Source organism: Halorubrum pallidum (genome assembly GCF_055380345.1).
The window spans coordinates 835,898-945,644 of record NZ_AP043945.1 but is presented as its reverse complement, the minus strand read 5'-3'; the positions used below and the strand labels follow the sequence as shown (position 1 = coordinate 945,644).

At 68.4% G+C, this 109,747-nt stretch carries 114 protein-coding genes, 2 tRNA genes and 1 pseudogene (2 of these 117 cut by a window edge); 49 read left to right on the top strand and 68 right to left on the bottom strand.

The window, feature by feature from the left end; genetic code table 11:
• Positions 1–349, bottom strand: the 5' portion of a protein-coding gene (locus ACZ45C_RS06465) for a peroxiredoxin (protein ID WP_460560037.1). Its footprint begins 119 nt before the window's first position; the window shows 349 of its 468 coding nt (coding positions 1–349); the start codon lies at positions 347–349; its stop codon lies beyond the left edge, outside the window.
• 79 nt (positions 350–428) lie between these two features.
• On the opposite strand from ACZ45C_RS06465, the gene ACZ45C_RS06460 reads away from it, so the two are divergent.
• From ACZ45C_RS06460 to ACZ45C_RS06450, 3 genes are all read left to right on the top strand, one after another.
• Positions 429–2,522, top strand: coding sequence for a histidine kinase N-terminal 7TM domain-containing protein (locus ACZ45C_RS06460; RefSeq protein ID WP_460560039.1), 2,094 nt, complete (start codon positions 429–431; stop codon positions 2,520–2,522).
• A 94-nt stretch (positions 2,523–2,616) separates the two neighbouring features.
• Positions 2,617–3,522, top strand: a complete 906-nt coding sequence (map, locus tag ACZ45C_RS06455; RefSeq protein WP_460560041.1) for a type II methionyl aminopeptidase — start codon at positions 2,617–2,619, stop codon at positions 3,520–3,522.
• The gene (locus ACZ45C_RS06450; protein ID WP_460560043.1) at positions 3,522–4,073 is read left to right on the top strand and encodes an HIT family protein; all 552 of its coding nucleotides are present in this window, start codon (positions 3,522–3,524) and stop codon (positions 4,071–4,073) included. Before map ends, ACZ45C_RS06450 begins: the two co-directional genes overlap by 1 nt.
• A 105-nt stretch (positions 4,074–4,178) precedes the next feature.
• Here the strand turns inward: ACZ45C_RS06450 and thiL are convergent, their stop codons facing one another.
• Positions 4,179–5,108 (bottom strand): thiamine-phosphate kinase, encoded by a 930-nt coding sequence (gene thiL / locus ACZ45C_RS06445; protein ID WP_460560045.1) that lies wholly within the window; start codon positions 5,106–5,108, stop codon positions 4,179–4,181.
• 239 nt (positions 5,109–5,347) lie between these two features.
• Between thiL and ACZ45C_RS06440 the strand changes: the two genes are divergently transcribed.
• Together ACZ45C_RS06440 and aceA are read left to right on the top strand one after the other, a co-directional pair.
• The gene (locus ACZ45C_RS06440; RefSeq protein ID WP_460560047.1) at positions 5,348–5,698 is read left to right on the top strand and encodes a hypothetical protein; all 351 of its coding nucleotides are present in this window, start codon (positions 5,348–5,350) and stop codon (positions 5,696–5,698) included.
• Positions 5,699–5,840: 142 nt separating this feature from the next.
• Positions 5,841–6,932, top strand: a complete 1,092-nt coding sequence (gene aceA, locus ACZ45C_RS06435; protein ID WP_460560049.1) for an isocitrate lyase — start codon at positions 5,841–5,843, stop codon at positions 6,930–6,932.
• A 108-nt stretch (positions 6,933–7,040) separates the two neighbouring features.
• Here aceA and ACZ45C_RS06430 read toward each other — a convergent pair whose 3' ends face one another.
• Entirely contained in the window at positions 7,041–8,264 is a 1,224-nt protein-coding gene (locus ACZ45C_RS06430; RefSeq protein WP_460560051.1) for a phosphoglycerate kinase, read from the bottom strand.
• 82 nt (positions 8,265–8,346) lie between these two features.
• The gene (gap, locus tag ACZ45C_RS06425; protein WP_460560053.1) at positions 8,347–9,399 is read right to left on the bottom strand and encodes a type I glyceraldehyde-3-phosphate dehydrogenase; all 1,053 of its coding nucleotides are present in this window, start codon (positions 9,397–9,399) and stop codon (positions 8,347–8,349) included.
• A 528-nt stretch (positions 9,400–9,927) separates the two neighbouring features.
• Here gap and ACZ45C_RS06420 point away from each other — a divergent pair.
• Positions 9,928–10,317: an Hsp20/alpha crystallin family protein gene (locus ACZ45C_RS06420; protein ID WP_460560055.1), complete on the top strand. Its 390-nt coding sequence runs from the start codon at positions 9,928–9,930 to the stop codon at positions 10,315–10,317.
• A 24-nt stretch (positions 10,318–10,341) separates the two neighbouring features.
• Here ACZ45C_RS06420 and ACZ45C_RS06415 read toward each other — a convergent pair whose 3' ends face one another.
• From ACZ45C_RS06415 to ACZ45C_RS06400, 4 genes are all read right to left on the bottom strand, one after another.
• Positions 10,342–11,274 carry an ATP-grasp domain-containing protein gene (locus tag ACZ45C_RS06415; protein ID WP_460560057.1) on the bottom strand — a complete coding sequence of 311 codons (933 nt, stop codon included), beginning with the start codon at positions 11,272–11,274 and terminating at the stop codon, positions 10,342–10,344.
• A 24-nt stretch (positions 11,275–11,298) separates the two neighbouring features.
• The gene (locus tag ACZ45C_RS06410) at positions 11,299–11,628 is read right to left on the bottom strand and encodes a 4Fe-4S dicluster domain-containing protein (RefSeq protein WP_460560059.1); all 330 of its coding nucleotides are present in this window, start codon (positions 11,626–11,628) and stop codon (positions 11,299–11,301) included.
• 102 nt (positions 11,629–11,730) lie between these two features.
• Positions 11,731–13,503, bottom strand: coding sequence for a glutamate--tRNA ligase (locus ACZ45C_RS06405; protein ID WP_460560061.1), 1,773 nt, complete (start codon positions 13,501–13,503; stop codon positions 11,731–11,733).
• A 126-nt stretch (positions 13,504–13,629) separates the two neighbouring features.
• Complete coding sequence (locus ACZ45C_RS06400; RefSeq protein ID WP_460560063.1) at positions 13,630–14,124, bottom strand: CBS domain-containing protein; 495 nt, start codon at positions 14,122–14,124, stop codon at positions 13,630–13,632.
• A gap of 134 nt (positions 14,125–14,258) precedes the next feature.
• Between ACZ45C_RS06400 and ACZ45C_RS06395 the strand changes: the two genes are divergently transcribed.
• Positions 14,259–14,528: a hypothetical protein gene (locus tag ACZ45C_RS06395; protein ID WP_460560065.1), complete on the top strand. Its 270-nt coding sequence runs from the start codon at positions 14,259–14,261 to the stop codon at positions 14,526–14,528.
• A 27-nt stretch (positions 14,529–14,555) separates the two neighbouring features.
• Here ACZ45C_RS06395 and ACZ45C_RS06390 read toward each other — a convergent pair.
• Positions 14,556–14,709, bottom strand: a tRNA-Met gene (locus ACZ45C_RS06390).
• A gap of 171 nt (positions 14,710–14,880) precedes the next feature.
• Here ACZ45C_RS06390 and ACZ45C_RS06385 point away from each other — a divergent pair.
• From ACZ45C_RS06385 to ACZ45C_RS06370, 4 genes are all read left to right on the top strand, one after another.
• Entirely contained in the window at positions 14,881–16,164 is a 1,284-nt protein-coding gene (locus ACZ45C_RS06385) for a DUF7115 domain-containing protein (RefSeq protein WP_460560067.1), read from the top strand.
• Positions 16,165–16,271: 107 nt separating this feature from the next.
• Positions 16,272–16,952 (top strand): hypothetical protein, encoded by a 681-nt coding sequence (locus tag ACZ45C_RS06380; RefSeq protein ID WP_460560069.1) that lies wholly within the window; start codon positions 16,272–16,274, stop codon positions 16,950–16,952.
• Positions 16,953–17,212: 260 nt separating this feature from the next.
• Positions 17,213–18,787: an alpha-isopropylmalate synthase regulatory domain-containing protein gene (locus tag ACZ45C_RS06375; protein ID WP_460560673.1), complete on the top strand. Its 1,575-nt coding sequence runs from the start codon at positions 17,213–17,215 to the stop codon at positions 18,785–18,787.
• A gap of 143 nt (positions 18,788–18,930) precedes the next feature.
• Entirely contained in the window at positions 18,931–19,242 is a 312-nt protein-coding gene (locus tag ACZ45C_RS06370; protein WP_460560071.1) for a hypothetical protein, read from the top strand.
• A gap of 211 nt (positions 19,243–19,453) precedes the next feature.
• Here the strand turns inward: ACZ45C_RS06370 and ACZ45C_RS06365 are convergent.
• Both ACZ45C_RS06365 and pyrE read right to left on the bottom strand, forming a co-directional pair.
• Positions 19,454–19,538: transfer RNA gene (locus tag ACZ45C_RS06365), tRNA-Ser, on the bottom strand.
• A gap of 89 nt (positions 19,539–19,627) precedes the next feature.
• The gene (gene pyrE, locus ACZ45C_RS06360; protein ID WP_460560073.1) at positions 19,628–20,179 is read right to left on the bottom strand and encodes an orotate phosphoribosyltransferase; all 552 of its coding nucleotides are present in this window, start codon (positions 20,177–20,179) and stop codon (positions 19,628–19,630) included.
• Positions 20,180–20,441: 262 nt separating this feature from the next.
• Here pyrE and ACZ45C_RS06355 point away from each other — a divergent pair, with 262 nt between their 5' ends.
• The gene (locus tag ACZ45C_RS06355) at positions 20,442–21,725 is read left to right on the top strand and encodes an HAD family hydrolase (RefSeq protein ID WP_460560076.1); all 1,284 of its coding nucleotides are present in this window, start codon (positions 20,442–20,444) and stop codon (positions 21,723–21,725) included.
• A gap of 77 nt (positions 21,726–21,802) precedes the next feature.
• A complete protein-coding gene (locus ACZ45C_RS06350) occupies positions 21,803–22,903 on the top strand; it encodes a geranylgeranyl reductase family protein (protein ID WP_460560078.1) in 1,101 nt (366 codons plus the stop codon).
• A gap of 48 nt (positions 22,904–22,951) precedes the next feature.
• Here the strand turns inward: ACZ45C_RS06350 and ACZ45C_RS06345 are convergent, their stop codons facing one another.
• Entirely contained in the window at positions 22,952–23,422 is a 471-nt protein-coding gene (locus tag ACZ45C_RS06345) for a TRAM domain-containing protein (RefSeq protein ID WP_460560080.1), read from the bottom strand.
• Positions 23,423–23,645: 223 nt separating this feature from the next.
• Between ACZ45C_RS06345 and ACZ45C_RS06340 the strand changes: the two genes are divergently transcribed.
• From ACZ45C_RS06340 to ACZ45C_RS06325, 4 genes are all read left to right on the top strand, one after another.
• Positions 23,646–24,884, top strand: a complete 1,239-nt coding sequence (locus ACZ45C_RS06340; RefSeq protein ID WP_460560082.1) for a mandelate racemase/muconate lactonizing enzyme family protein — start codon at positions 23,646–23,648, stop codon at positions 24,882–24,884.
• A 271-nt stretch (positions 24,885–25,155) separates the two neighbouring features.
• Positions 25,156–26,142 carry an ABC transporter substrate-binding protein gene (locus tag ACZ45C_RS06335; protein ID WP_460560084.1) on the top strand — a complete coding sequence of 329 codons (987 nt, stop codon included), beginning with the start codon at positions 25,156–25,158 and terminating at the stop codon, positions 26,140–26,142.
• A gap of 2 nt (positions 26,143–26,144) precedes the next feature.
• Positions 26,145–26,861 (top strand): ABC transporter permease, encoded by a 717-nt coding sequence (locus tag ACZ45C_RS06330; RefSeq protein WP_460560086.1) that lies wholly within the window; start codon positions 26,145–26,147, stop codon positions 26,859–26,861.
• Positions 26,861–27,625, top strand: a complete 765-nt coding sequence (locus ACZ45C_RS06325) for an amino acid ABC transporter ATP-binding protein (protein ID WP_460560088.1) — start codon at positions 26,861–26,863, stop codon at positions 27,623–27,625. Before ACZ45C_RS06330 ends, ACZ45C_RS06325 begins: the two co-directional genes overlap by 1 nt.
• A 117-nt stretch (positions 27,626–27,742) precedes the next feature.
• On the opposite strand, the gene ACZ45C_RS06320 is transcribed toward ACZ45C_RS06325, so the two are convergent.
• Positions 27,743–28,099: an RNA polymerase Rpb4 family protein gene (locus ACZ45C_RS06320; RefSeq protein WP_137783277.1), complete on the bottom strand. Its 357-nt coding sequence runs from the start codon at positions 28,097–28,099 to the stop codon at positions 27,743–27,745.
• A 1-nt stretch (position 28,100) separates the two neighbouring features.
• The gene (locus ACZ45C_RS06315) at positions 28,101–28,394 is read right to left on the bottom strand and encodes a 50S ribosomal protein L21e (protein WP_460560090.1); all 294 of its coding nucleotides are present in this window, start codon (positions 28,392–28,394) and stop codon (positions 28,101–28,103) included.
• A 279-nt stretch (positions 28,395–28,673) separates the two neighbouring features.
• Here ACZ45C_RS06315 and mptA point away from each other — a divergent pair, with 279 nt between their 5' ends.
• Positions 28,674–29,603: a GTP cyclohydrolase MptA gene (gene mptA, locus ACZ45C_RS06310; RefSeq protein ID WP_460560092.1), complete on the top strand. Its 930-nt coding sequence runs from the start codon at positions 28,674–28,676 to the stop codon at positions 29,601–29,603.
• A 28-nt stretch (positions 29,604–29,631) separates the two neighbouring features.
• On the opposite strand, the gene ACZ45C_RS06305 is transcribed toward mptA, so the two are convergent.
• Entirely contained in the window at positions 29,632–31,290 is a 1,659-nt protein-coding gene (locus ACZ45C_RS06305) for a DUF255 domain-containing protein (protein ID WP_460560094.1), read from the bottom strand.
• A gap of 184 nt (positions 31,291–31,474) precedes the next feature.
• Positions 31,475–31,696 (bottom strand): DUF8028 family protein, encoded by a 222-nt coding sequence (locus ACZ45C_RS06300; RefSeq protein WP_460560096.1) that lies wholly within the window; start codon positions 31,694–31,696, stop codon positions 31,475–31,477.
• Positions 31,697–31,981: 285 nt separating this feature from the next.
• Here ACZ45C_RS06300 and ACZ45C_RS06295 point away from each other — a divergent pair, with 285 nt between their 5' ends.
• Positions 31,982–33,169, top strand: a complete 1,188-nt coding sequence (locus tag ACZ45C_RS06295; RefSeq protein ID WP_460560098.1) for a hypothetical protein — start codon at positions 31,982–31,984, stop codon at positions 33,167–33,169.
• A gap of 53 nt (positions 33,170–33,222) precedes the next feature.
• Here ACZ45C_RS06295 and ACZ45C_RS06290 read toward each other — a convergent pair whose 3' ends face one another.
• On the bottom strand, positions 33,223–34,020 hold the full coding sequence (locus ACZ45C_RS06290; protein WP_460560100.1) for an inositol monophosphatase family protein: 798 nt from the start codon (positions 34,018–34,020) through the stop codon (positions 33,223–33,225).
• 130 nt (positions 34,021–34,150) lie between these two features.
• Here ACZ45C_RS06290 and ACZ45C_RS06285 point away from each other — a divergent pair, with 130 nt between their 5' ends.
• Positions 34,151–34,408 (top strand): hypothetical protein, encoded by a 258-nt coding sequence (locus ACZ45C_RS06285; RefSeq protein ID WP_460560102.1) that lies wholly within the window; start codon positions 34,151–34,153, stop codon positions 34,406–34,408.
• A gap of 19 nt (positions 34,409–34,427) precedes the next feature.
• On the opposite strand, the gene ACZ45C_RS06280 is transcribed toward ACZ45C_RS06285, so the two are convergent.
• From ACZ45C_RS06280 to priS, 3 genes are read right to left on the bottom strand one after another with little or no spacing between them, the layout of a single operon-like run.
• The gene (locus tag ACZ45C_RS06280) at positions 34,428–35,672 is read right to left on the bottom strand and encodes an MBL fold metallo-hydrolase (RefSeq protein WP_460560104.1); all 1,245 of its coding nucleotides are present in this window, start codon (positions 35,670–35,672) and stop codon (positions 34,428–34,430) included.
• 45 nt (positions 35,673–35,717) lie between these two features.
• Positions 35,718–36,842: a DNA replication complex subunit Gins51 gene (locus ACZ45C_RS06275; RefSeq protein WP_460560106.1), complete on the bottom strand. Its 1,125-nt coding sequence runs from the start codon at positions 36,840–36,842 to the stop codon at positions 35,718–35,720.
• The gene (gene priS / locus ACZ45C_RS06270) at positions 36,839–38,002 is read right to left on the bottom strand and encodes a DNA primase small subunit PriS (protein ID WP_460560108.1); all 1,164 of its coding nucleotides are present in this window, start codon (positions 38,000–38,002) and stop codon (positions 36,839–36,841) included. The genes ACZ45C_RS06275 and priS overlap by 4 nt, the downstream gene beginning before the upstream one ends.
• Before the next feature lie 514 nt (positions 38,003–38,516).
• Here priS and ACZ45C_RS06265 point away from each other — a divergent pair.
• Positions 38,517–38,792, top strand: a complete 276-nt coding sequence (locus ACZ45C_RS06265; protein ID WP_256417313.1) for a PadR family transcriptional regulator — start codon at positions 38,517–38,519, stop codon at positions 38,790–38,792.
• 69 nt (positions 38,793–38,861) lie between these two features.
• On the opposite strand, the gene ACZ45C_RS06260 is transcribed toward ACZ45C_RS06265, so the two are convergent.
• The 3 genes from ACZ45C_RS06260 to ACZ45C_RS06250 all read right to left on the bottom strand — a co-directional run bounded on the left by ACZ45C_RS06260 (position 38,862) and on the right by ACZ45C_RS06250 (position 41,358).
• Positions 38,862–39,500 (bottom strand): non-canonical purine NTP pyrophosphatase, encoded by a 639-nt coding sequence (locus ACZ45C_RS06260; RefSeq protein ID WP_460560110.1) that lies wholly within the window; start codon positions 39,498–39,500, stop codon positions 38,862–38,864.
• 104 nt (positions 39,501–39,604) lie between these two features.
• Positions 39,605–41,089, bottom strand: a complete 1,485-nt coding sequence (locus tag ACZ45C_RS06255; protein ID WP_460560112.1) for a sodium:solute symporter family protein — start codon at positions 41,087–41,089, stop codon at positions 39,605–39,607.
• A complete protein-coding gene (locus ACZ45C_RS06250) occupies positions 41,086–41,358 on the bottom strand; it encodes a DUF3311 domain-containing protein (RefSeq protein WP_460560114.1) in 273 nt (90 codons plus the stop codon). The genes ACZ45C_RS06255 and ACZ45C_RS06250 overlap by 4 nt, the downstream gene beginning before the upstream one ends.
• 174 nt (positions 41,359–41,532) lie before the next feature.
• On the opposite strand from ACZ45C_RS06250, the gene dnaG reads away from it, so the two are divergent.
• A complete protein-coding gene (gene dnaG, locus ACZ45C_RS06245) occupies positions 41,533–43,017 on the top strand; it encodes a DNA primase DnaG (RefSeq protein ID WP_460560116.1) in 1,485 nt (494 codons plus the stop codon).
• Between the two features lie 34 nt (positions 43,018–43,051).
• Here dnaG and ACZ45C_RS06240 read toward each other — a convergent pair whose 3' ends face one another.
• Together ACZ45C_RS06240 and ACZ45C_RS06235 are read right to left on the bottom strand one after the other, a co-directional pair.
• The gene (locus tag ACZ45C_RS06240) at positions 43,052–44,119 is read right to left on the bottom strand and encodes an mRNA surveillance protein pelota (protein WP_460560118.1); all 1,068 of its coding nucleotides are present in this window, start codon (positions 44,117–44,119) and stop codon (positions 43,052–43,054) included.
• 25 nt (positions 44,120–44,144) lie between these two features.
• Complete coding sequence (locus ACZ45C_RS06235; protein ID WP_460560120.1) at positions 44,145–45,200, bottom strand: DUF4013 domain-containing protein; 1,056 nt, start codon at positions 45,198–45,200, stop codon at positions 44,145–44,147.
• A 325-nt stretch (positions 45,201–45,525) separates the two neighbouring features.
• Between ACZ45C_RS06235 and ACZ45C_RS06230 the strand changes: the two genes are divergently transcribed.
• From ACZ45C_RS06230 to ACZ45C_RS06220, 3 genes are read left to right on the top strand one after another with little or no spacing between them, the layout of a single operon-like run.
• Entirely contained in the window at positions 45,526–45,972 is a 447-nt protein-coding gene (locus ACZ45C_RS06230; RefSeq protein WP_460560122.1) for a hypothetical protein, read from the top strand.
• Complete coding sequence (locus ACZ45C_RS06225) at positions 45,969–46,901, top strand: alpha/beta hydrolase (protein ID WP_460560124.1); 933 nt, start codon at positions 45,969–45,971, stop codon at positions 46,899–46,901. Before ACZ45C_RS06230 ends, ACZ45C_RS06225 begins: the two co-directional genes overlap by 4 nt.
• 25 nt (positions 46,902–46,926) lie before the next feature.
• Positions 46,927–47,238 (top strand): MTH1187 family thiamine-binding protein, encoded by a 312-nt coding sequence (locus ACZ45C_RS06220; RefSeq protein WP_460560126.1) that lies wholly within the window; start codon positions 46,927–46,929, stop codon positions 47,236–47,238.
• Between the two features lie 37 nt (positions 47,239–47,275).
• On the opposite strand, the gene ACZ45C_RS06215 is transcribed toward ACZ45C_RS06220, so the two are convergent.
• The 5 genes and pseudogenes from ACZ45C_RS06215 to ACZ45C_RS06195 all read right to left on the bottom strand — a co-directional run bounded on the left by ACZ45C_RS06215 (position 47,276) and on the right by ACZ45C_RS06195 (position 52,046).
• Positions 47,276–48,784 carry an RtcB family protein gene (locus ACZ45C_RS06215; protein WP_460560128.1) on the bottom strand — a complete coding sequence of 503 codons (1,509 nt, stop codon included), beginning with the start codon at positions 48,782–48,784 and terminating at the stop codon, positions 47,276–47,278.
• A gap of 76 nt (positions 48,785–48,860) precedes the next feature.
• Positions 48,861–49,988, bottom strand: coding sequence for a DoxX family protein (locus ACZ45C_RS06210; protein ID WP_460560130.1), 1,128 nt, complete (start codon positions 49,986–49,988; stop codon positions 48,861–48,863).
• 126 nt (positions 49,989–50,114) lie between these two features.
• Positions 50,115–50,626, bottom strand: a pseudogene (locus tag ACZ45C_RS06205) (hypothetical protein).
• Positions 50,627–50,724: 98 nt separating this feature from the next.
• Positions 50,725–51,186: an archease gene (locus tag ACZ45C_RS06200; RefSeq protein WP_460560132.1), complete on the bottom strand. Its 462-nt coding sequence runs from the start codon at positions 51,184–51,186 to the stop codon at positions 50,725–50,727.
• Positions 51,183–52,046 (bottom strand): DUF502 domain-containing protein, encoded by an 864-nt coding sequence (locus ACZ45C_RS06195; RefSeq protein ID WP_460560134.1) that lies wholly within the window; start codon positions 52,044–52,046, stop codon positions 51,183–51,185. Before ACZ45C_RS06195 ends, ACZ45C_RS06200 begins: the two co-directional genes overlap by 4 nt.
• A gap of 109 nt (positions 52,047–52,155) precedes the next feature.
• Between ACZ45C_RS06195 and ACZ45C_RS06190 the strand changes: the two genes are divergently transcribed.
• The 3 genes from ACZ45C_RS06190 (at position 52,156) to ACZ45C_RS06180 (ending at position 54,181) form a co-directional block, all read left to right on the top strand.
• A complete protein-coding gene (locus ACZ45C_RS06190; protein ID WP_460560136.1) occupies positions 52,156–52,629 on the top strand; it encodes a GNAT family N-acetyltransferase in 474 nt (157 codons plus the stop codon).
• Positions 52,630–52,694: 65 nt separating this feature from the next.
• Positions 52,695–53,918: a hydroxymethylglutaryl-CoA reductase (NADPH) gene (gene hmgA / locus ACZ45C_RS06185; RefSeq protein WP_460560138.1), complete on the top strand. Its 1,224-nt coding sequence runs from the start codon at positions 52,695–52,697 to the stop codon at positions 53,916–53,918.
• A gap of 74 nt (positions 53,919–53,992) precedes the next feature.
• Positions 53,993–54,181 (top strand): hypothetical protein, encoded by a 189-nt coding sequence (locus ACZ45C_RS06180; protein WP_460560140.1) that lies wholly within the window; start codon positions 53,993–53,995, stop codon positions 54,179–54,181.
• A 79-nt stretch (positions 54,182–54,260) separates the two neighbouring features.
• On the opposite strand, the gene ACZ45C_RS06175 is transcribed toward ACZ45C_RS06180, so the two are convergent.
• The 5 genes from ACZ45C_RS06175 to ACZ45C_RS06155 all read right to left on the bottom strand — a co-directional run bounded on the left by ACZ45C_RS06175 (position 54,261) and on the right by ACZ45C_RS06155 (position 60,742).
• Positions 54,261–56,483: a CDC48 family AAA ATPase gene (locus ACZ45C_RS06175; protein ID WP_460560142.1), complete on the bottom strand. Its 2,223-nt coding sequence runs from the start codon at positions 56,481–56,483 to the stop codon at positions 54,261–54,263.
• Between the two features lie 206 nt (positions 56,484–56,689).
• On the bottom strand, positions 56,690–57,247 hold the full coding sequence (locus ACZ45C_RS06170) for a hypothetical protein (RefSeq protein WP_460560144.1): 558 nt from the start codon (positions 57,245–57,247) through the stop codon (positions 56,690–56,692).
• A 161-nt stretch (positions 57,248–57,408) separates the two neighbouring features.
• The gene (gene cruF, locus ACZ45C_RS06165; RefSeq protein ID WP_460560146.1) at positions 57,409–58,332 is read right to left on the bottom strand and encodes a bisanhydrobacterioruberin hydratase; all 924 of its coding nucleotides are present in this window, start codon (positions 58,330–58,332) and stop codon (positions 57,409–57,411) included.
• Positions 58,329–59,228, bottom strand: a complete 900-nt coding sequence (locus ACZ45C_RS06160) for a prenyltransferase (protein ID WP_460560675.1) — start codon at positions 59,226–59,228, stop codon at positions 58,329–58,331. Before ACZ45C_RS06160 ends, cruF begins: the two co-directional genes overlap by 4 nt.
• A gap of 14 nt (positions 59,229–59,242) precedes the next feature.
• Complete coding sequence (locus ACZ45C_RS06155; RefSeq protein ID WP_460560148.1) at positions 59,243–60,742, bottom strand: phytoene desaturase family protein; 1,500 nt, start codon at positions 60,740–60,742, stop codon at positions 59,243–59,245.
• Positions 60,743–60,866: 124 nt separating this feature from the next.
• On the opposite strand from ACZ45C_RS06155, the gene ACZ45C_RS06150 reads away from it, so the two are divergent.
• A complete protein-coding gene (locus tag ACZ45C_RS06150; RefSeq protein WP_460560150.1) occupies positions 60,867–61,616 on the top strand; it encodes an SDR family oxidoreductase in 750 nt (249 codons plus the stop codon).
• Between the two features lie 184 nt (positions 61,617–61,800).
• Here the strand turns inward: ACZ45C_RS06150 and thiM are convergent, their stop codons facing one another.
• The 9 genes from thiM to ACZ45C_RS06105 form a co-directional block, all read right to left on the bottom strand.
• The gene (gene thiM / locus ACZ45C_RS06145) at positions 61,801–62,646 is read right to left on the bottom strand and encodes a hydroxyethylthiazole kinase (RefSeq protein WP_460560152.1); all 846 of its coding nucleotides are present in this window, start codon (positions 62,644–62,646) and stop codon (positions 61,801–61,803) included.
• Positions 62,636–63,274, bottom strand: coding sequence for a thiamine phosphate synthase (gene thiE / locus ACZ45C_RS06140; RefSeq protein WP_460560154.1), 639 nt, complete (start codon positions 63,272–63,274; stop codon positions 62,636–62,638). Before thiE ends, thiM begins: the two co-directional genes overlap by 11 nt.
• A 111-nt stretch (positions 63,275–63,385) precedes the next feature.
• Positions 63,386–64,246: a mechanosensitive ion channel family protein gene (locus ACZ45C_RS06135; RefSeq protein ID WP_460560156.1), complete on the bottom strand. Its 861-nt coding sequence runs from the start codon at positions 64,244–64,246 to the stop codon at positions 63,386–63,388.
• Between the two features lie 68 nt (positions 64,247–64,314).
• Positions 64,315–65,478 carry a 7,8-didemethyl-8-hydroxy-5-deazariboflavin synthase subunit CofG gene (cofG, locus tag ACZ45C_RS06130; protein ID WP_460560158.1) on the bottom strand — a complete coding sequence of 388 codons (1,164 nt, stop codon included), beginning with the start codon at positions 65,476–65,478 and terminating at the stop codon, positions 64,315–64,317.
• A gap of 66 nt (positions 65,479–65,544) precedes the next feature.
• Positions 65,545–66,183 carry a 2-phospho-L-lactate guanylyltransferase gene (gene cofC / locus ACZ45C_RS06125; RefSeq protein WP_460560160.1) on the bottom strand — a complete coding sequence of 213 codons (639 nt, stop codon included), beginning with the start codon at positions 66,181–66,183 and terminating at the stop codon, positions 65,545–65,547.
• Positions 66,184–66,196: 13 nt separating this feature from the next.
• Positions 66,197–67,375: a tubulin/FtsZ family protein gene (locus ACZ45C_RS06120; RefSeq protein ID WP_460560162.1), complete on the bottom strand. Its 1,179-nt coding sequence runs from the start codon at positions 67,373–67,375 to the stop codon at positions 66,197–66,199.
• A 160-nt stretch (positions 67,376–67,535) separates the two neighbouring features.
• Positions 67,536–68,432: a complex I NDUFA9 subunit family protein gene (locus ACZ45C_RS06115; protein ID WP_460560164.1), complete on the bottom strand. Its 897-nt coding sequence runs from the start codon at positions 68,430–68,432 to the stop codon at positions 67,536–67,538.
• An 80-nt stretch (positions 68,433–68,512) separates the two neighbouring features.
• On the bottom strand, positions 68,513–69,385 hold the full coding sequence (locus ACZ45C_RS06110) for a universal stress protein (protein WP_460560166.1): 873 nt from the start codon (positions 69,383–69,385) through the stop codon (positions 68,513–68,515).
• A 68-nt stretch (positions 69,386–69,453) separates the two neighbouring features.
• Positions 69,454–70,848 carry a hemolysin family protein gene (locus ACZ45C_RS06105; RefSeq protein WP_460560168.1) on the bottom strand — a complete coding sequence of 465 codons (1,395 nt, stop codon included), beginning with the start codon at positions 70,846–70,848 and terminating at the stop codon, positions 69,454–69,456.
• A 181-nt stretch (positions 70,849–71,029) separates the two neighbouring features.
• Here ACZ45C_RS06105 and tmk point away from each other — a divergent pair, with 181 nt between their 5' ends.
• A complete protein-coding gene (gene tmk / locus ACZ45C_RS06100; protein ID WP_460560170.1) occupies positions 71,030–71,623 on the top strand; it encodes a dTMP kinase in 594 nt (197 codons plus the stop codon).
• A gap of 57 nt (positions 71,624–71,680) precedes the next feature.
• Here tmk and ACZ45C_RS06095 read toward each other — a convergent pair whose 3' ends face one another.
• Entirely contained in the window at positions 71,681–72,004 is a 324-nt protein-coding gene (locus tag ACZ45C_RS06095; RefSeq protein ID WP_460560172.1) for a hypothetical protein, read from the bottom strand.
• A gap of 81 nt (positions 72,005–72,085) precedes the next feature.
• Here ACZ45C_RS06095 and ACZ45C_RS06090 point away from each other — a divergent pair, with 81 nt between their 5' ends.
• Positions 72,086–72,739, top strand: a complete 654-nt coding sequence (locus ACZ45C_RS06090) for an HAD family hydrolase (RefSeq protein ID WP_460560174.1) — start codon at positions 72,086–72,088, stop codon at positions 72,737–72,739.
• Positions 72,740–72,821: 82 nt separating this feature from the next.
• On the opposite strand, the gene ACZ45C_RS06085 is transcribed toward ACZ45C_RS06090, so the two are convergent.
• Entirely contained in the window at positions 72,822–72,956 is a 135-nt protein-coding gene (locus ACZ45C_RS06085; protein WP_460560176.1) for a hypothetical protein, read from the bottom strand.
• A gap of 254 nt (positions 72,957–73,210) precedes the next feature.
• Here ACZ45C_RS06085 and ACZ45C_RS06080 point away from each other — a divergent pair, with 254 nt between their 5' ends.
• The 3 genes from ACZ45C_RS06080 (at position 73,211) to fer (ending at position 74,502) form a co-directional block, all read left to right on the top strand.
• Positions 73,211–73,528, top strand: a complete 318-nt coding sequence (locus tag ACZ45C_RS06080) for a PadR family transcriptional regulator (protein WP_460560178.1) — start codon at positions 73,211–73,213, stop codon at positions 73,526–73,528.
• A gap of 25 nt (positions 73,529–73,553) precedes the next feature.
• Entirely contained in the window at positions 73,554–73,973 is a 420-nt protein-coding gene (locus tag ACZ45C_RS06075) for a CopG family ribbon-helix-helix protein (protein ID WP_460560180.1), read from the top strand.
• Positions 73,974–74,112: 139 nt separating this feature from the next.
• Positions 74,113–74,502, top strand: a complete 390-nt coding sequence (gene fer, locus ACZ45C_RS06070; RefSeq protein ID WP_460560182.1) for a ferredoxin Fer — start codon at positions 74,113–74,115, stop codon at positions 74,500–74,502.
• Between the two features lie 348 nt (positions 74,503–74,850).
• Here the strand turns inward: fer and serS are convergent, their stop codons facing one another.
• The 3 genes from serS to ACZ45C_RS06055 form a co-directional block, all read right to left on the bottom strand.
• On the bottom strand, positions 74,851–76,221 hold the full coding sequence (serS, locus tag ACZ45C_RS06065; protein WP_460560184.1) for a serine--tRNA ligase: 1,371 nt from the start codon (positions 76,219–76,221) through the stop codon (positions 74,851–74,853).
• A 133-nt stretch (positions 76,222–76,354) separates the two neighbouring features.
• Positions 76,355–76,591 (bottom strand): hypothetical protein, encoded by a 237-nt coding sequence (locus tag ACZ45C_RS06060; protein WP_460560186.1) that lies wholly within the window; start codon positions 76,589–76,591, stop codon positions 76,355–76,357.
• Between the two features lie 68 nt (positions 76,592–76,659).
• Positions 76,660–77,148, bottom strand: a complete 489-nt coding sequence (locus tag ACZ45C_RS06055; RefSeq protein ID WP_460560188.1) for a hypothetical protein — start codon at positions 77,146–77,148, stop codon at positions 76,660–76,662.
• A 169-nt stretch (positions 77,149–77,317) separates the two neighbouring features.
• On the opposite strand from ACZ45C_RS06055, the gene ACZ45C_RS06050 reads away from it, so the two are divergent.
• Both ACZ45C_RS06050 and yciH read left to right on the top strand, forming a co-directional pair.
• The gene (locus tag ACZ45C_RS06050) at positions 77,318–78,649 is read left to right on the top strand and encodes a dihydroorotase (RefSeq protein ID WP_460560189.1); all 1,332 of its coding nucleotides are present in this window, start codon (positions 77,318–77,320) and stop codon (positions 78,647–78,649) included.
• Between the two features lie 166 nt (positions 78,650–78,815).
• Complete coding sequence (gene yciH / locus ACZ45C_RS06045; protein WP_004596695.1) at positions 78,816–79,109, top strand: stress response translation initiation inhibitor YciH; 294 nt, start codon at positions 78,816–78,818, stop codon at positions 79,107–79,109.
• A gap of 89 nt (positions 79,110–79,198) precedes the next feature.
• Here the strand turns inward: yciH and ACZ45C_RS06040 are convergent, their stop codons facing one another.
• The 6 genes from ACZ45C_RS06040 to ACZ45C_RS06015 form a co-directional block, all read right to left on the bottom strand.
• Positions 79,199–80,032, bottom strand: a complete 834-nt coding sequence (locus tag ACZ45C_RS06040) for a geranylgeranylglycerol-phosphate geranylgeranyltransferase (protein ID WP_460560190.1) — start codon at positions 80,030–80,032, stop codon at positions 79,199–79,201.
• Between the two features lie 80 nt (positions 80,033–80,112).
• Complete coding sequence (locus ACZ45C_RS06035; RefSeq protein WP_460560191.1) at positions 80,113–81,336, bottom strand: TIGR04347 family pseudo-SAM/SPASM protein; 1,224 nt, start codon at positions 81,334–81,336, stop codon at positions 80,113–80,115.
• Complete coding sequence (locus tag ACZ45C_RS06030; protein ID WP_460560192.1) at positions 81,333–81,704, bottom strand: Htur_1727 family rSAM-partnered candidate RiPP; 372 nt, start codon at positions 81,702–81,704, stop codon at positions 81,333–81,335. Before ACZ45C_RS06030 ends, ACZ45C_RS06035 begins: the two co-directional genes overlap by 4 nt.
• Positions 81,705–81,833: 129 nt before the next feature.
• A complete protein-coding gene (locus tag ACZ45C_RS06025; protein WP_460560194.1) occupies positions 81,834–82,463 on the bottom strand; it encodes a flavin reductase family protein in 630 nt (209 codons plus the stop codon).
• A complete protein-coding gene (locus tag ACZ45C_RS06020) occupies positions 82,463–82,945 on the bottom strand; it encodes a VOC family protein (protein ID WP_460560196.1) in 483 nt (160 codons plus the stop codon). Before ACZ45C_RS06020 ends, ACZ45C_RS06025 begins: the two co-directional genes overlap by 1 nt.
• Positions 82,946–83,054: 109 nt before the next feature.
• Entirely contained in the window at positions 83,055–83,504 is a 450-nt protein-coding gene (locus ACZ45C_RS06015) for a DoxX family protein (protein ID WP_460560198.1), read from the bottom strand.
• Between the two features lie 69 nt (positions 83,505–83,573).
• On the opposite strand from ACZ45C_RS06015, the gene ACZ45C_RS06010 reads away from it, so the two are divergent.
• On the top strand, positions 83,574–83,963 hold the full coding sequence (locus tag ACZ45C_RS06010; RefSeq protein WP_460560200.1) for a winged helix-turn-helix transcriptional regulator: 390 nt from the start codon (positions 83,574–83,576) through the stop codon (positions 83,961–83,963).
• 148 nt (positions 83,964–84,111) lie between these two features.
• Here the strand turns inward: ACZ45C_RS06010 and ACZ45C_RS06005 are convergent, their stop codons facing one another.
• Complete coding sequence (locus ACZ45C_RS06005) at positions 84,112–85,350, bottom strand: RNA-guided endonuclease InsQ/TnpB family protein (RefSeq protein WP_460560202.1); 1,239 nt, start codon at positions 85,348–85,350, stop codon at positions 84,112–84,114.
• A gap of 145 nt (positions 85,351–85,495) precedes the next feature.
• On the opposite strand from ACZ45C_RS06005, the gene ACZ45C_RS06000 reads away from it, so the two are divergent.
• The gene (locus ACZ45C_RS06000) at positions 85,496–85,948 is read left to right on the top strand and encodes a hypothetical protein (RefSeq protein ID WP_460560204.1); all 453 of its coding nucleotides are present in this window, start codon (positions 85,496–85,498) and stop codon (positions 85,946–85,948) included.
• Here the strand turns inward: ACZ45C_RS06000 and ACZ45C_RS05995 are convergent.
• A complete protein-coding gene (locus ACZ45C_RS05995; protein WP_460560206.1) occupies positions 85,938–86,216 on the bottom strand; it encodes an acylphosphatase in 279 nt (92 codons plus the stop codon). The two genes, ACZ45C_RS06000 and ACZ45C_RS05995, sit on opposite strands and share 11 nt — an antisense overlap.
• 91 nt (positions 86,217–86,307) lie before the next feature.
• Between ACZ45C_RS05995 and ACZ45C_RS05990 the strand changes: the two genes are divergently transcribed.
• Positions 86,308–87,846, top strand: a complete 1,539-nt coding sequence (locus tag ACZ45C_RS05990) for a phosphohexomutase domain-containing protein (RefSeq protein ID WP_460560207.1) — start codon at positions 86,308–86,310, stop codon at positions 87,844–87,846.
• Between the two features lie 121 nt (positions 87,847–87,967).
• On the top strand, positions 87,968–89,038 hold the full coding sequence (locus tag ACZ45C_RS05985; protein WP_460560209.1) for a Gfo/Idh/MocA family protein: 1,071 nt from the start codon (positions 87,968–87,970) through the stop codon (positions 89,036–89,038).
• Between the two features lie 101 nt (positions 89,039–89,139).
• Here the strand turns inward: ACZ45C_RS05985 and ACZ45C_RS05980 are convergent, their stop codons facing one another.
• Together ACZ45C_RS05980 and ACZ45C_RS05975 are read right to left on the bottom strand one after the other, a co-directional pair.
• Positions 89,140–89,733: a DUF7411 family protein gene (locus ACZ45C_RS05980; protein WP_460560211.1), complete on the bottom strand. Its 594-nt coding sequence runs from the start codon at positions 89,731–89,733 to the stop codon at positions 89,140–89,142.
• Positions 89,734–90,087 (bottom strand): DNA-binding protein, encoded by a 354-nt coding sequence (locus ACZ45C_RS05975; protein ID WP_460560213.1) that lies wholly within the window; start codon positions 90,085–90,087, stop codon positions 89,734–89,736.
• 134 nt (positions 90,088–90,221) lie between these two features.
• Here ACZ45C_RS05975 and ACZ45C_RS05970 point away from each other — a divergent pair, with 134 nt between their 5' ends.
• The gene (locus ACZ45C_RS05970; protein ID WP_460560215.1) at positions 90,222–91,328 is read left to right on the top strand and encodes a 60S ribosomal export protein NMD3; all 1,107 of its coding nucleotides are present in this window, start codon (positions 90,222–90,224) and stop codon (positions 91,326–91,328) included.
• Between the two features lie 105 nt (positions 91,329–91,433).
• On the opposite strand, the gene ACZ45C_RS05965 is transcribed toward ACZ45C_RS05970, so the two are convergent.
• The 3 genes from ACZ45C_RS05965 to ACZ45C_RS05955 form a co-directional block, all read right to left on the bottom strand.
• Positions 91,434–91,625, bottom strand: coding sequence for a UPF0175 family protein (locus ACZ45C_RS05965; RefSeq protein WP_460560216.1), 192 nt, complete (start codon positions 91,623–91,625; stop codon positions 91,434–91,436).
• 333 nt (positions 91,626–91,958) lie between these two features.
• Positions 91,959–93,866 (bottom strand): helicase C-terminal domain-containing protein, encoded by a 1,908-nt coding sequence (locus ACZ45C_RS05960; protein WP_460560218.1) that lies wholly within the window; start codon positions 93,864–93,866, stop codon positions 91,959–91,961.
• Between the two features lie 50 nt (positions 93,867–93,916).
• Entirely contained in the window at positions 93,917–94,669 is a 753-nt protein-coding gene (locus ACZ45C_RS05955) for a DUF2797 domain-containing protein (RefSeq protein WP_460560220.1), read from the bottom strand.
• 77 nt (positions 94,670–94,746) lie between these two features.
• Between ACZ45C_RS05955 and ACZ45C_RS05950 the strand changes: the two genes are divergently transcribed.
• Entirely contained in the window at positions 94,747–95,229 is a 483-nt protein-coding gene (locus ACZ45C_RS05950; protein WP_460560222.1) for a BsuPI-related putative proteinase inhibitor, read from the top strand.
• A 25-nt stretch (positions 95,230–95,254) separates the two neighbouring features.
• Here ACZ45C_RS05950 and menD read toward each other — a convergent pair whose 3' ends face one another.
• Positions 95,255–97,228 (bottom strand): 2-succinyl-5-enolpyruvyl-6-hydroxy-3-cyclohexene-1-carboxylic-acid synthase, encoded by a 1,974-nt coding sequence (gene menD / locus ACZ45C_RS05945; protein WP_460560224.1) that lies wholly within the window; start codon positions 97,226–97,228, stop codon positions 95,255–95,257.
• Positions 97,229–97,322: 94 nt separating this feature from the next.
• Here menD and ACZ45C_RS05940 point away from each other — a divergent pair, with 94 nt between their 5' ends.
• Positions 97,323–98,012, top strand: coding sequence for a nucleotide exchange factor GrpE (locus ACZ45C_RS05940; protein ID WP_460560226.1), 690 nt, complete (start codon positions 97,323–97,325; stop codon positions 98,010–98,012).
• Between the two features lie 21 nt (positions 98,013–98,033).
• Here the strand turns inward: ACZ45C_RS05940 and surE are convergent, their stop codons facing one another.
• Complete coding sequence (surE, locus tag ACZ45C_RS05935) at positions 98,034–98,885, bottom strand: 5'/3'-nucleotidase SurE (RefSeq protein ID WP_460560228.1); 852 nt, start codon at positions 98,883–98,885, stop codon at positions 98,034–98,036.
• An 83-nt stretch (positions 98,886–98,968) separates the two neighbouring features.
• Here surE and ACZ45C_RS05930 point away from each other — a divergent pair, with 83 nt between their 5' ends.
• Positions 98,969–99,298 (top strand): DUF5798 family protein, encoded by a 330-nt coding sequence (locus ACZ45C_RS05930; protein WP_460560230.1) that lies wholly within the window; start codon positions 98,969–98,971, stop codon positions 99,296–99,298.
• A gap of 28 nt (positions 99,299–99,326) precedes the next feature.
• On the opposite strand, the gene ACZ45C_RS05925 is transcribed toward ACZ45C_RS05930, so the two are convergent.
• A complete protein-coding gene (locus ACZ45C_RS05925; protein WP_460560232.1) occupies positions 99,327–99,893 on the bottom strand; it encodes an acyltransferase in 567 nt (188 codons plus the stop codon).
• Positions 99,894–100,110: 217 nt separating this feature from the next.
• Positions 100,111–101,394 carry a phosphoribosylamine--glycine ligase gene (gene purD / locus ACZ45C_RS05920; RefSeq protein ID WP_460560234.1) on the bottom strand — a complete coding sequence of 428 codons (1,284 nt, stop codon included), beginning with the start codon at positions 101,392–101,394 and terminating at the stop codon, positions 100,111–100,113.
• A gap of 144 nt (positions 101,395–101,538) precedes the next feature.
• On the opposite strand from purD, the gene ACZ45C_RS05915 reads away from it, so the two are divergent.
• A complete protein-coding gene (locus tag ACZ45C_RS05915; protein WP_460560236.1) occupies positions 101,539–103,746 on the top strand; it encodes a thioredoxin domain-containing protein in 2,208 nt (735 codons plus the stop codon).
• 113 nt (positions 103,747–103,859) lie between these two features.
• On the opposite strand, the gene ACZ45C_RS05910 is transcribed toward ACZ45C_RS05915, so the two are convergent.
• Positions 103,860–103,973 (bottom strand): hypothetical protein, encoded by a 114-nt coding sequence (locus ACZ45C_RS05910; protein WP_464374333.1) that lies wholly within the window; start codon positions 103,971–103,973, stop codon positions 103,860–103,862.
• 234 nt (positions 103,974–104,207) lie between these two features.
• Between ACZ45C_RS05910 and ACZ45C_RS05905 the strand changes: the two genes are divergently transcribed.
• Positions 104,208–106,499 (top strand): nitric-oxide reductase large subunit, encoded by a 2,292-nt coding sequence (locus tag ACZ45C_RS05905; protein WP_460560238.1) that lies wholly within the window; start codon positions 104,208–104,210, stop codon positions 106,497–106,499.
• A 242-nt stretch (positions 106,500–106,741) separates the two neighbouring features.
• Here ACZ45C_RS05905 and ACZ45C_RS05900 read toward each other — a convergent pair whose 3' ends face one another.
• Positions 106,742–108,178 (bottom strand): hypothetical protein, encoded by a 1,437-nt coding sequence (locus ACZ45C_RS05900; protein WP_460560240.1) that lies wholly within the window; start codon positions 108,176–108,178, stop codon positions 106,742–106,744.
• 88 nt (positions 108,179–108,266) lie between these two features.
• On the opposite strand from ACZ45C_RS05900, the gene ACZ45C_RS05895 reads away from it, so the two are divergent.
• From ACZ45C_RS05895 to ACZ45C_RS05885, 3 genes are all read left to right on the top strand, one after another.
• Positions 108,267–108,560: a DUF2249 domain-containing protein gene (locus ACZ45C_RS05895; RefSeq protein WP_460560677.1), complete on the top strand. Its 294-nt coding sequence runs from the start codon at positions 108,267–108,269 to the stop codon at positions 108,558–108,560.
• On the top strand, positions 108,557–109,285 hold the full coding sequence (locus ACZ45C_RS05890) for a DUF2249 domain-containing protein (protein ID WP_460560242.1): 729 nt from the start codon (positions 108,557–108,559) through the stop codon (positions 109,283–109,285). Before ACZ45C_RS05895 ends, ACZ45C_RS05890 begins: the two co-directional genes overlap by 4 nt.
• Positions 109,286–109,393: 108 nt before the next feature.
• Positions 109,394–109,747, top strand: the 5' portion of a protein-coding gene (locus tag ACZ45C_RS05885; protein WP_460560244.1) for a halocyanin domain-containing protein. The gene runs 210 nt beyond the window's last position; the window shows 354 of its 564 coding nt (coding positions 1–354); the start codon lies at positions 109,394–109,396; its stop codon lies beyond the right edge, outside the window.

Genomic DNA, 109,747 nt, shown 5'->3' with positions numbered 1-109,747 from the left:
CGCCGTCGAAGGTGTTTCCGAACATGTTCTTTTCGCCGTAGGAGTCGTAGGCGCTCGCGACCTCGCCGTCAGGGTCCGACAGCAGCGTGAACGGGAGGTCGTACTTCTCGGCGAAGGGCTCCAGATCCTCGACCGGATCGTCGCTGACGCCGACGACGGCGATGTCGGCGTCCGCGAAGGCGTCCCACTCGTCTCGGAATCCGCAGGCCTCGGTCGTGCACCCCGGCGTGTCCGCTCGGGGATAGAAGTAGACGACCGTGTAGCGCGCGTCGGCCGGGTCGACGGTGACGGTGTCTCCGCGGTGGTCTGCGAGCGAGATCGGTGGTGCGGCGTCGCCGGGTTCGAGCATGCGCGTTGTCCCGTCGGAGCCCCCTTAGGACGTTCGGTCCGGTTCCTTTTTACTCGCTACCGTCCTCGAGACGGTACTGATGGAGTGGCAACCGACTCCGTTCACCGCGCCGCTTCTCGTCGCGGCGGTCGCGTCCTTCGGATTCGCCGGGTACGCCCTCAAGAACCGGCTCCGAGGGGGAAAGCCACTCGTCGCCAGTTTCATCGGAGTAACCGTCGGTGCGGGCGTCTGGGCGCTGGCGTACGCCGCACAGCTGTCGGCGACGACGCTCGCCGAGACGCTGTTCTGGAACCGGTTCGTCTGGATCGGCATCGGCGTCCTCGCCGTCGCGTGGCCGGCGTTCGTGCTCGCGTACGTCGACTGGCGCGCGTGGCTTCGTCCGAGGCGGTTCGTCGTTCTCTGTGTCGTCCCGATCGCAGTCGTCGTCGCGGTTCTCGCCGTCGGTGCCGATCCCCTATTTTACCGCTCTTCCTCGCTTTCAGCCCCGAACGGTTACCTCGTGTTGACGTTCCTGCCGACGCCGGCGCTGATCGGGTTCATGGCGTACACCTACACGGTGAACCTCCTCACCTTCCTCGTTCTCGGATCGGTGGCACTCGACCGCGACGGGGTGTTTCGGCGGCAGGCGGCCCTGCTCTTGGTCGCCGGGGTCGCACCGATGACCGCCGGAATCGTCGGCGTCTGGGGGGTCTTCGGGACGACGTTCGTCGATTACACGCCGATCACGTTCGTCATGACGTCGGGCGTGCTCGGGTGGGTCGTGTTCAGATACCGCCTGTTCGATCTCTCGCCCGTCGCCCGCGACGTGGTGTTCGCGAACCTCTCCGACGGTGTCGTCGTCGTGGGGTCGGACCGGCGGATCGTCGACGTGAACGGCCCGGCGCGAGCGCTGTTCCCGTCGGCGACGATCGGTAGTGGCGTCGACGACGCGTTCGAAGGCGCGCCGGCCGTCGTCGATGCCGTCGACGACGGAAGCGGGAGCGCTCGGAAGACGGAGATGGGGACCGATATCCGCGTGACGATCGACTGCGGAACCGAGTCGCGCATCCTCACGGTTACGCCTCACGAGATCGCCGGCAACGCGGCCGGCCCCTCGGCCGTCGGCGGTACCGTCCTGCTGTTTCGCGACGTCACCGCACAGGAGACGCTTCAACGTCGGTACCGGGCGCTCATCGAGAAGTCGCCGAACGTCATCGCGGTCTGCGGAACGGACGGACTTCTCCGATACGCGAGCCCCTCCGTGGAGCGGTTATTGGGACACACGCCCTCGGAGGTCGAAGGTCGGCCGGCGATCGACTTCGTCCACCCCGACGACCGCGAGGAGTCACAGCGGGTGCTGGAGCGCGCCTTCGAGACGCGCGACCCGCAGACCGTCGCCCATCGACTCATTCACGCGAACGGGAACTGGCGACGGTTCGAGACGACCGTCGAGCGCCTGTTCGAGGACACGGACGAGGTGGTGATCACGGCGACCGACGTGACCGAGAGCCGACGATACGAACAGCGACTGCAGGTTCTCAACCGCGTTCTCAGACACGACCTGAAAAACGACGCGAACGTGATCGGCGGCTACGCCGGGCTCTTGCGCGACCACGTCGACGACGACGGCGCGGAGTACCTCGACATCATCGACCGCAAGGTGCAGACGCTGACGCACCTCAGCGATCAGGCCCGCGAGATCGACGTCGCGCTCCACAACGACGGCGGACGGGCGACGATCGACCTCTCGGAGTTGCTCTCGCGGCTCTGCACGTCGCTCGAATCCGCGTTCCCGCACGCGAACGTCAGCGTCTCGGTCCCGGAGACGGCGGTCGTCCGCGCGGACGAGCTGCTCGAATCCGCCGTGCGGAACGTCTTGGAGAACGCCGTCGTCCACAACGACGGGGACGCACCGGTCGTCGAAGCGAGCGTCGCCGCCGCCGCTGGCGGCTATCGGATCGCGGTCGAGGACGACGGTCCGGGGATCCCCTCGGTCGAGCGGACGGTCTTCTCGGAGGCCCGCGAGACGCCGCTCGAACACGCGAGCGGGCTCGGGCTCTGGCTCGTCCACTGGATCGTCTCGCAGTCCGGCGGCGATCTGACGATCGAGACGCGGGAGCCGCGGGGAACGAGCGTGAGCATGTGGCTTCCCGCGGCCGACGGTGCGGACCGGGATCCGGCGACTGAGCGATGACTCGGGACGTCCCGGACCAGCGAGTCGAAACGGTGCCGCGGAGTCGGAGAGCCCCTCCGCAACCTCTTTGCGGGCGGTCGTCGAACCGGGACCCATGAGTCACGGATCCCTGGACGACGACGCTGTCGAGAGCTACCGGGAGGCCGGTGCGGTGTTGGTCGAGGCGATGAACGAGGCCCGCGAGATGGTCGAACCGGGGCGGACGCACCTCGAGGTCGCCGAGTGGACGGAGGACTTCGTCCGCGAGCGGGGGGCCGGCCTCGCGTTCCCGGTGAACATCAGCGTCGACCCGGAGGCGTCACACGCGACGCCCGGCCGCGACGACGACACGACGTTCGGCGAGGAGATGGTGTGTCTCGACGTCGGCGTCCACGTCGACGGGTACATCGCCGACGCCGCCGTCACGGTCGACCACAGCGACACACCGGAACTCGTCGAGGCCGCCGAGATGGCGCTCGAAGCCGCCGTCGACGAGGCCGGTCCGGGCGTGGAAGTCGGGGTCGTGGGACAGGCGATAGAGGACGTGATCCGCGGCTACGGCTACACTCCCGTGTTGAACCTCTCCGGACACGGCGTCCAGCGCTACGACGCCCACACGGGGCCGACGATCCCGAATCGGGGCGTCGACCGCTCCGCCGAACTGGAGCCCGGGCAGGCCGTCGCCATCGAACCGTTCGCGACCGACGGACGCGGCAAGGTCGGTGAGGGAACCGACGAGGAGATCTTCGAGCAGACCGGCTCAGCGAGCGTGCGCGATCGCCGCGCGCGACAGGCCTTAGAAGAGATCGAGGCGTTCGACGACCTCCCCTTCGCCGCGCGGTGGCTGGAGGGCGACCGCGTCGGGATGGCGCTCCGGCGGCTCAAGCAGGCGAACGCGGTCAAGGGATACCCCGTGCTGAAGGAGGCCGACGACGCCGTGGTCAGTCAGGCCGAACACACGCTTCTCGTCACCGACGACGGCGTCGAGGTGACGACCGCCGGCATCCACGACTTCGACTGATGGAGCGGATCTACGCGCCGTGGCGGATCGAATGGGTCGAGCGCGACGACGACCCGATCGACGGCTGTCCGTTCTGCGTGCTCCCCGAGCGTGACGACGACCGCGAGTCGCGGATCGTCGCGTACAGCGACCGAAACTACGTGCTGTTGAACAACGCGCCGTACAATCCCGGCCACGCGATGGTGATTCCCCGCGAGCACGAAGAAGACCTCACCGACCTCGACGACGCAACGCTCGCGGACCACGCGAGACTGGAGGCGGCGACGGTCGAAGCGATGCGCCGCGACGTCGACCCGGACGGCGTCAACACCGGGCGGAATCTCGGCGGGTCGGCGGCCGGCGGCTCGGTCGACCACCTCCACACGCACGTCGTACCACGGTGGGACGGCGACACGAACTTCATGCCCGTCACCGCCGACACGAAGGTGATCGTCGAGGCGATCGACCGGACGTACGAGCACCTCCACGCGGGCTTCGCCGCCGACGCCGACGCGACCGATCCCGGCGACATCGACGCTGGAGAGGCCGTCAGGCTGTCGTTCGACGATTGACGCGAGAGCCGTCCCACGATCACGCTATGTCGACGTGTGCTCCAATGATGTCGACGTGCGCGCCCACATGATGCCGACACGTACACACACGATGCCGGCCCGCGTTCACTCCGTTCCGTGCGTGTAGCCGCGGTCCGGGAGCGGCTCGCCGTCGGCGGTGATCCCGTCTTCGGCCGCCACCACGGATCCGACACGGACGAGCGTGCCCGGACACCGGGAGGCGACGCGGTCCACCTCGGGCTCGGGGACCGTACAGACGAGTTCGAAGTCCTCGCCGAAGTGAGCGGCTAGCTCGAACCGTTCCGTCGGACCGTCGCTCACCTCGTCGACCGCCGGATGGACCGGAACGGCGTCGCGGTCGAGCGCGAACCCGACCCCGCTCGCCTCCCCGAGCTGATGGAGCGACCGGGCGAGACCGTCCGAGGAGTCCATCATCGCGGTCGCGTGCGATGCGAGCGCGAGCCCGTCGGCCACGCGCGGGGTGAACCGGAACAGTTCGTTCGCGCGTTCGACGGGCGAGGGAGACGCGTCCGCCGCAGTCGGATGGGAGTCGGCCCCGCGCTCGAACAGCCGGAGGGCCGCCGCGGAGCGGCCCCACTCGCCGGTGACACAGAGCGCATCGCCCGGCGCCGCCCCGGAGCGCGTGACGGGGCCGGCGTCCGTGACCGTGCCGATCGCGGTCGAGGCGGTCGTGAACTCCGCGTGCGTGTCGAGGTCGCCGCCGACGTACGAGGCGTCGACGGCGTCACAGACGTCGACCGCACCGGCGACGAAGCGGTCGAGGTCCGCCTCGTCGAAGTCGGCGTCGGCGTAGACGGCGACCGCCGCGGTCGCGGCAGCGCCCATGGCGGCGACGTCCGAGAGGGACGCACCGACGGCGCGCCAGCCGGCCGTGTACCTGCTCGTTCCCGGCGGGAAATCCGTCCGCTCGTGGAGCATGTCCGTCGTGATGACGGTGTCGTCGACGACGGCGGCGTCGTCGCCAGCGTGCGGGAGGTCGACCGCGAGCGCCCGGAGCGCGTCTCGCTCGTTCACAGTGTCGGGTCCACGACCGGCGCGGATTAGAAGGGATCGGTCCGATCCGTGCCCCTCGTTGACAACCCTCATTTAAGGCCGTAAAACACATTAACGAATATTATCATTATCAATCATTATGTTTATTACTACCCACAAGCACGTACCAGACGCGATGTCAGTACCCGTACGCGAACACGACGCAGACCGGCTCACGGACAGTTCGATTCCCAGACGCCCGCCGCAACCACCCCGACCCGATGACAACCCCTGACGACACGACAGACACGACCGACGCGACGACTCGCCCGACGACCGACCAGACATCGACGACGACACGAGACGGGCGGACGCCCGGCACCGCCGACGCCACGCGACGGCCGGACGCGACCTCCCCACAGATTCCCGGCCGTACCCCGGCGACCGAGGAAGCCGGCGCGCCGCTCGTCCCGCAAACGCGTTCGACGACGCGGCCCGCGATCGAACAGGCCCCGACCGGCGGGACGCCTCGTCGTCCGAGCCCGCCGCCGGCCGACGACGAGCGGGACGCGCCGCTCGTCCCCGACCTGCGTCCGACCCGCCAGCCGCGCGCCGACGGAGGGGCGCAATGACGGCAATTCGTTCTCGACGCTCGCGGCCCGCCGCGAGCCCGATTCCGATGACGGGCACCGGGGACGGCCCGCGACCCGACCCGACCACGTTCACGCGACGCGCGACCGATCGATTCGACGACTCCGCCAGCGAGTGACATCCATGCACCCAAGCGAACTCGACGACGACGTCTACGCCAGAGATATCGACAACCCGGCCGGCCGCAAGCTCCGCGAGCGGTTCGCCGAACAGGACTACACGTTCGCGCCCGGCATCTACCACGCGCTCGACGCCCGCCTCGCCGAGATGGCGGGCGTCGACGCCGCTTACATGAGCGGCTACTCGACCGTCCTCGGCCAGTTCGGCTTCCCCGACCTGGAGATGGTCTCCATGACCGAGATGGTCGAGAACGCGAAGCGCATGGTCGAGGCGACGAACCTCCCGGTCGTCGCCGACTGTGACACGGGCTACGGCGGCGTCCACAACGTCCGCCGCGCGGTCCGCGAGTACGAGAAGGCCGGCGTCGCCGCCGTCCACATCGAAGACCAAACCTCGCCGAAGCGCTGCGGCCACATCGCCGGCAAGCAGATCGTCTCCCGCGAGCAGGCGCGCTCGCGCTTCGAGGCCGCCGTCGACGCCAAACAGAGCGAGGACACGGTCATCATCGCGCGCACCGACGCCTACGGCTCCGCGAACGGCGACTGGGACGAGCACGTCGAGCGCGGCCGTATCTACGCCGACGCCGGCGTCGACCTCGTCTGGCCGGAGATGCCCGACCCGTCCCGCGAGGACGCGGTCCGCTACGCCGAGGAGATCCACGAGACCCACCCGGACTTGGACCTCGCCTTCAACTACTCCTCGTCGTTCGCGTGGAGCGAGCAGGAGGACCCGCTCACGTTCGAGGAGCTCGGCGACCTCGGCTACCAGTACATCTTCATCACGCTGTACGGGCTGCACTCCGGCGCGCACGCCGTCTACGAGGACATGGAGAACATCGCCGAGAACGCCGAACAGGCGCAGTGGGACCTGGAAGACCGCTACCTCGGCCACGAGACGGAGAGCCACCACGAGCTCTCCTTCGTCCCGCGGTATCAGGACATCGAGGCGCGCTTCGATCCCGAAGCGAAGGCCCGTCAGGAGGAGTCAGCCGGCTTCACGGAAGACGAGAACGATCCGATCACGACCGGTGAGGATTCCGACACCACAGACGACGAGAGCGACCCGGTCGCGACGCCGGAAAGCGCCGACGACTGATCGGCGACGTCCGGTCAGACGATACGCGCGAAGTCTCGCTCGCCGCGTCACGCGTTTTTTGTTCGAACGACCGCGAGGGCGAGCGCCGAAGACGGCGTTCCGATCCGTTCACCGACGGTTCGCAGCCGCCTCCAACGCCTCGACCGCTGGGAGCGGTTCGCCCGTGAGCGCGCGGATGTACGCGCCGCCCGCGATCGAGACGTGTGAGAAGTCGTCCTCGTCGAGCCCGTACATCTCGATGGCCCGGGAGGTGTCGCCGCCGCCGACGACGGAGAAACAGTCGGTCTCGGCGATTGCCTCGAGGACGCCGACGGTGCCGTCGGCGAATCGCTCGTCCTCGAAGACGCCGAGCGCCCCCTTGACGAACACCGCGTCGGACTCGCGGATCGGCGGCTCGTAGCCGTCGACCGTCGCCGTGCCCACGTCGAGGTAGGCCTCGCGCTTCTCGTCGATCTCGTCGACGGCGACCTCGGCGCGGCCGCCGTCCGTCCCCTCGTACGCGAGGTCGGTCGCGAGGCGGATCGCGTCGCCGCGCTCGTCGAGCACCGACTCGATCAGCTCGCGGTTCCGCTCCCACTGCTCGTCAAACAGGTCCGTCTCGCCCACGTCGTGGCCGACCGGGTGGCCCGCGGCGCGCAAGAACAGCTCGCCTGCGACCCCGCCCAGCAGGAACCGGTCGACTCGGTCGTCCAGGGCGTCCATCACGCCTATCACGTCGGTCGCCTTGGTCCCGCCGACCACCATCGTCACGGGGCCGTCGAACTCGCGGGTCGCGATTGCGGTGTTGGCCTCGTACTCCGTCTCCATCACGCGACCGGCGTACGACGGGAGGACGAGCGGAAACCCGACCAGCGAGGCGTGCTCGCGATGGGCCGCCGAGTAGGCGTCGTTGACGAACGCGTCGACGTGCCCCGCGAGCGTCCGAACGAACTCGGTTTCGGCCTTCGTTTCGGGACTCTCCTCCGGCAGTTCGTCGTCGCACATCCGGGTGTTCTCCAAGAGGAGTATCTCACCCGCGTCGAGCGCGTCTATCGCGTCCAGTGCCTCGTCGCCGTAGGTGTCTGCGACGAATCCGACCGGGCGGTCGACGTGGTCGGCGAGGATGTCGGCGTGGCCCGCGAGAGTGGTGAAATCGTCGCGTCCGGGACGTCCCTGGTGGGCCAGACAGACGACGCGGTGGCCCGCGTCGGCGAGTTCGCGGACGGTCTCCGCGTGGCGATCGAAGCGGCGGTTGTCCCGCGGCTGTCCGTCCTCGATCGGTGAGTTCAGATCGAGTCGAACGAGGACGCGCGAGTCGGCTGGCAGGTCGTCGATTGTGGCGAACGTGGACATGAGTGAACGATTGACGGTGAGCTACTTAGTGGTGGGTTTCCGGGCGGTCGATCGGTGACGGGTAACGCCTCTCCGTGGCGGCTTACGCCTCGTCGTGGACGTACGCGGCCATGTCGAGCATCCGGTTCGAGAAGCCGTACTCGTTGTCGTACCACGTCAGAATCTTCAGGAGCTTCCCGCCGGCGATGACGTTCGTCGACTGGAGGTCGACGTAGCTGGAGAAGGGGAGTCCGACGATGTCCGAGGAGACGACTTCGTCGTCGGTGTAGCCGAGCACGCCCGCGAGCGGGCCGGAGTCGGCGGCGTCGCGGAAGGCGGCGTTGACCTCTTCCGCGGTGACCGTCTCGTCGAGGCTGACGACGAATTCGGTGATGGAGCCGGACGGAACGGGGACGCGCATCGCCATCCCGTCGATCTTCCCCTCCAGCTGCGGGAGGACCTCTTGGGCGGCACCCGCGGCGCCGGTCGAGGTCGGGACGATGTTCTCCGCCGCGGCGCGGCCGCGTCGGGTCTTCGCCTTCGGGCCGTCGATCAGGCTCTGTGAGCCGGTGTACGCGTGGACGGTGGTGAGCGTGCCGGCGTCGATGCCGAACTCCGAATCGAGCACCTTCGCGACCGGCGTGATGGAGTTCGTCGTACAGGAGGCGTTCGAGATCACGTCGTCGCCGTCGTACTCGTCGTGATTGACGCCGTAGACGAGCTGTTTGACCGGCTCCTCGCCCTTCGGCGGCGCGGAGATGATGACGGTGTCCGCGCCGCCGTCGAGGTGCGCGCTCGCGTCCTCGCGGGTGCGGAAGACGCCCGTACACTCCAGGGCGACGTCGACGTCGAGGTCGTCCCACGGGAGGTCGGCGGGGTCCTGCACGTTGTACAGGTCGACCGACGTGCCGCCGATCGTCAGCGCCTCGCCGTCGCGCTCGACGCCGTCGAGTCGGCCCATGACGGTGTCGTACTTCGCGAGGTACGCCATGTCGTCGAAGTCCATCACGTCGTTGATGCCGACGAGTTCGATCCGGGGACTCTCCAAGACCGCCCGGAACACGTTCCGCCCGATCCGGCCGAATCCGTTGAGCCCCACGCGGACAATCTCGTCGTCGCTCACGTCGTCACCCGCAGCGAGATATGATTTACTCATATTCGAAATAGGACACGCGCAGACACTTAAAACCGACTCAGCGTTTTCGAGGTGGAGCCTCCGGCCGGAGCGCGAGGGGTTCCGACGCTCAGTCGGAAGCGCGACGCGAGTAGGCCGGAGAGGAAGCCGATACGAGCTTTCGCAACCACTATGTTACACCATAATCTCATTGCCAGTTAGTGCTGTGCGTCCACAAGTGGCGCGCAGTACGGGCCGCAGTACCCCGGCCCTGAATGGTGGGTTTGTCGACCCCGAAGGGCGTCCGGTAGGCGGGGCGCACAAGACGCCCCGTCGCGCCAACCGAGGGCGAAAACCACATCAAAGCCCCACCCTCAACGAGCGAGGCCGCAAGGTCGAGCGAAGTAGGGTGGGGTCGGTTACTCGGGCTGTATCCGTCACAGACGTTCGGATTTGTTACGGCTGCTGGGACGGAACGGAGCGCGGCGACCGCCGGGGTGTCGCCGCCGATATCCGGTCAATACGGCGACCGACAGAAGGCTTATCGGGGTTACCCGCTTCACGTGCGGTATGGACAGAGACGACCGTGAAGATCCCTTCGGCGACTTCTTCGAGGAGATCGAACGGATGATGAACGAGATGGCCAACGCCAGCGCCAGCGCGGGACCCGGTGCTGAGGACGCCGGATTCGGCTCCGAGACGCACGTGGACGCGTACACGACCGACGACGGCGTCCGCCTCATCGCCGACCTCCCGGCTGTCTCGAAGGAGGAGATCTCGCTGCAGTGTGACGGCGAGGCCCTCACGATCTCCGCGGTCTCGGACAGACGGGAGTACGACGAGACGGTCGATCTCCCGGCTCCGGTCGACGAACACTCCGCGGAGGCGACGTTCAACAACGGGATTCTGGAGGTCGAGTTCGACCGTGACGACGACTCCGCGTCGATCGACCTTTCGTAGCCGGTCGCCGCTCCGCAACCGAGTTCAGTTTTCGCGCTCGTCCGCCGTCCGCCGGATCACCGCCGCGAGCCGATCGTAGAAGCCCGGCTCGTACTTCTCCGCCGCGTCGACGGTCGGGCGCGCGTTCGTCTCGTTGACGACGAGTCGGCCGTCCGCTTCCAGCAGGTCGACGCCGAGGTAGTCGATGTCGAGGGTCGACGCCGCGCGCTCGGCGAGGTCGCGGGCCTCGTCGCCGAGGTCGACGCCGACCGCCTCTGCTCCGCGGTGGACGTTGTGCTTCCACCGGCCCGACTCGACCGCGTCGGGCGAGAGCGTGCGTCGAACGCCGCCGACGTACGCCCCGTCGACGACCATCGCTCGGTAGTCGCTGGCGTTCGGAAGGAACTCCTGGAGGAGGTACGACTTGTCACCGGTCGCTCGGTAGTCGTGCACGAGGTTCAGGTAATCGACGACGCCGAGCAGGGAATCGAGGTCGTCGACGACCGCGACGCCGACGCCGCGGGTGGCCGAGTTCGGCTTGACCACGACGGGATACGAGAACGGCGCGGCCGCGGCCTCGACGACCGACTCGTCGACCGGATTCGACACCAGCGTCGTCCGCGGGGTCGGGAGTCCCGCGTCGTCGAGCGCCGCGAGCACGCCGGCCTTGTTCCGGGAGTTAACCACCGCTTCGCGGCCGTTCACCCACGGGACGCCCAGCCGCCGATCGACGACCGAGCCCTCCATGAGTCGGGAGGGATAGACGAGGCCGGCGTCGAAGTCGTCGAACTCGTCGCGGGCGTCCCCGCCGTGGACGTCGTCACCGCTCGCCGGACGACCGTCGCGCGCACCGCCCGCCGACACGGATAAGGCGCGCTCTTTCGCCTGCACGTGCTCGACCGCGATCCCGCGGTCTGCAAGCGGCTCGCGCACGCGCTCGAACGTCTCGGCGGCGGTCGTCATGGCGAGCCGGAGCATACGCCGACTGCGGCCTGTTCGAACTTAAAGTCGGTTCTCGCGGCCCGGGTCGACGTCGATCGCGTCGACCGGACAGACGTCGACACAGAGCATGCAGTCGATACACTGGTCCTCGTCTGCGGGGTTCGCCTTCTGCTCGGACTCGGGGTGGCCCGGAGTGTCGACCCACTCGAACACGTCGACGGGACAGTCCTCAAGACACGCGCCGTCCGCGAGACAGATGTCGAAGTCGACCGCGACGTGGGTTCCGCGGATTCCCTGCTTCTCCGGCGGGTCGACCGGCCCCCACACGGCGACGCCGTCCTCCTCGCCGACCTGCTCGCGGTTCTGTTCGAAGTTCGAATCGATGGCCATCTTGGACGTGATTCGCCGCTCGGGGGTTTAAACTCCGCGACGCGGGGCGGAGCGGGGGTCTCGGTGTCGGCGCCGACGGGCGAGATCGTCGCCGGTGAGTGCCTACGGGTGCGCGTAGTACGCGAGCAGGTCCTCGGAGCCGTCGGGGCCGTCGGTCTCGTCGGTCGCGTCCGGGTCGAACGAGTCGATCCGGGCGAAGCCGACGCGCTCGAACTGGACTACGTCGTCGACGGCGGCGTCGGCCACCGCGGGCTCCGCGTAGCCGCGCACGTCGCCCTCGACCGTCCGGAGGAGCGTCTCGTGGCTCTCCGCGGCCGGAGTCCAGTGGATCACATCCACGTCGCCGTCGCGGACCACGTCGATGCCGGCGTCGAGGAAGACGAACTCGTCGCCCGCGTACCGGACGGGGCCGTACCCCTTGAGCCAGACGCGTTCGCCTTCGGGAGGCAGGTCCGAGGACTCGACGACGACCCGCCCGGCCGGCACCTCGCGGTCGCCGCGGTCCGGGTGGTCGGGGTGGAGCGGCGGGTGACCCGCGTCGGGCGCGGGGGCGTCGCCGTCGACCACGTCGAGTTCGACCGCGGGGTCGTCCGCGCGGTCGCGCACGAAGAAGTAGCGATCGGCCGCGTCGTCGACGATGTCGCGGTTGTTCGCGTAGACGGACGACATCGCGAGGTCGACGTCGGAGGTGGACATTCCGAGTTCGACCATCGACTCGACGATGGCCTCGCCGCGGATCCCGCGGCGACGGACCGACCGGATCGTCGGCGCGCGCGGGTCGTCCCACCCAGTCAGATCGCCGGCCTCGATCAGTCCCTTGATCGTCGACGTGGAGAGTTTCACGTCGTACTCGTCGATCTGGACGTGGCCCCAGTGGAGCACCTCGGGGTACTCCCAGTCGAAGTAGTCGTAGACGAACCGCTGGCGTTTCGCGGAGTCTTGGAGGTCGATGCCGCGGATGATGTGGGTGACGCCGGTGAGGTGGTCGTCGACGCCGGACTGGAAGTCGAGCATGGGCCAGCACCGGTATCCACTGGCCTCCTCGCGCGGGTGCGGCGTGTCGATCATCCGGAACGCGACCCAGTCGCGCAGCGCGGGATTCTTGTGTCCGATGTCGGTCCGAACGCGGAGCACCATCTCGCCGGAGCCGTACTCGCCCGCGACCATCGCGTCGAACTCCTCGTGGACCGTCTCAGCGTCCTTCTCGCGGTGCGGGCACGCCTCGCCCGCGTTCTTCAGCTCGGAGAACTCCTCCCCGGAACACGAGCAGGTGTAGGCCCCGCCGGCGTCGATCAACTCGCGGGCGTGGTCGTAGTACGTCTCCAGTCGGTCGGAGGCCTTCAGAACCCGGTCGACCTCGAAGCCGAGGTACGCGATGTCGTCGAGGATGGCGTCGTACGCCTCCAGGTCCGGGCGCTTGGTCTCGGGGTCAGTGTCGTCGAACCGGCAGATGAACTCGCCGTCGTACCGCCGCTTGTACGTCCCGATGACGGCGGGCATCCGCGCGTGGCCCACGTGCCACGGGCCGTTCGGGTTCGGGGCCGCACGCATCACGACCTCTCCCTCCTCGGCGTTCGGCAGGTCGGGGAGGACGCGCTCGTCCGTCTCGTCGTCGGCCTCCAGTTCGGCGAGGCGGTCGGGAGCGAGTTCCGCGAGCCGTTCGCGTCTCTCCGCGTCGTCCATCGCGGCGACGCGGTTCACGACGGGGGCGACGACGCCGGGTATCTCGTCGCCGTGCGGGCGGAACTCGGGGTTCTCACCCATGAGCGGCCCCATGATCGCGCCCACGTCCGGGTCGCTGTCGTGTTTGAGCGCGTTGTACAGCGCGGCGGTCTCGCCCGCCGCCTCGACGCGCTCGCGGAGTTCGTCGTCCATGTCCTCCGCTATCCGGGGCGGCTAAAAAAACGCCGCGGAACCGCGGTACCGGCCGAACCGCCTCCGCAGACGGCGGTCGGGTCGGCTTGGGTCAGTCTGGTCCCGTTCGAGTCGACTCCGTCCATCTCAGTCCAGCCGTCGGTCCCGGAACGCTCGGACGATGTCCTGCCGGGCGATGATGCCGACGAGCGTTCCGTCCGTGTCGACCACGGGAACGCGATTGATGTCCGGGTCGTCGCCCGCGAGCAGGTCGAGCACCTCGTCGACGTCCGTCTCCGGCGTGACCGTCACCACGTCCGTGCTCATCACGTCGGAGATGGGGCGGTCGGCGTTGCGAACCATGTCGACGCCTAAATCGAGATCGCCCCACGGCGGTTTTATCTGGTACGTGAGGGTGTCGACGAAGGGCGGGAGCCCGATCGGGATCCAGAGCGTCTCGTCGTCCGGTTCGAACAGGTCGACGAGGTCGGACTCGGTGACGACGCCGACGACGCGTCCCTCGTCGTCGACGACCGGGAACCCGCTGAAGGGGTAGCGGGCGAACCGCTTGAACGCGTCCGCCACGTCGTCGTCCGGAGCGACGGTCTTCACGTCGGTCACCATCAGGTCACGCGCGTGCATACCGTCGCCGTCTCGTCGCGGCGTGGTAGGCGTTTCGGCCGCCCGGCGGTGAGCCGTCGCGGCACGGGGCCTTCGGGCACGCCATGAGGTACCAAACGGATCGATATTTATCAATCGAGCTTCAACTCGTTGCTATGACCGGCCCGCCGCTGGATGACGACGAGCCGATCGACAGCTCGTCCGCCGGCCTCCGCGACGGCCGCGTCAAGGCGCTCGGAGCGGTCCTCTGGACGCTCACGTTCCTCTCGGTGACGGTCGTGATCCTCGTCTCCGGTGACCGACTCGCCGAACTCGGGGGGCGAGACGTACTCCTCGTGCTCCTCCGGACCTTCGGCGGCGTCCTCGTGTTCTTCGTCGTCTTTCCGGTGTTGGTGAGGGTGATATCGGCCGGACGGCTCCGCTGAGAAGTGACGTGGTCGCGCGAAACAGAATGGCCGGGGTGGGCTCCGAACCCACGATCTCCGCATGTCCCAGGTCCGAGGCTCGGCGGAGCCACGGGAAGGACGCGGACGCTTCCAAGGCGTCACCGCACCGAATCTCTGAACCCTATGAGTGCGGCGCTATGTCCAGCTAAGCCACCCGGCCTCACGTCTCCGTACCGCCATGATACTCTTTAACCTTCCCATCCGCTCGACGCGTGCGAGTCGGTGACAGAGTCGAGCCCACCCGCGAAATCCGACGCGACGTGGCCGATCGGGAGCGGCGGTCCGCCGCGGACCCCGCGGATTTATGCCGGGCGGGGCGGATATCCGCGATATGAGCCTTCCCGACCTGCTCGCCGAGTCCGTCGGCGACGAGAGCGTCGTCGCCGAGGTCTCGCTCGGGGGAGACGACCGGCTCGCGGTCACGCCGACGCGGACGCTCGTGTATCGCAGCGACGGGCTGCTGTCGGACGAGTCGGTCGCGGAGTACTCCCACGACGTCGAGCGAATCGCCGTCTCTGCGGGCCGCCGCAAGGCGAAACTCACGCTCAGCTACGGCCTCGACGGCGACGAGACGATATCGGTGCCGGCGAAGCGCGTCGACGACGTGCTCCACCCGATCCTCGCCGGCATCCTCTCCGCGACGGGCGTCACGGACCCCGGCGAGTCGGTCGTCCGGACGTTCCGGTTCTCGGAGCTGACGCTCGTCGTCACCAGCGACCGGCTCGTCAAACACATCGGATCGGTGGTATGGGACGAGGAATTCGAGGAGTTCCCCTACGCCGACCTCACCGACCTCGACTTCGAGGAGGGGACGGTCGCGACCGCCGTGGTGCTCGCGCTCGACAGCCGCTCCGAGCGGTTCAAGGCCCCCAACGAGTCCGCACGCGCGGTCCGCGAGACCCTCGTCGACGCGGTCTGCTCGTTCTACGGCGTCGACAGCCTCGGCGAGTTCCGCGCGACCGTCGCCGCGGACGCGGACGACGCCGCGGACGGATCGGACAGGACCGCGAGCACTACCGACTTCGGAGAGGGTCCCGATCCCCTGTCGGCGTCGCCCGTCGCGGACGCGGAGGCCGAGTCCGACGCCGCACCCGGGGCCGACGCCCGCGACGAAACGGTACGCGGTATCGGCGAGGCCGACTCGGGTTCGCCTGCCGAGACGGCGAGCGACGCGGGAAGCGATCAGGTGACGGAAACGGCGGACACGCGAACGGCCGAAGCGAGTGACACCCGGACGGCCGACTCGGCGACAGATCCGGCGTCGACCGCGGCCGGCCGGTCGACTGCGGGCGGAAACTCGCCCGCGGACGGCCCGGCCGACGACACACCGAGCGCGGGCGACGCGACGACGGGTTCGTCGGGCGCTCCGTCGACGGACGCCCCGTCCGAGACCGACGTGCTCGACGATCCCGTCCCCGACGCGGCCGACGACGCCGGGTCGATCGACGCCGACGCGTTCGACGGGTCGCCGTTCGAGAGCGCCGGCGTCGAAGGCGAGGACCTCGCGACGGAGGTCGCCGCGCTCCGTCGCGAGGTCGAGGCGCAGTCCGAGCGGCTCGAACGGCAGTCCGCGCTCATCGAACAGCTGATCGAAGAACTCCGTCGCGGGCGCTGAGCGGTCGGATATCGTCGCGTCTTCGCCTCGCTGGCTCGGAACACCACCGCGTTCGGTCGGTCCGCAACTGGCCCTCACCTTATCACCGAACCCGACTCATCCCCGCCGTGATACCGTTCAGCGACGTGGCCCGCGCGGCCTACTGTCCGCGACAACTCTACTACGTGCGGCGCGCGGACGACCGTCAGGCACCGCCGGCGGCGCGCGCCCGGATCGACCTCGCCTTTCGGTACCCGACTCTCGTCGACGCGCCGGACGCGATCCTCCGCCGGCTCCCGATCCGTCGGTCGCCCGCGGCCTACCGCCGCAACCTCGCTCGACTCCGCGACCGCGACGACTACGACCGGCTCTCAGACCCCGATCGGACGCGGACGTTCTGCGCCGGGAAGGACTGTCACGGAACGGTCCACAAGGTGCTCTCGGGCGGCGTGGCGGCAGACGATGCGTCCGCCGACGCCCCGCCGACTCCGGTGATCGTCTCACCCGGAGAGCCGCCGGAGAACGGCGTCTGGGAGCCGCAGGCGGTGCGGGCCGTCGCGGCCGCGAAGGCGCTCTCGTGGGAACACGAGCGGGAGGTGCCGCGCGCGCTCGTCGAGTACCCGAGCGTCGGCGTCGTTCGGTCCGTCCGGCTCACGCGCCGGAAGCGGGCCGCCTATCGACGGGCGCTGCGGGCCGCACGCGCGATCGACGGTCCGCCGCCTCGCGTCGACGACGACCGCTGTTCCGCGTGTGACTACCGGGAACGGTGCGGCGTCGGTCGACGGTCGTTCCGGTCGCTTCTGGGGTGACCTGTGCGCTCGCCGACGCCCATCGCTCTCGTCGGGACTCGATCGGGTCTCGTCGCGGTCGTCGGAATCCGACCATTTATCTGTGTGTGACGCATCGGCACGCACACGAATGACACGAGACGATCGTGATCGTTCGGAGGATAGAGGAAGTCGCCTCGCGGCGGCTGGCCGCGAAATTCTCCGACGATAACGACTCCGGGGCACGCCCGCCCCGCGGCGGCACCGCCCCCGAGACAGCAGACACAGTTACGGATCCGCTTTTGACTCAGACACCACTCACTACCCTCGACGAGGTACAGCTCTTAGACACGACCCTGCGCGACGGCGAGCAGATGCCCGGCGTCTCGCTTTCTCCCGAGGAGAAAGTCGATATCGCGCGCGAACTCGACGCGGCGGGCGTCCACCTCGTCGAGGCGGGCTCGGCGTGTACCTCTGAGGGGGAACGCGAGGCCATCCGTCGGGTGGCCGCCGAGGGGCTCTCGGCGACGGTGACGAGCTTCGCTCGCGGGGTTCAGTCCGACGTCGACCGCGCGCTCGACTGCGGCGTCGATGGGGTCAACCTCGTCGTGCCCGCCTCCGACAAACACGTCGAGACCAAGGTCGGATCGAGCCGCGACGAGGTCGTCGAGACGACGGTCGAACTCGTCGAGTACGCGAAAGACCACGGCCTCTGGGTGGAGGTGCTCGGCGAGGACGGCTCGCGGGCCGACCTCGACTACCTCGCGCGCCTGCTTGGCGCGGGTCTCGACGCCGGTGCGGACCGGATCTGCTACTGCGACACCGTCGGCGCGGCGGACCCCGAACGTACCGCCGAGGTCGTCTCCCGACTCGCCGAACTCGGTCCGACGAGCCTTCACACCCACGACGACCTCGGGTTCGGGATGACGAACGTCCACGCCGGACTGCGAGCCGGTGCCGACACCGTTCACGGCACGGTGATGGGCGTCGGCGAGCGCGCCGGCAACGTCGCCCTCGAAGAGGTCGCGATCGCGCTCGACCGCTCGTACGGCGTCGACACCGTCGAACTGCCGCGGCTCTACCGGCTCTGTCGGACCGTCAGCGAGGCGACCGGCGTCGCGCTTCCGCCGAACAAGGCGGTCTGCGGGACCAACGCCTTCGCGCACGAGTCCGGTATCCACACCGACGGCACCCTCAAAGACGGGACGATGTACGAGCCGTACCCGCCGGAGACGGTCGGTCGAGAGCGCCGGCTCGTGCTCGGAAAACACGCCGGACGCGCGGGCGTCAAGGCCGCGCTCGCGGAGCAGGACGTGGCCGTCGACGACGACGAACTGGACGACGTCGTGAGCCGCGTGAAAGATCTCGGCGACCGCGGCAAGCGCGTCACCGACGCCGACCTGCTCGCGATCACGGAGGACGTGCAGGGCCGCGAGCGCGACCGCCACGTCGAACTCGTCGACCTGTCCGCGACCTCCGGCGGCAACCTCCCGACGGCGTCGGTCCGACTCCGCGTCGGTGACGACGAGCGCGTCGCCTCCGGCACCGGTGCCGGACCGGTCGACGCGGGGCTCGAAGCGGTCCGGGCCGCGCTCGCGGGCGGCGAGGCGGCCGGCGACGCCGCGGACGCCGACGGGTCGGCCGGCGTCTCCTTCGACCTCGACTCCTACCACGTCGACGCCATTACGGGCGGCACCGACGCGGTCGTCACCGTCGAGGTCGACCTCTCTCGCGGGGACCGGTCGGTGAGCGTCTCCGCGACGGACGCGGACATCACCCGCGCCAGTGTCGTCGCGATGGTCGACGGACTCGACCGCCTCTTGGCCGCCGAGGCCGACGCCACGGGAGTGGAGTCGAGCGCCGTCGCCGACGACTGAGCGCGCGATATCGACGCGGTACGCTCACCGGACGGGGTACTCTTGAGTGAGATTCCGATCGGATTCGGCTCCACGGGTTGGACCAGCGCCCGAGCGGCGATCGTCTGACGGGGATTTTAATCGATGACGCCCCACGTTCACCCGTGAGCGTCGTCGTCGCGGTCAAGCCGTCCGCTCGAAAGCGCAACGCGAAGGTGGGACGGCTGGTCTTCGAGGACGGGACCTGCCACACCTTCGGGAGCCGTGCCGCCGCCGAGCGGTGGGCCGACGACCTCTCGACGGGCGACGGCCACGTCTGGGTCGCGAGCGCCCATCCGCACGATTCCGGCGAAGCCGACTGTTACCTCGTCTCGCGGGCGACGAACGCGAAACTCGAAGCCGCCTACGACAAGCGCCGCCGTCGGCTCCGGAACGACCCGACCCCGGAACAGGAGTCGCTCGGCGGCGAGCCGTAGTCTACTCCAACTCCACGATGTCGCCGCGGAACCCCTCTACGGACTTCAGCGCGGCCTCGCGGTCCACGTCTCGACGAGCGGTGTGTTCTTTCCCTCGGGACGGCTCGATGCGCACGCGGTCAGTTTCCTTCGATCGCCAAGCGACCGCGGGCGAGTCGTCACGAATGACCGCGACGAGAGAAGCGACTCGTCGGTCAGAAACCGGCAGAAGCGCCGAGGCGGAGATTTGAACTCCGGTGTCCGAATGGACAGTAGATTTCGAATCTACCGCCTTGGCCAGGCTAGGCTACCTCGGCTCGTTTCCCGGTTGGCCGGTTCCGCTGTTATGCGTTTCGATCGTAGACGGCGACGGGACGAGCGGTTCGCGCCCTTCTCTCGCCCGTGACTACTCTTCTGTGTCCCGCTCCGCCAACAGCGCCGACGCGGTGATCAGAGACTCCAGTGTCACGTCGTGGTCGGCGAGGAGGTCCGCGGCACCCTCCTCGCGGTCCACCACGACGAGCACGCGGTTCACTGTCGCCCCCGCCTCGCGCAGGGCCTCGACGGCGTCGACGGCGGACTGCCCGGTCGTCGCGATGTCCTCTATCACGACGACCTCCTCGCCGTCCTCCAACTTCCCCTCGATTCTGTTTCCGGTGCCGTACTCTTTCGTCTGTTTGCGAGCGATGACGTACGGTCGGCCCAGTTCGGCGGCGGTCACGGCGACGAGCGGCACCGCGCCGAGCGCGACGCCGGCGAGTTTGGCGTCCGTCTCGCTGAGTTCGTCGGCGAATGCCTCGCTGACGAGCGCCAGCGCCGCCGGGTCCGTCTCGAACCGGTACTTGTCGACGTAGTAATCGCTCGTCCCGCCGTGTGAGAGTTCGAACTCACCGAACCTGACGGCGTCGGCCGCCCGGAGTGCGGCGATGAGGTCCCGTCGTCGCTCGTCGTCGATCATACTGGTGAGGCGCTCGCGGGCGATTATAAACCGGTCGGAACGCCGTCGACGGCACGCGACTGCCGCGAACGCCGTTCCGCCGCCGACCCTTCCGTACCGTCCGGTCTCTCACCGCTCGATCCCTCTCGTCGCTCGATCCTTCTCGTCCGGTCTCTCGTCGCTCGGTCGCCGGAATCTGCGGCGTGACGTCGTCCCCGCAGCGTCGGTTCCGGGACTGACCGCGAGACGGCACGTTTTACGCGGTCCGGATCACAGGGACGTTATGGAGCGGTACGACCTCCTCTATCGGCTGTACGACGAGTTCGACGTGGAGACGCTGCGAGAGTACCAGTCGTTCGTGGACCTCTTTCCGCCGGCAGATTCGCGCGTGGCGCTCGACCACTGGGAAGAGGTCAGTGACGAACTCGACCGACTGAAACGCCAGGTTCGCGAATCGTTCCCCTCCGGAGAGACGTTCGCTGAGGTCGCGTCGCGCGCCGACCGCGAGACGGCCTTCACCGCGCTCGACCTGTACACGCGGTACGATCGCTCGATCAACGCGCTCGTGTTAGACGTCGACGAGACGCTCCGATCAGCGGGGCAGACGGACAACGAAATCCCCCGCGAGACCCTACACATCCTGACGGAGATACACGAGTCCGGCGTTCCGATCATCATCTGTACCGGCCAGACGCTGGAGAACGTGAAGGGGTTCATGATCCAGGGGCTCGGCAACGAACTGGTCCATTCGGGCGACCTCTCGATCGTCTACGAGGCCGGAAACGGCGTGTTCACGCCGGGACACGGGTCACAGACGAAGCGCCTGCTGTATCAGGACCTCGGTGGAGACGTCCGGAGCGTGTTCGAGACGGTCCGAACCCGCGCGCTGTCGGCCGCGCCCGACAACGTCCGCCGCGGCTGTCACCTCCAGGGCAACGAGTTCAACGTCACGCTGAAGCCGAACTTCGAGACGGGGAGCGAGGACGCCGAAACCGTGATTGACGACGGACTCGTCCACCTGATCGACGTGCTCGGCGCGGCGGTGGTCGAGCAGGTCGCCGGCGACATCGAGGGGGACGACCCCACCGACGGTTCGGACGATCCCACACGCGGTGCCGCGTGGGCGCGAGCGCACTACGCGGCCGCCGACCCGGAGATCCGCGAGGTACTCGCGTCGTCGGGGATCGAACCGACGGCCGGCGGAGCGGATTCCGTCCCCGAGCCCGTTGCGTCGCTGTTCGACCGGATCGACGTCGCGTATTACCGGGGAGATGCCGCGGAGGTCGGATCGCTAGAACTCGACAAGGTCGCCGGCGTGGAGGCCGCACTCGACGTGCTCGACGTGGCCGACCCCTTCGCGCTCGTGATGGGGGACAGTAAGTCCGACCTCCGGGTGATGGAGTGGGTCGACGCCGCCGACGCCGGGATCGCGGCCGCGCCGGAGCACGCCTCGGCCGACGTGCTTTCACACGTGCTCGACCGCGACGAACTGGTGTTCGATCGGGGGGAGTCCGCGACGATGCTCCGGACGGCGTACGTCCTCAACCTGTTCGCACGGCTGGAGTAGCCCGCGGCGCGGACGGCGATCCGCGTGCGGCGGCTTGCCTCGTCGCAGTTATGTGTGACCGTCACGACTGTCCGGACATGTACGACTTCGTCGTCGTCGGAGCCGGGCCGCCCGGCTCGCGGTTCGCCCGCCGCGCGGCCGCGGCGGGCCGCGACGTGCTCCTCCTGGAGAAGGGGACGGTCGGCGAGCCGCTGGCCTGCTCCGGGCACGTCTCCGACGACATCTGGGCGTTCGTCCCCGACGACGCCCGCGAGCGACTCCTCCAGAACCGCGTGTACGGCGCGCGATTTCACGTCGGCGGACCGGGCTCGGACGCGTACCCGTTCTACAAGCGCGACCCTGTCTCGAATGTGATCGACAGAGTCGGGTTAGACCGGACGCTCGCGGACGCGGCCCGCGGCGCGGGTGCCGACGTGCGCGAGGGTCACGCCGTCGTCTCGGTCGAGGAGCGTGCGGACCGCGTCGCCGTCGAGGCGAGCGTCGCCGACGGCGGTACCGAGCGCTTCGAGGCGCGAATGATCGCCGGGTGCGACGGTCCCACCTCGCGGGTCCGCCGGTCGCTCGGTCTCCCCGAGCCGGACGAGTTGCTCCACGGAGTGCTCGCGTTCGACGACGAGCCGGACGACGGGGACCTCGTGGACGTCCACCTCACCGCGCCGACGTTCTTCGCGTGGCGGATCCCCCGCGGCGACGCCGGCGTGGAGTACGGGCTCGCAGCACCGCCCGGCGAGGACGTGTCTACGCGGTTCGACGACCTCACCGACGCCTACGGCGTGAGGACGGACCGGTTCTGTTCGGGAGCGATCCCGATCGGTCCCCCCGAGCGCGTCACCGCGGACCGCGCGTTCCTGATCGGCGACGCCGCCGCGCAGACGAAGCCCTTCACCGGCGGCGGGATCCTCTACGGGATGACCGCCGCCGACGTGGCCGCGGAGGCGATCGACCCGACGGATCCCGACACGCTCGCCGACTACGAGGCGGGATGGCGCGACGCGCTGGGCACGGAGATCCGTCTCGGCAGCACGATCCGTTCCTGCTACTCGCTCCCGGAGCCGATCCAGCGAGCCGGACTGTGGGCGCTGTCGGGCGAGATCGGCGTGCACATGGATCGGCCGTCCTCCGTCTTCTCGCCGGCGCACCTCCGGACGCTGTTCTCCCGCAGTGATCCCCCGGAGTGAGCAGTTCCCTTGGAGTGAGCAGTTCCCCCGGAGTGAGACGCAACCGCGCTACTCGTCGACGACGTCGGCAAACGAGACGTTCTCGCGGACGCTCGTGATCTCCACCGTCGGCTGATCGCCCGGTTCGGAGTCGGGGACGATGACGACGTACCCCCGCTCGATCTTTGCGATCCCGTCGCCCTTGTCGCCGAGCGTCTCGATCGTCACCTCGCGGACGTCACCTTCCGAGACCGGCGGTCCGTGTGCCGCGGTGTCGGCGGACGACCCCGACGGCGCGTTCGGGCCCGCCCCGTTCCCGGAGAGGGATCGGCCGGTGTCCCGTCCCGAATCCGTCTGTGATGCGGCCGCCTCGGACGATCCCGTCGTTTCGCGGGCGATCAGCGCGACCCGATACGACTCGCCCGGTTCGAGGGTGCCGTGTTCGATTTCGGACGATGGAACCGTGACGACGTGTTCGCCGTCTCGCTCTTCGATCTCTCCGGTGAAAAGACACGCCAGCGAATCGGTGATCTCGACCATGCAACCCGTTGCGGGCGCGTGGTTGAAAAACTCCCTATCTTCGCGTCCGGCTCAGTCGCGGCGGCGAACCACACGGACGACGACGATAGCCGGGGTCGGCGTCCGCTATCGGCGGCCGGTTTTCGTCTCCCCGTCGACGAGCATCGTCGACGGGCGCGTCTGAGACGACCGGCCCGACGATCGAACATAAACATTTACCCTGTTTCGAATAAACGACTGGACCATGAGCCGAAACTACGAGTCGCTTCACGACCCGAACGCGGAGTACACGATGCGGGAACTCTCCGCGGGAACGATGGGCGTTACGGGGTCGCGCGGCGGCGGCCGGGACGTCGAGATCACGGACGTGCAGACCACCATGGTCGACGGGAACTTCCCGTGGACGCTCGTCCGCGTGTACACCGATTCGGGGGTCGTCGGGACCGGCGAGGCGTACTGGGGTGCCGGCGTACCGGAGCTGATCGAGCGCATGAAGCCGTTCGTGATCGGCGAGAACCCGCTCGACATCGACCGGCTCTACGAGCACCTGATCCAGAAGATGTCCGGCGAGGGCTCCGTTGAGGGCGTCACCGTCACCGCGATCTCCGGGATCGAGGTCGCGCTCCACGACCTCGCCGGCAAGATCCTCGACGTGCCCGCTTACCAGCTGCTCGGCGGGAAGTACCGCGACCGGATGCGCGTCTACTGCGACTGTCACACCGAAGACGAGGCGGACCCCGAAGCGTGCGCCGACGAGGCGGAGCGCGTCGTCGACGAACTCGGCTACGATGCCCTGAAGTTCGACCTCGACGTGCCCTCGGGCCACGAGAAGGACCGCGCGAACCGCCACCTCCGACCCGGCGAGATCCGACACAAGGCGGAGATCGTCGAGCGGGTCACGGAGCGCGTCAAGGACAAGGCCGACGTCTCCTTCGACTGTCACTGGACGTTTTCCGGCGGGTCCGCGAAGCGGCTCGCCGACGCCATCGAGGAGTACGACGTGTGGTGGCTCGAAGACCCCGTGCCGCCGGAGAACCTCGAGGTGCAGGAGGAAGTGACCAAAAACACGGTCACGCCGATCGCAGTCGGAGAGAACCGCTACCGCGTCACCGAACTCCGCCGGCTCATCGAGAACCAAGCGGTCGACATCGTCGCGCCCGACCTCCCGAAGGTCGGCGGCATGCGCGAGACGCGGAAGATCGCGGACGTGGCGAATCAGTACTACGTGCCCGTCGCGATGCACAACGTCGCGTCGCCGGTGGCGACGATGGCGGCCGCCCACGTCGGCACGTCGATTCCGAACTCGCTCGCGATCGAGTACCACTCCTACGAACTCGGCTGGTGGGAGGATCTCGTCGAGGAGGACGTCATCGAGGACGGCTACATCGAGATCCCCGAGGAGCCGGGTCTCGGCGTCACGCTCGACATGGACGCCGTCGAAGCGCACATGGTCGACGGCGAGGAGCTGTTCGATCCGGCGTAGCCGGATCGAGCCAGCAGAGCGCAGCGCTGCGTTGTTCGACTGAGCGTAGTCAGCGGCGCCGTGCTCGTCCGCGCCGCGACGTCACCTCGGCAACGGGCAGACAGGTAGCACTCTTTTCGACGACGCCCGATCCGCGCGAGCAGCGCGGCCAGCGGTGTCGCGTCGGTATCACTATCGATCGATCGACCCAGAGCGCTGTTCGAGACCGTGTAGGTGCACGCTGTGACGGCCCAACAGAAGCTATATTTAGTATCAGTCTAACGGTGTGTCCATGACGATACAACGGCGGCAGCTCATCGCGGCGATCGGCGCTGGGGCGGTCGCGAGCACGGCGGGATGTTCGCAGTCGAACGGAGGGTCCGGCGGCGGAGACGGCACGGACGGCAGCGACGGTGATGACGGGACGGGCGGCAGCGACGGGGAAAGCGGACCGGACGTCGCGGGCGAGACGCTCACGCTCACGACGACCACGAGCACCTACGACACGGGACTGCTCGACGAGATCCACACCGACTTCGAGGAGATGTACGGCGTGTCCGTCGACGCGGTCGCACAGGGGACGGGTGCGGCCCTCGAATCGGCGCGCAACGGCGACGCCGACGTCGTGATGGTCCACGCCCGCGGCCTCGAAGACGAGTTCCTGCGCAACGGGTACGGGATCAACCGCCGCGACCTGATGTTCAACGACTTCGTGATCGTCGGCCCCGAAGACGACCCGGCCGGCGTTCAGGGGATGGAGTCGGCGACAGAGGCGCTCGCGGCCATCGCCGAGGCCGAAGCCCAGTTCGTCTCGCGCGGCGACAACTCCGGGACCCACACCAAGGAACTCAACCTCTGGGAGGCCGCCGGCACCGACCCGGGCGGCGACTGGTACCAGGAGACCGGAACCGGGATGGGCGAGGCGCTGAACGTCGCGAACCAGCAGGGCGCGTACACCCTCGCGGACCGCGGGACGTTCATCTCCCAGCGGTCGGAGATCGACCTCGTCATCCTGGTGCAGGGACCGATCGAGGACGGTCCGGAGATCCTCGCGAACCCCTACGGGATCATGGCGGTCAACCCCGGCGTTCACGACAACGCCAACTACGACCTCGCGATGGCTTACATCGGCTGGGTCACGAGCCCCGGCGTGCAAGACGCCATCTCGTCGTATCAGGTCAACGGGGAGCAGCTGTTCTTCCCGGAGGCGGTCTCGGAGGACCCGGACTTCCAACAGTACGTACCGGAAGGCTGGAGTAGCGAGTCCGCGGACGAGTGAACGTGCCGATCGAACCGACCGCACAGCTCGTTCCGGCGCTTCTGGACCTCCCGTTCAGGGAGGGGTACGTCTCCAGTATCATCTACGTCTCGCTGTACGTCAGCCTCGCGGCCGTGGCGTTGAGCACGCTGTTCAGCATCCCGGTCGCCATCGTCGTGGGTCTCGCCGACTTCCCGGGAAAGCAGTTCGTGAAGTCCGTCATAAACACGGGCATGGGGTTTCCGAGCGTGGTCGTCGGACTGATCGTGCTGTTCGCCGTCTCGAATCAGGGGCCGCTCGGGTCTCTCGACCTCATCTTCACCAAACAGGCGATGATCATGTCGCAGTTCGTGCTCGCGACCCCGCCGATCACGGCGATCAGCCTCGCGGCGGTCACCGGCGTGGACGAGACCGTTCGCGACGCCGCGCGCGCGCTCGGCGGCACCCGCTTCGACGTCGCGCTGGTGGTCGTCAAGGAGGCGCGGTACGGCATCGCGACGGCCGTCTTGGCCGGGTTCGGCCGCGCGGTGAGCGAGGTCGGATCCGTGCTCATCGTCGGCGGCAACATCACGGGCCCGGACGGCGTCTCGAAGACGCGAACGCTCACGACCGCAATCCAGCTCGAAGCCCGGCAGGGGCAGTACGAGACGGCCATGGTCCTCGGGGCCGTGCTCGTCGCGCTCGTGTTGACGGTCAACGCCGTGGTCGTTCGGTTCGGTGATCGGGGGGTGCAGGGCTGATGCTCCGCGCGACCGGCGTGACGCGGTCGTACGGCTCCGAGCCCGTCTTCCGAAACCTCTCGATCGACGTCGACGCCGGGGAGGTCGTCGCCGTCATCGGGCCGTCCGGTGTCGGGAAATCCACGCTTCTCAGACTGCTCGCGCTGTCGCTCGAACCGGACGAGGGGACCGTCACGCTCGACGGCGCGGACGCCTGGGGCGCAGACGAGTCGGCGCGGCTCTCGTTGCGGCGACGCGTCGGTATGGTCTTTCAAGAGGCCAGCCTCTTCGACGCGTCCGTCGCCCGCAACGTCGAGTACGGACTCCGGGTCCGCAGACCGTGGCCCGATCGGGTCCGGCGCTGGATCGCGTCGTTCGTCGGATCCGACGCGACCACCGATGCGGTCCGCGAGTCGCTCGACGTGGTCGGACTCGCGGACGCACTGGACCGACACGCGGGATCGCTCTCGGGCGGCGAGGCTCAGCGCGTCTCCTTCGCCCGCGCGCTGGCGTATCGCCCGGACGTCCTGTTGCTCGACGAGCCGACCTCCGATCTCGATCCGCGAAACACCGCGGTCATCGAATCGGCGATCGCGGCGGCGCGAGACCGCGGGATCGGCGTTGTCGTGGCCACACACGACATGCACCAAGCGCGGCGCGTCGCCGACCGCGTCGCGGTGCTGTTAGATCAGGGGCTCACCGAGATGGCTCCGGCGGAGGTCGTCTTCGAGGACCCCGCAGACGAGCGCACGCGGAAGTTCATCGACGGCGAACTGGTGTACTGACCCGGCGATCGTCTCGCGAAACGTCGGTGTAGTCGAAAGCGATCGGCGTCAGTTGGGACAGTTCCGAGACGAACGAGAGAAACGAGCGGCGGTCTGCGAGTCGGTTGGGCCGCCGGATCAGGCGTACTTCGCGACGACGTTGAGCACGTCGTCGAGTTCGTCGCCGTCGAGCGAGTAGCGCTCCTGAGCGAACACCGAGCGCAGTTCGGTCCGGTCCTCCGGCAGGAGGTCGGCGATCTTCACGGCGGTCGGCACGTCGATCTGTTCTAGCTCCGCCAACTCCTCGACGAGTTCGCGGGACTCGTCAGCGTCGAGGTGGGCGAACCGGTTGACGTGCTCGATCGCGCGAGCGAGTTCGTAGCGGAGATCGCGGTCCTCGTCTTCCGCTCGCTCGGCTTCGATCTCGACGAGGATCTCTTTCGCCTCCGACGTGGTGACGTACTCCTCGTCAACCTTCTCTTTGAATATCGTCATCTCAGTTCTGCTGCGCGCTCATGTGGGCGGCTCGGACGATGAGCGTCTTCGTCTTGCCACCGTCGGGGATCTCCACTTTGAACGCGGCGCCCTGTTTGCCCGTTACCGTTCCGGTGCGGCCGTCGAATCTCGGGTGGAAGCGGCCCTTCTGGACGCTCGGGTCGATCTTGAGGTGGACCTGGGTCCCCTCTTCGAACTCCTGAATCGCTCGCTGCGGCGGCGACGTGCCGCGGTCGCGGGGTTTGTTCGAGAGCTTGTCGCGGGTCGCCTTCTGGGGCCCATTGGAACTCGGCATGGTCTTGAGCGTTGTTCCGCTGCCGCGGTTATAAATGGTGCGTTACGGTCCGCGATCGGGAGCCGCTCTCACGGGATAGCGCGTCCGTTCGTCTCCGACCCACCCCGGGCGTTCCGCATCTATCCACCCCGGGCGTCTCCCCATCTATCTACCCCGGGCGTCTCCCCATCTATCTACCCCGGACGTATCAGCACACACCGGCTCTCGAAACCGCGAATACCACCGTTCGAAGACCCCTTTCGAAAGGGCTAATCCCGTGACTTCCCTATCGTGTTCGTAATGAGTCATCAGCTGCCGGACGTACAGGCGTCGGCACCCGACGTGACGGTCGGGCTCTCGCAGGTCGGCGTCACCGGCGTCGAGAAGCTCGTCAAGATCTCGCGGAACGGGGACCGCCCCATCGTCCTCATGGCCGAGTTCGAGGTGTTCGTCGACCTTCCGAGCGGCCGCAAGGGGATCGACATGTCCCGAAACCTCGCGACCATCGACGAGATCCTCGAAGAGATAACCCGTGAGGAGGCGTACCGCGTCGAGGAGGTCTGTGGGGACGCCGCCGAGCGGCTCCTCGAAAAGCACGACTACACCACCACCGCCGAAGTGTCGATGTCGGCGGAACTCGTCACTCGCGAGGACACGCCCGCGTCCGGGATCGAGACCCAGAGCACGGCGACGATCGTCGCGAGCGCCACCGCGACGGAGTCGGGGACCCGAGAGGAGATCGGCGCGGAAGTCACGGGGATGACCGTCTGTCCCTGTTCACAGGGGATGAGCGAGTCCCGCGCTCGCGAGAAGCTCGCCGAACTCGGCGTCGACGAGGAGACCACGGAGGAGTTCTTGGAGGCCGTCCCGCAGCCGGGCCACTCTCAGCGCGGCCACGCCACCCTCACGGTGACCACCGACGGCCATCCCGATATCGACTTGCGCGACCTGATCGACGTCGCTCGCGACTCGATGAGCGCGCGCATCTACAACATGGCGAAGCGACCCGACGAGGACCACATGACGTATCAGGCGCACGCCGACGCGAAGTTCGTCGAGGACTGCGTCCGCGCGCTGGCCGAGGGGACCGTCGACGAGTTCGACCACCTCCCGGACGACGCAGTCATTCACATGAAACAGTCGAACGACGAGTCGATCCACCAGCACAACGCCCACGCCGAACGCGAGGTTCGGATGGGCGACCTCCGCGACGAACTGGACGTCGCGTAGGCGTCCCCGTCGCGGGGAGGAGTCCGGTCTACTCTGCGGTCTCCGCCACCCGCTTCAGCAGCGCGTCCGGCGATTCTGCGGGCTCCGAGACCGTGTCGCCGGCGAGGACGACCGCCGAGCCCTCGGGAACCGCCTCGGGGGAGGGCGCTCCGTCCCGGTGGGCGTTCGGCGCGACGACCTTCTCGTGGTCCGCGACGCGCCACGCGGCGCGGTGGAGGTCGCTTCCCGGCTCGTCGCCGACCGCGATCACCGTCGTTCCGCGGAGGAGTCGCCCGACGAGGCTCCCGTAGCCGGCGACCTGGACGCCGAGCCGCTCGGTCGCTCCCGCGAACGCCTCCGCGGTCTCGCGGGCGACCGATCGATACCGGTCGTCGCCGGTCAGCGCAGCGAGGTCTGAAAGTGCGGTCGCCATCTCCACATTCCCGTCGAGCGGCCGGAACGGCCGGTCCAGCAGGCCCGCACCCGATCGGGGACCGTCGACGAACGAGCCGTCGACGTGGAGCCGGTCGATCGCCCGGTCCGCGACCGCGCGGGCGACGGTCGCTCCCTCGCCGAGCACGCCCGCCGCGCGGGTGTACGCGCTCACGACGTGGGCCGTGTCGCCGAGCAGGTCCGACTCGCCGACCTCGTCGCTGCCGCGGTAGCGGGTCACTTCCCCGGAGTCGGCGTCGATCAGGTCGCGTTCGAGCCCGTCGAGGATCCGGTGGGCGTACTCGCGGGCGCGGTCGTCGTCGGTGTAGGCGGCGACGGCGAGCAGCGCGTCGGCCGCCAGCGCGTTACCGCCGGCAAAGACGGTCAGGTCGCGGCGCGGCGAGTCGAGGTCGGCACGGTCCTCGGCGGGGGCGGCGTAGTAGGCGCGACCGAGCCCCGGACCGAGGCTCCCGCCGACGCCGTAGCCGGTCCAGAGGTCGTCCGTGAGGAAGGAGACGGCGTCGAGCGCGGGGTCGAGGTACGCGTCGTCGCCGGTGTAGAGGTAGGCGTTCGCGAACGCGCGGGTGACCGCGGCGTTCGTGTCGAGCGGCTTCTCGTAGGCCACGTCGCCCCAGTCGCGGGTCCCCGCGAACCGGAAGAAGCCGCCGGCGACCTCGTCCGCGAGGTGGTCGCGAACCGCGTCGAGCGTGCGGAGGGCGCGGTCGCGGTCGCGTTTCAGGGCGAACTCGACAGTCCGCGGAAGCGGGAACTTCGCGTCGGTGCCCCAGCCGGCGTGCTCTTCGTCGTATTTTACCTCCAGCTGCCCGGCGAGGTGGCTCTCGACGGCGTCGGTTAACTCGCCGCGCGGCGGCAGATCGGCGTCGAGCGCGCGTGGGACTCGCCCCGCCGACCGCCCCTTCTCCGCCCACATCTGCCTGACGGATTCGAGCACCTGCCGCATCCCGTCGACGTCGAGGTAGCCGGCACCGGTGAGCAGTTCGCCCTCGGGCGTGAGGAAGGCCGTCGTCGGGAACCCCCCCATGTTGTACCGCTCGCGCACACGCGGGTGGCGGTCGACGTCGACGCGGACGGGGACGAACCCCTCGTTGACGTTGGCGGCGATCCGCGGTTCGGCGTACGTGACCGCGTCCATCTCGTGACAGCCCTCACACCACGTCGCGGACAGCGACAGCAGTACCGGGCAGTCGCGGTCGTCGGCCTCGGCGAACGCCTCGGACCCCCAGTCGCGCCACTCGACGTGCGTCTCGTCGGTCATACGCGCAGTCGGGTCGGACCGTGGGTAAGCGCTTCGAGACGGGTCGGCACGCGGTCAGCCGGCCGGCAACTGCAGCTGGCGTCGACAGACGGTCCGCCGGGGCTGCCGGAGGAGACGCACGGGTGTGGAGGGGCGGCAGAGACGTGTCGATCGGTCCGTCTTGCAACCGCGTGCCGTCCGTCGATCAGCGCTTGTGATCGTGACCGAGCGCGAGCGCGAAGACGTTGGCGACTAACAGTCCGACGAACCACAGACCGGTCGTCCCGTTGAGCCCCATGTACAGCAGCGCGGGGTACGTAAGCGGGATGGCGATGGCCGCCCAGAAGGCGACCGCCTTCACCGTGCCGGTCATCAGGCCAGCGACGTGCCGGCCGGACGTGAGGCGAGTGGAAGCGGGGGTTGACATACTCACTTCGGTGTACGACGGGCATCCACATATAGCCGGGCGAGGGTTCGGGGATTTTCACCTCATTTCCCGGAGATCCACGGACGTTTCAAAACGGCCTCAGAATGCGTTTAATTGTTTATCGACCGACCTCACTCTTTTTCTCGCAGTTTCGACTCTGTTCCGAGTCGACTGAATTTCGTCCGCTGCGGTCGCGAAGCAGCGATCCGAGAAGACGGGAGAGTGACACAGAGAGGTCTTTGTCCGTACGCGAGACACTTATCCGGTCCCGCCGTAGGACCGGGCATGATCGACATCACGCGTCGACTGGCTCTCCGCGGCATCGCCGCGGGCGGGGCCGCCGCGATCGCCGGCTGTGCGGGCGGAGACGGAAACGGCGACGGTGACGGGACCGACAGCGACGGCGGCGACTCGCGAAAGCCGATCGAGCGGACGGTTCAACGGGTCGGAGCGCCGCTCTCTGGCCCGGCGTGGGACCGCAGATCGCGGCGCGGATTCTGTACGCTCATCGAGGCGGAGCGGGACGCGAACTGGCTGTTCGAAGACGCTCCCGAGGAGACGCGGGCGTTCGTCTCGGAGACCGACTTCGAGCGCGCCGTCGTCGTGTACGTCGAATCGGTCGGGCCGACGACGTGCCACTCCGAGATATCGTTCGACGACGTCGCCGTCGACGGCGGGACCCTGACCGCGAGCGCGCGGGTCGAGGATACCTCGGCGGTGGACGAGGGATGCGGACAGGCGATCACCTACCCGGCCGCGATGGTGCGGATCGAATCCGATCCCCGCCCGGAGTCGGTGCGGTTGCAGGTCACCAACGGCTGGGGCGAAACGGGAACCGTACGCGACGCCGACGGGGTGATGGATCCTGACGCGCTGCCCGGCGACATCCGCCCGGGCGGCGAGCCGAATGCGATTCCCGCCTCGTTCGACTGCCCGACCGAGGGCTTCGAGCGACACCCGCAGGTGTACGAAGGTGCGGTCAACTGGGGCGGCGGCGCGGGTCTCGACGGCGGAGACGGAAACGATACTGACGGCGATGACGGATCCGACGCCGACGGTAGCGGCGCGGGAGGCACCGACGGCGCTCCGGGTCCGCTCGCGCTCCGGGTCGTGACTCCCGACGGCCCGCTCTCCCGCGGTGACTCGTTCCGGATCGAACTGACGAACGTCTCCGACCGCCCGACGCACGTCGGCAATCAGGGCAAGTACAACCTCGAACTCCGCACGGAGGGCGGGTGGACGGAGATCCGGGGGACCGACGGCGAGGGACTGTTCGGATACACCGACGAGGCGCTCGGCGTCGACCCCGGCGAGACGCTCACGTGGGAGTTCGAGATGACGGAGTCGGGACTGACAGCGAGTGGCCCACACGCCGACGACCTCCGTGTCTGTCCCGATCTCGTTCCCGGCCGCTACCGGTTCGTGTTCTGGGGCGGCGACGACCTCGCGGTCGCGTTCGACTACGTCGGCTGACCGATCGCGTGCGACGACGGTGCGGCCATGCCGATCCAGTCACCTCGATCCAGTCACGTCGACTCGTCGATCGCTCTCGCGGCCGCGAGCACCTCGTCGTGGAGGTGACCGTTCGAGACCACCAGTCCGGTCGAATCGTGTCGCCAGCGGTCCCCGGAGAGATCCGTGGCGCGGCCGCCGGCTCGTCGGACGATGAACACGCCGGCGACGGAGTCCCACGGATTCGCGCGCAGGTTCGAGACGACCCCTTCGAGCCCGCCGGCGGCGACCGTCGAGAGCGTGAGCTGCGCCGAACCGAGCCGGCGCATGTCGCCGAAGCGTTCGACGATCGCCTCGCAGGCCGCCGCGTACTCGTCGCGGGCGTCGAAGTCCCACCACAGCGTCGGTGCGACGGTGCTCCGTCGCGTGTCGCTCACGTCGCTCACCGCGATCGGCTCGCCGTTGCGGTACGCGCCGTCGGCGTTGGCGGTGTAGACGTCGTCGAGTGCGGGCGCGACGACTGCGGCCGCGACGGGTTCGCCGTCGACGACCGCCGCGACCGCCGTTCCCCACACGTGGATGTCCCTGACGTAGTTGTCCGTGCCGTCGATCGGATCGATCACCCACGCGGCACCCGCGTCGGGCACCGTCTTGCGTTCGTCCTCCTCCTCGCCGACGATCGCGTCGTCGGGGAAGGACTCTTGAATCTCCGCGATCACGGTTCGCTGGGCCGCGCGATCGGCCTCCGTCACCACGTCGGTCTCGCCTTTCGTCTCGACCTCGATGCCGCTCCGGAACCGTTCGTGTGCGACCCGTGCGCCGGCCCGCGCCGCGCGCTCCGCGACGGCGGCGCGCTCGTCTGCATCTGTCATACCGGTACTCCGCGCTCGCGACGCGTATGCGCGTCGATCGCGAGATGTCGTGATATCCCGCACTCCCGCCGGTATTAACTCGATTCCGAATCAGAGTACCTTTAAGTGAACCGGGCGGGAAACAACGGGTATGGAACCAGAGGAAGCGGTCCGTCAGCTCGAATACGCCATCGACGCCTCGCTCGACGAGACCGGACAGCGCGCCGCCGCCGGGTACCGGCCGACGTTCGAGCGCGTCGCCGACCGCGCGGACGGAGCCGCCGTCTACGCGCTCGCGGGGACGCTCTCGGAGGAAGTCGTCGACGGCTGCTGTCCCAGCCCGGCCGAGGCGAACGCGGCCGCAGAGCGCGTGCTCGACGACTGGGCGTACACCGACGGCGGGGCCTGATCCGACCGCGGCCGCCGTCTCACACGTCGATACGGTCCCCGAGTTCCGGCGCGCTCGCGTCGAACCCCGTCTTTTTCAGGTCCGCAGCGAACGACTCACAGCGGTCGCCGTGGACGATCACCACCCGCGCGTCGGCGTAGTCGTCGAGGAACGACTCCAGCCCGTCTCGGTCCGCGTGCGCGGAGAAGTCGTACGACTCGACGGTCGCGCTCACGGGCCGCACCCGACGGTTTATCTCCATCCGACCGCGGTCCTGTAGCTCGCGGCCGGGAGTTCCCTCCACCTGATAGCCGGTCAGCGTAACCGCATTCGTCGGGTTTCCGCGGATCACGGGGAGATACGAGTGGACCGGACCGCCGGCGAGCATCCCCGACGTGGTGACGATCAGTTCGTTGTCGTCGGCGATCCGCTCACGCTGACCGTCTCGGCCCGTCACGAACCGGGCCCCACTCGTCGCCCGACGGAACGCCTCGGGGTCGCGCAGGAACGTCGGGTACTGCCGGAGCATCTCCGTTACGCCCACGCCCATCCCGTCGACGTACGGCTGTAGGTCGGCGTTGGCGGCGACGAGCATCATCTCCTGTGTCCGTCCGATGGCGAACGCGGGCGCGACGACCGTGCCCCCCTCCCAGATCGTCGTTCGCACGCGCTCGGCCCAGCGCTCTTCGACCGCGCGCCGGTCCTCGTGACGCACGTCAGCGTACGTCGACTCGCAGACCACGACGTCGGCGTCGGGCCGCGCGGTCGTCCCCGACACCAGCCGCTGGTCGTCGGTGTGGAAGTCGCCGGTGTACAGGAGGCGAGTGTCCCCGCTGTCCACGAGCACGTGTGCGGAGCCGGGGATGTGACCCGCGTCGAACAGCGTCACCGCGTACTCGCGGCCGCCGGCCGCGACGACGAACGGCTCCCCGTAGCCGTGCCGCTCCTCGACCTCGCCGAGGCGCGCAACGTGCTCCGCGGAGAAGGGGCACAGCGGACTGTTCCCGTGGAGTTTGAGCGTGTCGCGGGCGAGGGTCCGCGCGAGTTCCGCGGTCGGCGGCGTCCAGTGTATCGTCGGTCGACGCGATCCCTTCAACAGCGCCGGCACGGCACCGACGTGGTCGAGGTGGCCGTGCGAGACCACGACCGCGTCGGGTTCGGGATCGCGGATCGGGTACTGCGGGGGGTCGCCAGTCAACAGGCCGTAATCGAGCAGGAGGGCGTCGTCGACGAGGACGGCGCTCCGACCGACCTCGCGGGCTCCGCCGAGAAACTCGATCTCCATCGCGGAGGCGTAGTCGCTCCCGGCGTTAGTGTCCGTCGGTCGGTGTCACTCCAGTCGCTCTGCGGCGTCGCGCCGGACGAGTGGGTCCGCGTTCTCCGCCGGCAGCGTCACGACGTCCTCGCTCGCGAGCTCGTACTCCCGGTCGTCGACGCCGAGGATCGCACCGACATCGCGGGTGATCTTGACCGTGGTGCGGTCGTCGCGCGCCGCCGGACCGGACGCGGCGGCCCCGTCGGGATCGCCCTCGCCGGTGGGTGACGTGTCGCTCTCCGCGTCGCCGTCGGACCCGCTCTGGCCGGCGACACCCGACTCCTTCACGCCCGGCGCTCCCGGCGGCGCGGGCTCCGGCGGCACCTCGGTCGCTCCCGCCGACGCGGTCGGGTCTCCGGAGCCGTCGGTCGTCGCTTCCCGGCGCGCGTCGTCACGGGCCGCACCGCTCTCAGCGGTATCGCCCGTCGCTCCGGCCGGCGCCCCGTCGCCCTCATCTGCGGTCGTCGCTTCGGGGGCGGAGTCGGCGAGGGCGTCGACGGTGTCCTCGGGGAGCGCGTCACCGGGCTCATCGAGGTCCACCGCATCGCCGTCGTCAAGCGGTGAGCCGCCGGCCTCGTCGGGCTCCGAGCCGCCCATCGCGCCCGCGAGGGCGCTGTGGTCGGCGTCGGCGGACGGGGAACCGGAATCGGACGTCGCCTCGACGGAGTCCGGTGTCGCCTCGCTCACATCCGACGTCGATCGATCCGAATCCGCGGATTGCGCCGTCGCATCCGGATCGGACGACGGCGGCGCGTCGCCGGAGAGCACGTCGAGCACTCGGGACTTGTTCTCGCCGATCCGGTCAACGAGGTCGTCGAACAGTTCGCGTTCCTCCGTGGTCATCCCCTCGTCTTCGACGGGCATGTCGGCCGCCGCGAAGGAGGCGATCTTGACGACCTTGCCGACGCGGCGCTCGTACAGGGCCTCGGCGACTTCCTCCGCCGTCTCGACCTCGTCGGACATCCGACGCACGTCGTCGTCGGAGAACGGCTTGTCCACCTGCTCCGCGCGCCGGTCGCGGGCCGCGCGCAGGTCGGCGACGTACGCAGCCACGTCGTCGTAAAAGGAGTCCCGAAGGTGCTGGAGGCTGTCCTTGCGGCGTTCCTTGGCCTGCGCCGATCTGAGTTCGTCGAGATTCATCGTTCGGGGGCTTTCCGCGCCTCGCCGCGGGCCATCAGGAAGACCCCAGCGAACTCGGGCACGGTGTCTCTACCGGATTCGACTAACACCCTCTCGCCGTTTAGTTCTACCGTCCGTTCCACGTCGCTCTCGATCCGTATGTCGCGGCCGACGAACCGGTCCGGAACCGCGTCCCGCAGCGGTTCGAACGCGTCGAGGTCCGCGCGGTCGATCGGTGTGACGACGAGACCGGATCCCCCGTGGAGCGTCCCCGGAAGCCGGATGAGCCGCCTGGTGTCCGTGGTGACCGGCTCGTCGATCGGGGCGGTGTCGGTCGCGGTCACGCGCGCGGCGAGCGCGGAGACGAGCCGGCGCACGCCCGGCCCGCCGGCCTCGACGTTGCCCTCGCGGACCGCGGTCGGGTTGCGCTCGAACGCCCCGAGGATCGTCTCCGCGCGTCCCTCGCCGATCCCGTCGAGTTCCATCAGCCGCTCGCGGGCGGCCTCGGCGTCCATGTCGCGGAGGTCGTCCGCGTACTCGACGAGCGCCTCGTGGACGCGAGCGCCCCACCCACCCTCCGTGCGGAGCACGCGCTTCGTCGTGCCGCGCTCGGAGACCGTTCGGATCAGTCCCTCCGTGTCGAGATCGATCGCGCGGACGTAGTCGACGATCTCGCGGCGCGCCTCGCTGTCCAAGTCTCGGACGCTCTCGTCGCGGACGTGGACGTGGTACCCCCGTCCCCCCGAGAAGACGACGGTGCAGTCGTCGAACGCGAAGTCGTTCTCCAGAAAGTCGAGCAGCCGCCAGAGGGCGTCCTTGCACTCGGCCAGCATCTCGGGATAGCTCGTCGCCTCCGGGTCGACGCCCGGGAGGTGGTCGGCGTCGAGGTCGAAGACGAGATCCGCCGAGCGCCATCCCTTCTTCGACATCGTCGACGCGCCCGGATCGTCGTAGCGGGCGGCCGAGAAGTACGCGTGTCGGGGCGCGTTGTCTGCGAAGAAGGTGTCGACGTCGCCGAGGTCAAAAAGCGACTGGTGCCGAACCATCGTCGTCCCCGATCCCCGCGTCCACGGGATGTGTCCCCACTCGCGGAGGTTCGCGTCCGGGGGAAGCACGGGTGAGGCGCGGCGATAGTAGTCGCCGAACCGACCCTCCAGATACTCGCGCGTCCGATCGTCCATCCTCTCGCGTTGTACCCGCGGTCGACGTATAGACGTTACCGTTCGCGGCGGTCGACCACTGAAATCCGGTCTGTCCGTGCCTCCTCGTCGAACTGTATCCGGTCCCGACACACGTTCGGTGTCGCGGACGTGTGAGTGGAGAAACACCTGTGGCGCGTGCTCGTCAGGTTTATCAAGCCGTGTCCGTTACCGTCGGGTGACGCTTCGTCTGGAGGGCCGAAGCGTCAGCGGGGACCAACGACGCGTCCGACGCGGCTTTTTTCCGCGTCGGACGCGTCTCTTTCTGCCGAAGACTCGCGATATCGAGAGCTGTACGTAGGACACATTCCGGAGTCATATCAAACTGTAAGAATGATGGTGGATCCGATATCGATGACCTCACTGCGAACGGTAGTTGTTATTCTGATATATCCGATGTCGTGGAATAGCGGGGTAACCGGGGGTGATAGCGGCAATAGAGTCTAATTATAACGATATATTTATTTGTTCACAAACTGAACGTGTGAACAGTTGTATGTACGACCTCACAGGTTTTCAGCGTGACCTGCTCTACGTGATCGCCGGGCTCGACGAACCGCACGGACTCGCGATCAAAGACGAACTCGAAGACTACTACGAAAAGGAGATCCACCACGGGCGGCTCTACCCGAACCTCGACACGCTCGTCGAGAAGGGGCTCGTCGAGAAGGGCCAGCGCGACCGGCGGACGAACTACTACACGCTGACGCGGCGCGGGCAACGCGAAATCGACGCGCGGACGGAATGGGAGACGCAGTACATCGAACACTGACGCCGCCGGCACGGCACCGCTCTTCTCGGGACGAGCGATAGCCGACGTGAGCCACCACTCGACCGTGAGCTACTGGTCCGCGTACCACTCCGCGAACTTCTCGAGAGCCCGACCGCGGTGGGAGACCGCGTTCTTCCGCTCCGTCTCCATCTCGGCGAACGTCTCGCCGTCGTGTTCGAAGATCGGGTCGTATCCGAACCCGCCGTCACCGCGGGGAGCGACGATGCGTCCCGGCACGTATCCCTCGAACAGCTTGACCGGCAGCGCCTCGGCCGATCTCGATTCGCCGTCATCGGATTTCGGCCCCGTTGCCGCGGCCGCGTCGCGGTCGGCTCGGTCGACTGGGTCGGGGCTCGCGGCGAACGCCTCGCCGTCGCAGTAGCCAAGCGTACAGCGGAACGCCGCCCGGCGGTCGTCGAGGTCGGCGGCGATCTCGTGGACGCGCTCGACGCCGAGCGTGCCCTCGACGTACGCGGAGTAGGGGCCGGGAAAACCGTCGAGCCCGTCGATGAACAGCCCCGCGTCGTCGACGAGGACCGGCTCGCCCGCGTGTCGGTACGCCTCCCGCGCGCCGCGCGCCGCGATGGGAGCCAGCTCGTCGGCCTGTACCTCCGCGTAGTCGAACTCGAGCTGGCTGACGGAGCCGTCAGTCAGGTACTGTTCCGCCTCGCGCACTTTCCCCGGGTTCGTCGTGACGTATCTGAGCACGGCTGTCGGTGAGACCGGCGACGAGGAATAGCCGTCGGTCGCCGGGCGGTCAGTCGCCGGTCGAACAGTCGCTCTCCGCCGAGCGACGCCGACCCGAGGGGGGCTCAGTCGCTCGCGACGGCGAATCGCGAGGCGTCGCTCTCGGCGGTCGGCCCCGTCACGAGCGAGACGCCGACGGTGAGGGCCGCGGACAGCGCCATCAGCCCGAGCGCCACGTCCCAGCCGCCCGCGACGGTCCGCGGCAGCGTCGGGACGAACCCGACGACAGCCGACAGGACCACCGCGAGGTACGCGACCTGCGGGACGAGCACCCCGACGATCATCCCGGTCCGGGTGGTCCGCGGCCAGTAGAGCGCGCAGATCACGGGGAGCGCGAGCAGCGCGAACCCGGAGAAGGCGGTGTCGCCGACCTCGATCAGCGTGCCGGGCCGGAACAGACTCGCGACGAACGCGAGCAGCGCGAAGGCGGCGACACCGATCCGCGCGATCCACGCCTCGCGGCGCTCGGACGCCTCGGCGTTGATCGCGGGTCGGTAGCAGTCGCGGGTGAAGTACGACGACCCCGAGAGCAGCATCGAGTCGGACGAGGACATCATCGCGGCCATCGCGCCGGCGACCACGAGCGCCGCGAACCACGCGGGCGTGTACTCGTTCAACACGACCGGGAGCACGTTCGCGCCGTCGGGCACGTCGATCGGCATCCCGGCGGCCCACGCGCCGATCATGAACGCGGGGACGAACAGCAGGAGGACGAGCACGGGCCAGAGCGCGAACGACCGCTTCAGGGTTTCACCCGAATCCGCGACGAAGAACCGCTGGTTGATCTGCGGGAACATCGTCACGCCGAACGCGATGGTGATCGCCGAGGAGATGATGAACCCCGGCGTGTAGGTCCCGCCGCCGAAGCTCCCGAACTCGGGTCTCGCGTCGAGCATCGCGCCGGTCGCCGCGCCGACGCCGCCGACGGCCGACACGATCCAGACGGCCGCGATCCACACGACCGAGAGCATGAACAGCCCCTGGATCGTGTCCGTCCACGCGACGCCGCGCATCCCGGCGAGCGCGACGTACAGGATCATGAAGGTGGTGACGAGCGCCGCGCCGCCCCAATAGGGGACCACGCCGCCGGTCAGCCCGACGAGCGCCTCGCCCGCCCCCATCTGCTGGAGCATGACGTACGGAAACAGCCACAGGAGGCTCACGCTCGCGACGAGGACCCTGAGTCCGGTCGATCCGAACCGGTCGCCGAGCATCTCCCCGAGCGTGACGTACCCGTGCCGGTCGCCGATCAGCCACTGCTTGTACCCGATGACGTACCACAGCACCGCGAACAACACGCCGTCGAGCGTGCCCATCACGATCACCCACTCCGGCCCGGCGGCGAACGCGAGGTTGGGTCCGCCGAAGAAGGTGAACGCCGACAACAGCGTGGCGAACGTAGTGAACAACAGGACAGCGGTCCCTATCGAGCGGTTCGCGAGGTAGTAGTCCTCCGCAGTCGTCTCGGAAACTCGGTACGCGACGAGTCCGACGAGCAGTGCGATCACGAGATACCCGACGATCACCCCGAGAGAGAGGCCGAGGGTCACGGCTCGTCACCTCGGCCGGCGCGTCCGTCCCCTCGGCCGGCGGTCGCGTTCGACGCCGTTCGGCGTCCCATCCCGCGTTCCCACGCCCCGCTCCGGACGAATCGGGTGAACAGCACCGTACAGAGTCCTAACCACCCGATATGCCACCAGATCCACACCGGAAGCCCGGCGACGGTCAGATCGATGCCCCACAGCGGCCACGGCACGGCGAAGGCGACGAGTACAGCGAACGTCGGTATCCACACGAGATCTCTGCGAGTCCGTCCCATATCGATCGATGTTGTCTCTATATGCATAAATTCTACTATTCAAATTCGATAAGAATCTTTGTAGAAAATTCTTCTTCAAACAGTGGTGACGGAGACGGTGCGATAACTATTTTCCGCGACGGCCACAACCACGCACGGGCGGTCAGCGCCGCTCGATCATCACCATTCACCATCATGAAAGACACAGAAAAATATCTGATTCACGCCACCATCGCGGCCGACGGCGTCGTCGAGCGGAGCGACGTTGTCGGCGCGGTGTTCGGCCAGACCGAGGGGCTCCTCGGCGAGGAGTTGGATCTCAGGGATCTGCAGGAGTCCTCTCGCGTCGGTCGGATCGACGTCGCCGTCGAGTCCGAAAACGGTCAGTCGTTCGGCGAGGTCACCGTCGCGTCGAGTCTCGACAAGGTCGAGACCGCCATCCTCGCGGCCGCACTGGAGACGATAGACCGCATCGGTCCCTGTCGCGCGTCGGTCGAAGTGACGAGCATCGAGGACGTGCGAGCGGCGAAGCGCCGCGAGGTCGTCGAGCGCGCGAAGGAACTGATCGCGGGCGGCTTCGACGAGACGAGCCTCGCGAGCGACGATATCCTCGAAGAGGTTAGAGAGGCCGCCCGCGTCGAGGGCATCGTCGACTATCGGGGGCTCCCGGCCGGTCCTCGCGTCGGTGACTCCGACGCCGTCATCGTTGTCGAGGGACGCGCCGACGTGCTGACGCTTCTCGACTGCGGGATCAAGAACGCGATCGCGGTCGAGGGGACGAACGTCCCCGAAGCGGTCGCAGACCTCACCGCCGATCGCACCGTCACCGCCTTCCTCGACGGGGACCGCGGCGGCGAGTTGATCTTACGCGAACTGGCGCAGGTCGGCGACGTCGACTACGTCGCGTTCGCCCCGCCGGGCGAGTCCGTCGAGGACCTCGACCGCAGCGCCGTGTTCGACGCGCTCCGCGGAAAGGTCCCGTACAGCAGCCTCGCCGACGAACAGAACCTCCGAGAGGCCGCCGAGGCGGAGCCGCACGCGGGGGCCGTCTCCGACGCGCGCGGCGCTACGGACGGGTCCGGCGCGGTCGAGTCCGGCGGTGCAGACGGAGCCGGTGAGGTCGAACCGGGTAGTCAGGACGGTCCTAACCTGTCGACTGAGGTGTCTTCGAACGGGAGCGACGAGCGCGGCAGCGACGAGCGCGGCAGCGACGACACCAGTGACGAGGCTCCCGATATCGACGACGACGGCGAGCAGCGCGCCCGGTCCGACGACGAGACACGCGGCTCGTCCGCCGACACCGAGAGTGCTTCGGACGGGGATGCGGCGGCTCCGACGGACGACGAACCGACTGACGACGAGCGGACGGACGACGAGCCGCGATCGCTCGAAGAACACGTTCAGGAAATTGTCGACGCCGAGAGCGGCCGGGCCCGGCTCCTCGGCGACGACCTCGGCGTGCTCGCGGAGGTCGCCGCCGCCGACGCGTTCGACGCGATCGAGAGCGCGGACACCGCTCCGGACGCGGTCGTCGTCGACGGGCGGATCGACCAGCGGCTCCTCGACGTGGCAGCCCAGCGCGGAGTCGGGGAACTGCTCGGCCGCGATGTCGGCGAGTTCGTGAAACGGCCGATCGGGACGCGTGTCCTCACGGTGGGAGACCTCCGCGCCGGAAGCTAACGCTGTTCTGATCTCTCCAAGAGGGAGCGGCGGGCTACTGGAGTCGGTAGCGCAGGATCGCGGCGATCCCGCCGAGGTTCGCGAGCTGTTCTCCGGGGGCGAACTCCGAGGAGAAGACGACCACGTCGCCGCCTTGCCGTTCGACCGATTCGATCACCTCGTTGACATCTATCTCCCAGTCGCCCTCGCCCTGCCGCTCCGTGCGGAGCCGATCGTCGACGACGAGTAGCGTCTCGATCGCTCCGAACTCCGTCGCCTCGGCCACGTCTTCCGGACCGTACGTCGCCTTCGCGTCCTGTGCGATGTTCTCGGTGAGGTCGTCGATGAGGCTCGCTTCCTTGGATATCCGCGTCTCCTTTTGCACCTCGTCGACCGCGCCCCGCTTGAGCACCTCGTGGACGCCGCGATCGCCGGCGGCGGAGGTGTCGACCGTGGTGATCCGGTCCGTCAGGTCCCGGTACTCCTCCTCGATGTAGTCGAGCGCGTCCGTCTTCGTGAACCCCGGGCCGGCGAGGATCACGGCGTCCGCGTCGAGGTGGGCGAGCGCGTCAGCGAGGTCGGCGAACAGCTCCTCGCGCGGGCGGGAGTAGTCGCCTTTTCCCGTGGGTTTAGTGAACGAGGCGTACTCCTCGGTCCCGTACTGCTGGACGGTGTGGACGTACGCGGCCCCCTCTTCGACCGTCGCGATCGCCACGTCGGGGTTCTCGGCGGCTTCCGTCGCCTCCTCCAGTCGCTCGGTCTGGTCCGGCTTGAAGTGTTTTTCCACCGTGATCTCGTCGTGTTCCTCGACGTTGATCGTGTGGTGGGCGTTGAGTTGGTCCTCGCGCGAACAGGCGACGATGACGCCCGAGACGCGCAGGCGGTTGGCGAACCGGGCGAACTCGACCTCCTCGACTTCGAGCGTGACGAAGATGTGCTCGCGTTGCCCGCCGGTGTCGCGCATCTGGTCGTCGTTGCGCTGGATCCGGCGGGTGGTGTCGCCCTCGACGCGGTCACCGGGCTCCAAGACGTGCGCCAGATGCCAGAGGTCGTCGACGTTCTCGGGGACGAGGGTGAGCCGCTCGCGGCCCTCCTCGCCGTAGCCCCGATCGGAGATTCGCATGGCCGACCGTTCGCCCGGCCTCGTATCAACTCTTGTCTTTGTCGTCGCCCCTCGCCTCCAGCGAGACCCACTCGAAGCCGCTCGGGTCGGTTAGATCCGCATCGAGCGACCGATCGCGGTCGATCGGGACGGACCGACCCGACTGGACGGCGGGCGGTGCCTCGGCTCGCGGCGGTCGCGAGCCGCCGTCGCCCATCGATCGCACCGGCCGGCCGCGAACTCCGGCCGCCGCGCGTGACGCGGGAGACTCCGGCGGACCCCCGCTCGCGGAGGCGACTTCCGACGCGCCAGTCCCTACGACGCCGATACCGGCGGACCGAGTTCCCCGCAGCGCCGCGCGCGCGCCGCGGCCGTACACCCCGTGGGCGATCGTGCGGACGGCGAAGACGACGACGCCGCCGACGAGAATCGGAACGAGCGGACCGGCAGCGGCGTATCCGGCGGCGAGCACCGCGGTCGCGACGATCCACGCCGCCGCGTACCGGCCCGACCCGGCGACGCGGAGTATCCGGCTCGGCCGGAGGCCATCACGGAGTCGGCCCGACGCGGCGAACGCGGCGAGCGCGGCGGGTTTGACGTACGCGAACGCGATCAGATACGCGGCGGTGACCGCGGTGAGGAGTCCGACCGCGGCCGTGACGACGGCCGCGGTCCCGCTCGGGCCGAGTGCGCTCTCGATCGCGGCGGCGATCGGTTCCGGATCGACGGTCTCTGACCGGATAACGACGCCCGCGACGGTCGCCATCGCGAGTAGTAACAACAGCGGAGCGAGGAGGATAGCGCTCAACAGCGCCGACCTGATCCCGTCGCGGTAGAGATCGTTCCACGCGATGAACGACGCAGCACCGTCCGCGTTCCCGGTCTCGATCCCGTCGGCGAGGATTCTGACGAAGTAGCCGCGGACGACGAGCGCCGGCGTGAACACGAGCGGGCCGACCACGACGACCGGCGGCGTGGCGAGCGTCGCGGCGATCCAGACCGGGAGGGCGATCCACGTTGAGAGGGTCAACAGCCCGCCGACGACGAGGGTACCGGCGAGGTCAGTCGAACGCGCCAGCACCGTGATCACCCTCCGGAGCATATCGGATGCTGTTCCGCGAGAGGTATAAATGGTAACCGCGATGCCGAGTGAGCGATCGTCGATCGGTCGATCGAACGCTGAGAATCCGCCAGAGCGTTTATATGTTCCCGAGAAGTACGTCGATATGGCCGCGCGGGACAATCGTGTGCCTCTGACAAAACCGTAGCCGCCGTTGATCGGCGGCCCCCGTCTGCGGCTTTCGGACCGGTCTTCGGTGTTTTCTTGTTACTCTGCCGTCGATTCGTGCTCGTATCTTCCGGACACCTCACACGCCGGGCCAACCGTACGCCGGTACCGATTTATCCCGGCCGACCGAGGGTCCCGTATGACCGGCGACGAGCGGACGAGCGACGTGGAGTCTGCGCTCCGCAGCTACGGAGTCAACGTCGAGCGCATCGACGGGGGCGATCCGCTGAATCTCACGTACATGACGGCGTTTCCCGGCCGGGAGGTACACCGCGGGGAGATCGGTCGGACACTCAATTCGCTCATCGACCGCGCGGAGGCCGACGCGTGGGAGCCCGTCACGGTCGAGGCCACCGTGATCCGCTCGCCCGGAGACGTCCTCGGCGCGTGGCGCGCCGAGGCCGCGTGGTTCGACGCCCTCCTCGCGTACGAGATCTCGGAGACGGAATTCTCGACGCGCGTGCTGGAGACGTTGACGCACGCGGACGGGGACCCGGAAGACGCGGATGGGCGCGCCGGAGACGACGAAGCGGACGGGGACACGGGACACGACCCGACGGAGAACCCACGCGGTGAGCGGCCGTGACGCGCCGACACCCGGTCAACCGCGCGCAGCGACGCCTCCATCGTCCGCCGCGCGAGCGGTTCGCCACCCGCGAGATCGCCTTCGACGTCGACGGTGAGACCTGTCGCGGCACGCTGTACCTCCCCGGCGGCGGTCCGGAGGATCCGCCGGTCGTCGTGATGGCACCGGGGCTCGGCGCGGAACGGAGCTTCGGTTATCCCGCCGTCGCAGAGCGGTTCGCAGACGCCGGCTACGCCGCGCTGTGCTTCGACTACCGAGGCTTCGGCGCGTCCGACGGCGACGCACAGGCGGTCCATCCCGAGCGCCAACGCGACGACTACGCGGCGGCGATCGACCGAGCGCGCCGAGTCGACGCCGTCGGAAGCGGGCTGGTTCTCTGGGGGTCGTCGCTGTCGGCTGCGCACGTCCTCACGCTCGCCGCCGACCGCCGCGACGTCGACGCCGTCATCGGGCTCGTCCCGATGCTCGACGGGCGCGCGATCGCTCGCCGACGCGGCGCGCGATACCTGCTCCGATCGGGAGTCGCGGGCGTCCGCGACCTGATCGGGGCTCGGTTCGGGCGCGGTCGGACGGTCCCGATCGTCGGCGACGCCGCGGACCTCGCGGCGATCACGGAGCCGGGAACGAAGCGGAAGTACCTCGATCTGGTCGACCGAGACTCGCGGTGGCGAAACGAGACGCCGGCGCGGTCGCTGCTCCGCGTCGCGACCTACCGGCCCGTCGAGCGACTCGCGGAGATCCGCGCGCCGACGCTCCTCGTGGCCGGGACCGACGACGAGATCGTCGAGAGTGAGTCGGTGACGGACGCGGGCGAGGCGCTCTCTCGCGGGACCGTCGTCTCGATGCCCGCAGACCACTTTTCAGTGCTCGGCGAGGACTTCGAACCCGCGGTCGGCCACCAGCTCTCGTTCCTGCGCGACGTATTTTAAGTGACAGCGGGACGGACCGGCGTCCATGACCGTTATCGCGCTGTTGAGCGTCGCGCCGGTGATCGAGGGGAGCATGTCCGAGGAGGTCGCGAAGGCCGTCGCCGCGCTCGACGCGTTCGACGTGAGCTACGAGACGAATCCGATGGGGACGGTGATCGAAGCCGACGACGCTGACACGCTGTTCGCGGCCGCCGCGGCGGCTCACAATGCCGTCGACGGCGACCGAGTCTCGACGGTACTGAAGGTCGACGACAAGCGGACGAGCGGCGAGTCGGCCGCAGAGAAGGTGACGGCCGTGGAGGAACACCTCGGCAGAGAGGCGAAACGGGAGCGGTGACCGACGACTCGATGAGCGAGCGCCTCGGCGCGGCCGACTATCCCTTGATGTTGCAGACGGGGTACGTCCGCGCAACCTTGTCGCCGATTCCGAGATCGTCGCTGACGCGGATCACCTCGTCGATGTCCTTGTAGACGCCGGGTGCCTCCTCGGCGATCGTCGCGCCCGACTGCGCTTTCACGTAGATCTGCTGGTCGGCTTCGAGACCGTCTTGCACGTCGCCGCCCCAGAACTCCTGTTTCGCCTGCGTCCGGCTCATCAGCCGGCCCGCGCCGTGTGCGGTCGACCCGAACGAGACCGACATCGACTGGTCGCCGCCGCGGAGCACGTACGAGCCCGCGCCCATGCTCCCGGGGATGATCACGGGCTGCCCCACGTCGCGGTAGGCCGCGGGAACGTCCTCGTTGCCGGCGGGGAACGCCCGCGTCGCGCCCTTCCGGTGGACGTACAGTTCGCGCTCGGCGCGGTCGACGGCCGCGTCGCCGACCGCGGGCCGCCCGTCGGCGTCGACGGGAACCTCGTGGGTCTCCTTTTTGCCGATGTTGTGCGCCACGTCGTACAGCAGCTCCATCCCGAGGTCGGAGATCGGGTCGGCGTCGAACACCTCGCCGAACGTCTCGCGGACCTGGTGGGTGATGAGCTGGCGATTCACCCACGCGAAGTTGATGCACGCGCCCATCGCGCCGTAGTACTCCTCGGCCAGTTCGGAGCCGGCGGGCGCGGCCGCGAGCTCCTTGTCCGGCAGCGAATCGAGCAGATCGCCGTGCTCCGTCTCGATCCGCCGGAGGTAGTCGTTGCAGGTCTGGTGGCCGAGCCCGCGGCTCCCACAGTGGATCAGGACGACGATGCCGTCCTCGCGGAGCCCGTACGACTCGGCGACCGCGTCACGGAACACGTCCGTGACGCGCTGCACTTCGAGGAAGTGGTTTCCGGAGCCGAGCGATCCGAGCTGGTTGCGGCCGCGGTCTTTCGCCTTTTGGGTGACGTACTCGGGGCGCGCGTCCGGGCGTCGTCCCTCGTCTTCACAGCGCGCGAGGTCGCTCTCGATCCCGTAGCCCTCCTCCACCGCCCATTCGACGCCGCGCTCTAGGGCCCCGTCGATGGCGTCGGCGGTCCCGTCGATCACGCCGCCGCCGCCGAGCCCGGAGGGAACCGCCTCGAACAGCGCGTCGACGAGTTCTCGTTCGCGTCCCCGAACGTCGTCGTAGGTGAGGCTCGTCCGCACCATCCGGACGCCGCAGTTGATGTCGTAACCGATAGCTCCCGGCGAGATACAGCCGGTTCGGGCGTCGATAGCGCCGACGCCGCCGACGGGAAACCCGTAGCCCTGGTGGCCATCCGGCATACAGAGAGCCGGCTCGACCATCCCCGGGAGGTGCGTCGCGTTCCGCAGCTGTTCGAGGGTGTCATCCTCGCCGATCTCCTCCAAGAGCGCCTCGCTGGCGAGGACGCGGGCGGGGACGTTCATGTCGCCCTCGCGTGGGATCTCCCAGACGTGCTCGCGCACCTTCTCCAGTCGGATCCCGTCGATATCGCGGGTTGTCATACGCCGGCGTTCGCCGGGACGGGGGAATAGCGTTACGTCCCGCGGGCGGTCGTCCGCGTTCGCCGAGGAGCGCCGCTCAGTCGTCCGCCGGACCCGCAGGCTTCGCCGCACCCTCGGACCCGGCGTCATCCGGTGCGCGCCGCGGATCCGCGAGACGGTTGTCAAGCGCGTACGGCCCGGCTCCCGTGATCAACAGCGCGGACGCGAGACTGAACAGACCGATGTGCGCCAATACGGGGTCGTCGGGGATCCCGAACAGCGTGAGCGTGAACACGAACAGCGCCGCCATCGCCGACGCCCGGGTGAAGAAGCCGACGGCGATCGCGACGCCGATGGCGATCTCGCCGAACCCCGCGCCGAGGACCCACAGGTCGGGCGGGATCGGCGTCGCCGTCGAGAGCCCGTACTGCTCGACCACGCCGCGGGCCATCTCCGGCGCGAGCAGTTTCTCGAACAGACCGAGGAACGCGAACCCGACGCCCATTCCGACGCGGATTACCGTCGGCACGTACCGTTCGAGGCGGTCGAGGCGGTCGGTCCCCCACTCCACGGCCCGTCGGATCGGATCGATCTCGCTGTAGAACGTCCCGGGCGTGGACGCGACGCGCTCGAACACGTGGTCGGCGCTCGGGCGGCCGCTGCCGACGAGCGCGAGCGCGAGAAATCCCGGTATCCACTCCAGCGAGTAGACGAGCAGCGGCGCGGCCGGGAGCGCGATCAGATAGGCGACGAGCCCGGCTCCGGCGGCGACGCGCGTGCCGAAGCCGAAGATGATCATGAATCCAAGCAGGATCTGCAGGAGTCGGTCGACGCCGCCGCCGATCAGCGGGTCGACCACGGGGTTGAGGAAGTAGCCAGCGAAGCCCGCACCGACGAGCGGGAGTCCGAACCCGAGGCGCAACAGCCACGGGAGGAGGTCTCGGTACTCGATCATCACGGACCGGAAGGTCGCGACATCGCGGTCGAAAATGTGAACGCGGCGGTAGGTGACGACCGCGGCCGCCAGCGCGAGACCGCCGCCCGCGAGCACCGTCGCGTTCACTGGGTCAGCGAGTGCGTCGACCAAGAACGCGATCCCCTCGCCGACCTCTGCAGTCGAGGTGACGTACCGCACGTGCGCCGAGGCGACGCCGGACGCGAGAGCGACACCGGCGAGCGCCGCGGCGAGGACCGAGGCCGGGCGGACGAGGCGAGTGCGTGTCATACGAGGACAACGGGCCCCGCGTGGATAAATGGTCGAACGGCGGCGGATCGACGGAGATCCGGGCGGGGCGGGTGCCGGACGAACGGGACGGTCACCGCCGGAAAGCGGTGGACGTCACCGCGATCCTCACCGGTCGGCGGGATCGGCCGGGATCGGCTCGCTCGGCTCGTCGGTGACGGTGAACACCGCGAACGTCCCGCCGAGTACGAGTCCGTACAACAGGCGTGCGACCGCGATGACCGCGCCGAACTCGAGACTCGCCGTGAGCCCCGGGACCGGCAGCGTCGGGACGGGGAGCGACGTGGCCCCCTCGATCGCGAGGGCGGTCGGAAGCAACAGCCCGCCAGTGATCACGCCGAGCAGCGCCGAGTGGCCGACGCGGAGCGAGAGACAGCCTCCGAGATCCGTCTGCAGCTCCGCGAAGAGGGACCGGTCGAAGATCGCGACGAACAGCCCGCCAAACAGCGTGCTGTTGAACAGGTGGACGGTCCAGCCCGCGAGGACGGTCTCGACGCCGACGAGCGCACGGATGATCGGCATGAGCCCCAGTGCCCGTGTAACACGACACCTATTACCGCGCCGGCGACGAGTCCGGAGAGCCCGCCGGCGATCCAGTGGTGCTCGTCTACCGACTTCACTGTCCCGTCGCCACGCCACTTAATGACATACGTTACCAATAGTCTCGATAAAACATAGCTCTTCGGGCGAGCCGGTCACAAGCCGCTCGTATCGCTCGTTAGACGTCGAAGACGACGTACCCGTACCACTCGTCGTCGCGGCGTTCGAGCGTCATCTCGGAGTAGGTGACTGCTTTGATCTCGCGGGCCGAAACGTCGGCGAGGGGGACACCGCGGGCGGAGGCGTCGATCGTCCAAGTGGCGTCCTCGCGGTCTTCGGAATCCGCGGCGTCCGTCCCGTCGTCTTCGGCCGAGTGAGACGCGGAGACAGAACACCGGTGATCGGCCGGCAACACGAGCCGCACGTCGCGCTCGTAGATCAGTCGATCGAGGTAATCGAAGAGCAGTGCCTCCGGGCCCTCGGCGCGCACAGTGAGGTCGAACCGCTCCCCGGTGTCCGGGATCGACTCACAGCTCGCGGCCGTGAGCCCGTCGGCGACCGACGCGAACAACGCCGAGAGGGAGTCCCCGGCCGCCTCGACGGCGATGTCCGCGGTGTGATCTCGCAGGGCGTACGTCATCTGTCGGAGCCTCCGGTCGCGTCGCCCCGTTCGCTCGCGGCGTTCCGTTCGGTCGCGGCGTTCGGGTCCGGCTCGGCCACGTCGGCACCCTCCGCTGTCGTCGCCATCTCCCACTCTGTGTCGAGGCCGTCACGCAGATGGGTGGCCGTATCGGCCGCGTGGACCGCGTCGGGAGAGACGGCGTCTTCGTCCTCGGCCGCGCCCTCCAGGGCGACGCCGGACGTCACCACGGCGCGCAGCCCCTGCTCGACGCTCAGGTCCACCTCGACGATCCGGTCTTCGGGGACGAAGACGACGTGACCGCCCATGACCGGATTCGGAGCCATCGGCATGAAAATCGTCCGCATATCGCCGTTTCCGGTCGGCTCCGTGACCGCCTCGGGCGTCGCGCTCGTGACGAACGCGAGCGTGTAGGTCCCCTCCGTCGGGAACTCCACGAGAACCACCTCGCGGAAGTTCCCCTCGTCGGATTCGAGCATGGCGTCGCTCATCTGCCTGAACCCCTGATACACCGACCCGACGCCGGGGACCTGCTCGATCGCGTAGTGTGTGTACTCGACCGCCCGCTCGCCGTACCGGGTCGACTCCACCGCGATCCCGAGGACGAGAAGCGAGGTGACGAACACGATCGGCGTCGCGATCTCGACGACCAACTGGCGGGAGATCGAGCCGACGAACGGCACCGAGACTCGTGAGGAGAGCGGCGCGACCGCCGACGAGAAGGCGTCGACGTAGGCGTAGATGGCGTTGAACACGAAGCCCAGCACGGCGAGAGTGATGACTGCTGGCACGATCACGGCGACGCCGGTCACGAAGGATCGCCGGAGCCGCTTCCGTCCCGGCGACGTCTCCTCGAGCATACGAGTCTCCACGACCGACCGCGACAAAACAGTTCTGTCGCGGACTCCGACGCTGGTCTGTCCCCGGTGGCGGTGGAGTTATATCCCACAGGGCTGTTAGTTGCGTACAGTGAGCGTCACCGTAGAGAAACGGACGGATCCACCCGGCGAGGCCGAGCACGCGTCGGCCGCGTGGGACCTCAAAGAGCGGATCCGCGCCGACGAGGACGTGTTACGACAGCGTCGAGGGTTCTTCATCGACGCCTATCGCCGGTCCACGACGCACCTCCTCGTCGAGACCAACACGCTCGTCGCGTTCGCGTCCGTCCGCCGCGACGGCTACGTGCTCTTTCTAGCCGTCAATCCCGACTACCGCGGACAGGGACACGCGGAGCGACTCATCGCCGACGTCGCCGCGGACCACCGGTCGGTCACCTGTCACGCCCGCACGACCAACGACACCGCGCTCGGATTCTACGAGCACCTCGGATTCGAGGTCATTCGCCGGATAGACGATTACTACGAAGACGGCGGCGACGCCTACTACCTCAAGCTCGGCGGCGACTCGATCCGAGAACGACTCTCCGAGTTCGTGAGCCGGTAACAGGAACACCCGCCGACCCCGGTCGAACCGATAACCATTAGCACGCGCCGCGAGGAGACTCGGCCATGACGGATCCTTCGCCCGCGTCGCTCGCGGACCGCGTCCGCGACGGCGACGTGCGGTTCCACGAGATCGAGGAGTACGCCGACGCCGACACCGCCGCGGCCGCCCGCCGCCGCCTCGTCGCCGAGGCGGCCGACGCCGACGTCGACGCGCTCGGTGAGTACGCCTTCGACGCCGCCGACGCACACGGGTCGAACATCGAGAACATGATCGGGGCGGTGCAGGTGCCGATGGGCGTCGCCGGTCCGGTCTCGATCGACGGCGGCGCGCTCTCCGGCGAGCGGTACCTCCCGCTCGCGACGACGGAGGGGGCCCTGGTCGCCTCGATCAACCGCGGCTGCTCCGTCGTCACCGACGCCGGCGGCGCGACCGCCCGCGTGACGAAAAGCGGGATGACGCGCGCACCGGTGTTCCGGGTCCGCGACGTCGCCGAAGCCGAGGCGCTCGTTGCGTGGGTCCGCGACAGCGAAGGAGTCCTCCGCGAGGCGGCCGAGTCGACGACGAGCCACGGCGAACTCCTCGACGTGACGCCGTACGTCGTCGGCAACAACGTCTTCCTGCGGTTCCGCTACGACACGAAGGACGCGATGGGCATGAACATGGCGACCATCGCGACCCGGGAGGCCTGCGACCGGATCGAGGCCGCGACCGACGCGTCGCTCGTCGCGCTCTCCGGGAATCTCTGTTCGGACAAAAAGCCCGCCGCTGTCAACGCCGTCGAGGGGCGCGGGCGCTCCGTCACGGCCGACGTCGAGGTGCCGCGAGAGATCGTCGAGGAGCGGCTCCACACGACACCGGAGGCGATAGCCGAGATCAACACGCGCAAGAACCTTGTGGGGTCGGCGAAGGCCGGTTCGCTCGGGTTCAACGCCCACGTCGCCAACGCGGTGGCTGCGATGTTCCTCGCGACGGGACAAGACGAGGCGCAGGTCGTCGAGGGCGCGAACGCGATCACGACCGCCGAGACGACGGCCGACGGCGACCTCTACGCGTCGGTGTCGATCGCGAGCCTCGAAGTCGGCACCGTCGGCGGCGGGACGACGCTCCCGACGCAGGCGGCCGGGCTGGACATCCTTGGCGTCCGCGGCGGCGGCGACCCCGCCGGGAGCAACGGAGACGCGCTCGCGGAGGCGATCGCGGTCTGTGCGCTCGCCGGCGAGCTCTCGCTGCTCGCGGCGCTCGGGTCCCGACACCTGTCGTCGGCACACGCCGACCTCGGTCGGTAGCCGGTCAGAGGGCCGCCCGGCCAGTGGGGGAGGGCCCGAACAACGCTTTTGTAGCTCCGACATCCAGTTCGCGTATGAACGATGGTACGGTGTCCGTCCCGCCCGAGCAGTACGAGCGGCTCACGGCGCTCGCCGCCGCCCGCGGCGTGACCCCGGAGGCCCAGGTCGCGCGACTCATCGACGACGCCTACGAGGGACTCGACGCCGACGACGCGGCGACGGAGGCGCTCCCGCTCGGCGTGTGTGACACGGACGACGAGTAGGCCGGTCGACGACCGCAACGCAATCGATTCCGCCGGTCGCGGTCGAGCGCAGAAACACCTCACCGCGTGAGACGAGTCGTTACTGGAAGCCGATCCGGCCGCCGGTGTCGCGGAGCGACTCGCCGCCGCCGCCCTTGAACTGCTGTTCGACCTCCTCGTAGTACGAGAGGATGTCTTCGTTGATCGTCGGCCGCACCGACTCTAACGCGGCCCGGAAGTGCTTCATCTCGACCTCCTCGGCGTCGTCGGCGTCGCGCAGCGCCTCGATTGCGGCCTCGCGGGCTATCCCCTCGAGATCCGAGCCGACGTAGCCGTCGGTTATCTCTGCGATCTCGCGCAGACTCACGTCGGGAGCGAGCGGCGTGTCTCGGGTGTGGATCTCCAGAATCTGCTCGCGGCCCTCCTGGTCCGGCTGCCCGATCATCACGAGTCGGTCGAACCGACCGGACCGGAGGAGCGCGGGGTCGATCATGTCGGGACGATTCGTCGCACCGATCACCATCACGTCGCCCATGTCCTCTAACCCGTCCAGTTCGGTCAGCAACTGGTTGACGACGCGCTCGGAGACGTTGTTGCCCATCTCCTGCCCGCGCGAGGGCGCAAGGCTGTCGAGCTCGTCGAAGAAGATGATCGTCGGACTCACCTGCCGGGCCTTCCGGAAGGTCTGTCTGATCGCCTTCTCGCTTTCCCCGACCCACTTCGAGAGCAGCTGTGGCCCCCTCACGGAGATGAAGTTCGCGTTCGTCTCGTTGGCGACGGCCTTCGCCATCAGCGTCTTCCCGGTACCGGGAGGGCCGTACAACAGCACGCCCTTCGGCGCGTCGACGCCCATCCGGTCGAACTTCTCGGGGGAGGAGAGCGGCCACTCCACCGACTCTTTCACCTGCTGTTTGGCCTCGGAGAGCCCGCCGACGTTGTCCCACGAGATCTTCGGGAGCTCGACGAGCACCTCGCGCATCGCCGAGGGCTCGACCTCGTTCAACGCGCCCGAGAAGTCGTCGCGCTTGACGATCATCCGGTCGATCAGGCTCGGCGGGACCTCCTCCTCGTCTAAGTCGATTTCGGGGAGGTAGCGGCGCAGCGCCTTCATCGCCGCCTCCTTGGTGAGGCTCTCGATGTCGGCGCCCACGAAGCCGTGCGTCTCGTCCGCGAGGTGATCTAAGCTCACGTCGTCCGAGAGCGGCATCCCGCGGGTGTGGATCTGGAGGATCTCCTTTCGACCCACCTCGTCGGGGACGCCGATCTCGATCTCGCGGTCGAACCGCCCGGGACGGCGGAGCGCCGGATCGACGCTGTCGACCCGGTTCGTCGCGCCGATGACGATCACCTGCCCGCGGGTTTCGAGCCCGTCCATCATCGTCAGCAACTGGGCGACGACCCGGCGCTCGACCTCGCCGGTGACGTCCTCGCGCTTGGGCGCGATCGAGTCGAGCTCGTCGATGAAGATGATGCTCGGGCTCTCCTCTTTGGCGTCCTCGAATATCTCTCGGAGCTGCTGTTCGGACTCGCCGTAGTACTTCGAAATGATCTCGGGACCGGCGATGGAGAAGAACGACGCCGAGGTTTCGTTGGCGACGGCCTTCGCGAGCAGGGTCTTCCCCGTGCCCGGCGGCCCGTGGAGCAGGACGCCCTGCGGCGGCTCGATGCCGAGCTTCGAGAAGATCTGCGGGTGTTTCATCGGCAGTTCGACCATCTCGCGGACGCGCTGGATCTCCGACTGGAGCCCGCCGATGTCCTCGTAGGTGATTCCGCCGCCGGTCTTCTCGAACCCGGAGATCGGCTCCTCGCGCAGTTCGACCTCGGTGTCTTCGGTGATGAGACAGACGCCCTCCGGCTCCGTCTCGACCGCGATCAGCGGGATAGCCTGTCCCGGCGACCGCATGAACGGGTGGTTCGTCGAGGACATCACGGGGACGATGTCGCGCTCGACGACCGGCCGCTTGAGGATCTGCCGTTTCACCATGCCGGCGGCGTCGGATCCGAACTGGACCGACGCCTCCTCCGGCGGGGCCAACACGAGCTTGTCGGCCTTCTCGGCTTCCGCCTTCCGGATGGTGACGCGCTCGCCGATGCCCACGTCGGCGTTCTGGCGGGTGAACCCGTCGACGCGGACGGTGTCCGTGTTCCAGTCCTGCCGGTCCGCGCGCCACACCTTCGCGGCGGTCGTTTCTGCGCCCTCGATCTCGATGATGTCGCCGGGCGAGAGCTTCAGATGCAACAGCGTGTCGGGGTCGAGTCGGGCGATGCCGCGCCCCGAGTCGTTCGGGTACGCCTTCGCCACTTCGAGTTGAACTTCGTTCATGCTTCCTCGCGGGAGATACCAGTAACTGCACCCGGTTCGGGAATAAGCCTGTTGCCGTTACCGCCGTCGAGGGCGATACCGGGGACCGCACGCCGTAACCCGATCTGTGTCATCATGTGTCACGGTAGGAAACCCGGCGTTAAAACCCCGTCGTAAGCGTGCGTTTTCGCCGACGCCGGCGGCGACGCGTCGGGGGGACGGCGAGGTCAGTCGACGCGCCACCGTCCGCCCAGTTCGTCTCGCTCCATCGACTCGGCGTCGCCGTCGCGGAAGACGCTCACGCGCCCCGTCTCCTCGCTCAGGGTGACCGTCGCGATGACCTCCGGGCGGACCGAGGTCTCAAGCGCGCTCATGTGCCTGGACCCCATCCACGGCTCGTAGCTCACGTCGTCGACGAGATCCGATTCGTCGCTTCGGGTCCCCAGGTCGCGGAACCGCACCATCTGCGCTTCGATCTCGCCGTCGGCGGCGACGACGATGCCGCCGTCCCGTTCGAGGCTCACGGTCTCGACCGCGCCGACGAACCCGTCCTCCTCGAAGACGGACCGACAGCTCTCGCGAGGCCAGCGGTTGTCACCCATCGGGTCGGCGTACGCACCGTACTCGCGGTCCGCGACGACGGCGAAGTACAGCCCCGGTCCCTTGACGTGTGGCTCGTCCCACCCGTCGAACGACCGGCTGACGTGTTCCGCACAGTAGGTCAGCCGATCGATTACCTCTCTGACGCGGTCGTGTGACCCGTACTCGATCGCGAGGCGGCTCATCTCTCTGCCTCCGCCGCCGTCGAGGGGACGGCGGCAGCGCGGACGCTCATGGATCGATCGACGGGCGGCCGATATATAAGCGATTTCGAGTGGTGTCGACCGCCGTCGGCGACGTGAGCGGGGCGTCGCGAGCGCGACGGGAGCGGTCGACGAGCACGCAGTCACGTCCACGGGGCGAACAGCCGGGCGTCGAACCGGTCCGCACGGACGAGTCCGACGCCGAACGCGGCGGCGACGGCGGCGGGAACGAGGTTCCCGTAAAAGAGGTTGATCCCGCCCCAGAGGATCACGAAGCTCACCATGTCGTCGAGCATGAACTCGCAGTCGCGCAGGCGGGCGCGGAGGTCCGAGAGCGCGAACGCCTGATCAAGGGTGACGACCGCGACGGTCGCGGAGAGCACCCAGCCGGCGTAGTTCGAGAGCGGCACGCCGAAGAACGCGCCACCGCCGAAGTCCCAGAATCCGAGCGCGACCGCGCCCGGATCAAGGACCACGTCCATCGCGACGACGGCGGCGATCACGGTCGCAAGCCGGAGCCAGCCGTTCTCGGCTCGCGGGCCGAGAAGCAGCAGACAGAGCAGGTACGCGTTGACCACGAGCGGGATGAAGAAGACGGGGAGCGCCAGCGGCACGCCGGCCAGCATCGGGCCGAGGCTCACCGTGTACTCGAAGCCGCCGTACGGCCACCCCGTGGCGACGCCGACGAGTTCGATCGCGTAGGTGTACCCGATCAAGACACCGACCCACCCGAGCGCGCGGCGGTCGATCGACGGCAACACGCCGACGACGAGCGGCGAGCGCATCACCAGCACGCCGAACAGCACGAACCACGGGTTGAACGCGAGGGGATCGGGCACCCACCCTTCGGCGCTGCCGACGAGCGCGACCGCCCCGACGAGCGGGAACAGCACGGCGATGGTAAAGCGGTTCTCTCGGACGAGCCGATCGAGGAGTCCCTCGACCTCGCTCCGCGTGTCCGGGAGCCGAGCGCGCGCGGCGGCGACCCGCGAGGCGGGCTCTTCGGTCCCCTCTGCCGCCGTCGCGGTCGGCCCGTCGGTCGCGGCCGGTCCGCTCTCGTCGGTCATCCGAGCGCCTCCGTGATCGGGTAGACGCGCCAGAGCCCGCCCATCGAGAGCAGCGTTCCGATCACCGTGTTCAGCGCCGGGAACCACCAGTACGCGCGGTCGACCGCGACCGACGACGTCGCGACCCACGCGACGAAGACGGGGTATACCCCGATCAGCGCGCCGAGGCGGAGGTCGACGGCGGCGAACGCGATCGACGCGGCGGTCCAGCAGCCGAAGCAGTAGACGTACGTCCATCCCTCACCCAAAACCGTCGCTGTCGTGCGGATCCCCGCGGCTCGGTCCGGTTCGATGTCGGGGATCGCGGAGAACGTGTGCATCCCCATCGTCCAGAGCCACGCGCCGGCGAGCGCCGCGAGCGGCGGGTGCGTCCCCGCGGCGGTCGCGTACGCGGCCGCGCCGGGGAGGACGTACAGCCCGTTCGAGACGGAGTCCGCGAGCGGCGTGGTCTTGAACCGTAGGGGAGGCGCGCTGTAGGCCGCACCGAGCGCGAAGAAGCCGGCGAGGTACGGCCACGCGACGCGGGGCGTGACCGCGAACGTCGCGATCCCGATGACCCCCGCGGCGACCACCGCGAGCGCGACGAGGCGGTCACCTCGCCAGCGCGCCTCGCGGTCCTCCTTCTTCGGGTTCACCTCGTCGATGTCGGCGTCGAAGGCGTCGTTGACGCCGTAGAGGTAGACGTTCGCGGGCACGAGGAAATAGCCCGCGAGCGCGACCGTGACCGGCGTGAACAGTTCGCTCACGTCAGCGACCCCGTAGGTGACGCCGACGGCGACTGGACCGGCGAGGTACAGCCAGAAGCGCGGACGCGACAACACCAGCAGGTACCGAAGAAAGTCCGTGACCCCTCCCCGGGATCCATCGGGCACCGTCGACGTGTCGGGGTCAGTCACGGAATCACTCACGCTCAGATCGAGTCCGATATCGACTCTGCGGTCAGTTGACCGCTGATGAGACACATCGGAACTCCGATGCCGGGCGTCGTCGTCGAGCCGGTGAAGTAGAACCCGTCGACCGCCTCAGAGCGGTGGGGCGGCCGGAGCAGCGAAGTCTGTCGAAGGGTGTGTGCGAGCCCGAGGGCGCTCCCCCGATAGCTGTTGTATCGGTCGGCGAAGTCGTCGACGCAGAACGTCTCCTCGAAGACGATCCGGTCGCGCAGGTCCGTCCCGGTGTTCGCCGCGACGTCGTCTATCACGAGGTCGCGGTACTCCTCGCGACGCTCGGGTGTGTCTTCCAGCCCCGGCGCGATCGGCACCAGGGCGAAGAGGTTGCTGTGCCCCTCGGGCGCGACCGTGTCGTCGGTCTTCGAGGGCACACAGAGGTAGTATGCGGGGTCGTCCGGCCACGAGGGGTCGTCGAATATCTGCGCGAAGTGCTCGTCCCAGTCCGTCGGCAACACGAGGGTGTGGTGGGCGAGCTCCGGCACGTCGCCCTCGACGCCGAGGTACAGCAGGAACGCGGAGGGGGCGTACGTCCGCGACTCCCAGTACGCCTCGCTGTACTGCCGCTTGTGTTTCGGGAGCAGCTCCTGCTCGGTGTGCGCGTAGTCCGCGTCCGAGACGACGAGGTCCGCGAGGTAGCGGTCGTCTCCGACGGTGTCGACCGCGAACGCGCCGCGTCGGCCCTCGATCCCCGTCACCTCGGCGTCGGTGACGTACTCCACGCCCAGATCCGCGCCGAGTTCGGCGATCCCGTCGACGACCGCTCCGATCCCGCCCTCCGGGTAGTAGACGCCCATGTTGTAGTCGACGTGGCTCATCAGGTTGTACAGCGCGGGCGTGTTGTGCGGCGAGCCGCCGAGGAACACGAGCGTGTACTGCATCAGCTGCTGGAGCTTGGGGTGGTCGAAGTAGCCCTCGACGTGTCCCTGCATCTTGCCTAAAAGCGAGAGCCCCCACGAGTACCGGAGCACGTCCTTATCCACGTAATCGCGCAGCTTCGGGCGGTCCTCGTACACGAAATGTTCCATCCCGATCTCGTAGGTGCGTTCCGCCTCCTCCAGATACGCGTCGAACGCCTCGCCCGCGCCGGGCTCGTACTCCTCGAACAGCTCTCGGTTCGCCTCACGGTCCGGGAGCACGTCGACTCGGTCCCCGTCTTTCCAGAACACCCGGTAGTGAGGGTCGAGCCGCTCCAGCTCGTAGAACTCCTCGGGCGTCCGGTCGAAGTGGCCGAAGAACCGCTCGAAGACGTCGGGCATCAGGTACCACGACGGCCCCATGTCGAACCGGAAGCCGTCGGCTTCGAGCCGGCTCGCGCGCCCGCCGAGCTGTCCGTTCTTTTCGAGGAGGGTCACGTCCGCACCGGCGTCGGCGAGGTAACACGCGGTCGAGAGGCCGCCGAACCCGCCGCCGATCACGACGACGGACTCGCCGGCCGCGGCGTCGATATCCGGGGCCACGTCCATGGACGATCGTACGCTCGGCGGAAGTATAAAGACCGGCCAGACGGCCGCGACGCGGATCGGCCCCGTATCGATTCCACCGATCGAGTGGGTACGCCTAAGTCGCCGACGGTCCTACCGACACCTAATGGATCCGACGGTCGCGATCACCGGCGCAACGAGCGGGATCGGGCGGGCGGTCGCCGAGGCGTTCGTCGCCGCGGGCGCGTTCGTCGCCGTCTCCGGCCGCGACGGCGACGCGGTCGATCGCACCGTCGCGACGCTGAACGGGGCGAGCGACGAGACCGGAAGAACGGACGTCTCCGACGGGAGCGACGGAGTGGGCGACCCCGCCGGCACCGCCTGGGGAGTCCGCGTCGACGTGCGCGACGAGTTCGACCTCGAACGGTTCTTCGAGCGGGTCGCCCGCGAGGCGGGACCGATCGACGTCGCGGTCGCGAACGCGGCGATCCTCCACGGCGCACCTGGCGAGAAGCCGATGGACAGCCTCTCGTACGCCGACTACGACGACACGATGCGGACGAACGCCCGCGGCGTGTTCGCGACGATCCGGGAGGCGGTTCCGCACCTCGCCGCGGATGCCCGAATACTCGTCCCGTCGGGGTCCGTCGCGCACGACTCGACTCCGGGGATGGGCGCGTACGCGATTTCGAAGGCCGCTGCCGAGGCGGTCGCGCGCGGGTTTGCTGCCGACCTCGACGCGACGGTCGGCGTCGTCGATCCCGGGCTCGTCGCAACCGATCTCACCGGCAAAGAGCGCGCTCGCGACCCCGAGAGCGTTGCGCCGCTGTTCGTCTGGGCCGCCACCGAGGCACCCGCAGACGACCTCGACGGCGCTCGGCTCGGCCTCCGCGAGTGGAAGGCCGCAACCCGGTAGCTTATCATCGATACCGCGGCCAGCCATCCCGTGCCAGCCTCAGTCACCGCGCGGGGGAACGCGGGTGCGCGGTGCGGTCCCGTGCGGTCGGGGTCGGTCGGCGTGACCGCCCGCCACACGCACCGCCTGTTCGCCCTCGTCGCCTTCACACACCCGAAGTCAGTTGATCGCCGTCATCAGCGCATCACGCCTGTGACACGCGGGATTCGACGTCGGAGTCGGAGAAGTCGGCCGCCAGCGACGCGACCGCGTCCATGAACGCCGTCCGGTAACTCGCGGGGCCGGCGGGGTCCGACGCGGCGGCCCGCTCGCCGGCGATCCCGTAGGCCGCACACGCGACGAGCGCGGCCTCCCGCGTCGAGTCGACCGACGAGTCGGACGCGTCGGCCACCGCGGTCATCGTCCCGAGCGTGCTCGCGAGCATGCAGCCCGACCCGACGAACGACCCCATTCGCTCGTGTCCGACCGCGAGTTCGTGGCTCGCTCCGTCGTCAGCGACGACGTCGACCGGACCGGACGCCACGACGACCGCGCCAGTCTCCGCGGCGAGCGCCCGCGCGGCGGACGCCGAGCCGCCGCTGTCTCCGACCGATTCGACGCCCTTGACGGTCGCCTCCTCGCCCGCGAGGCCTCGGATCTCACCGACGTTGCCCTTGATCACGTCGAACTCGACCGCGTCGAGGAGGCGACCGACCGACTCGACGCGGTGCGGGGTCGCCCCGTAGCCGACCGGGTCGAGCACTACCGGGATGCCGGCCTCGTTCGCGCGAGCCCCGGCGTCGACCATGGCGTCGACATCGGTCTCGGAGGCCGTCCCGGTGTTGATCACGACCGCGTCAGCGCCGGCAGCCATGTCGCCCGCCTCGGCCGGGGCGTCGGCCATCACGGGGAGGCCGCCCCAGTGGAGCGTGACGTTCGCCGTCTCGCTTACGGTCACGTCGTTGGTGAGGTGATGGACGAGCGGCGCCGACTCCCGAACGGCCGACAGCGTCGCGCGGATTCGCTCGTCGTCGATCGGCTCAGCGGGCACCGGCGATCACCTCGCCGAGCGCAGCGGTTGCGGCCGTCGGGTCGTCCGCGGCGGTGATCGCCGAGATGACCGCCGCGCCGGTCGCTCCCGCCTCGACCACGGGTCTCGCGTTTTCGGCGGTTATCCCGCCGATCCCGAACACCGGAACGTCAACGGCGTCGGCGATCGCCGCCACCGGCTCGGTCCCGATCCCGTTTTTCTCCTCTGGAACGTCCTTCGACACCGTTCCGTACACCGCGCCGACGCCGAGGTAGTCCGCGCCAGCCGCCGCCGCGGCCTCCGCCTCCGCGACCGTCGACGTCGAACAACCGACGACGGCGTCGGAACCGAGCCGCTCGCGAGCGACCTCGACGGGCAGGTCCGACTGGCCGAGGTGGACGCCGTCGGCGTCGATCGCCGCGGCGAGGTCGACCCGGTCGTTGACGAGCAACGGCACCGATGCCGCCGCCGTAACCTCGCGGAGCCGCCGACCGAGTTCGTATCTGTCGCGGGCCGAACGATCTTTCTCGCGGAGCTGCACGACATCGACGCCGCCGTCGATCGCCGCCTCGACGACCGCCTCGGTGTCGCGACCGGCCGACCGGCTCGACTGCGTCACCAGATACGTCCGCCACTCGCTGGGATTCATCAGTGGTACTTTCTAGTGGTGAGTGAAAAGTGGTTCCGTCGACGGCCGTCGGGAGAGCGAGCGTCGCGAGCGCGGACCGCTCGGCGACGCCGGCCGTGCGTTGTCTCGATCCTACTCGTCGTCTGCGACCGCTTCGACGACTTCGACGCTGCCGGTGAGCTGCCGGTGGACGTACGGCATGTCGATGCCGGCGTCGTCGAACGCCTCTTTCACCGCGGCGACGTACTCCGACCGCACGCGGACGAAGTCCCCGCGGTCGGGGTCGGCGATCCAGATCCGCGCCTGCAGCCCGACCGCCGAATCACCCAGTTCCGTCAGCCGAACCGACGGCGCGGGGTCGTCGAGTATTTCGTCGTGGCTCTCGGCCTCCTCGACGATGATGTCCGTCGCCTCGTCGATATCGTCGTCGTAGCCGATACCGAAGACGAACTTCTGCCGGAGCGTCTCGTAGGCCACCGGATTGGTGACGGCGTTGTTCGCGAGGTCGCCGTTCGGCACCGTGATCCGCTCGTTGTCGAACGTTCGGACCCGCGAGACGCGCAGATCAATGTCTTCGACTCGCCCCGCGTTCCCGTTCCACTCGATCCAGTCGCCGACCTCGAACGGCTTGTCCTTCAGGATGAAGACGCCGGCGACGAAGTTACCGAGCAAGTCCTGCGCGGCGAACCCGATCGCTAGGGCGATCGCGCCGCCGAACACCGCGAACGCCGAGAGGAACGCGCCGTAGCCGGCGATCGTGAACCCGATCGCGATCGCGGCGACCCAGATGACCGCGTTCGCGACGCTCGATCCGAGGCTCAACACGGCCTCGTCGAACCCGCGGGAGCCGAGGGTCCGCTCGACCGCGGGAATCGCGACGACCTTGCCGATCAGCAGCACGGCCACGAAGCCGGCCGCGAACAGGAACACGGTAAAGAGGATCCCGGCGAGCGTCGCCGCCAATCCCGTCAGTCCGAACTGGAGTGGTACCATCATCGAACCATTCGGGAGAGTATATAAAGAAGGTACGGGCTTCGCGGTTGTTTACGTCCGGTGGCCGCTCAGTCGCTCCGGACTGCGAGCGGTCCGTCGCCCCGCGCGACCCCGCGGAGTCGCCGTCCGTGCACGTCGTCGGATCGGATCCGGTCGCGGACTGCGGACGGGAGCCACCCGTCGCGGCCCGTCGGCGACGGAGCCGGGTCCACTCCGACCGGCCGGACACCGTCCGAGAGGTATCGGGCGTGCGTCGGGAGCCGTTCGCGGAGCGGCATCCCGCCGGCGTCGGCCACGTCTCGAAGCCCGTCGAGGTCCGGCCACGCGTACTCGGGGTTGATGTAGTCGTCCGTGATCGGCGAGACGCCGCCCAGGTCGTCGATGCCGCAGTCGACGAGGTCGGCCGCCGGTGAGAGGTTCGGCGGCACCTGCACGGAGACGTCCGGGGGAAGCGCCGCCCGCGCCATCGCGACGACTCGGCGCATCGTCGCAAGATCCGGCTTGGGGAAGTCCGACCGCTCGTTCGGAACGACGTTCTGAACGATCACCTCCTGCACGTGGCCGTGTCGCTCGTGTAGCTCGCGGACGGCGAGCAGACTCTCCGCGCGGTCGCGCCATCCCTCGCCGATGCCGACGAGGATCCCCGTGGTGAACGGAACGCCCTGTCGACCCGCCGCGCGGATCGTGTTGAGCCGCTGTCCCGGCGCCTTCCGGCGGCCGCCGCTGTGCGCGTCGACGTCGGCGGTCGTCTCCAGCATGACGCCCATCGAGGCGTTCACCGCGCGCAGGTCGCCGAACTGCGCCTCGGTGAGGTCGCCGGGGTTCGAGTGCGGGAGGAGCCCCTCCTCCAACGCGATCTCGCAGGCGCGGTGGAGGTAGTCGTAGATCGAGTCGAACCCCCACTCGTCCAGCCGCTCGTGGATCGCGGTGTACCGGTCGTCCGGGTCGTCACCGAAGGTGAAAAGCGCCTCCGTGCAGCCCGCGTCGGCTCCCACCCGACATCGCGTCCGGATCTCTTCGGGGGACAGAAGCGACGCCTCCCCGGGCACGTCGTAGTAGGTGCAGTAGGTGCAGGTGTACCGGCACGCGGTCGTCAGCGGCACGAAGACGTTCCGGGCGAAGGTGAGTCGCTCGGCGGGATCGACGTCCGCCGGCGACACCGACAGCAGCCGCTCGACGTGGGCCGCATCGATCGACAGGTCGATGTCGTACTCGTCGGCCACCGTGAACACGGCCGTGAGTCGCGGCCGGGGCTCAAAAAGGATCGCGGTCCCAGATCCGGTCGCGGACTCGCTCGCTCAAACGCGCTCGACGCCGACTCGCCCGCCGCTATCGTCAAGGGTGATTCCGACGTCGCGGAGCCACGCTGCGGCCGCGCCGTCCCCGTGTATCAGCACCTCCGCGAGGTCCGCGGGCTCGTCCACGTCGGTCGCCAACCGGTGGGAGTCGATCACGCTGACGGTCGCGTCGATCTCGTCTGCGATTCGCCGGTGATCGCAATAGGACGCGCCGTGGTAGTCCACGCGAAACTCAGCGTGCTCGACGGCGAGTGCGTTCGTCCCGCCACCGCGACCGGGCGCGATCGAGACATCTGCGGATCGCTCGACGGTCTCGAACAGTCCTCGGAGCGCGGACGGAGTTGCGATAGCGAGGTCGGCCATGACGATCCCGACGGGCCGATCGGCGGCCGCGCGTCGGTCCGCCAGCGCCGCGTTCACCGCGGTCGTCAGCGGCCGGTCATCGATTTCGACCGGGCAATCGACCACGGCGTCGACCGGCCCGGTCGCGAGCACCCGCGGCTCGCCGCCGGCCGCCGCGACGGCATCGAGCACGTCCGAGAGCATGGCTCGGGCGAACGTCGCGCGCTCGGCAGGATCCAAGACGGTCGAGAGTCGGGACTTGGGGCACTCGGTGGAAAACGGAACGAGGACCTCCATCGAGCGGGTCGTCCTAGAACAGCGATTCCAGCTCGTCGCTGCCGTCGCTGACGAGCTCGTCGAGGTTCTCCTCGCTCTCCTCGCGAATCTCGTCGAGGTTGTCCTGCGCCTCGATGGCGACCTGCTGGAGCTCCTTGATCCGCGGGACGTTCGTGACGCCGGCGAGCAGGATGACGGTCGCGACGAACCCGGCACCGCGGTACGGGTAGTCGCCTCCCCGGACTTCCATCGATCCGGTCTGCTCTTCGAGCCACTTGCGCCCGCGCTCTATTCCCTTCCGGTTGAGGTACTCCGGCGGCCCGGCGAGCACGAGCAACGCGCGCTCTGCGCCCTCGATCTCACAGGGCAGCGTGAGCCGACCGAGCGCCGCCTTGCGGACGAGGCTCGTGATCCGGTTCGTCGTGTGCGCGCTGTCGAGTTCGTCCTCGTCGTCGTCGTTGCGGAGCCGAGAGAGCAGCCCGCCGGAACTTCGCTCTTCGACCTCCTCTTCCGCGTATCCGACGGTCGAGACGCCGCCGCCGGAGAGCGTGTTGATGATCTCAGAGGAGTCGACGACGCTCTCTGCGACCTCCTGTCCCTGCTGGATCTCGCCGGCGCCGAACAGAATTCCGAACCGGCGGACGATCTCCTCGTTGATCTCGGAGTAGCCGCCCTGAACGGACTCGCCGGTCTGTCGCCACGCGTCGTTGTCGAACACCATCAGGTTGTCCACTTCGCGGACGAACGTCTGGAACGAGCGGGCGGCGTTGAGCGTGTAGATTCCGCCCTCGTCGCTGCCCGGCAGGATACCGAGCCCGTAGACGGGCTCCGTGTAGATCCGCTTGAGATGTTTCGCGAGCACCGGCGCGCCGCCGGATCCCGTTCCTCCGCCGAGCCCGGCGACAACGAGGAACGCGTCGACCTCGTGGACCGGGATCGAGTCGATCGCGCCCTGCACCTCGTCGATGTCCTCCTCGGCGATCTCCGCGCCGAGCTCGTTGTCCGCGCCGACACCGTGGCCCTTCACGCGGGACTGTCCGATGAGGACCCGCTGTTTCTCGGTGATGTGTTCAAGTCCCATCAGGTCCGCCTTGGCCGTGTTGACGGCCGCGGCCGCGCGGACGATCTCCGACCCGGTCCGCTTGTCGTACTCCAGGAACTTGTCGACGACTTTTCCCCCCGCCTGTCCGAATCCGATCATTGCAAGTTTCATCGTGTGCTCCCTCGACCTTTGGAAAAAACAGAGCGTAAACTCCTATTTAAGCCTTCGGTTGACGTTACCAGCGCTGAGATCGCTGTCGGCGAGTGGCTCTGAGGGTCGCGGCTCGCTCCGACCGATCCGGCGTCGAACGATCCCGCGAGTCGGGGGTCGATCATGCGACGCCCAGGTACCCGGAAAGCGTCGTCAGTTCGTCGGCGTCGACGCCGAACGCGTCGATATCGTTGTCGGCCGTCGTGTTGTCGAACTGTAGCGATCGGTACTGGTCCGGCCCCATCGGGAAGCCGGGGACGGCACCGAGCACAGACAGCCCGATCCGCGCCAGCGGCATCGGCAGCGGCACGATGGTGACGCCGCGCTGTTCGGCCTCGTACACGAGGTCGGTCACCTCGCGGAGCGTCAGCCGCTCCGGACCGCCGACCTCGTAGGTCTCGCCGACGTGTTCGTCCGCCTCCAGCGCCGCGACGAGCATGGGGACGAGGTCCTCGACGTGGATGGGCTGGAACCGGGTCTTCCCGCCGCCCGGCAGGGGATAAAGCGGGATACCCGGCGCGAACATACCCTTCAGTCGCTTGGTGAACGAGACGAACTCGCCGCCGTCGCCGAAGACGACGGACGGGCGGAATATCGTGTACCCGAGGTCGCTGTCGCGGACGATCGCCTCGGCCTCGCCCTTCGCGCGGATGTACGCCGTCGTCCCGTCCGGGTCGGCACCGAGCGCGCTCAGTTGGACGAACCGGTCGATCCCGCCCTCCTCGGCGGCCCGAACGAGGTTCTCGGTGCCGCCGCGGTGGATACGGTCGTGCATGACGTTTCCCCCCTTCGGCTCGAACAGCGGCGAGAGCGCGACGAGGTTCACGACGGCGTCCTGCCCGTCGACCGCGTCGACGATCGAGTCGTAGTCGGTGACGTCGCCGACGGCGGCGGAAACGCCCTCGGGCGTGTCGTCGGCCGATCGCGAGAGGGCGGTCACCTCGTGGCTCCCGTCCGCGAGCGCGCGACAGAGGTGCGATCCGATGAATCCGGTTCCGCCGGCTACCAACACTTTCATACGGATCGCGAGGGGCGGAAGCCCCGTAAACCTACCGCGGAGTCGCCGTTCCGTTGAGATGGCGCGGGCGGATCCGGACGTCACCCGTCCCCTCGATCGGGCCCCGGAACGATCAACGCCGGCACGGGCGCGGTCCGAACGGTCTGCTCGGCGACGCTCCCGAGCAGATACCGCTCGACGCCGGACCGTCCGCGCGTCCCCAACGCGACGAGGTCGATGTCGTGGTCGGCGACGTACGACCGAATCCCGCCGGAGGCCGACGCGGCGATCTCGACGGCCTCGACCGTGTCGACGCCCTCGGTCGCGGCGGTGTCGGCCGCCGCCGCGACGGTCTCCTCGGCGGAATCGACCAGCGCGCCGACGCCCGAGTACGCCTCGCTCCCCACGGCACCGACGTCGACGACCGACAGCGCGTGGACCGTCGCGCCCGTCGCGACCGCGAGCGCCGCGGCCCGCTCGACCGCGGCGTCGGCGTGGTCGCTCCCGTCGGTCGCGACGAGGACGTTTCGATACGGGTACCGCGTCGTCGCGTCACCGGGACGGACGCTGAGCACCGGCACGCTCGATCGCCTGAGCACCCGCTCGGTGGTGCTCCCGAGAAGCAGGTGATCGAGCCCGGTTCGTCCCCGCGTCGACATCGCGATCAGGTCAACGTCGCGTTCCGCCGCGTACGCGACGATCGTCGCTTCGACCCCGCCCTGTACGACGTCGGTCACCACCGAGACGCCGCGGTCGGCGGCGCGGTCGGCGAGCTCCGCGACGAACGATTCGCCTTCGCGTTCGAGCACGTCGACGACATCACCGCCGATCCGCGTGACGCTGTCGTGGGTCGTGTCGGCGACGTTGAGTACGTGGACGGTCGCGGCGTGGTCGGCGGCGAGATCGAGGACGTGCTCGAAGGCCTCGCTCGCCCCGTCGCTCCCGTCCGTCGGGAAGAGGATCCGGTCGAGCATGCGCGCACCGTCACCGCGTGTGGGTAAAAATGCACCCCGCGTTCGCCCGATAGATCGGCGCGTCGTCGCTATTCCTCGTCGCTGTCGTCGCGGGTATCGTCGACGCCGCCACTCGCGTCGTCCTCGGTCTCGGTTCCGGCGGTCCCGGGCTCGATGTCCGTCCGGGTCACTCGCACGGTCGAAATCCGAGCGCCGTCGACCGCCGTGACCTCGAATCCGTACCCGCCGACCGAGACGGCGTCGCCCGGGTCCGGCGTGCGACCGAGACGGTCCAACACGAGCCCGCCGAGCGTCTCGTATCCGTTCCCGTCGAAGTCGGTGCCGAGCGTCTCGTTGACGACCGACAGCGAGACGGAGCCGTCGGCCTCGTAGGTCCCCTCGGCCTCCTTCCGGATGGTGTGTTCGCCGCGGCCGGCGTCGAACTCGTCGCGGAGGTCGCCGACGAGCGCCTCGACGGCGTCCTCGACGGTGGCGATCCCCTCGAAGGCTCCCCACTCGTCGACGACGGCGGCCATCTGGCGCTGTTCGGTGCGGAACTGGACGAGGAGGTCGCTGAGCGATGTCGCCTCCGGGACGACGATCAGGTCGCGCGCGAGGTCGCCGGCGGTGACCGACTCGTCGCCGGTCTCGACGGCTCGCAACACGTCTTTCACGTCGAGAAAGCCGACCACGCGGTCGGCGTCATCGTCGGCCACGACCGGGTAGCGTGTGTGTCCCGCGTCGAGCGCGATCGCTCGGATCGCGTCGAGGTCGGCGTCGACCGGCACGCTCACCACGTCGGGGCGAGGGACCATCACCTCGCGGACGACGGTGTCGTCGAGTTCGAAGACGCGTTCGACCATCTCGACTTCCGCGTCGGCGACGTGCCCGGCCTCGCCGGAGCGGGCCAGCACGCGACGGAGTTCGCGCTCTTCGAGCGTCTCGTCGGTCTCGGACGCCGGCGGGACGCCGATGGCCTGCGTGAACGCGTTCGCGGTTCCGTTGAACACGACGATTCCGGGGGCGAACAGGTAGTAGGAGAGCTTCATCGGCGGGGCCAAAAGCAGCGCGACCCGCTCCGCCTGCGCGATGGCGATCGTCTTCGGCGCGAGCTCGCCGAACACGACGTGGAGGAAGGTGATGACGCCGAACCCGATCGCGAACGCGACGAGGTGAACGAGGCTCTCAGGGAGCAGCGGTCCGAGCACGGGTTCGAGGAGCGCGGCGACCGCGGGCTCGCCGATCCACCCCAGCCCGAGCGACGCGATCGTGATCCCGAGCTGCGTCGCCGCGAGGTAATCGTCGAGGCTCTCCATCACGTCCTGCAGCGCGCCGGACCCGGCGCGACCCTCCTCGACGAGCTGTTCGACGGAGGTCGAACGGACCCGCACGAACGCGAACTCGCTCGCGACGAAGAAGCCGTTCAGTGCCACGAGCACGAGCGCAGCGACCACGCGGGTGACCGAGACGGCGACGGCTACCATCGGTGCCTCCGTGTCGACCGCGGTGCGGGAACGTCGCTGACCATGACGGCGATTCACCGCCAGTCCACTAAAAAGGACAACGTCGCTCGTCGGCGGCGGGGACTCACACCGGAGACGGTACGGTACCGGTCTCCCCTTCGAAACCCGGACCGTTTATTCTCTGGCGCGTCCGAGCGCACCCATGCTTATCACGCTGGAGGGGATCGACGGGAGCGGCAAGACGACCGCGTGGGAGGCGTTGCGCGACCGCTTCGGCGACGCGACGTTCACTCGCGAGCCGACCGACAGCTGGTACGGCGACGCGGTCTACCGGTCGATCGAGGCCGACGACGCGGACCCGCTCGCGGAGCTGTTTCTCTACACGGCCGATCACGCGGACCACCTCTCGCGGACGATCGAGCCGGCTCTCGCGGACGGAACCCTCGTGATCTCGGACCGCTACTCCGACTCGCGGTTCGCGTATCAGGCGGCGACGCTCGCCGCGAGCGAGGTCGACATCGAGCGACCGCTGGCGTACGTCCGCGATATCCACGCGCCGTTCTCGCGACCGCCCGACGCGACGATCTACCTCGACCTCGACGCGCGGACAGCGGCCGAGCGGGCCGGGCGGACGAACAAGTTCGAGCAGGACGGCTACCTCGCCGCGGTCCGCGAGAACTACGAGCGGCTGATCGACGCCGAGCCGGACCGCTTCCACCGGGTCGACGCGACCGCGCCGCAGGCGGCGGTCAGCGACCGAGTCTGCGAGATCGTCGCGGACCTCACCGGCGCGTAGCGTCTCGCCGGTCGCCCCGTCGAGGATACCCACTCGGCTCGTCGTCAGTCGGCACGCTCACCGCGTGTCCGGCAGCTCGTACTCGTCGGGCGATGGGACGTAGAGGTAGTCGATGGCCACGCCGAGCACGATCGGGAGCGCGATGAGCAGCCCGAACACGATGGTCGGACTCCCGAGGTCGAGGCCGACGCCCACGTTGAGCACGCCGGTGAAAAACAGCGTCGAGACGAAAAGCAGTATCGGCGTCAAGACGATCGTGTAGACGACCGACCCCCACGCGGTCGACAGGCGAAGACGGAAAAAACGCGTCGTCACCCCGGCGAGCAGGACGTGAAATCCGACGAGCGCGACGAGGGTGACGAACCCGATCAGCGCGAGCATACGCGGGCTAGGGGTTCCGTACATTTCCCCCTATCGCCCGCGGCGCAATCGATATATTTCGGGACGGCCTACGGCTGTCGGATGCGCCCCGCCGAGTACGACTTCCACCTGTTCGATCTCGACGGAACGCTCGTCGACGCCGAGTGGTCGTACACCCGCGCGGTGTTCGACCGGGTCGGTAACAGGCTCGACAGACGCTTCTCGGATCGAGAGGCGCGCGTCCTCTGGCACGGCCTCGGCGGCGCGCGCGGCGACACCCTCCGTGAGATCGGCGTCGACCCGGATGCGTTCTGGCCGGCGTTTCACGCGGTCGAGGACCCGATCGCCCGTGCGGAGGCGACGTACCTCCACGACGACGCTGCCCGACTGCTCGACCGCGTCGACGAGGTCGGCGGTCCGGTCGGGCTCGTCACCCACTGTCAGCGGTTCCTCGCGGATCCGGTGCTCGACGGGCTGGATCTCGCCGGGCGGTTCGACGCGGTCGTCTGCTGTACCGACGAGACCGGTTGGAAGCCCGACCCCGACCCGATCGAGCACGCGATGGCCGCACTCGACGTCGATCCGGCCACGGACCGCGGATACTACGCTGGCGACGGCGAAAGCGACGTGGGTGCGGCGTGGAACGCCGGGCTCGACGCCGTCCATGTCGAGCGCGTCGGCCACGAGGACCGCGGGCGGTGCGTGCTCGGTGACCACCGCGTGCGACGGCTCGACGAACTGCTCGAAGCGACGTGAGGGGACCGACGCCGACCGGAATCGCCGCCGCCGGGATCGGCGAGCGGCGGCCGCGCGAACGGGAGGCAGACCCGCGCTCGTGTTACGATCCGGTGACCGACCGGACTCGCTCTTTGCCGCACTTGGTGCAGGACTCGACAACCTCGTCGGGGTCGATGACGATCGCACGGCGCTCGTACCGGTGCCGGCAGATCACGCGTTCGATCGTGATGTGCATACTCGTACCATAGATAGATCCCTTATGATACTTTCGTGTGTACACACAGAGTGAGGTAATAGAATACAAACAACTAATATCCATTCATACAGTGCCCATATATTCGTTTTTATCAAAATAACCTCTATTTCGATCGGTCTTGTCTCTCATCCGACTCGACTCCGAGTCTCCGTCTCGTTTCCCGGCCGTCGGCGAGCGGTGTCGACCGCGACGCCGACCGAAACGGTCGTGAGTCGCCGCGCGAAACGCGACCCATGACGAAGTGGCTTCACAGCGGTCGTCGCCGCGATCTGTGTGCCCTGCTGTACGACGCCGGTGAGTTGCGCGCGCAGTCGCTGAAGCGTCGGCTCGAATCGCACTACGACGAGCACATCGACCCCGGATCCTTCTACGGGACGCTGACGTCTCTCGTCGAGGCCGGTTTCCTCGATCGCCGCACGGAGGGTATCGCGGACGTGTACGCGCTCACCGACGCCGGCGAGCGCGCGTTCCTCGATCACTGCGAGTGGCTCGCCGCGCGGGTCGACGGAGGCCGATCGGCGGACATCGACGGTTCGAACCTCAAAGGTTAATAATATCTGTGCAGTCAGTTATTATATGACGGTCGTCAGCGTCTCGATGCCGGAGGAGCTACTGGAGCGGATAGACGGGTTCGCCGACGAGCACGGGTACTCCGGCCGCAGCGAGGTCGTCCGTGAGGCGTCTCGGAGCCTCCTCGGCGAATTCGAGGACGAGCGGCTCGACGGTCGAGATCTGATGGGCGTGGTGACGGTGCTGTTCGACTACGAGACGACGAGCGTCGAAGAGCGGATGATGCGGCTCCGACACGAGCACGAGGGGATCGTCGCCTCGAACTTCCACAGCCACGTCGGCTCGCGCTACTGCATGGAACTGTTCGTGCTCGAAGGGAGCCTCGACGAGATCTCGGCGTTCGTCGGGAAGATCCGCGCGACGAAGGACACGCTCACCGTCGATTACAGCGTGACGCCCGTCGACGAGTTCGAATCCGAGCGGTGACGTAATCGAGTGTGTGATTTCGGGGAGAGCGCGCCCGAACGCGGCTGGATCGGTGCCGACTCGCTCCGCCCCCTACGGGTATCGCACGGAACACGGGGAACAGCAAAGCCTAATGAGGTGGGCACTAAATCGGCAGGTGATGCCCACTGTAGAATACCTCAACTACGAAGTGCTCGACGACCAGGGCTGGTCGATGGACGACGACGACCTCTTCGAGGAGGCTGCCGCCGCCGACCTCGACGACGAGGACTACGGCACCCTCGAAGTGAACCAAGGCGAGTACATCCTCGAATCGGCCGAGGCACAGGGCTACGACTGGCCCTTCTCGTGCCGCGCCGGTGCGTGTGCGAACTGCGCCTCCATCGTCAGAGAGGGCGACATCGATATGGACATGCAGCAGATCCTCTCCGACGAGGAGGTCGAAGAGAAGAACGTCCGCCTGACCTGCATCGGTAGCCCGGCGACGGACGAGGTCAAGATCGTCTACAACGCGAAACACCTCGATTACCTGCAGAACCGCGTCATCTAAAACGGCGTTCAACGCTCGTTACCAGACGCGGCCCCTTCGGGGGTAGCGGCGGTTCAGGCTGACCGTTTGCGGCGTGAAGTAGAACACGTACCTCTGGTTTTCTCGCGAAGTGAATCGCGTTCCCGTTGTCCACCCTCTCGTATCTCACAACACGTTTTCTCGCGAACGAGATGCGTGTAGGGACGTGAACTACCCGCCTCGCTCGTCGCTAGGTTCGCTCCTTGAGGCGGGAGACTCCACATCACGCTGAATCCCCTCTTCGCCAGATGACGCCTTCGTGTATATGCAGAAGCCGAAAACGGGTCACGTGCAAAGGAAGCATCTTCGCGCTTCAGCTCGGGGGAGACGTCAAGCGCCGTCACCGAGTTTCGTCTCGCCGACGGGATCGTGGCCGTCGATGACATCGCTACCCATGTACGGGCGCAGCGCCTCGGGGACCGTGACGGTCCCGTCGTCGTTCTGGTAATACTCCAAGATCGCGACGACGATCCGCGGGACCGCAAGTCCGGATCCGTTGAGCGTGTGAAGGTGTTCCGCGGACTCGTGATGCTCCTCGCGGTACTGGATTCCGGCGCGTCGCGCTTGGAAATCCTCGAAGTTCGAGACGGACGAGACCTCCAGCCAGCGGCCGCCCTCCTCTGGTCCCTCGTCCATGTCGTCGGCCGGTGCCCACACCTCGATGTCGTACTTCTTCGCCTGCGTGAACCCCAGATCGCCGGTACACATCTCCAGGACACGATAGGGGAGTTCGAGACGGCGGAGCACTTCCTCGGCCTCGTCGACGAGCCCCTCGAACCGATCGTCGCTCTCCTCCGGTCGGACGAAGTTCACCATCTCCACCTTGTTGAACTGGTGGACGCGGACGATCCCGCGGGTCTCGGTGCCGTGCTCGCCCGCCTCCTGTCTGAAGTTCGGCGTGTACGCCTGGTATTTGAGGGGAAGATCCTCGCCCAACAGGATCTCGTCGCGGTGGAGGTTCGTGACGGGAACCTCGGCGGTCGGGAGCAGCCAGAGGTCGTCGTCGTCGTACTCCTCGGCGTTCGTCCCCTCGACGCGGTAGGCGTCCTCGGTGAATTTCGGGAGCTGTCCGGTTCCCCGCATCGACGCGGAGTTGACGGGGATCGGCGGGAACACGTCCTCGTACCCCTGCTCACGGTGGACCGCGAGCATGAACTGGATCAGAGCGTGCTCCAAACGCGCGCCGTCACCTTTCGCGACGTAGAAGCCGCCGCCGGCGACCTTGGCGCCGCGCTCGAAGTCGAGGATCTCCAAGTCCTCGCCGAGGTCGTAGTGTGGTTCGATCTCGCTCGGAATCTCTCGCAGGTCGTCGAACCCCTCGCGGCGCACCTCGACGTTCTCGGACTCGTCCTCGCCGACCGGCACGTCAGCCTGCGGAATCTGCGGGAGTTCGAGCAGGGACGCCTCGAGTTCCGCCTCCAGTTCGTCGGCTCGCGTCTCGACCTCCTGTAGCTCCGATTTGAGTTCCTGTGAGCGCTCGATTGCCTCCTGTGCGGCCTCCTCCTCTCCGTCGGCTTTCAGCTCACCGATTTTCGAGGAGACCTCGTTGCGCTCGTGGCGCAAGTCGTCGCCGCGCTGTTTCAGCTCTCGCCACTCCTCGTCAACGTCGAGTATCCGGTCGAGGTCCACGTCGACGCCCTTGTCGTCGAGCGCCTCGCGGACGACCTCGGGGTTCTCCCGGACGAACTGTCGAGACAGCATCTGTCTGGAATTCCGCCGGACGGCCCAAAACCGTATCGGAGCGTCGGCAGCGGTTGCTGCCGGGAGTCGAGCGACCGCTCTGGCGATCGAGTGAAAAACGAGCCGGTGAAGCGAGGATCGTGTCCCCGTCGTCTCAGGGGAGTATCGCAAAGGTGGCGAACACGGTGAGGAGCGCGATCGCGGCGACGACGACACCTACCACGCGCATCATCAGGAGGCGCGTTCGACCGAGTTCGACCCGCGCAGTCCCGTCTGGACCGCGCACCTGCCATCGGGTCATCCGTCGGGGGAACGCTGCCATCGCTAGCGCGCCCGCGGCGACGAGGAGGGGCACCGCGGCGAAGAACGGCCGGAGGGGTGCGGGGAACATATCCGGGCGATCGACGCGCGACTCAACAAAAGCTTACGGTGGTGAGTGTCCGCGTCGAGAGAACTCCGTCAGTACCCGCCCGGCAGCGCGAAGACGACTGAGAGCGCGAACAGCGGGATTGCAGCGACCACCGCGTACCAGACCCCGGCGGCCACGACGAGCGCCCACGTCGACGGGCCGTAGCCGGTCGGGTCCCAGTCGATTCCGAGCCGGGGTAGCCCGACGACGGCGACGACGGGCGCGACGAGGCCGGTGCAGAGCCCGCCGACCAGCGCGGTCTCGATGAGGGCGTTGCTCCAGCCCGCCCCGGACGAGTCGACGAGCCCGACCGTGAGCAGGACGCCGACGAGGTACGGCACGGAGAGTCCGAGCGCGACGGCGAGGTACGAGACGGTCGTGCGGCCCGCGGGCGGCAGCGCCCGGAACAGCGCGCGGAACCGGGACGCGAGAAGGAAGGGCGACCAGAGCGCGGCGGCGACGATTCCGGGGATCGCGAACAGCGCGAGCGTGGAGAGCCAGCCGACGACGGTGCTGACGGCGATCGTGGAGGGGACCATGTCGTGAACGGCTTTCGCGCACGACAAACCTTTTGTGGTGCAGCTCGGGCCGTTCAACGGTGTCGTACGCGGGTCTCGGAACCGAACGATCCCCGTCCGGCCGCGGCGTCGAGTCCCCGTCCGCTCCCGAACCGCCACGGTTTATGTACCGTGACGTGAGCGCGTACGCATGCTCATCACGGGAGCGGAGCTGGCTGACGGACGGGTGCGTGACGTCCGGATCCGAGACGGAACGATAGCGCGGGTTGCGACGGGACTCGACGCCGCGGCCGGCGAGCGGGTCGTCGAGGCCCGCGGCCGTCACATCCTCCCCGGCGCGATCGACGTCCACGTCCACTTCCGCGAGCCCGGTGCGAGCCACAAGGAGACCTGGCGGTCGGGATCGAAGAGCGCGGCCGCGGGCGGCGTCACCTGCGTCGTCGATCAGCCGAACACCTCGCCACCGACCGTCGACGGCGCCGCCTTCGACGAGAAGAGCACGCTCGCGTCGTCGTCGCTCGTCGACTACGGGATCAACGGCGGCGTCACCGGCGACTGGGATCCGGAGGGCCTGTTCGAGCGTCCACTGTTCGCGCTGGGCGAGGTGTTCCTCGCGGACTCGACCGGCGACATGGGGATCGCGCTCGACCTCTTCGAAGAGGCGCTGGCCGAGGCCGCCGACCGCGACGTTCCGGTCACGGTGCACGCCGAAGACGAGACGCTGTTCGACGACGGGGCCCTCGACGGCGACCTCGGCGGACCGGGGACCGCCGCGGTCGCCGACGCGTGGTCCGCCTACCGGACCGCCGACGCTGAGATCGCGGCCGTTGAACGTGCGCTCGACGCCGCTGCCGGGTTCGACTCGCAGGTCCACATCGCGCACACGTCGACGCCGGAGGCGATCGACGCGGTCGCAGACGCCCGCGAATCCGGCGGCGCGGCGGCGACCTGTGAGGTCACGCCGCACCACCTCTTCTTGTCCCGGGAGAACGCCGGCCGCCTCGGTACGTTCGGACGGATGAATCCCCCGCTGCGCTCCGAGGCGCGCCGCACCGCGGTGTTCGAGCGGCTCCGCGACGGCGACGTGGACGTGGTCGCGACCGACCACGCGCCTCACACGGTCGAGGAGAAGCGACGGGGGCTCTCGGACGCTCCGAGCGGCGTTCCCGGCGTCGAGACGTTGTACCCGCTGCTCCTCGAATCGGTCCGCAACGGCGAACTGTCGATGGAGCGGGTTCGCGACGTCGTCGCCGCCAACCCCGCGTCGGTCTTCGGGTTGTCCGCCAAGGGTCGGATCGCCGAGGGTGCCGACGCCGACCTCGTGTTGGTCGACATGGCCGATCCGCGGGAGATCGAGGCCGGCGCGCTCCACAGCGCCTGCGGCTGGACGCCGTTCGAGGGGCTCCGAGGCGTGTTCCCCGAACTGACCGTCGTCCGCGGATCGGTCGTCTACGAGCGCGATCCGATCACTGGCGCGGAGTCGTTCGGCGATCCGGTCGGTCGCAACGTCCGCAGCGCGTGACCGGCGCGTGACCGGCGCGTGACCGGCGCGTGACCAGCGCGTGGACTGCGGGTCGCGAACTGCGGACGGGTTACGGAAGTTCGAGGAGAAAGCCTCGCGGTCGGTCGTCGGGCGCGATGGCACTCCCGACACTATTTAATACGGGCACCATGTACCTTCGACTGTAATGTCGGAAGTCTGCTCGACGTGCGGACTGCCCCAGGAACTCTGCGTCTGCGAGGACGTCGCGAAAGAGTCCCAGCAGATCAGCATCCGCATCGACGAGCGCAGGTACGGTAAGGAGGTAACGGTCATCGAAGGATTCGACCCGAAAGACGTCGACCTGAGTTCGCTCTCGTCGGATCTCAAGTCGAAGTTCGCCTGCGGCGGTACCGTCGAAGACGGTGCCATCGAGCTGCAGGGGAACCACTCGGGCCGCGTGGAGGACTTCCTCCGCGACAAGGGCTTCAACGTCGCGTGACCGTCACCTAACCGTCCGCCGTCGAGCGATTTTTCGCGAACTTCACCGTGGAGCGGCCGCGTTGTCGTCGCCGAGCACCGGCTGCCAGATCAGACCGGAACCACTGCGCGACCGGCGACGAACGCGACCGTCGCGAGGAAGGTCCCGTACTTGAACCGCCGCTGTGCGGTCGCGGGATCGGCGAAGCTCTCGTAACAGGCGAACAGCATGACCGCGTCGGCGACGGCGACGCCGAAGAGGTAGACGCCGCCGAACGTCCCCGTGAGGTACGGGACCGGGCTGACGGCGATCGCGACGACGAGCGCGCCGGTCGCGAGCCAGAGGGCCCGCCGTTCGCCGACCGCGATCGGGAGCGTGGAGAGCCCCTCTTTACGGTCGCCAGCCACGTCTTCGACGTCTTTTATCACCTCGCGAGCGAACGTCGAGAGCCCGGCCAAAAGCGCGAGCACGACGACCGCGGCCGGCCTGCCGACCGCCGCGCCGCCGAACAGGAACGTCGATCCGACGAGGTACGAGACCAGCACGTTCCCGAGCCCCGGCGTTCCTTTGAACACGGTCGTGTACGTGACGAGTGCGACGAGGTTGACGGCGGCGATGAGTATCGAGAGCGGCGGGAGAAACGCCGCGAGCGCGACGGCGAGCGCGAACCACCCACCCGAGACGGCGAGCGCGCCCCGCGGAGACACCGCGCCGCGCGGGATCGGGCGATCCGGGCGGTTGACGGCGTCGATTTCGCGGTCGAAGTAGTCGTTGATCGCGTTGCCCGCCGCGACCGCGACCGCGGTGACGGCCATCGCGACCGCGGTCGGAACGACGGCCGCGTCGATCCCGGCGACGAACGCGCCGGTTCCCGTGAGGACCGCGGCCGCGACGCAGTTGCCCGGGCGTGCGAGTTCGACGACTCCGCGCGCTGTGTCGTGCACGTCGTCTCCGACCACCGCCGGCCGACACATAAACGACGCGGGATCCGGCCGTACGGGAACTCTCCGCCTACCGCGTGCGATCAGTCCGCCGGCGACTCCCTGTCGAGTCGGCTCGCGGCCGCCGCGCCCTCGCGCTCGCGCTCCGTCAGGTAGCACTTCGGATCGGGCGCGAACGGGTCGCCGTGTGCGGCCAGCGCGCGGAGGCGCGACCCGCCGCGGCAGATGTCCCGGTACGCGCAGTCGGCACAGCGCCCGGTGAGGTGGTCCTCGCGATTGCGGAGTCCGTCGAGGAGCGGGTTCGACTCGTCGGACCAGATCGCGCCGAACGAGCGGTCCCTGACGTTCCCCGGCGAGTATCCCTGCCAGAACTGCGTGAAGTGGACGTTCCCGACGGGGTCGACGTCGCCGACGCGCTCGCCGGTCGGATCCCCGCCGTTGCGCCGGAGGTAGCGGTGGATCAGCCGGGCGCGGTCGATCCCCAGTTCGCGGTCGGCGTACTCGACGAGGTACCCCGCGTCGGCGTAGTTCCCCACGAGCAGCGTCTCTATCTCCTCGCCGGCGTCGTGGTACTCGCGGGTGAGGTCACACAGGTCGGTGACCGCCTGTCGAGTCGCCTCCGGCGAGAGATCGACGTCCGAGATGTCCGCGCCCCGCCCGCCGTAATCGAGGTGATAGAAGCAGAATCGGTCGACGCCCACGTCGACGAGGAGGTCGACGACGCCGGCCAGATCCGCGACGTTGTGCTCGGTGATCGTGTACCGGAGCCCCGTTTTGAGGCCAACGTCGAGACACGCCTCGATGCCGCGGACCGCGGCGTCGAACGCGCCCTCCTCCCCGCGGATGCGGTCGTTTCGCTCGGGGAGTCCGTCGACGGAGACGCCGGCGTACTGCAGCCCCGCCCGCTTCAGTTCCCGCGCCCGATCGCGGGTGAGTAAGGTTCCGTTCGTGGAGAGCACCGGGCGAACGCCGCGGTCGGCCGCGTGCGCGACGAGCTCCGGGAGGTCCTCGCGGACGAGCGGCTCTCCGCCCGAAAACAGGAGGACGGGAGCGCCGAAGTCGGCGAGGTCGTCGATGAGGGCCCTCCCCTCTGCGGTCGACAGCTCGTTTTGCGCGCCCTCGCAGTCGGCCGCGGCGTAGCAGTGCTCGCAGTAGAGGTTACACCGCTTCGTCGTGTTCCACACCACGACGGGCCGGCGCTGCTTGTCCGCCGTGATCTGCGTCTTCGACGAGTCGCCGGCGGCGTCGTACCGAAGCCCGTCGCTCTCGGCGTCGAGCCCGCAGAGCAGTTTGCTGACGGATATCATCGCGACCCCTCCGCGTCGGTCGCCCGGGGATCGTCCCCGACGCTCGGCGTTCCTTCGGTCTCCTCGTACACGCGGGGTTCACCGTCGCCCGCTGCGTCGTCTCCCCCTGGCGCGTTCCCTGTGCTCTCGTCCGCGAGCGACTCGGCCGAGTACCGATGGGTCTCGTCGGCGAGACACACCCAGACGTCGCGGGCGTACCACGCGAAGAGCGCGCTCGCCTCCTCGTGAGCGGCGTCCGGAGTCGGTGCCGCGACGGTGCCGACGTGCCGGAGCGGGTCGGCCTCGTCCTCGCGGACGAAGACCTCGAACCGCCGGCCGTCAGTCGAGCGCGATCCGTCCTCTGGAGTCCGATCCGTCTTCTCGACCATATCCCGTGTACGGTCAGTCACCCGAACGGCGTTTCGCAGGTTCTCACGGCCGTGCAACGCGACCGAACACGTTTGTGGGAACGAAGTATATATCAAGTGTCGCTATATGAAATATCGAGTCGGCGGCCGCTACGGCGGTCGTTCGATCTCGAATCGGTCGTCGGTGCTCGCGTACCACTCGCCGGCGAGTCGCCCCACCGTGTCGAGTCGGTCGATATCGATCCGGCCGTCGGTGAGGACGGACTCGGCGGCGTGCGCGTACACGACTTCGCCGAGCACCAGCGTCGAGGTACCGACCTCGACTGCGTCGTACAGTTCACACTCCAGTCCGACCGCCGCGTCGGCGACTCGCGGCGCGTCCACCCGCGTCGCCTCGACGCGCTCGATCCCGACGTGGTCGAACTCGCTGTCTCCGGCCTCGAGGGTCGCGCTCGACGCGTTCATCACCTCGACCAAATCGGCCGTGACGACGTTGACGACGAACGCCTCCGTTTCGAGGGCGTTCGCGAGCGTGTCCTTCGGGTCCGCCGCGGTCGCTACCGGCGCGAATCCGACGACGGGTGGGTCGATCGCGACGACGGTGAAGAAGCTGTACGGCGCGAGGTTCTCCCCGGCCGGTCCCCGCGAGGAAATCCACGCGATCGGTCGGGGCGTCACCGCGGTCGAGAGCAGCCGGTACGGCGACCCGAAGGCGTCCGGTCCGCCGCTCCGATGGGCGTCGTTGTGCGTGTGGCGTGGATCGCTCTCTTCGTCCGGCATCAGCGCTCGTATTCGCGTTCGAAGGGGTCTATCTCCTCGCTTCCCGGCTCGTCTTCGTCGTGAGTGAATCCCGGCCCCATCGTCGCCAGTTCGAAGACGAGTCCGTCGGGGTCGCTGAAGTAGATGCTCTTGAAGTACGTCCGGTCTTTGATCTCGGAGACGCGAACGTCCCGCTCGCGCAGGTGCGTCTGCCACTCGCGGAGCGTCGCCTCGTCTTCGACGCCGAACGCGAAGTGGTGGCTCGCGCCGGGGCCCGGCGCGCCCTGCGAGTTCGGGTACTCGAAGTACGTGACGGTCGTCCCCGGCTCGCCCCCGGGCGTGGACGAGAAGTAGTAGTGCGGCGTCCCCGGATCGTCGTAGTTCTGCGTCCGCTTGACGGTGTGCCAGCCGAGCGCGTCCTCGTAGAACGCGACGGTCTCGTCCATGTCGGTGCAGATGTTCGTCACGTGGTGTAAGCCGGTGGTGGGCGGGGCGTCGGTCATGAGTCGTGTCTCGTGAGTCGTCGCGGAGTCAGTTAGTGGTACTGGCGTCGAAAAACGCGAGGTCGACGGCGTGGCGCCGGACGTCCGGTCTCATCCGGCCGAGCCCGACTCAGAACAGTCCGAGACCGACCGCGTAGGGCCACGCGGTGCCGCCGACGGCGAGCAGCGTGAGCGCCGCGCCGGCACCGTACATATTCTTGAGGAAGCTCGTCATCTCGCTCTGCTGTTCTTCGGGATCGTCGACCGACCAGAAGTCGTGCATCGTCACGGCCGAGACGGCGAGAAAGACGGCGAGCGCGCCCGCCGAGAGCACGGGGAACGCGCCGACGGCGACTCCGAGACCGCCCAAGGCGAGCACGAGGCCGGAAGCGATCACCGAAAACCGCGGGGCGGGAAGGCCCTTGAACTCGGCGTAGCCGGCCATGGTGTCGAGGTCCATGAAGTGGTTCAGTCCCATGAACGCGAGCGTGCCGCCGAACAGGATCCGGCCGATAAGGAACAGTTCGCCCGCCAGCGGCGCGTCGAACTGAAGCGGTAGCGTCGTGATTTCTGCTAACATCGTGTAACCACATATACGGACGTAACCTATATATCGTTTCCCGGACAATCGGGTAAGCAGGTAACACCGATGTCCTCACCAGAACTCTCCGACGGGGATCCGGCGGAAACGACCGACACCGCGTCCGGAACAGACACGTCTTCGGCTCCGGAGACCCCGTGTCCAGTCGTCGATTCGCTCGAACAGATCGGCTCGCGGTGGCGGCTCGTCGTCCTCCACGAGCTGTTGAACGGCGAGTCGCGGTTCAACGAACTGAAACGCGAGACCGACGCCAACGCCCGCACTCTCTCGCGCGTGCTCGACGACCTCCAGGAGACGGGGTTCGTCGACCGCCGGCTGGAGGAGGATTCGCCCGTGGCGACGTTCTACAGCCTCACCCCGAAGGGAGAGTCGCTCGCACCCGTCTTCGAGGAGATCGACGACTGGGCCCACGAGTGGCTCACCGAGTGTAACGCCTGACAACGGCCGCACTGCCGCCGAAACGCACACCACCCTCCGTCCCGTACGGATCGGCGTGTACGCCGGAGTAAACTACCCCACCCTACTTCGCTCACCGCATACGCGGTTCGCTCGTTGAGGGTGGGGCTTTGATGTGGACTCCCGGCAATCAGTCGCTAGCAATAGGCTGGTGACTCTCGCCGTTCACCGTCCCACCAGTTATACGCACGTCTACTGGTGCGTCTCCGCTCCCCGACTTGGGCGAGGAACGGAGGCTGTGTCTCTGTTTCCGGGCGTATCGCACCCCGATGTTCTTCGCTGCATTGTAGTCCGCGTTGACCTCATAGCCGCACTTCTGGCACTCAAAGTGTTCACCGTGGCGGTTGTCTTCATGCGTGAACCCACAGTCCGTCCGAGAACAACGTTGGGACGTGTGGTTCGGCTCAACTTGCTCCACGGAGACGCCTTGTTCTAGTGCCTTGTAGGAGACGTACTCGGACAGGCGTCGGAACGCCCAAACGTGGTGCCACTTCGCGTATGGAAGTCGCTCACGGATGTCCGTTAAGTCCTCGAACACGATCACGTCGCAGTCGTGTTCGGCGGCTTCCTCGACGATCTCGTTGGCGACGGTGTGGATGTACTGTTTTCGCCAGGCTTCTTCGCGCTTTCCGAGGCGAAGCAGGGCATTGTGTGCGGCCTGCGTGCCACGTTGTTGCATCTCACCACGCCGCTTCTCAAACTCGCGGCACCAATGGTCGTAGTCGTCACCTTGCCAGAACGTGCCGGTCGAAGAGACGGCGAGGCTGTTGACGCCGAGGTCGATACCGAGGACTGTTTGGTGCCCGGTATCTTCCGAAACCTCGTCATCGTCGTCCTTCCGAGTCGTGATGTGGAAGTAGAACTCGTCGGTCGCCTTGTCGTATTGGAGTGTACTCGCCCGGAACTCATACTCGTCCGAAAGAACGTACTGTTCGTAGGGCGTCGGGCTGTCTGCCGGGAGTTCAAACTCGCACTCGACGCGCCCGTTGACGGTTGAGAGTGAAACTTTGTTCCGGTAGAACGTCGCACTCCGCTTGTCGTAGACCATGCTCCACGACGTGAACTCTGGTTGGCTCACACGCTTCCCTTGTTTCCACCGTTCAACGACACCTTTCGTCGCTTGGACGGCGCGGCGGATCGCTTCTTGGACGAGGTTCGCAGTGAGGTCAGTTTCCTCCCGCAGCTCCGCGTAGAGCGCGTCACGCGCAGTTGAGTTCGCCGTAACGCAGTTTGTGTAGGAGCGACCGTCCCAACAGAAGTCGGCGGCGCGGTTCGCACAGTAAAGGAACTGGCGGGCTGACTGGTGGAGGTCGTCGCGTCGCTCATCGGGAACGCTGAGTTTGACCGGCGCGGTTCGACGCACCTCCATATTTCAGATTACTACTTGACGGTACTTATAGTCTCGGGAGTCGGGCGATCGAAGTATGCCGGTTGAGTCGTGCCATGTCGGTTTCCTCTCCGACCTACTCGCTCGCTACACTCGCTCCTTGAGGTCGGAGGCTCCACCTTGAATTATGCTGAAGAACACCCCCTGCTGTCTGTGCGGCCGCGACGACACCCACACCCGGATCGCGGTCCCGCCGCGCGCGCTCCGGCTCATGGAGAACGGCGGGCCGATCGCGTGGCACGACGTGGTCGGCGCGGTGACGCTCCGCTTTTGCGCCGACGACTGGGACCTCGTGAGCGACCTCGCGATCGAGATGGACACGCACCCGCTCTCGCGGTGTAACGCCGCGCACGTCTCTTTAGATCTCCGCGCGGACCACGAGGCGCTGCTGTCGGCGACGAAAGACGAGCCCGACCAGACGGAATTGGAGTCCCGACTGGAGCGCGAGGCCGAGGCCACCCTCAACGCGGTCGACGACCCCTACACCGAGGAACGCGACGTGGTCGAGGCGATCATCGTGTTGCGCGCGCTCGAAGCGCTCGGAGTCAGACCTGAGTCGCGCGACTCCGTCACCACCTGACCTCGAAGCCGTCGAGCCCCTCCGGCTCCTCGTAGGTCGCGTCGACGTCATCGACCTCAGCCGCCTTGCTCCCGGTCTCACACCAGTCGACCATCTCGCGGACCGCCGCCTCGTCGCCCTCGAAAACGGCCTCGACGCGGCCGTCGTCGAGGTTGCGGACCCAGCCGTCGACGCCCGCCTCCCGGGCGGTGTCGCGAGTCGTCGCGCGGTAGTAGACGCCCTGTACGCGACCCGAGACGTACACGTGTGCTCGCGTTCGATTGGTCATCGACGGGTCGTGCGTTTGCCGGCATTGTAAGTACCACGGCGGCCGGCGCACAACCGACGACTTCTAACGACTCGCCGGCGACACGTCGACTATGGAGTTGTTCGGAACCGCGGGGATCCGCGGGAACGCCACGGAGCGGGTTACCCCCGAACTCGCGCTCGCCGTCGGCCGGGCCGTCGCGGCGGAGGTACGCGTCCGGGAAGCGGCCGGCGACGGTGAGGAAGGCGCGGACGAAAGCGACGGGGGCGACGACGCCACGGAGCCGGCACCCGAGGTCGTGCTCGCTCGCGACGGGCGGGTGACCGGCCCGGCGCTCGCGGCCGCGATGGCGTCGGGGCTCGCGTCGGGCGGCGTCGCGGTCGAGCGAGCGGGGCAACTGCCGACACCGGCGCTGGCGCACGCGTCGCAGGGTCGGTACGGCGCGATGCTCACGGCATCGCACAACCCGCCGAGCGACAACGGGATCAAGCTGTTCCGCGACGGCAGCGAGTTCGACCGCGACGCCGAACGCGCCGTCGAGGCGCGCGTCGACGCGGAGACGCCGCCGGCGGCGTGGGACGAGTGGACCGCTCCCGAGCGCGTCGACACGCTTCCGCGCTACCTCGACGACGTGTGCGAGTACGCCGCGGGGTTCGGATCCGACCTCGACGGCCTCCGGATCGCGGTCGACTGCGGAAACGGGATGAGCGCGCCGGCGACGCCGACCGTGCTCCGCGAGTTGGGTGCCGATGTCGTCACCCTCAACGGCAACGTCGACGGCCACTTCCCCGGCCGCGGGAGCAAGCCGACGCCGGAGACGCTCGCCGATCTCCGCGCGTTCGTCGCCGACGCCAACGACGCTCGCGGCGACGCGGATACCACTGCGGAGGACGGGTCGACGGCGGGCGGCGGCGAGACGGACGAGAAGTTCGCCTTCGGCATCGGTCACGACGGCGACGCGGACCGGATCGTGATCGTCGACGCCGACGGCGAGGTCGTCCACGAGGACACCGTCCTCGCGATGCTCGCCGAGCGGTACACCCGAGAGAGCGACGCCGCAGATCCGGTGGTGGTCACCACGCCGAACGCCTCGGGCCGGATCGACGAGCGCGTCCGCGAGGCCGGCGGGCGCGTCGAGCGCGTGCGGCTCGGAGCGCTCCACGAGGGCATCGCGTCCGTCCGTGAGGCGGCGACTCGGACCGGCTCCGACGACACCCGCGTCGTCTTCGCCGCGGAGCCGTGGAAGCATATTCACGTCGGCTTCGGCGAGTGGATCGACGGCGTGGCGTCGGCGGCCGTGATCGCCCGGCTCGTCGCCGACGAGGGCCTCGACGGGCTCCGAGATCCGGTCACGGAGCGCCCGTACCGCAAGGTCAGCGTCGACTGTCCGGACGACGCCAAGACCGACGCGATGGCTCGGCTGGAAACGGCCCTCCCCGACGCGTTTCCCGACGCGACGGTTGACACCGACCACGGTGTGCGCCTCGAGTTCCCGGACGCCTCGTGGGTCCTCGTTCGTCCCTCGGGGACGGAACCGTACGTCCGCGTGTACGCCGAAAGCGACGGCGTCGACGGGCTGATCGCGGAAGTCGAGGAGATCGTCGAAGCGGCGGTCGAATCGGTCGTCGAGGCGACCGACGACGGTGGGTGAGGCGACCGCCACCGACCGCGCGTTCGACCGACACCCGGTTCGTCCTCCCGCTCCGGCTCCGGAACGCGCGTCCGCGTAACTCCGCCGTGAAGATTAACAACGTCCATTGTGAATTGAAAACATGACTCGTGCGAACGACGTCGCCGTCGGGATCGTCGGTCTCGGTGGGATCGGACACCACCACGCGACGAAACTTGTCGAGCGGGGAGCGACGCTAGTCGGTGGTATGGACGTCGAACCGAACGCGCGCGGCCGCTTTCACGAGGAGTTCGGGGTGCCGGCGTACGAGGAGGAGGCCGATCTCTACGACGACTGCGACGCGGTACTCGTCACGACGCCGAACCGCTTCCACGAGGAGTACGCGCTCTCGGCGCTCGACGCCGGCCTCGACGTGCTCCTCGAGAAACCGCTCGCACACACGCTCGAGAGCGCGGAGCGAATCGCCACCGCCGCCCGCGACGCCGAGGGGTTCTGTATGGTCGGTTTCAACAATCGATTTGCGGAACCGGTACAGGTCATAAAGCGGTACCAGGAGGCGGGCCGGTTCGGCGAGACGACTCACGTTGAGGCGAACTACGTCCGCAGGCGCGGCGTCCCCGGCCGCGGCTCGTGGTTCACGTCCCGCGAGGTCGCCGGCGGGGGCGCGCTCATCGACATCGGCGTCCACGCCGTCGACCTCGCGCTGTACTTCCTCGACCACCCCGAGGTCGTCGAGGTGTCCGGCGAGACGCGCTCGGAGTTCGGCGGGCGCGACGACTACGCGTACGTCAACATGTGGGGCGACGACGCCGGACCGGAGGGGTTCGACGTCGAGGACTCCGCGTCGGCGCTCATCCGCGACGCCCACGGCAACACGGTGTCGCTGGAGGTCGCGTGGGCGACGAACCGCCCGACGAACGACGAGTTCGTGGTCCGCGGCACCGAGGCGGGCGCGACCTTCGACCGTGGGACCGACGACCTCACCATCCACGAGGCGACCGCGTTCGACGGCGACCAGCACCACGTCTCCGACGCCGAGATAGCGGTGCGAGAGACCGACAGTCACGCGGCCGAGCAGGGCGTCTTCCTAGAGGCCGTCGCGACGGGCGACGCACCCGACATAAACACGATCGACGAGGCCCTGTCGGTTCAACGCGTCATCGACGCGGTCTACCGATCTTCCGAACGGGGCGAAGCGGTCCGTCTCGACTGACGCGCGGTGTCCGGGTTCTCCCGCGTCGAAAGATGACCGCACTGAACGTTAGATATCGCCGAAGACGGTTTATCGACACCGTCGCTGGACCTCAGGGGGACTCACCTGTTCCGACCGTGGACGTAGGTCTGGTTGTGGTCGGGAAAGACTTCGTCGACCGCTCGCTCCCCGTGCTCGTCGGCGATGAGCCTCCGGAGTTCGTCCTCGTAGTCCGCCTTGGGCACCTCCTCGCTCGGTCCCTGCTGAACGTCGAACGTCGCCTCGACGAGGCGGTCGACGGCGTGGCGACCGAACCCGGACAGCGGCGAGATGTAGTCGACGCCGTGGCGGTCCTCCAGACTCTGCGCCTGCGCGCGAGAGACCGTCGGCACGCGGTCGTCTCGGCGCGTGCCGTCGGCGACCGCGTCGACGTCTCGGGTCGCTATCACCTCCAGGGCGTGCTCGTGCACGCGCTGGATTCCGTTTCGTGGGTACCCGTCCGCGATCATCGTCTCGGCGGCCGCCGCAGCCACCTCTTCGTCGAGATCGACTCGTTCGAACGGAAATCCGAGTTCCGTGGCGGCGCGCTCGGCGTGTTCCCAGTCGTCGGTGAGTCCGAAACTCCCGGTGACACACCGCACGTCGTAGAACCGATCGAGCAGGTGGGCGGCGAGCGACGAGTCCTTCCCGCCGCTGTACAGCAGCGCGAGCTCCATCTATCGGCGGCGGATATCGAAGCTCTGCTGGTCGGGCTGGAGTTCTTTCAGCAGGTCGCGCATCTGATCTTCGTCGATACGTCCCTGAATGCGTCCGCTCTGTGCCAGCGCCGCGACCTGCTGTTTCACCTTCTCACCGAACTCGGGCTTCGACATCTCGACCGCGTTGAGTCGTTGGCGCGCGCCGTCGGTCAGATGCTGTTTGAGCACCGCCTCCTGTTGGGCCTCGGCGCGTTCCTGGGCCTCTCTCTGAGCGTCGGCGTCGCCGCCACCCTGCTGTTGGCGCTCGCGAAGCTCTTCCATCTTTTCCTCTCGAAGCTCTTGGAGACGTTCGTCGTCGGAGTTCTCGCTCATACACGCCCGTTCACGGTCCGCGCGAAAAACGATTTCGGAGGGATCGCCGTCTCGGCGGACGCGAACCCGGATCGAAACGGCGGTGGCGGGTCGGTCCGCGCCGCTTAAACGGCTCCTCGGCATAACTCGCCGCAATGAGCGAATCGCGGGAGTTCTGTCCGCGCTGCGGTGACGCCGTCGCCGAGCGGCGGGAGCCGCTGCCGGGCGATCCGGGCGGGCGGGACGCGCTGTTGTGTGACGACTGTTACTTCGAGGACTTCGATCTCGTCGACGCGCCGGAGAGAATCGAGGTTCTCGTCTGCTCCGGGTGCGGCGCGGTCCGGCGCGGGGTGTCGTGGCGAGACGTCGGCGCGCGCGACTACACCGACGTCGCCGTCGACGAGGTCGCGGAACGGCTCGGCGTCCACGTCGACGCCGCGGACGTGGAGTGGGGCGTCGAGCCCGAACAGGTCGACGAGACCACGATCCGGATGCACTGCCGCTTTTCGGGCGTCGTCCGGGGCACGCTCCGCTCCGCGGAGGTCACCGTTCCGGTTAGGATCTCGCGCGGGACCTGCGACCGCTGCGGACGCATCGCCGGCGGCTACTACGCCGGCATCGTGCAGATCCGCGCCGACGAACGCGACCTGACGCCCGAAGAGCGCGCGGAGGCGCTGTCGATCGCGGAATCGTACGTCGCGAAACAGGAGGAAGACGGCGATCGCGAGGCGTTCATCACCGAGGTGAACGAGACCGACGACGGCCCGGACGTGAAGCTCTCGTCGAACCGGCTCGCACAGAACGTCGCGACGCGGATCACGGACCGGCTCGGCGGAAGCTTCGAGTCGTACCCCACTCTCGTCACCGAGGACGGCGACGGAAACGAGGTGTACCGGGTGACGTTCGCGGTCCGGCTCCCTCGCTACGCCGAAGGAGAGATACTCGATCCCGGGGACGGCGACGGCCCGGTCCTCGTCACCGGCGTGTCCGGTCGGCTACAGGGAGTACGTCTCGCGACCGGAGACGAGTACACCTCCGACTTCGAGGAGGCCGACGCGCCGGACGCGACGCGGCTCGGAACCCGAGACGACGCCGCGGAGACGACCGTGGTGACAGTCGAAGACGAGAACGCCATCCAAGTGCTCGATCCGGTCACTTACGAGGCGAAGGCGGTTCCCAATCCCGAGTTCGTCGACGACGACGCGGACACCGTGCTCGCGTTCGAACACGGCGGCGAGGTCCACCTCGTTCCCGAAACGTAGCGGCCGCGACCTGGTGGGTGCGGCGGCTGAGACGATCCACGAGAGGGAGCCGGCGCGGATCGAGAGAACTCGCTCGAAGCTGAGCGAGCGGAGAACGAGCGTCCGTCAGTCGGCGCGAGCCGGCTGCTCGTCACCGAGCGCGGCGGCACGCTCCGAGTTGGAGACCTCGATACCGCGGCGTTCGAGCTGATCGATGAATTCGGACACGCTGAGACCGGCCTGTGCGGCCGCCTGTGAGAGTGTCAGCGTTCTCGAACCGTACAGCGTCAGGGCACTCGACAGCCCGTGTGAAGCCATACTTCCAGTACAGCCGTGAGGGATTATGAAGGTTACTACTTCATTCATGGCCCTGATAGACCTTATACGATATATATTGACGATCGATCAGCGACGCAGCGTATAATTACTACCACATTGATCGCCGTTTTGGATCGCGTGAGCGGGCGGCCGGGACGGGTCGAGCCCGCAGGAATTATCAGCGCTTGCGACCGATACGTGCACATGGAAAGGCAACAGCTCATCGCCCTGTTCTTCGCGTTCCTCATGGTGAGTTCGATGGTCGCATGGGGCGTCTCGCTACTCTGAGTCGTTCACCAATCGACACAGACGAGACGGTTCGAGACCGGGCCGTCAGCCGTCGCCCCAGACGTCGGAGAGCGGGTGATCCTTTCGACGCTCGGCGTCGTTCTCCGATCGAGTGCCGTCGCTTCCGCCGGCGTCATCACGGCCGTCGACACCGCTGGTCTGCCCGCCGGGGCTCGACGCGTCCGCGGCCGCTCTGTCTCGGTCGGCCGCCCGACCGCTCGTGTCGTCGACACGCCGCCCGTCGCGCCGCCGACCCGCTCTGGAGGGACCCGATGGCTCGGCGTCGATCCCGGCGAGTGCGGCCGCCGGATCGAACTCGGGCAGCGACGGGGCCGTCATCGCCTCGATCTGGTCGCGGAACCACGGCGGCGTGTCCGCCGCTGCGCGGTCGAAGAGATCCAGCAAGGAGTCGTCCGCGAGGTAGGTCGCGCCGTAGTCGTCCGGGGCGCGGACGACGCGCCCGCACGCCTGAATCACGGTCCGGAGCGCGGTGCGGTGGTACCACGCCCACTGCCCGTCGGCCAGTCGGCGGGCGACCCGCGAGTCGTTGGTGTTGCGGTACGGCGCTTTACACACCACCTGCCAGCGACACAGGTCGTCGCGGAGGTCGAGCGCCTCCTCCATCTTCACCGAGACGAACACCGACGGCTCGTCGCTCGCCCGCCACGCCGCCAGCTCCGCGTCGCGGTCGTCGCGTCCGTGCCTGCGCACCCGTGCGGCGACGCCGAACTCCCCGAGCAGTTCGGTGAGCCGCCCGGCGATGTCGTACGAGTGCGCGTGGATGAGCCCCTTCTCGTCGGGGTGGTTCGCCATCAGGCGCACGATCAGTCGGGCGATCTTCGGCACCGTCTCGTCGCGGTGCTCGTAGGTCATCGAACCCTGTGTCACGTCGTAGAGCGGCCGATTCTCGAGCGGGAACGTGTGCTCGACGTCGACGAGGGCGACGTTCGCGGGGTCGAGACCGACGCCCCGACAGAACGCGTCCTTCGAGAGGATGGTCGCGGACAGTAAGGCGAACTTGTTCCCGCGGTCCCAGACGGTGTGTCTGAGATACCGCGCGGGATCGAGGGGTTTGATCGCGATCTCCGATCCCTCCCCTCCGGGCTGGTCGACGACCCACGTCGTCGGCGACTCGGGATCGCGGTAGTCCTCCAAGAACCAGCCGAGTTCGCCGCTGAGTTCCTGAAGCCGGTCCCGGCGGGCCACCTCCTCTCGGTCGAGTTCAGCCTGCCCCGTCAGCTCGTCTTTCGCGCGTCTCGTGACGTCGAGGAGCGACTCGACGAAGCGCGCGGTGCGATCGAGCGCGTCCTCCTCCGAGCCGGCGTCGGCCGCCACGTCGGGCACGCCGATCTCGTCCCACACCGGGACGCGGCTCGGGGAGAGGTCGATCGTCGCGTACATCTCCGCCCACTCTGCGAGCCCGTGCGCCTCGTCGATCACGACCGTGTCGCGCTTCCGGAACACCTCGGAGCCCGCGGTCCGCATGAAGTACGCTAACGTCAACGCGGCGTATCGGTTCCCGGAGGCGATGGCGCGATCGGAAAAATACGGACAGCGGTGTTTCACCGAGCAGTCGAACCCCTGTTGGCGGACGCAGGGGGCGCGGTTGACCGGCGTGTCGTGTTCGCCCGGGAGGATACAGTCGTAATTCGATTTGCCCCGAATGACTGCCAAGTCGTCGAGGAGGTCGTCGGCCTCCACGTCATCGATCTGCGACACCTGCGGGGTCGTGTAGTACGCGCCGGTCGCCTCGCTCGGCGACGTCTCCTCGACGGTGTCGGCCGCGCCCATGATGGCGCGCGCGAGCAGCGACTTGCCGCTGCCGGTCGGCGCGCGCACCAACACCACGTCGTTGCCGGCGGCGAACGCGTCGCGGATGTCCGCGAGCGCCTGCCGCTGTGCGCCGCGGAAGCTCGGCGCGGGGAACTCGCTGGGGATCCGATCGGGGTCCACGGGTGTCCTGACGCGCTCCCCGAGTTAAAGGCTCGTTTCCCCGGCGGCGGTCACCGACCGAACGCCCCGAGGCTCGACTGCAACTCGCGGGAGGGCACGTCGTCCGTCAGTTCGTAGCCGACGAGTTCGCGCGCGTCCACCGCGTACGTCGAACCGCCGCGGTCGAGCACCAACACCCGCCCCTTCCAGCCGCGGACCGCGCCGGCGGCCATCGTCTCGGCGACCGGCCGCTCGTCGAGGTCGAGCCCGTAGTCGAACGCGAACCGATCGATCGGGTCGAAGCCGTCGAGCAGGGAGTCCCACGCCGCCTCGTCGACGCCGCGTCCGAACCCGTCGATCTTCGTTGGGACGCGCACCCGGTCGACGAGGTCGTCGCGGGACGCCAGTTCGGATTCGACCTCGCGGGCGACGCGCCCGTCGGGAAACGTCCGGATGTGGGCCGCCCGGTCCGCGCCCTGCTCGCGGAGCCGCGTCTCCAGCCGCCACAGCCGCGTGACGCCCACCTTCAACACGTCGGGTGCGAACGCCGCGAGGTACATCGCGTGTTCCTCGTGACAGTCCATCTCGTCTTTGAGACACGTTCCCGTACAGCGAGCGCACACCCAGACGTGGCCGTGATCGTCGCAGTGGGGGGCGTCGTCGACGTCGCAGGCGATGTGGTCGCCCTCGTGGACCGTTCCGGCACACCGGCGGTCGCCGAGGCCGAAGGAGAGCTCGTCGCCGGCGGCGGCCGACACGAGTTCGACCGCGCCGCCGCTGGCGACGTAGAGCCCCTCGCCCGCCTCGTAGTCGACGACCTGCACACGACCGGATAGGGGAAGCGGCGACTTATGCGCATCGTCGCCGGAGCGTTGTTAATCGAGGCGGACCACGACCGGGTATGCCCGCGCCGTTCGATTCACCCGACCCGCCGGAGTCGCCCAGTTCGCTCGCGGTCTCGCTCTCGGCGACCGTCACCGACGCGCGGACCGCCCCGGCGGTCGAGTTCGCACTCACCGTCCGCAACGACGGCGACGAGCCGATAACCCTCCGGTTCCGGACCGGCCAGCGCGCCGACTTCGCGGCGACTCCGATCGGGACGGGGACCGAACCGGTCGAGGGGACCGACCCGGAACCGGTCTGGCGACACGGCGACGGCCGGCTGTTCACGCAGGCAACCGGCACCGAGACGCTGTCGCCGGGCGATGCCGAGACCTACGAGGGGACGTGGGCCGACCCGCCACCGGGGACGTACGCGGTCGACGGCTGGCTGACCGTCTCGGGGTACGGTGTGAGAGACTACGAGACGGACGGCGACAAGACCGACGGCGACGAGACCGATGAGTGGCGGCCGGCGGCGACCACGACGATCGAGGTCGAGTGACGACGTTCCGCGACCGGAGAGTCGCTCACGCCTCGTCGCCGGAGCCCGAACTCTCGTCGCGTGCCGGAACCCCGCCGTGAACCGCGCCTTCGACCGCGGCCTCCAGCCTCTCTCGCGTCCGATGGCTGCGCTCCGCGTCAGTCCGGACCTCTATCAGGTGTGACCCTTCGGCCTCGCGGGCCTGCGCGTACGCCGCGTCGAGGTCGTCCGCGACATCAGCGGCGCGTGCGTCGTCCGGTTCGCTTCGGGCCTCGGGGCGCGCGTCGATCCGGGTGTACGCCAGTCCGTGCAGGTCGGCCATCGGCTCGAATTCGATCCCGTGCGGGGTCTTGAACGCCTCCGTGAACGGCGGCTCGAACGACTCGATCGGGAGCTTGTGGAAGATCCCGCCGCCGTCGTTGTTGACGAGCACGACGGTCACGTCGGCGTCACAGCGATCGATCGCGAGGAGGCCGTTGGTGTCGTGGTACAGCGCGATGTCGCCGACCACGAGCGTGAGGTCGTCGGTGGTCGCGGAGCCCGCGCCCAGCGCGGCCGAGACGATCCCGTCGATCCCGGAGACGCCGCGGTTGCCGAGCGCGGTCACGCTCGTCGTCAACGGGCCGACGAACCGGTCAAGGTCGCGGACGGGCATCGAGTTAGAGACGAAGAGCGTCGCCGGATCGGGGAGCCCCCCGGCGACGACGCGCAGCACGTCTCCCTCGTGGAAGGCGGGGGATTCGCCGCCGGAGCCGCCGACCGCGTCGATCGATCGGCCGACAGCGTCGGCGGCGTCGCGGTCGCGGTCGTGGACCGCCCGCGCCGCACGGTCCGCCTCCTCCCACTGCGCCTGCCAGTCGACCTCGTCGGCGTGTTCGGGGGCGCGGTTCTCGCCGCGGCCGCGACTGCCCCCGCCGCCCCCACCACCCACGACCCGCGAGAGACGGGCACAGAGGCGGCTCGGCTCCGCGGCCACGAGGTCTGTCGCGGCGAACTCGGCCTCCCGCCAGCGACCGGCCGGATCTACCTGGTACTGGTCGGCCCCGGTTTCGGCGAGGTACTTCCGGAGGCGCTTCGAGGTGGGCGACGCGCCGAGTCGCACGACGAGTTCGGGATCGGCCCAGTCGGTCCCCGCGCCGCCGTCGCCCGCGAGCGCGGCCGAGAGGTACGCGTCGTACGCGCCGATCACGGGCGCGACGCGCGTGTGACCGCCGAACCGAACGCCGGAGAGCGGGTCGGCCAAAACGGGGAACCCGGTCGCGTGCGACAGCGCCGTCACCGCCTCGGCGTCGAGCCCGGGCGGGTCGGCCGGCCCCGCGACGATCAGCCCGCGGTCCGCGGCGGAGAGGTCGCGGGCGAGCCGCCGGAGTTCCTCGTCGCCGGGCTCCGGTGCCCCCGGCGTCACGTCGACGTACGGGCCGTCGCGGCCCGTCGCGGCGACGGGGTCGAGGTCGTCCGGCACGTCGCCGGGGACCGGAGTTGGCTCCAGCGGCTTCGCGAACGGGACGTTGAGGTGCACCGGGCCGGCGTCGGTCCCCTCGGCGGCCGCAACGGCGCGGGCGACCGTCGTCCGGAGCGACCGAAGCGAGCGGTCGGTCGCCGCGGGCTCGGGCAGGTCCTTGTAGTACCGAACGGCGTCACCGTACAACTTCTCTTGGTCCGCCGTCTGGTTCGCGCCCGAGTCACGGAGTTCTGGCGGCCGGTCCGCCGTGAGCGCGAGCAGTGGCACACGAGCGTTGTCGGCCTCCATCACGGCCGGGTGGTAGTTCGCGGCGGCCGTGCCGGAGGTGCAGATGAGCGGCGTCACGCTCCCGGTGCGTCGGGCGCGACCAAGCGCGAAATAGGCGGCCGAACGCTCGTCCAACTGCGAGAAGACGTGGAGGTCGTCGGCGCGGGCGGCGGCGGTCGTCAGCGGGGTCGACCGACTCCCCGGTGAGACGACGACGGCGTCGACGCCTGCGGCGACCAACTCGTCGACGAGCGCGCGAGCCCACAGCGTGTTCCGGTTCGGCGCGGTCATTACGCCCACTTCGACGTCGCGAGGTAAATACTCCGGCGAGTCGTCCCCGGTCGGTTCTGCAACGCTTATGCCCGCCGACCGACTTCGATCGGACATGAGCGACGACGACGCCGTCGAGGTCGAGTCCCCGGACGACGCCGAGACCGACGCGTCCGCGGCGGAAGCCAGCGAATCGCAGGACGCGGCACGAACGAACGGCACGGCAGCGGCCGCGAGCGGCGACCCGACCGGGTCGGCGGCCGAGGACGACGAGGAATCGCTCGCGGCCGAGGTCGCCGAACACGACGAGGAACTCGCGGCCGAGGTCGCCGCGCTAGAGGACGAACTGGCGGAGACGCGGGCGGAACTGCTCGAAAAAGACGAGGAGATAGACGAGTTGACGAGCAAGCTCGCGCGCGTTCGCGCCGACTTCAGCAACTACAAAGAGCGCGCCAAACAGAAACAGGAGGACATCCGCGAGCGCGCGTCGGAAGCGCTCGTCGAACGGGTCACTCCGGTCCGAAACGACCTGTTGCGCGCGCTCGATCAGGAGGAGGGAAGCGACCTCCGTCCGGGCGTCGAGTCCACCTTGGAGAAGTTCGACGAGGTGCTCGCCGACGAGGGCGTCGAATCTATCGACCCCGCGCCCGGCGACGACGTCGACCCCGCCCGGCACCAGGTGATGCTCCGCGTCGAGAGCGACCAGCCCGGGGGAACCGTCCACGAGGTGTACGAGCCTGGCTATGAAATGGGCGACCGCGTCGTCAGCGAGGCGAAAGTCACGGTCAGCGCCGACGAGGAGTAGCCCGCTCTCCGCGTTCCGACCTCACGTGGCATCCGATCGCGAGCGGCCGCCATAGACGTCCGCGAGTTCGTCGAGTCCGGGGTCAGACGCGGCTGCGTGGGGGACCGAAAGCGGCGACACGGACACCTCGCCGTCGACGACGGCGCGCCGATCGGTTCCGACGGCGTCTGGGACGTCGGTCGCAGTCATTCGCCCCCAGATCGGGTCTGAGAAGGCGACGCGCCCGTCGCCGTTCCGGGTCGCCTCGATCCCGTACCACTCCGACGGCGTGGTCACTCGCATCGGTGCACGGCCGTCACGGTCGGTCCGGGCGAGAGAGCCGCCGTCGGCGCCGACCGAGTCGGGCTCCGCGATAGGGGCGTTGACGTTGAGGTAGTCGGCGCGGTCGAAGACGCCCGCCTCGCCGGCGCGATCGACGAGGAACGTCGTCGCTCGCGTCGCGTTGGCGAACTCCGCCGGCTCCAGTTCGCGTTTCCACCAGTCCTCGTCGCCGGGGACGTACATCGAGGTCGCCACCGCGGGCACGTCGAAGAAGGCGGCCTCGACGGCGGCCGAGACGGTCCCCGACCGACCGAGGGTGTACGCACCGAGGTTCGCCCCCTCGTTGCATCCCGCGACGACGAGGTCGGCGTCGGGGACGAGCTCGTCGAGCCCGGCGACGACGCAGTCGACCGGGGTTCCGTCGACCGCGTAGCCGAGGTCGTGGTCGGTGACGGAGACCGCCTCCGAGAGCGTCCGCCCGGTCGACGACTGGTCTGCGGTCGGCGCGACCGTCACGACGTCGTAGTCCGCCGCGAGCGCGTCGCGCATGGCGCGGAGGCCGACGGCGTCGATGCCGTCGTCGTTCGTCAACAGGATCCGGTCGACGCTCATACCGGTACGTCGGGCGGTTCGGTCAAAAGCCCACCGGCGGAATCGAAGGAAAGGCACACGTACCGCCGGATCCACCACCCGGTATGGGATTCGGCGACACCGCCAAGAAGATCCAGACGCTCGCCGACAAGGCCGAGCGCACGTACCAGAAGATCAACGAACTCAGGACGGAGGTTGAACAGACCCAGACGACCGTGATCGACACCTCAGAGCGAGTTCAGCGGCTCGAAAACGAGATGGCCGAACAGCGGGCGGTCCTCGACGCCGTCGCCAGCGAGGTCGGCGTCGACCTGGAGAGCGTGAGTGCGGAGGCACACATCACGGACGCAGAGGCGGCCGCCGACTCCGGCGCTGGAGAGACCGACGGGGAGTCGACGAGCGGCGAGTCGGGTGACGAGCCGAACGGCGGATAGGGCGGCGAGTCGGGCGAGCGGTCCGCGGTCACTCGTCGGGATCCGTCCGCGAGACGACCTCGGCAGGCACGCCGGCGACCGTCGCGTTCGGCGGCACGTCCTCGGCGACGAGCGAATTGGCGGCGACGCGCGCACCCGCACCGATCGTGACGCCCGGGAGGACGACCGCTCCGGCCCCGATCATCGCTCCCTCTTCGACGATCACGTCGCCGAGACGGTACTCGTCGCGGAGGAACTCGTGACACAGCAGCGTGGCGTCGTAGCCGACAATCGCGTCGTCGCCGACCGTGATCCGCTCCGGCCAGAAGACATCTGGCGTCGACTCCAGCCCCCACGAGACCCCGGTCCCGACAGTCACGCCGATCCGGCGCAGCAGCCAGTTCTTGAGCCTGAGACTCGGACAGACCCGCGCGAGGACGATTACGACGTAGTTGCGGACGACCGCGAGCGGCGACTTCGCGTCCGGCCACGACCACAGCGAATTTCGCGGCCCTCGCGTCGGGAAGCGGTCCAGACGGTCGGCGCGAACACTGTCCGAATCCACCCCTTCCGGCCGTCTCTCCTCCGGGTTCGTCGGGTCGGTGTCGTCACTCACGACGCGACCTTCGTGCGGCTCTAATAAAAGAGTCGCTGCCGCGAACCCGAGACGGCGATCGCTCAAGTACCATGCCGCGGCCATCGCGCCCACGACGGAACGCCGGCCCACGGTCGGCCGAGACGGGTGCGCGATCCACCGCCGTGGGACCGAACTGGGATCGCCTGTTCGCCAGACGACGCCCGAGAGCGACGCTATCGCGCGCTCACGATAGCGGCTAGGACCGAATCTCGTCCATGTGTTCGATCCGACGCTCGACGAGGTCGGCGGTGCCGATGTCGTGGCGGATCCGGACGCGGTCGCCGGCGACGGCCAGCGCGTCGGCCGCCTCGGCCTCCGCCGCCGCGATGGAGTCGCCGCGGCCGACGACGGCGAACGACCGGGATGTGGTGGTGTACAGTCCGTCCTCGCGTTCGTCGACGCTAGCGTAGTAGAGGAGCGCGTCGCCGACGCTCGTCTCATCGACCGCGATCTTCGCGCCGGCGTCCGGGTCGGTCGGATAGCCGTCGGGCACCGCGTACTTGCAGACGGTCGCCTCGCCGGAGAACTCAAGGTCCGGCAGGGGTTCTCCGTCGCGGGCGGCGGTGAGTACGTCGAGGAACGGCGTCTCGAGCACCGGGAGCGTGTTCATCGCCTCCGGGTCACCGAAACGCGCGTTGAATTCGACGACCTTCGGTCCCTCGTCCGTGAGCATGAACTGCCCGTAGAGGACGCCCTTGTAGTCGGGGAGCGCGTCCACGACCGCGTTCAGCACGTCGACCGCGGCGTCGTAGTCGCCGTCGGCCATGAACGGCAGGGAGAACCCCGTGTCGGTGTACGATCCCATCCCGCCCGTGTTCGGCCCCTCGTCGCCCTCGTAGGCGCGCTTGTGGTCTTGAACTGCCGGCGTCGTCCGCACTTCACCGTTGGCGACGAACGCCTGCACGGTGAACTCCTCGCCGACGAGCCGTTCTTCCAACACGACGCGGGCGTACTCGGAATCGCGGAGGTACGCCTTCGCCTCCTCGCGTGTCACCTGATCGCCGATGACCTTCACGCCCTTGCCGCCGGTTAGTCCCGCGGGCTTGACGGCGAGGTCGCCGTCGTACTCGTCGATGTACGCGCAGGCCTCTTCGACGTCGTCGAACACGGCAAAGTCGGGACAGCCCGGGATCGATTCCTCGTCCATGAACCGACGCTGGTACGCCTTGTCCGTCTCTAGGCTCGCTTCCACGGCCCGCGGACCGAAGGCGTACACGCCGGCGTCGTCGAGGGCGTCGGCGACGCCCTCATCGAGCGCCGACTCCGGACCGATGACTGCCAGATCTGCGCCGACCGACGTCGCGTAGTCGGCGATCGCCGCCGCATCGGTCTCGTCTATCGCCTCGAACCCGTTCGCGAGCCGGCGGATACCCGGATTTCGATTGCTCGCGCAGGCGTACAGCGCGCAGTCGTCGGCCACCGCGCGGGCGATCGCGTGCTCGCGTCCGCCGCCGCCGACGAGGAGTACGGTCTCCGTCATGATCGACGGGTCACCGCACGGTAGTGTAAACGTTACTCTCTATCTGCGCGGATATATACAGATCCGTGGATCCTCTTCCGTCGGCGTCGACGGGTGCGCGGACCGGTGTGACGGGTTTTTGCCGCGTCGGACCGAACCGTGCGTATGTCACAGCCGACGGCGCGGAACCGCCTCGACGAGGAGGCGAGCCCGTACCTCCGACAGCACGCCGACAACCCGGTCAACTGGCAGCCGTGGGGCGAAGAGGCGTTCGAGCGCGCTCGCGAGCACGACGTGCCCGTGTTCGTCTCCATCGGCTACTCGTCGTGTCACTGGTGTCACGTGATGGCCGAGGAGAGTTTCGAGGACGGGTCGGTCGCGGCCGTGCTCAACGAGGAGTTCGTTCCGATCAAGGTCGATCGCGAGGAGCGCCCCGACGTCGACAGCACGTTCATGACGGTCTCACAGCTCGTCACCGGCGGCGGCGGGTGGCCGCTCTCCGCGTGGTGTACGCCCGAGGGAAAGCCCTTCTACGTCGGGACGTACTTCCCGCCGGAGCCGCGCCGGAACCAGCCCGGGTTCCGCGACCTGTGCGAACAGATCGCGGAGTCCTGGCGCGATCCCGACCAACGCGAGGAGATGCGCCACCGCGCGGAGCAGTGGGCGACGAGCGCGCGCGACGAACTGGAGTCGGTTCCGGGCGATCCGGATGGCGATTCGCCGGGATCGGAACTGCTCCGGGAGGCGGCCGCCGCCGCGGTCCGCGGCTACGACGAGGAGTACGGTGGGTTCGGGAGCGGCGGTGCGAAGTTCCCGATGCCGGGTCGGATCGACCTGCTGTTCCGCGCGTACGCCGAGAGCGGCCGCGAGAGCACGCTGGCAGCCGCGACCGGCACGCTCGACGGGATGGCGTCGGGCGGGATGTACGACCAGATCGGCGGCGGGTTCCACCGGTACGCGGTCGACCGCCAGTGGACGGTCCCGCACTTCGAGAAGATGCTGTACGACAACGCCGAGTTACCCATGGTCTACCTCGACGGGTACCGGCTCACCGGCGAGTCGTCCTACGCCCGGATCGCGAGCGAGACGCTCGGGTTCCTCGACCGCGAGCTTCGCCACCCGGAGGGGGGATTCTTCAGCACGCTCGACGCGCGGAGCCGCCCACCCGCGGAGCGAACGGGCGAGGATTCGGACGCGGCGGGAGACGTGGAAGGCGCGTTCTACGTCTGGACGCCCGCCGAAGTCGACGCGGTCTTGGACGAGCCCGCGGCGTCGATCGTCAAACGGCGGTTCGGGATCCGGGCGGGCGGGAACTTCGAACGCGGTACGACGGTCCCGACGGTCGCGGCGTCGATCGAGGAGATCGCCGACGAGCACGACCGCCCGTCAGAGGAAATTCGGGAGATCGCGACGGACGCGCGCGTTGCCCTCTTCGAAGCGCGGGAGTCGCGTCCCCGTCCCGCCCGCGATGAGAAGGTGCTCGCATCGTGGAACGGCCGGGCGATCTCCGCGTTCGCGAACGCGGGCCGCACGCTCGGCGACCCGTACGCCGTGATCGCTCGCGACGCGCTCGACTTCTGTCGCGAGCGGCTGTACGACCCCGAGACGGGCGAACTCGCCCGGCGCTGGCTCGACGGCGACGTACGCGGACCGGGGTACCTCGACGACTACGCGTTCCTCGCGCGCGGCGCGCTCGACGTGTACGCCGTCACCGGCGACCCGGAACCGCTCGGGTTCGCGCTGGAACTCGCCGACTCCATCGTCGCCGACTTCTACGACGCCGACGACGGGACCGTCTACTTCACGCGGGAACCGGAGGCGGGCGATGCGAGCGGTAAAGCGGAGAACGGCGGAGCTTCCGACTCGCTTTTCGCGCGGCCACAGGAGTTCACCGATCGATCGACGCCGTCGAGTCTCGGCGTCGCGACCGAGACGCTCGCTCTCCTCGACGGTTTTCGGACCGATCGGCTGTTCTCCGAGATCGCGGAATCCGTCGTGACGACGCACGCCGATCGGATACGCTCGAGTCCGCTGGAGCACGTGTCGCTCGTTCGCGCCGCGGACCGGGTCCGGACCGGCGGGATCGAAGTGACGATCGCGGCCGACGCGGTTCCCGACGAGTGGGACGAAACGCTCGGCGAGCGATACGTTTCCGGGGCGCTCGTCGCGCCGCGACCGCCGACGGACGACGGCCTCGACGAGTGGCTCGATCGGCTGGACCTGAAGTCGACCCCACCGATCTGGGCGAACCGCGACAGCGAGAGCGGTGACCCGACCGTGTACGTCTGTGAGGGACGAGTCTGCTCGCCCGCCGAGACTGACCTCGACGCGGCGTTAGAATGGCTCGCGTCACGAGCCACGGACGACACCTAAGGGAATCGAGCGGCTGTTTTTCCGGCCGGAGAGGTGGGGGACAACCGAGCGCAGATACCCGGATGGACGCCAGAAGAAACGGGCGATACACCGGACATCGGCGGTTCGAGATCCTACTCCTCTTCCTCTTCCTCGACGGGAATGCGACCTCGCTCCCAGACGGTGTGCGCGGAGGTGTCGTTCGGTGCCGTGTGCGAGATGTCTTTCATCGTGTCCCGATCGCTCATGATACCCGGCCGTTACGACGAACTCCGGATTAACCCTTCGTGAAAACAGATATATACACCTAATATCATATAAGGGTGCACCGTCTCGATGGCGTCCCGTCAGAGGCGGTTCTGACGATGCAATGCCGTGTTTCACGCTCCAGCACCCGCTCGATGTCGGTCCCGGCCTCCGGGAACGCCGTCCGAACATGTTGGTACCAAAGTGGTTGTCCACCCGGCGGCAACGTGCCGGTGATGCAACTCACGCGCAAGACGATCGCGAAGGTAATCGTCGCGGCGTTCCTGTTGAACCTGGTCGTCATGGGTGCCGGGGCGTGGTTCGCGTATCAGGAGGCGCCGCCGATTCCCGACGAGGTCGTCGGTCCCGACGGCGAGACGATCGTCACCGGTGCCGATGTCCAAGACGGGAAGGCGACGTTCCAGCAGTACGGGCTGATGAACCACGGGTCGATACTCGGAAATGGCGCGTACTACGGAGAGGACTACACCGCCGAGACGCTGGAGTTGAAGGCCCAACACATGCGCGACTACTACGCGCGCGAGGAGTACGGGGCCGAATACGACTCGCTCGGATCCGCCGAGCGAGCCGCGGTATCCCAGACCGTCCGCGACGACCTCGACGAGGCTCACGACGGGAGCGACGTCGTCGAATACTCGGCGGCCGAGGCGTACGCCCACAAACGGGTGAGCGAGACGTACGTCGAGCGATACCACGAGGGTGACCACGCCAGAGGCGTGCCCGAGGGCATGATCCAGTCGCCGGAGGAGGCGCGGCAGTTCGCCGACTTCGCGCTGTGGACCGCGTGGTTCTCTCACACCGACCGGCCCGGTAGCGACAACTCCTACACGAACGAGTGGCCCTACTCGCCCCCCGCCGGCAACGACGCCACCGGTGCCGCGATGATCTGGAGCGTGGTCGCGATGGTGCTCCTCGTCGGTGCGGCCGGAGTTGCCATCCTCCTGTACAAATCGGTGAAGCTTCCGGAACCGTCGGCGGCGGGGATCTCGGTCCCCGAGCCGGGCGACGTGAGCGTGTTCCCGAGCCAGCGCGCGGCGCTCAGATTCGTTCCCGTCGCCGCCGGCCTGTTCCTCGCGCAGGTGTTGCTCGGCGGGTTGCTGGCGCACTTCTACATCGAGCGGGCCGGTTTCTTCGGCATCGAGGAGCTGTTCGGCGTCCACGTCCTCCAGTTGCTCCCATTCTCCATCGCCAAGACGTGGCACATCGACCTCGGAATCTTGTGGATCGCGTCGACGTGGCTCGGCGCGGGGCTGTTTCTCCCGCCACTTTTGACAGGTCACGAACCGGCCAACCAGAAGCGGTACGTCAACGTCCTGCTCGGCGCGCTCGTGGTCGTCGTCGGGGGCGGAATGGGCGGGATCTGGCTCGGCGCGAACGGCTACTTCGACGGCCAGCTCTGGTGGCTGCTCGGAAACGAGGGGTTGGAGTACCTCGAGGTCGGGAAGGTGTGGCAAGGCGGCCTGTTGGTCGGGTTCATCCTCTGGGCCGTGCTGGCGATTCGAGGACTCGAGCCGCTGCTCGACCGTGAGCCGGTGTACGGACTCGCGCACATGATCCTGTACGCCGGAGGATCCATCACCCTGCTCTTCCTCGCCGGCTTCCTGTTCACGCCCACGACCAACATCGCCGTCACCGAGTTCTGGCGGTGGTGGGTGGTCCACATGTGGGTCGAGGGGGCCTTCGAGTTCTTCATCGTCGCGATCATCGGGCTCACGCTCGTGTCGATGAACCTCCTCACCCGCCGCAGCGCCGAGAAGGCGGTGATGCTGCAGGCGCTGTTGGTGATGGGCACCGGCGTGATCGGCGTCTCACATCATTACTGGTGGATCGGGATGCCCGACTACTGGGTCCCGATCGGGAGCGTCTTCTCGACGCTCGAACTGCTCCCGCTGATATTCATCCTCTACGAGGCGATCGGTCAGTACCGGGCGATGACCGCCGGCGACGGGTTCCCGTACACGCTCCCGTTCATGTTTATCGTCGCGAGCGGGGTCTGGAACTTCGTCGGCGCCGGCGTCCTCGGGTTCTTCATCAACCTCCCGCTCGTCAACTACTACGAACACGGCACCTACCTCACGGTGGGACACGCGCACGCCGCGATGTTCGGGGCCTTCGGATTCCTCGCGCTCGGGATGGTCGCGTACATGCTCCAGCTGTCGATCGACCCCGAGCGCTGGGACGGCTCGTGGCTCCGCGCGTCGTTCTGGTGTTGGAACGTCGGACTCGCACTCATGGTGTTCGTCTCGGTGCTCCCGGTCGGGTTCCTCCAGCTCGACGTCGCGTTCACCGAGAGCTACGCGGCGGCTCGAAGCCTCGGATTCTACGAGGGGTCGCTCGTCCAGACGCTGTTCTGGGCGAGGCTGCCCGGTGACACACTGATCATCATCGGGACGGCGATATACGTCGCCGACCTGCTCCGCAAGCGGTTCGTCCTCCGAGAGTCCGCCGAGGACCCGAGCGTCGACGACATGGCCGTCGCCGAGGGAATACTCGGGGACGACGACTGAGACGCGTCAAGAGTCTCTGGCCGTCTCGACGTCGAACCCGCCGGCGTCCGCGGGAGGTCGTCGACGAACTCTCCGATCGCCGTTCGATCGACGCGCAGAAGCGTCTCGCTGCAGGTCGACTTGACGATCTCGACGCGGTGGGTCACCTCGGTCAGCGTGGCGCGATGCGACTTCGCAGTACCCCAGATCGACGGCTTCGAGCGGGATCTCCCGCTGTCGTTCCGTGAGGAATTCGTCGGGGTTCAACGCTCGGACGCGTCCGGCGTCTCCGCAGACGACGCCGACTCCGCGTCGCTCTCCCGAAGCATTGCCGCGCCCCCGTGTCGGCTCACGGTCGCAACCATGTTGCCGGCGAAAAGCAGCGCGCCGGCCGCCGCGACTCCCCCGCCGACGACCCGGAGGAGACGGCCGTCGGCTCCGCCCGCGGCGACGCCGGGAGTCAGCGGAGCGAACTCCGGCGCGACCGTCGCGGCGAGCAGCAGGCCAGTCCCGAGGAGCGTCGCGGCGAGGTCGACTCGCGCGAGGCGGGCGTCGTAGAGGTCGTCGATGGCTGGGACGCGCTCCAGACCGACCCGGTCGGCGTAGCGGTCGAGCCAGACGATGAACGGAACGACGTGGTAGACGCTCCCGACGACCACGAACCCGACGACTGCGCCGAGCAGGATCGGGCCTGCGCCGGGGGCGCCGATCCTGACGGCGGAACCGAGGGGGCGAGCAAACCACGTCGCGGCCGCGGTCGTGCTCCACGCGAGGAGCGCGACGCCGACGACCGCGTACCGCGAGAGCATCGGCGTCGCGGTCGCAGCTGTCGCGTCGCGCACCCGTCGGAGGAGCACCCCGCCGGCGGTCGCCGTCCCCCCCGTGACGAGGAGCCCGCCGGCAGCGGCGAGTGGCGCGATCTCGATCAGTCGGCCGGCGGCGAGCGCCGTGACGCCGACGGGATATGTCGCCGTCTCGAACCGAGCGAGCCGTCCTTCGACGGGCGTCGCGTCGGTCTGGGAGAACATGGGGCCGAGCTGGTAGAGCGCGCCGATCACGGTCGTGATCACGCCACCGAAGAGCGCGAGCGTGACGTGAGCGTCTATCACGGCGGGCCGCGAGAGTCCGAGGGCGGCGAGGATACCCCATCGGTAGCCGGCCGCGAGCGACCCACCGAGGACGGCCGCGAGCACGAGAAAGCCGATCCCCAGCGCGAAGTGACGCTCGGTGACGTCGAGGGGACGTGCGCGCCGCAGCGTCCGCGCGAGGTTATACGCGAAGACTCCGATCCCCGCGGCGATCAGTCCGGCAAAGAGCGCACCGTCGGCCGAGCGGCCGAGCCAGAGCCCGCCGGCGAACCCGGTAACGCCGACCGCGACGAGACAGAGCTGAAGCGTCGCCAGCCGCTCGGAGTGGAGCGTCACCCCGGACCACACGGGGACGAACTGCGTCACCGCGCCGAGGATCGTCAGACACACCCACCCGACGAGAAGCAGGTGCGCGACGGCGACTCCCGCGGGACCGAAGCCGCCGAGACCGACCTTGACGAGCCCGGAACGACCTTCCGCGACGCCCGTGATGTGGACGAGCGCGAGCGCGCTGCCCGCGGCGAGGAACGCCAGCGAGGCGACGAAATGCCGGAGCGGGATGGTGGTCGGCGGACGCGTCGATGTCGTGAGATCGGTAGGAACGCCGCGCATGTGCACGCGTTCGTCCCGGGCGTTCCTGTGGCTGTGTCCGAACATGTTCGGAGCAAACTACGGGCGGGATCGTCCCGAATCGTCGGACATGTCACGAGAGGCGACCGCGCTCGAACGTACCGACGCCCCGGCGGACCGGCCGGTTGAGACCCTCGACGTTCGCGAACTTGGCCCGCCGGAGCCGCTCCGGCGAACGCTCGAACTGCTCGCAGACACGCCCGACGAGGCCGTCCTCCTCCAGCGAAACGACCGAGCACCGAAGTTCCTCTATCCCAAGATCAAAGCTCGCGGGTACCGCTACGACACCGTCGAGGACGGTAACGCGATCGTCACGGCGATCTGGACGGCGACCGAGACGAGCGAGGAGGGAGACGAGCGATGACCCTCTTCGGCGACTCCGAACCCGAGTTCGACCCGGCGGACGCGTTCGTCCCGGACCACATACCCGACACCGGTCCGTTCCTCGCGGACCACGATGTTCTCACCGGTGACGGCCACGTCGCGGTCCACCGCCACGCCGCCGACGCCTTCGAGGAACACGGGGTGTACGACGCCACCTTCGGCTACAATCTCGCCCGGCTCAACCGCGATCCGCGCCACCCAGACGCGGGGCTCCGGTACGCCGAAGAGCGCGGGGAGCCGTCGACGCTCCGCGTTGCGTTCACGCCGACGACGGCGTTCTGCCCGCAGGCGGAGCCGCTCGCCGTGGGAGCGCTCCGCGCGCTCGCCGCGCTCGACGCCGACCACGGGTACGATCGGGTCCGCGTACGAGTCGACGGCTCTCTCGACGGGAGCGACGCCATCAACGACCGTTTGGCGGCGATAGGAGACACGCTGTCCGACCGGGACGAGGGCCCCGCGGCGTCCTCGGACGCCGACACGGGCGAGAGCGGACCGGACACCGTTCTCGACGTGCGCGATCGAGACGGCCCGCCGTTTCCGGTCATCGACGAGGCGCTCGACGACCTCGGCGCGGACGAGACGCTCCGCCTCGTCAACGACTTCGAGCCGGCTCCCCTGTACGACGTGCTGTCTGACCGCGGGTTCCACCACGAGACCGAACGGGTCGATGACGACGAGTGGCGTGTCGCGATCCGGCGGCCGTGACGGCGCGGGTTCCGCTTATATATCCTCCGCCGAACTGTTCGGGTCACCGCCCCGCGTGTCGGGAATCGTCGCCGAAGGTATTCCCTATACGTCCCTACACCGAATCGCATGACACGAACCACGCTCGACCGGCGGACGTTCGTTCGAACGACCGCAGCACTCGGCGCTATCACCGCGCTCGCCGGCTGTAGCGGCGGGAGCGGAGACGACGGAAGCGGCGACGGCGATGACGGAGACGGCGGAAGTAGCGACGGCGACGACGGAGACGGCGGAAGTAGCGACGGCGGAAGCAGCGACGGTGGATCCGACGGCGGGTCGGAGTACCTCTCCGAGGAGCCGGGATACGACGGCTGGTTCGACGGCGTCTCCAACTACGAGGCGACGGTCGACAGAACCGACGCCGACGAGGTGACGGTAGCAGTCGGGGCGGCAGACGGCCTCTCCTTCGGTCCCGCGGCGGTG

Coding starts and splice junctions, on each gene's coding strand:
- ACZ45C_RS06460 (WP_460560039.1), top strand. CDS start 429: ATGGAGTGGCAACCGACTCCGTTCACCGCGCCGCTTCTCGTCGCGGCG.
- map (WP_460560041.1), top strand. CDS start 2,617: ATGAGTCACGGATCCCTGGACGACGACGCTGTCGAGAGCTACCGGGAG.
- ACZ45C_RS06450 (WP_460560043.1), top strand. CDS start 3,522: ATGGAGCGGATCTACGCGCCGTGGCGGATCGAATGGGTCGAGCGCGAC.
- ACZ45C_RS06440 (WP_460560047.1), top strand. CDS start 5,348: ATGACAACCCCTGACGACACGACAGACACGACCGACGCGACGACTCGC.
- aceA (WP_460560049.1), top strand. CDS start 5,841: ATGCACCCAAGCGAACTCGACGACGACGTCTACGCCAGAGATATCGAC.
- ACZ45C_RS06430 (WP_460560051.1), bottom strand. CDS start 8,264: ATGTCCACGTTCGCCACAATCGACGACCTGCCAGCCGACTCGCGCGTC.
- gap (WP_460560053.1), bottom strand. CDS start 9,399: ATGAGTAAATCATATCTCGCTGCGGGTGACGACGTGAGCGACGACGAG.
- ACZ45C_RS06420 (WP_460560055.1), top strand. CDS start 9,928: ATGGACAGAGACGACCGTGAAGATCCCTTCGGCGACTTCTTCGAGGAG.
- ACZ45C_RS06415 (WP_460560057.1), bottom strand. CDS start 11,274: ATGCTCCGGCTCGCCATGACGACCGCCGCCGAGACGTTCGAGCGCGTG.
- ACZ45C_RS06410 (WP_460560059.1), bottom strand. CDS start 11,628: ATGGCCATCGATTCGAACTTCGAACAGAACCGCGAGCAGGTCGGCGAG.
- ACZ45C_RS06405 (WP_460560061.1), bottom strand. CDS start 13,503: ATGGACGACGAACTCCGCGAGCGCGTCGAGGCGGCGGGCGAGACCGCC.
- ACZ45C_RS06400 (WP_460560063.1), bottom strand. CDS start 14,124: ATGCACGCGCGTGACCTGATGGTGACCGACGTGAAGACCGTCGCTCCG.
- ACZ45C_RS06395 (WP_460560065.1), top strand. CDS start 14,259: ATGACCGGCCCGCCGCTGGATGACGACGAGCCGATCGACAGCTCGTCC.
- ACZ45C_RS06385 (WP_460560067.1), top strand. CDS start 14,881: ATGAGCCTTCCCGACCTGCTCGCCGAGTCCGTCGGCGACGAGAGCGTC.
- pyrE (WP_460560073.1), bottom strand. CDS start 20,179: ATGATCGACGACGAGCGACGACGGGACCTCATCGCCGCACTCCGGGCG.
- ACZ45C_RS06355 (WP_460560076.1), top strand. CDS start 20,442: ATGGAGCGGTACGACCTCCTCTATCGGCTGTACGACGAGTTCGACGTG.
- ACZ45C_RS06350 (WP_460560078.1), top strand. CDS start 21,803: ATGTACGACTTCGTCGTCGTCGGAGCCGGGCCGCCCGGCTCGCGGTTC.
- ACZ45C_RS06345 (WP_460560080.1), bottom strand. CDS start 23,422: ATGGTCGAGATCACCGATTCGCTGGCGTGTCTTTTCACCGGAGAGATC.
- ACZ45C_RS06340 (WP_460560082.1), top strand. CDS start 23,646: ATGAGCCGAAACTACGAGTCGCTTCACGACCCGAACGCGGAGTACACG.
- ACZ45C_RS06335 (WP_460560084.1), top strand. CDS start 25,156: ATGACGATACAACGGCGGCAGCTCATCGCGGCGATCGGCGCTGGGGCG.
- ACZ45C_RS06325 (WP_460560088.1), top strand. CDS start 26,861: ATGCTCCGCGCGACCGGCGTGACGCGGTCGTACGGCTCCGAGCCCGTC.
- ACZ45C_RS06320 (WP_137783277.1), bottom strand. CDS start 28,099: ATGACGATATTCAAAGAGAAGGTTGACGAGGAGTACGTCACCACGTCG.
- ACZ45C_RS06315 (WP_460560090.1), bottom strand. CDS start 28,394: ATGCCGAGTTCCAATGGGCCCCAGAAGGCGACCCGCGACAAGCTCTCG.
- mptA (WP_460560092.1), top strand. CDS start 28,674: ATGAGTCATCAGCTGCCGGACGTACAGGCGTCGGCACCCGACGTGACG.
- ACZ45C_RS06305 (WP_460560094.1), bottom strand. CDS start 31,290: ATGACCGACGAGACGCACGTCGAGTGGCGCGACTGGGGGTCCGAGGCG.
- ACZ45C_RS06300 (WP_460560096.1), bottom strand. CDS start 31,696: ATGTCAACCCCCGCTTCCACTCGCCTCACGTCCGGCCGGCACGTCGCT.
- ACZ45C_RS06295 (WP_460560098.1), top strand. CDS start 31,982: ATGATCGACATCACGCGTCGACTGGCTCTCCGCGGCATCGCCGCGGGC.
- ACZ45C_RS06290 (WP_460560100.1), bottom strand. CDS start 34,020: ATGACAGATGCAGACGAGCGCGCCGCCGTCGCGGAGCGCGCGGCGCGG.
- ACZ45C_RS06285 (WP_460560102.1), top strand. CDS start 34,151: ATGGAACCAGAGGAAGCGGTCCGTCAGCTCGAATACGCCATCGACGCC.
- ACZ45C_RS06280 (WP_460560104.1), bottom strand. CDS start 35,672: ATGGAGATCGAGTTTCTCGGCGGAGCCCGCGAGGTCGGTCGGAGCGCC.
- ACZ45C_RS06275 (WP_460560106.1), bottom strand. CDS start 36,842: ATGAATCTCGACGAACTCAGATCGGCGCAGGCCAAGGAACGCCGCAAG.
- priS (WP_460560108.1), bottom strand. CDS start 38,002: ATGGACGATCGGACGCGCGAGTATCTGGAGGGTCGGTTCGGCGACTAC.
- ACZ45C_RS06265 (WP_256417313.1), top strand. CDS start 38,517: ATGTACGACCTCACAGGTTTTCAGCGTGACCTGCTCTACGTGATCGCC.
- ACZ45C_RS06250 (WP_460560114.1), bottom strand. CDS start 41,358: ATGGGACGGACTCGCAGAGATCTCGTGTGGATACCGACGTTCGCTGTA.
- dnaG (WP_460560116.1), top strand. CDS start 41,533: ATGAAAGACACAGAAAAATATCTGATTCACGCCACCATCGCGGCCGAC.
- ACZ45C_RS06240 (WP_460560118.1), bottom strand. CDS start 44,119: ATGCGAATCTCCGATCGGGGCTACGGCGAGGAGGGCCGCGAGCGGCTC.
- ACZ45C_RS06235 (WP_460560120.1), bottom strand. CDS start 45,200: ATGCTCCGGAGGGTGATCACGGTGCTGGCGCGTTCGACTGACCTCGCC.
- ACZ45C_RS06230 (WP_460560122.1), top strand. CDS start 45,526: ATGACCGGCGACGAGCGGACGAGCGACGTGGAGTCTGCGCTCCGCAGC.
- ACZ45C_RS06220 (WP_460560126.1), top strand. CDS start 46,927: ATGACCGTTATCGCGCTGTTGAGCGTCGCGCCGGTGATCGAGGGGAGC.
- ACZ45C_RS06215 (WP_460560128.1), bottom strand. CDS start 48,784: ATGACAACCCGCGATATCGACGGGATCCGACTGGAGAAGGTGCGCGAG.
- ACZ45C_RS06210 (WP_460560130.1), bottom strand. CDS start 49,988: ATGACACGCACTCGCCTCGTCCGCCCGGCCTCGGTCCTCGCCGCGGCG.
- ACZ45C_RS06200 (WP_460560132.1), bottom strand. CDS start 51,186: ATGACGTACGCCCTGCGAGATCACACCGCGGACATCGCCGTCGAGGCG.
- ACZ45C_RS06195 (WP_460560134.1), bottom strand. CDS start 52,046: ATGCTCGAGGAGACGTCGCCGGGACGGAAGCGGCTCCGGCGATCCTTC.
- hmgA (WP_460560138.1), top strand. CDS start 52,695: ATGACGGATCCTTCGCCCGCGTCGCTCGCGGACCGCGTCCGCGACGGC.
- ACZ45C_RS06180 (WP_460560140.1), top strand. CDS start 53,993: ATGAACGATGGTACGGTGTCCGTCCCGCCCGAGCAGTACGAGCGGCTC.
- ACZ45C_RS06175 (WP_460560142.1), bottom strand. CDS start 56,483: ATGAACGAAGTTCAACTCGAAGTGGCGAAGGCGTACCCGAACGACTCG.
- ACZ45C_RS06170 (WP_460560144.1), bottom strand. CDS start 57,247: ATGAGCCGCCTCGCGATCGAGTACGGGTCACACGACCGCGTCAGAGAG.
- cruF (WP_460560146.1), bottom strand. CDS start 58,332: ATGACCGACGAGAGCGGACCGGCCGCGACCGACGGGCCGACCGCGACG.
- ACZ45C_RS06155 (WP_460560148.1), bottom strand. CDS start 60,742: ATGGACGTGGCCCCGGATATCGACGCCGCGGCCGGCGAGTCCGTCGTC.
- ACZ45C_RS06150 (WP_460560150.1), top strand. CDS start 60,867: ATGGATCCGACGGTCGCGATCACCGGCGCAACGAGCGGGATCGGGCGG.
- thiE (WP_460560154.1), bottom strand. CDS start 63,274: ATGAATCCCAGCGAGTGGCGGACGTATCTGGTGACGCAGTCGAGCCGG.
- ACZ45C_RS06135 (WP_460560156.1), bottom strand. CDS start 64,246: ATGGTACCACTCCAGTTCGGACTGACGGGATTGGCGGCGACGCTCGCC.
- cofC (WP_460560160.1), bottom strand. CDS start 66,183: ATGGAGGTCCTCGTTCCGTTTTCCACCGAGTGCCCCAAGTCCCGACTC.
- ACZ45C_RS06120 (WP_460560162.1), bottom strand. CDS start 67,375: ATGAAACTTGCAATGATCGGATTCGGACAGGCGGGGGGAAAAGTCGTC.
- ACZ45C_RS06115 (WP_460560164.1), bottom strand. CDS start 68,432: ATGAAAGTGTTGGTAGCCGGCGGAACCGGATTCATCGGATCGCACCTC.
- ACZ45C_RS06110 (WP_460560166.1), bottom strand. CDS start 69,385: ATGCTCGACCGGATCCTCTTCCCGACGGACGGGAGCGACGGGGCGAGC.
- ACZ45C_RS06105 (WP_460560168.1), bottom strand. CDS start 70,848: ATGGTAGCCGTCGCCGTCTCGGTCACCCGCGTGGTCGCTGCGCTCGTG.
- tmk (WP_460560170.1), top strand. CDS start 71,030: ATGCTTATCACGCTGGAGGGGATCGACGGGAGCGGCAAGACGACCGCG.
- ACZ45C_RS06095 (WP_460560172.1), bottom strand. CDS start 72,004: ATGCTCGCGCTGATCGGGTTCGTCACCCTCGTCGCGCTCGTCGGATTT.
- ACZ45C_RS06090 (WP_460560174.1), top strand. CDS start 72,086: ATGCGCCCCGCCGAGTACGACTTCCACCTGTTCGATCTCGACGGAACG.
- ACZ45C_RS06085 (WP_460560176.1), bottom strand. CDS start 72,956: ATGCACATCACGATCGAACGCGTGATCTGCCGGCACCGGTACGAGCGC.
- ACZ45C_RS06080 (WP_460560178.1), top strand. CDS start 73,211: ATGACGAAGTGGCTTCACAGCGGTCGTCGCCGCGATCTGTGTGCCCTG.
- ACZ45C_RS06075 (WP_460560180.1), top strand. CDS start 73,554: ATGACGGTCGTCAGCGTCTCGATGCCGGAGGAGCTACTGGAGCGGATA.
- fer (WP_460560182.1), top strand. CDS start 74,113: ATGCCCACTGTAGAATACCTCAACTACGAAGTGCTCGACGACCAGGGC.
- serS (WP_460560184.1), bottom strand. CDS start 76,221: ATGCTGTCTCGACAGTTCGTCCGGGAGAACCCCGAGGTCGTCCGCGAG.
- ACZ45C_RS06060 (WP_460560186.1), bottom strand. CDS start 76,591: ATGTTCCCCGCACCCCTCCGGCCGTTCTTCGCCGCGGTGCCCCTCCTC.
- ACZ45C_RS06055 (WP_460560188.1), bottom strand. CDS start 77,148: ATGGTCCCCTCCACGATCGCCGTCAGCACCGTCGTCGGCTGGCTCTCC.
- ACZ45C_RS06050 (WP_460560189.1), top strand. CDS start 77,318: ATGCTCATCACGGGAGCGGAGCTGGCTGACGGACGGGTGCGTGACGTC.
- yciH (WP_004596695.1), top strand. CDS start 78,816: ATGTCGGAAGTCTGCTCGACGTGCGGACTGCCCCAGGAACTCTGCGTC.
- ACZ45C_RS06035 (WP_460560191.1), bottom strand. CDS start 81,336: ATGATATCCGTCAGCAAACTGCTCTGCGGGCTCGACGCCGAGAGCGAC.
- ACZ45C_RS06030 (WP_460560192.1), bottom strand. CDS start 81,704: ATGGTCGAGAAGACGGATCGGACTCCAGAGGACGGATCGCGCTCGACT.
- ACZ45C_RS06025 (WP_460560194.1), bottom strand. CDS start 82,463: ATGCCGGACGAAGAGAGCGATCCACGCCACACGCACAACGACGCCCAT.
- ACZ45C_RS06020 (WP_460560196.1), bottom strand. CDS start 82,945: ATGACCGACGCCCCGCCCACCACCGGCTTACACCACGTGACGAACATC.
- ACZ45C_RS06015 (WP_460560198.1), bottom strand. CDS start 83,504: ATGTTAGCAGAAATCACGACGCTACCGCTTCAGTTCGACGCGCCGCTG.
- ACZ45C_RS06010 (WP_460560200.1), top strand. CDS start 83,574: ATGTCCTCACCAGAACTCTCCGACGGGGATCCGGCGGAAACGACCGAC.
- ACZ45C_RS06005 (WP_460560202.1), bottom strand. CDS start 85,350: ATGGAGGTGCGTCGAACCGCGCCGGTCAAACTCAGCGTTCCCGATGAG.
- ACZ45C_RS06000 (WP_460560204.1), top strand. CDS start 85,496: ATGCTGAAGAACACCCCCTGCTGTCTGTGCGGCCGCGACGACACCCAC.
- ACZ45C_RS05995 (WP_460560206.1), bottom strand. CDS start 86,216: ATGACCAATCGAACGCGAGCACACGTGTACGTCTCGGGTCGCGTACAG.
- ACZ45C_RS05990 (WP_460560207.1), top strand. CDS start 86,308: ATGGAGTTGTTCGGAACCGCGGGGATCCGCGGGAACGCCACGGAGCGG.
- ACZ45C_RS05985 (WP_460560209.1), top strand. CDS start 87,968: ATGACTCGTGCGAACGACGTCGCCGTCGGGATCGTCGGTCTCGGTGGG.
- ACZ45C_RS05980 (WP_460560211.1), bottom strand. CDS start 89,733: ATGGAGCTCGCGCTGCTGTACAGCGGCGGGAAGGACTCGTCGCTCGCC.
- ACZ45C_RS05975 (WP_460560213.1), bottom strand. CDS start 90,087: ATGAGCGAGAACTCCGACGACGAACGTCTCCAAGAGCTTCGAGAGGAA.
- ACZ45C_RS05970 (WP_460560215.1), top strand. CDS start 90,222: ATGAGCGAATCGCGGGAGTTCTGTCCGCGCTGCGGTGACGCCGTCGCC.
- ACZ45C_RS05965 (WP_460560216.1), bottom strand. CDS start 91,625: ATGGCTTCACACGGGCTGTCGAGTGCCCTGACGCTGTACGGTTCGAGA.
- ACZ45C_RS05950 (WP_460560222.1), top strand. CDS start 94,747: ATGCCCGCGCCGTTCGATTCACCCGACCCGCCGGAGTCGCCCAGTTCG.
- menD (WP_460560224.1), bottom strand. CDS start 97,228: ATGACCGCGCCGAACCGGAACACGCTGTGGGCTCGCGCGCTCGTCGAC.
- ACZ45C_RS05940 (WP_460560226.1), top strand. CDS start 97,323: ATGAGCGACGACGACGCCGTCGAGGTCGAGTCCCCGGACGACGCCGAG.
- surE (WP_460560228.1), bottom strand. CDS start 98,885: ATGAGCGTCGACCGGATCCTGTTGACGAACGACGACGGCATCGACGCC.
- ACZ45C_RS05930 (WP_460560230.1), top strand. CDS start 98,969: ATGGGATTCGGCGACACCGCCAAGAAGATCCAGACGCTCGCCGACAAG.
- purD (WP_460560234.1), bottom strand. CDS start 101,394: ATGACGGAGACCGTACTCCTCGTCGGCGGCGGCGGACGCGAGCACGCG.
- ACZ45C_RS05915 (WP_460560236.1), top strand. CDS start 101,539: ATGTCACAGCCGACGGCGCGGAACCGCCTCGACGAGGAGGCGAGCCCG.
- ACZ45C_RS05910 (WP_464374333.1), bottom strand. CDS start 103,973: ATGAGCGATCGGGACACGATGAAAGACATCTCGCACACGGCACCGAAC.
- ACZ45C_RS05905 (WP_460560238.1), top strand. CDS start 104,208: ATGCAACTCACGCGCAAGACGATCGCGAAGGTAATCGTCGCGGCGTTC.
- ACZ45C_RS05900 (WP_460560240.1), bottom strand. CDS start 108,178: ATGCGCGGCGTTCCTACCGATCTCACGACATCGACGCGTCCGCCGACC.
- ACZ45C_RS05895 (WP_460560677.1), top strand. CDS start 108,267: ATGTCACGAGAGGCGACCGCGCTCGAACGTACCGACGCCCCGGCGGAC.
- ACZ45C_RS05890 (WP_460560242.1), top strand. CDS start 108,557: ATGACCCTCTTCGGCGACTCCGAACCCGAGTTCGACCCGGCGGACGCG.